Annotated in this window: 114 protein-coding genes and 1 pseudogene (3 of these 115 only partly in view); 48 read left to right on the forward strand and 67 right to left on the reverse strand. The window is 68.8% G+C overall.

What is annotated here, in order from left to right:
- From AB0F43_RS27075 to AB0F43_RS27105, 7 genes are all read right to left on the reverse strand, one after another.
- Positions 1–659, reverse strand: partial view of a 2-hydroxyacid dehydrogenase gene (locus AB0F43_RS27075; RefSeq protein ID WP_360482541.1) — the 5' portion only. The gene continues 361 nt to the left of window position 1, outside the view; 659 of the gene's 1,020 nt are visible here — the first part of the coding sequence; the start codon lies at positions 657–659; its stop codon lies off the left edge, out of view.
- The gene (locus AB0F43_RS27080) at positions 656–2,134 is read right to left on the reverse strand and encodes an FGGY family carbohydrate kinase (RefSeq protein WP_360482544.1); all 1,479 of its coding nucleotides are present in this window, start codon (positions 2,132–2,134) and stop codon (positions 656–658) included. The genes AB0F43_RS27075 and AB0F43_RS27080 overlap by 4 nt, the downstream gene beginning before the upstream one ends.
- A gap of 62 nt (positions 2,135–2,196) precedes the next feature.
- On the reverse strand, positions 2,197–2,997 hold the full coding sequence (locus tag AB0F43_RS27085; RefSeq protein ID WP_360482547.1) for a DeoR/GlpR family DNA-binding transcription regulator: 801 nt from the start codon (positions 2,995–2,997) through the stop codon (positions 2,197–2,199).
- A complete protein-coding gene (locus AB0F43_RS27090; protein WP_360482549.1) occupies positions 2,994–3,611 on the reverse strand; it encodes a histidine phosphatase family protein in 618 nt (205 codons plus the stop codon). Before AB0F43_RS27090 ends, AB0F43_RS27085 begins: the two co-directional genes overlap by 4 nt.
- Positions 3,608–4,945 carry an FGGY-family carbohydrate kinase gene (locus AB0F43_RS27095; protein WP_360482552.1) on the reverse strand — a complete coding sequence of 446 codons (1,338 nt, stop codon included), beginning with the start codon at positions 4,943–4,945 and terminating at the stop codon, positions 3,608–3,610. Before AB0F43_RS27095 ends, AB0F43_RS27090 begins: the two co-directional genes overlap by 4 nt.
- A gap of 173 nt (positions 4,946–5,118) precedes the next feature.
- Positions 5,119–5,352, reverse strand: a complete 234-nt coding sequence (locus tag AB0F43_RS27100; protein WP_360482555.1) for a hypothetical protein — start codon at positions 5,350–5,352, stop codon at positions 5,119–5,121.
- A gap of 234 nt (positions 5,353–5,586) precedes the next feature.
- Positions 5,587–5,868, reverse strand: coding sequence for an excalibur calcium-binding domain-containing protein (locus tag AB0F43_RS27105; protein WP_360482558.1), 282 nt, complete (start codon positions 5,866–5,868; stop codon positions 5,587–5,589).
- On the opposite strand from AB0F43_RS27105, the gene AB0F43_RS27110 reads away from it, so the two are divergent.
- Positions 5,867–6,208, forward strand: coding sequence for a hypothetical protein (locus AB0F43_RS27110; RefSeq protein ID WP_360482561.1), 342 nt, complete (start codon positions 5,867–5,869; stop codon positions 6,206–6,208). The two genes, AB0F43_RS27105 and AB0F43_RS27110, sit on opposite strands and share 2 nt — an antisense overlap.
- A gap of 41 nt (positions 6,209–6,249) precedes the next feature.
- On the opposite strand, the gene AB0F43_RS27115 is transcribed toward AB0F43_RS27110, so the two are convergent.
- The 6 genes from AB0F43_RS27115 to AB0F43_RS27140 form a co-directional block, all read right to left on the reverse strand.
- The gene (locus AB0F43_RS27115; protein WP_360482564.1) at positions 6,250–8,907 is read right to left on the reverse strand and encodes a hypothetical protein; all 2,658 of its coding nucleotides are present in this window, start codon (positions 8,905–8,907) and stop codon (positions 6,250–6,252) included.
- 25 nt (positions 8,908–8,932) lie between these two features.
- Positions 8,933–9,157, reverse strand: a complete 225-nt coding sequence (locus tag AB0F43_RS27120; RefSeq protein WP_360482566.1) for a hypothetical protein — start codon at positions 9,155–9,157, stop codon at positions 8,933–8,935.
- A gap of 92 nt (positions 9,158–9,249) precedes the next feature.
- Positions 9,250–12,969 (reverse strand): hypothetical protein, encoded by a 3,720-nt coding sequence (locus AB0F43_RS27125; RefSeq protein ID WP_360482569.1) that lies wholly within the window; start codon positions 12,967–12,969, stop codon positions 9,250–9,252.
- A gap of 2 nt (positions 12,970–12,971) precedes the next feature.
- A complete protein-coding gene (locus tag AB0F43_RS27130) occupies positions 12,972–13,799 on the reverse strand; it encodes a carbohydrate ABC transporter permease (protein WP_360482572.1) in 828 nt (275 codons plus the stop codon).
- Complete coding sequence (locus tag AB0F43_RS27135; protein ID WP_360482575.1) at positions 13,796–14,728, reverse strand: sugar ABC transporter permease; 933 nt, start codon at positions 14,726–14,728, stop codon at positions 13,796–13,798. Before AB0F43_RS27135 ends, AB0F43_RS27130 begins: the two co-directional genes overlap by 4 nt.
- Positions 14,725–16,008, reverse strand: coding sequence for an extracellular solute-binding protein (locus AB0F43_RS27140; protein WP_360482578.1), 1,284 nt, complete (start codon positions 16,006–16,008; stop codon positions 14,725–14,727). Before AB0F43_RS27140 ends, AB0F43_RS27135 begins: the two co-directional genes overlap by 4 nt.
- A 319-nt stretch (positions 16,009–16,327) precedes the next feature.
- Between AB0F43_RS27140 and AB0F43_RS27145 the strand changes: the two genes are divergently transcribed.
- From AB0F43_RS27145 to AB0F43_RS27155, 3 genes are all read left to right on the forward strand, one after another.
- Complete coding sequence (locus tag AB0F43_RS27145; RefSeq protein WP_360482581.1) at positions 16,328–17,029, forward strand: hypothetical protein; 702 nt, start codon at positions 16,328–16,330, stop codon at positions 17,027–17,029.
- Positions 17,030–17,144: 115 nt separating this feature from the next.
- Positions 17,145–17,900, forward strand: a complete 756-nt coding sequence (locus AB0F43_RS27150) for a hypothetical protein (RefSeq protein ID WP_360482584.1) — start codon at positions 17,145–17,147, stop codon at positions 17,898–17,900.
- 95 nt (positions 17,901–17,995) lie between these two features.
- Complete coding sequence (locus AB0F43_RS27155) at positions 17,996–18,769, forward strand: endonuclease/exonuclease/phosphatase family protein (protein ID WP_360482587.1); 774 nt, start codon at positions 17,996–17,998, stop codon at positions 18,767–18,769.
- Between the two features lie 125 nt (positions 18,770–18,894).
- Here AB0F43_RS27155 and AB0F43_RS27160 read toward each other — a convergent pair whose 3' ends face one another.
- A complete protein-coding gene (locus tag AB0F43_RS27160) occupies positions 18,895–20,481 on the reverse strand; it encodes a serine/threonine-protein kinase (RefSeq protein ID WP_360482590.1) in 1,587 nt (528 codons plus the stop codon).
- 96 nt (positions 20,482–20,577) lie between these two features.
- Here AB0F43_RS27160 and AB0F43_RS27165 point away from each other — a divergent pair, with 96 nt between their 5' ends.
- From AB0F43_RS27165 to ptsP, 5 genes and pseudogenes are all read left to right on the forward strand, one after another.
- On the forward strand, positions 20,578–21,138 hold the full coding sequence (locus AB0F43_RS27165) for an RNA polymerase sigma factor (protein WP_360482593.1): 561 nt from the start codon (positions 20,578–20,580) through the stop codon (positions 21,136–21,138).
- 158 nt (positions 21,139–21,296) lie between these two features.
- Positions 21,297–22,301: a dihydroxyacetone kinase subunit DhaK gene (gene dhaK, locus AB0F43_RS27170; RefSeq protein ID WP_360482596.1), complete on the forward strand. Its 1,005-nt coding sequence runs from the start codon at positions 21,297–21,299 to the stop codon at positions 22,299–22,301.
- 2 nt (positions 22,302–22,303) lie between these two features.
- A complete protein-coding gene (gene dhaL, locus AB0F43_RS27175) occupies positions 22,304–22,924 on the forward strand; it encodes a dihydroxyacetone kinase subunit DhaL (RefSeq protein ID WP_360483203.1) in 621 nt (206 codons plus the stop codon).
- Positions 22,921–23,301: pseudogene (gene dhaM, locus AB0F43_RS27180) on the forward strand (dihydroxyacetone kinase phosphoryl donor subunit DhaM); the annotation flags it as partial. The gene dhaL and the pseudogene dhaM, both read left to right, overlap by 4 nt.
- Positions 23,302–23,385: 84 nt before the next feature.
- The gene (ptsP, locus tag AB0F43_RS27185) at positions 23,386–25,239 is read left to right on the forward strand and encodes a phosphoenolpyruvate--protein phosphotransferase (protein ID WP_360483206.1); all 1,854 of its coding nucleotides are present in this window, start codon (positions 23,386–23,388) and stop codon (positions 25,237–25,239) included.
- On the opposite strand, the gene AB0F43_RS27190 is transcribed toward ptsP, so the two are convergent.
- Positions 25,221–25,874, reverse strand: a complete 654-nt coding sequence (locus AB0F43_RS27190; RefSeq protein ID WP_360482599.1) for a hypothetical protein — start codon at positions 25,872–25,874, stop codon at positions 25,221–25,223. The genes ptsP and AB0F43_RS27190 overlap by 19 nt on opposite strands.
- On the reverse strand, positions 25,871–26,428 hold the full coding sequence (locus AB0F43_RS27195) for a GNAT family N-acetyltransferase (protein WP_360482602.1): 558 nt from the start codon (positions 26,426–26,428) through the stop codon (positions 25,871–25,873). Before AB0F43_RS27195 ends, AB0F43_RS27190 begins: the two co-directional genes overlap by 4 nt.
- A 95-nt stretch (positions 26,429–26,523) precedes the next feature.
- Between AB0F43_RS27195 and AB0F43_RS27200 the strand changes: the two genes are divergently transcribed.
- The 3 genes from AB0F43_RS27200 (at position 26,524) to AB0F43_RS27210 (ending at position 29,207) form a co-directional block, all read left to right on the forward strand.
- The gene (locus AB0F43_RS27200; protein ID WP_360482605.1) at positions 26,524–27,681 is read left to right on the forward strand and encodes a serine hydrolase domain-containing protein; all 1,158 of its coding nucleotides are present in this window, start codon (positions 26,524–26,526) and stop codon (positions 27,679–27,681) included.
- 91 nt (positions 27,682–27,772) lie between these two features.
- A complete protein-coding gene (locus tag AB0F43_RS27205; protein ID WP_360482608.1) occupies positions 27,773–28,381 on the forward strand; it encodes a sigma-70 family RNA polymerase sigma factor in 609 nt (202 codons plus the stop codon).
- Entirely contained in the window at positions 28,368–29,207 is an 840-nt protein-coding gene (locus AB0F43_RS27210) for a hypothetical protein (RefSeq protein ID WP_360482611.1), read from the forward strand. Before AB0F43_RS27205 ends, AB0F43_RS27210 begins: the two co-directional genes overlap by 14 nt.
- A gap of 23 nt (positions 29,208–29,230) precedes the next feature.
- On the opposite strand, the gene AB0F43_RS27215 is transcribed toward AB0F43_RS27210, so the two are convergent.
- The 5 genes from AB0F43_RS27215 to purS are packed head-to-tail and all read right to left on the reverse strand — an operon-like array spanning position 29,231 to position 35,009.
- Entirely contained in the window at positions 29,231–29,716 is a 486-nt protein-coding gene (locus tag AB0F43_RS27215; RefSeq protein WP_360482613.1) for a DUF1707 domain-containing protein, read from the reverse strand.
- 55 nt (positions 29,717–29,771) lie between these two features.
- Positions 29,772–32,033, reverse strand: coding sequence for a phosphoribosylformylglycinamidine synthase subunit PurL (purL, locus tag AB0F43_RS27220; protein WP_360482616.1), 2,262 nt, complete (start codon positions 32,031–32,033; stop codon positions 29,772–29,774).
- Positions 32,033–34,075, reverse strand: a complete 2,043-nt coding sequence (locus tag AB0F43_RS27225; RefSeq protein WP_360482619.1) for a hypothetical protein — start codon at positions 34,073–34,075, stop codon at positions 32,033–32,035. Before AB0F43_RS27225 ends, purL begins: the two co-directional genes overlap by 1 nt.
- A gap of 14 nt (positions 34,076–34,089) precedes the next feature.
- Positions 34,090–34,761, reverse strand: a complete 672-nt coding sequence (gene purQ / locus AB0F43_RS27230; protein ID WP_360482622.1) for a phosphoribosylformylglycinamidine synthase subunit PurQ — start codon at positions 34,759–34,761, stop codon at positions 34,090–34,092.
- Positions 34,758–35,009 carry a phosphoribosylformylglycinamidine synthase subunit PurS gene (gene purS, locus AB0F43_RS27235; protein ID WP_132156044.1) on the reverse strand — a complete coding sequence of 84 codons (252 nt, stop codon included), beginning with the start codon at positions 35,007–35,009 and terminating at the stop codon, positions 34,758–34,760. Before purS ends, purQ begins: the two co-directional genes overlap by 4 nt.
- A 124-nt stretch (positions 35,010–35,133) precedes the next feature.
- Here purS and AB0F43_RS27240 point away from each other — a divergent pair, with 124 nt between their 5' ends.
- The 5 genes from AB0F43_RS27240 (at position 35,134) to AB0F43_RS27260 (ending at position 38,888) form a co-directional block, all read left to right on the forward strand.
- Positions 35,134–35,655, forward strand: coding sequence for a PadR family transcriptional regulator (locus AB0F43_RS27240; protein ID WP_360482626.1), 522 nt, complete (start codon positions 35,134–35,136; stop codon positions 35,653–35,655).
- Complete coding sequence (locus tag AB0F43_RS27245; protein ID WP_360482629.1) at positions 35,652–36,335, forward strand: ABC transporter ATP-binding protein; 684 nt, start codon at positions 35,652–35,654, stop codon at positions 36,333–36,335. Before AB0F43_RS27240 ends, AB0F43_RS27245 begins: the two co-directional genes overlap by 4 nt.
- A complete protein-coding gene (locus AB0F43_RS27250; protein WP_360482632.1) occupies positions 36,335–37,663 on the forward strand; it encodes a hypothetical protein in 1,329 nt (442 codons plus the stop codon). Before AB0F43_RS27245 ends, AB0F43_RS27250 begins: the two co-directional genes overlap by 1 nt.
- Complete coding sequence (locus tag AB0F43_RS27255; RefSeq protein ID WP_360482635.1) at positions 37,663–38,289, forward strand: CDP-alcohol phosphatidyltransferase family protein; 627 nt, start codon at positions 37,663–37,665, stop codon at positions 38,287–38,289. Before AB0F43_RS27250 ends, AB0F43_RS27255 begins: the two co-directional genes overlap by 1 nt.
- Before the next feature lie 110 nt (positions 38,290–38,399).
- Positions 38,400–38,888, forward strand: coding sequence for a hypothetical protein (locus tag AB0F43_RS27260; RefSeq protein ID WP_360482638.1), 489 nt, complete (start codon positions 38,400–38,402; stop codon positions 38,886–38,888).
- Between the two features lie 96 nt (positions 38,889–38,984).
- On the opposite strand, the gene AB0F43_RS27265 is transcribed toward AB0F43_RS27260, so the two are convergent.
- Both AB0F43_RS27265 and AB0F43_RS27270 read right to left on the reverse strand, forming a co-directional pair.
- Positions 38,985–39,851, reverse strand: a complete 867-nt coding sequence (locus AB0F43_RS27265; RefSeq protein WP_360482641.1) for a phosphoribosylaminoimidazolesuccinocarboxamide synthase — start codon at positions 39,849–39,851, stop codon at positions 38,985–38,987.
- Positions 39,852–39,882: 31 nt separating this feature from the next.
- Complete coding sequence (locus AB0F43_RS27270) at positions 39,883–40,962, reverse strand: FAD-dependent oxidoreductase (RefSeq protein WP_360482644.1); 1,080 nt, start codon at positions 40,960–40,962, stop codon at positions 39,883–39,885.
- A gap of 53 nt (positions 40,963–41,015) precedes the next feature.
- Here AB0F43_RS27270 and AB0F43_RS27275 point away from each other — a divergent pair, with 53 nt between their 5' ends.
- Positions 41,016–41,606, forward strand: a complete 591-nt coding sequence (locus AB0F43_RS27275) for a TetR family transcriptional regulator C-terminal domain-containing protein (RefSeq protein ID WP_360482647.1) — start codon at positions 41,016–41,018, stop codon at positions 41,604–41,606.
- On the opposite strand, the gene AB0F43_RS27280 is transcribed toward AB0F43_RS27275, so the two are convergent.
- The 4 genes from AB0F43_RS27280 to AB0F43_RS27295 all read right to left on the reverse strand — a co-directional run bounded on the left by AB0F43_RS27280 (position 41,584) and on the right by AB0F43_RS27295 (position 46,506).
- Positions 41,584–41,955: a hypothetical protein gene (locus tag AB0F43_RS27280; protein ID WP_360482649.1), complete on the reverse strand. Its 372-nt coding sequence runs from the start codon at positions 41,953–41,955 to the stop codon at positions 41,584–41,586. The two genes, AB0F43_RS27275 and AB0F43_RS27280, sit on opposite strands and share 23 nt — an antisense overlap.
- A gap of 502 nt (positions 41,956–42,457) precedes the next feature.
- Complete coding sequence (locus AB0F43_RS27285) at positions 42,458–43,027, reverse strand: hypothetical protein (RefSeq protein WP_360482652.1); 570 nt, start codon at positions 43,025–43,027, stop codon at positions 42,458–42,460.
- Between the two features lie 205 nt (positions 43,028–43,232).
- Complete coding sequence (locus tag AB0F43_RS27290) at positions 43,233–45,254, reverse strand: glycosyltransferase family 39 protein (RefSeq protein ID WP_360482655.1); 2,022 nt, start codon at positions 45,252–45,254, stop codon at positions 43,233–43,235.
- Between the two features lies 1 nt (position 45,255).
- On the reverse strand, positions 45,256–46,506 hold the full coding sequence (locus AB0F43_RS27295) for a bifunctional glycosyltransferase family 2/GtrA family protein (protein ID WP_360482658.1): 1,251 nt from the start codon (positions 46,504–46,506) through the stop codon (positions 45,256–45,258).
- A 153-nt stretch (positions 46,507–46,659) separates the two neighbouring features.
- Here AB0F43_RS27295 and AB0F43_RS27300 point away from each other — a divergent pair, with 153 nt between their 5' ends.
- A complete protein-coding gene (locus AB0F43_RS27300) occupies positions 46,660–48,075 on the forward strand; it encodes a hypothetical protein (RefSeq protein WP_360482661.1) in 1,416 nt (471 codons plus the stop codon).
- Here the strand turns inward: AB0F43_RS27300 and AB0F43_RS27305 are convergent.
- From AB0F43_RS27305 to purD, 10 genes are all read right to left on the reverse strand, one after another.
- Positions 48,058–48,450, reverse strand: a complete 393-nt coding sequence (locus AB0F43_RS27305; protein ID WP_360482664.1) for a hypothetical protein — start codon at positions 48,448–48,450, stop codon at positions 48,058–48,060. The genes AB0F43_RS27300 and AB0F43_RS27305 overlap by 18 nt on opposite strands.
- 1 nt (position 48,451) lies before the next feature.
- Positions 48,452–48,808 carry a hypothetical protein gene (locus AB0F43_RS27310; protein ID WP_360482667.1) on the reverse strand — a complete coding sequence of 119 codons (357 nt, stop codon included), beginning with the start codon at positions 48,806–48,808 and terminating at the stop codon, positions 48,452–48,454.
- Positions 48,809–48,811: 3 nt separating this feature from the next.
- Entirely contained in the window at positions 48,812–50,257 is a 1,446-nt protein-coding gene (gene purB / locus AB0F43_RS27315; protein WP_360482670.1) for an adenylosuccinate lyase, read from the reverse strand.
- A gap of 12 nt (positions 50,258–50,269) precedes the next feature.
- Positions 50,270–50,842, reverse strand: coding sequence for a hypothetical protein (locus AB0F43_RS27320; RefSeq protein ID WP_360482673.1), 573 nt, complete (start codon positions 50,840–50,842; stop codon positions 50,270–50,272).
- Positions 50,835–51,143: a sigma factor-like helix-turn-helix DNA-binding protein gene (locus tag AB0F43_RS27325; RefSeq protein ID WP_360482676.1), complete on the reverse strand. Its 309-nt coding sequence runs from the start codon at positions 51,141–51,143 to the stop codon at positions 50,835–50,837. Before AB0F43_RS27325 ends, AB0F43_RS27320 begins: the two co-directional genes overlap by 8 nt.
- Positions 51,058–51,327, reverse strand: a complete 270-nt coding sequence (locus tag AB0F43_RS27330; protein ID WP_360482679.1) for a sigma factor — start codon at positions 51,325–51,327, stop codon at positions 51,058–51,060. The genes AB0F43_RS27325 and AB0F43_RS27330 overlap by 86 nt, the downstream gene beginning before the upstream one ends.
- Before the next feature lie 88 nt (positions 51,328–51,415).
- On the reverse strand, positions 51,416–52,288 hold the full coding sequence (locus AB0F43_RS27335) for a hypothetical protein (RefSeq protein ID WP_360482682.1): 873 nt from the start codon (positions 52,286–52,288) through the stop codon (positions 51,416–51,418).
- A complete protein-coding gene (locus AB0F43_RS27340) occupies positions 52,285–52,851 on the reverse strand; it encodes a sigma-70 family RNA polymerase sigma factor (protein ID WP_360482685.1) in 567 nt (188 codons plus the stop codon). Before AB0F43_RS27340 ends, AB0F43_RS27335 begins: the two co-directional genes overlap by 4 nt.
- A 154-nt stretch (positions 52,852–53,005) precedes the next feature.
- A complete protein-coding gene (locus tag AB0F43_RS27345) occupies positions 53,006–53,767 on the reverse strand; it encodes a class I SAM-dependent methyltransferase (RefSeq protein WP_360482688.1) in 762 nt (253 codons plus the stop codon).
- A gap of 1 nt (position 53,768) precedes the next feature.
- Positions 53,769–55,046 (reverse strand): phosphoribosylamine--glycine ligase, encoded by a 1,278-nt coding sequence (purD, locus tag AB0F43_RS27350; protein WP_360482691.1) that lies wholly within the window; start codon positions 55,044–55,046, stop codon positions 53,769–53,771.
- Between the two features lie 91 nt (positions 55,047–55,137).
- Here purD and AB0F43_RS27355 point away from each other — a divergent pair, with 91 nt between their 5' ends.
- The 5 genes from AB0F43_RS27355 to AB0F43_RS27375 all read left to right on the forward strand — a co-directional run bounded on the left by AB0F43_RS27355 (position 55,138) and on the right by AB0F43_RS27375 (position 59,333).
- Positions 55,138–55,992, forward strand: coding sequence for an SMP-30/gluconolactonase/LRE family protein (locus tag AB0F43_RS27355; RefSeq protein WP_360482694.1), 855 nt, complete (start codon positions 55,138–55,140; stop codon positions 55,990–55,992).
- A gap of 121 nt (positions 55,993–56,113) precedes the next feature.
- Entirely contained in the window at positions 56,114–56,977 is an 864-nt protein-coding gene (locus tag AB0F43_RS27360) for an alpha/beta hydrolase (protein WP_360482697.1), read from the forward strand.
- A gap of 135 nt (positions 56,978–57,112) precedes the next feature.
- The gene (locus tag AB0F43_RS27365; protein WP_360482700.1) at positions 57,113–57,484 is read left to right on the forward strand and encodes an FKBP-type peptidyl-prolyl cis-trans isomerase; all 372 of its coding nucleotides are present in this window, start codon (positions 57,113–57,115) and stop codon (positions 57,482–57,484) included.
- Positions 57,485–57,846: 362 nt separating this feature from the next.
- Positions 57,847–58,488: a hypothetical protein gene (locus AB0F43_RS27370; protein ID WP_360482703.1), complete on the forward strand. Its 642-nt coding sequence runs from the start codon at positions 57,847–57,849 to the stop codon at positions 58,486–58,488.
- 113 nt (positions 58,489–58,601) lie between these two features.
- On the forward strand, positions 58,602–59,333 hold the full coding sequence (locus tag AB0F43_RS27375) for an MBL fold metallo-hydrolase (protein ID WP_360482705.1): 732 nt from the start codon (positions 58,602–58,604) through the stop codon (positions 59,331–59,333).
- On the opposite strand, the gene AB0F43_RS27380 is transcribed toward AB0F43_RS27375, so the two are convergent.
- From AB0F43_RS27380 to AB0F43_RS27390, 3 genes are read right to left on the reverse strand one after another with little or no spacing between them, the layout of a single operon-like run.
- Positions 59,330–60,346, reverse strand: coding sequence for an ABC transporter ATP-binding protein (locus AB0F43_RS27380; protein WP_360482708.1), 1,017 nt, complete (start codon positions 60,344–60,346; stop codon positions 59,330–59,332). The two genes, AB0F43_RS27375 and AB0F43_RS27380, sit on opposite strands and share 4 nt — an antisense overlap.
- Positions 60,347–60,361: 15 nt before the next feature.
- Positions 60,362–61,402 (reverse strand): iron chelate uptake ABC transporter family permease subunit, encoded by a 1,041-nt coding sequence (locus AB0F43_RS27385; protein ID WP_360482711.1) that lies wholly within the window; start codon positions 61,400–61,402, stop codon positions 60,362–60,364.
- On the reverse strand, positions 61,402–62,472 hold the full coding sequence (locus AB0F43_RS27390) for an iron ABC transporter permease (RefSeq protein ID WP_360482713.1): 1,071 nt from the start codon (positions 62,470–62,472) through the stop codon (positions 61,402–61,404). Before AB0F43_RS27390 ends, AB0F43_RS27385 begins: the two co-directional genes overlap by 1 nt.
- Before the next feature lie 146 nt (positions 62,473–62,618).
- Between AB0F43_RS27390 and AB0F43_RS27395 the strand changes: the two genes are divergently transcribed.
- A complete protein-coding gene (locus AB0F43_RS27395; protein ID WP_360482716.1) occupies positions 62,619–63,449 on the forward strand; it encodes a siderophore-interacting protein in 831 nt (276 codons plus the stop codon).
- Positions 63,450–63,647: 198 nt separating this feature from the next.
- Here the strand turns inward: AB0F43_RS27395 and AB0F43_RS27400 are convergent, their stop codons facing one another.
- Positions 63,648–64,847, reverse strand: a complete 1,200-nt coding sequence (locus AB0F43_RS27400; protein ID WP_360482719.1) for an alginate lyase family protein — start codon at positions 64,845–64,847, stop codon at positions 63,648–63,650.
- A gap of 377 nt (positions 64,848–65,224) precedes the next feature.
- The gene (locus AB0F43_RS27405; protein ID WP_360482722.1) at positions 65,225–65,812 is read right to left on the reverse strand and encodes a TetR/AcrR family transcriptional regulator; all 588 of its coding nucleotides are present in this window, start codon (positions 65,810–65,812) and stop codon (positions 65,225–65,227) included.
- A 330-nt stretch (positions 65,813–66,142) separates the two neighbouring features.
- Here AB0F43_RS27405 and AB0F43_RS27410 point away from each other — a divergent pair, with 330 nt between their 5' ends.
- A complete protein-coding gene (locus tag AB0F43_RS27410) occupies positions 66,143–66,844 on the forward strand; it encodes an SDR family oxidoreductase (protein WP_360482725.1) in 702 nt (233 codons plus the stop codon).
- 52 nt (positions 66,845–66,896) lie between these two features.
- Positions 66,897–67,796, forward strand: a complete 900-nt coding sequence (locus tag AB0F43_RS27415; RefSeq protein ID WP_360482728.1) for an SAM-dependent methyltransferase — start codon at positions 66,897–66,899, stop codon at positions 67,794–67,796.
- A 155-nt stretch (positions 67,797–67,951) separates the two neighbouring features.
- On the opposite strand, the gene AB0F43_RS27420 is transcribed toward AB0F43_RS27415, so the two are convergent.
- Complete coding sequence (locus AB0F43_RS27420; RefSeq protein WP_360482731.1) at positions 67,952–68,272, reverse strand: DUF1330 domain-containing protein; 321 nt, start codon at positions 68,270–68,272, stop codon at positions 67,952–67,954.
- A 113-nt stretch (positions 68,273–68,385) separates the two neighbouring features.
- Between AB0F43_RS27420 and AB0F43_RS27425 the strand changes: the two genes are divergently transcribed.
- Entirely contained in the window at positions 68,386–70,473 is a 2,088-nt protein-coding gene (locus tag AB0F43_RS27425) for a serine/threonine-protein kinase (RefSeq protein WP_360482734.1), read from the forward strand.
- 15 nt (positions 70,474–70,488) lie between these two features.
- On the opposite strand, the gene AB0F43_RS27430 is transcribed toward AB0F43_RS27425, so the two are convergent.
- From AB0F43_RS27430 to AB0F43_RS27445, 4 genes are all read right to left on the reverse strand, one after another.
- Positions 70,489–70,896 (reverse strand): PIN domain-containing protein, encoded by a 408-nt coding sequence (locus AB0F43_RS27430; RefSeq protein WP_360482737.1) that lies wholly within the window; start codon positions 70,894–70,896, stop codon positions 70,489–70,491.
- A complete protein-coding gene (locus tag AB0F43_RS27435) occupies positions 70,893–71,171 on the reverse strand; it encodes a hypothetical protein (protein ID WP_360482740.1) in 279 nt (92 codons plus the stop codon). The genes AB0F43_RS27430 and AB0F43_RS27435 overlap by 4 nt, the downstream gene beginning before the upstream one ends.
- Positions 71,172–71,241: 70 nt before the next feature.
- Positions 71,242–72,522, reverse strand: coding sequence for an adenylosuccinate synthase (locus AB0F43_RS27440; RefSeq protein ID WP_360482743.1), 1,281 nt, complete (start codon positions 72,520–72,522; stop codon positions 71,242–71,244).
- 334 nt (positions 72,523–72,856) lie between these two features.
- Positions 72,857–73,342 carry a VOC family protein gene (locus AB0F43_RS27445; protein WP_360482746.1) on the reverse strand — a complete coding sequence of 162 codons (486 nt, stop codon included), beginning with the start codon at positions 73,340–73,342 and terminating at the stop codon, positions 72,857–72,859.
- A gap of 57 nt (positions 73,343–73,399) precedes the next feature.
- Here AB0F43_RS27445 and AB0F43_RS27450 point away from each other — a divergent pair, with 57 nt between their 5' ends.
- Positions 73,400–74,218, forward strand: coding sequence for a helix-turn-helix transcriptional regulator (locus AB0F43_RS27450; protein WP_360482749.1), 819 nt, complete (start codon positions 73,400–73,402; stop codon positions 74,216–74,218).
- Positions 74,219–74,251: 33 nt separating this feature from the next.
- Here AB0F43_RS27450 and AB0F43_RS27455 read toward each other — a convergent pair whose 3' ends face one another.
- From AB0F43_RS27455 to AB0F43_RS27470, 4 genes are all read right to left on the reverse strand, one after another.
- A complete protein-coding gene (locus tag AB0F43_RS27455; RefSeq protein WP_360482752.1) occupies positions 74,252–78,559 on the reverse strand; it encodes a fibronectin type III domain-containing protein in 4,308 nt (1,435 codons plus the stop codon).
- A gap of 106 nt (positions 78,560–78,665) precedes the next feature.
- Positions 78,666–79,883 (reverse strand): MFS transporter, encoded by a 1,218-nt coding sequence (locus AB0F43_RS27460; protein ID WP_360482754.1) that lies wholly within the window; start codon positions 79,881–79,883, stop codon positions 78,666–78,668.
- 154 nt (positions 79,884–80,037) lie between these two features.
- The gene (locus AB0F43_RS27465; RefSeq protein ID WP_360482756.1) at positions 80,038–80,784 is read right to left on the reverse strand and encodes a 2-phosphosulfolactate phosphatase; all 747 of its coding nucleotides are present in this window, start codon (positions 80,782–80,784) and stop codon (positions 80,038–80,040) included.
- Between the two features lie 72 nt (positions 80,785–80,856).
- Positions 80,857–81,264: a DUF3151 domain-containing protein gene (locus AB0F43_RS27470; RefSeq protein ID WP_360482759.1), complete on the reverse strand. Its 408-nt coding sequence runs from the start codon at positions 81,262–81,264 to the stop codon at positions 80,857–80,859.
- Between the two features lie 144 nt (positions 81,265–81,408).
- Here AB0F43_RS27470 and AB0F43_RS27475 point away from each other — a divergent pair, with 144 nt between their 5' ends.
- Together AB0F43_RS27475 and AB0F43_RS27480 are read left to right on the forward strand one after the other, a co-directional pair.
- On the forward strand, positions 81,409–81,852 hold the full coding sequence (locus tag AB0F43_RS27475) for an HNH endonuclease (protein WP_360482762.1): 444 nt from the start codon (positions 81,409–81,411) through the stop codon (positions 81,850–81,852).
- Between the two features lie 104 nt (positions 81,853–81,956).
- Entirely contained in the window at positions 81,957–82,949 is a 993-nt protein-coding gene (locus AB0F43_RS27480; protein ID WP_360482765.1) for a type IV toxin-antitoxin system AbiEi family antitoxin domain-containing protein, read from the forward strand.
- Positions 82,950–83,015: 66 nt separating this feature from the next.
- Here the strand turns inward: AB0F43_RS27480 and fbaA are convergent, their stop codons facing one another.
- Positions 83,016–84,041 carry a class II fructose-bisphosphate aldolase gene (gene fbaA / locus AB0F43_RS27485; RefSeq protein ID WP_360482768.1) on the reverse strand — a complete coding sequence of 342 codons (1,026 nt, stop codon included), beginning with the start codon at positions 84,039–84,041 and terminating at the stop codon, positions 83,016–83,018.
- 183 nt (positions 84,042–84,224) lie between these two features.
- Positions 84,225–84,944, reverse strand: coding sequence for a GntR family transcriptional regulator (locus AB0F43_RS27490; RefSeq protein WP_360482771.1), 720 nt, complete (start codon positions 84,942–84,944; stop codon positions 84,225–84,227).
- Between the two features lie 139 nt (positions 84,945–85,083).
- On the opposite strand from AB0F43_RS27490, the gene AB0F43_RS27495 reads away from it, so the two are divergent.
- Together AB0F43_RS27495 and AB0F43_RS27500 are read left to right on the forward strand one after the other, a co-directional pair.
- Positions 85,084–86,103 carry an SIS domain-containing protein gene (locus tag AB0F43_RS27495; protein WP_360482773.1) on the forward strand — a complete coding sequence of 340 codons (1,020 nt, stop codon included), beginning with the start codon at positions 85,084–85,086 and terminating at the stop codon, positions 86,101–86,103.
- A 346-nt stretch (positions 86,104–86,449) separates the two neighbouring features.
- Positions 86,450–86,866 carry a VOC family protein gene (locus AB0F43_RS27500; RefSeq protein ID WP_360482776.1) on the forward strand — a complete coding sequence of 139 codons (417 nt, stop codon included), beginning with the start codon at positions 86,450–86,452 and terminating at the stop codon, positions 86,864–86,866.
- Positions 86,867–87,258: 392 nt separating this feature from the next.
- On the opposite strand, the gene AB0F43_RS27505 is transcribed toward AB0F43_RS27500, so the two are convergent.
- Complete coding sequence (locus AB0F43_RS27505; protein ID WP_360482779.1) at positions 87,259–88,041, reverse strand: IclR family transcriptional regulator C-terminal domain-containing protein; 783 nt, start codon at positions 88,039–88,041, stop codon at positions 87,259–87,261.
- 61 nt (positions 88,042–88,102) lie between these two features.
- On the opposite strand from AB0F43_RS27505, the gene AB0F43_RS27510 reads away from it, so the two are divergent.
- The 4 genes from AB0F43_RS27510 (at position 88,103) to AB0F43_RS27525 (ending at position 91,734) form a co-directional block, all read left to right on the forward strand.
- A complete protein-coding gene (locus AB0F43_RS27510) occupies positions 88,103–88,957 on the forward strand; it encodes a CoA-transferase (protein ID WP_360482781.1) in 855 nt (284 codons plus the stop codon).
- 19 nt (positions 88,958–88,976) lie between these two features.
- Complete coding sequence (locus tag AB0F43_RS27515; protein WP_360483208.1) at positions 88,977–89,705, forward strand: CoA-transferase; 729 nt, start codon at positions 88,977–88,979, stop codon at positions 89,703–89,705.
- Positions 89,698–90,738: a maleylacetate reductase gene (locus AB0F43_RS27520; protein ID WP_360482784.1), complete on the forward strand. Its 1,041-nt coding sequence runs from the start codon at positions 89,698–89,700 to the stop codon at positions 90,736–90,738. The genes AB0F43_RS27515 and AB0F43_RS27520 overlap by 8 nt, the downstream gene beginning before the upstream one ends.
- Before the next feature lie 111 nt (positions 90,739–90,849).
- Positions 90,850–91,734 (forward strand): intradiol ring-cleavage dioxygenase, encoded by an 885-nt coding sequence (locus tag AB0F43_RS27525; RefSeq protein ID WP_360482787.1) that lies wholly within the window; start codon positions 90,850–90,852, stop codon positions 91,732–91,734.
- Positions 91,735–91,805: 71 nt separating this feature from the next.
- On the opposite strand, the gene AB0F43_RS27530 is transcribed toward AB0F43_RS27525, so the two are convergent.
- The 3 genes from AB0F43_RS27530 to AB0F43_RS27540 form a co-directional block, all read right to left on the reverse strand.
- On the reverse strand, positions 91,806–91,994 hold the full coding sequence (locus AB0F43_RS27530) for a hypothetical protein (protein ID WP_360482790.1): 189 nt from the start codon (positions 91,992–91,994) through the stop codon (positions 91,806–91,808).
- A gap of 129 nt (positions 91,995–92,123) precedes the next feature.
- On the reverse strand, positions 92,124–93,353 hold the full coding sequence (locus AB0F43_RS27535) for an alpha-amylase family protein (RefSeq protein ID WP_360482793.1): 1,230 nt from the start codon (positions 93,351–93,353) through the stop codon (positions 92,124–92,126).
- The gene (locus AB0F43_RS27540; RefSeq protein WP_360483211.1) at positions 93,350–93,982 is read right to left on the reverse strand and encodes a TrmH family RNA methyltransferase; all 633 of its coding nucleotides are present in this window, start codon (positions 93,980–93,982) and stop codon (positions 93,350–93,352) included. The genes AB0F43_RS27535 and AB0F43_RS27540 overlap by 4 nt, the downstream gene beginning before the upstream one ends.
- A gap of 60 nt (positions 93,983–94,042) precedes the next feature.
- Between AB0F43_RS27540 and AB0F43_RS27545 the strand changes: the two genes are divergently transcribed.
- Positions 94,043–94,750, forward strand: a complete 708-nt coding sequence (locus tag AB0F43_RS27545) for a VTT domain-containing protein (protein WP_360482796.1) — start codon at positions 94,043–94,045, stop codon at positions 94,748–94,750.
- Here the strand turns inward: AB0F43_RS27545 and AB0F43_RS27550 are convergent.
- The 6 genes from AB0F43_RS27550 to pyrE form a co-directional block, all read right to left on the reverse strand.
- Positions 94,740–95,966, reverse strand: coding sequence for a hypothetical protein (locus AB0F43_RS27550; protein ID WP_360482799.1), 1,227 nt, complete (start codon positions 95,964–95,966; stop codon positions 94,740–94,742). The genes AB0F43_RS27545 and AB0F43_RS27550 overlap by 11 nt on opposite strands.
- A gap of 22 nt (positions 95,967–95,988) precedes the next feature.
- A complete protein-coding gene (locus AB0F43_RS27555; RefSeq protein WP_360482802.1) occupies positions 95,989–96,399 on the reverse strand; it encodes a hypothetical protein in 411 nt (136 codons plus the stop codon).
- A gap of 91 nt (positions 96,400–96,490) precedes the next feature.
- Positions 96,491–99,475 carry a BTAD domain-containing putative transcriptional regulator gene (locus tag AB0F43_RS27560; protein WP_360482805.1) on the reverse strand — a complete coding sequence of 995 codons (2,985 nt, stop codon included), beginning with the start codon at positions 99,473–99,475 and terminating at the stop codon, positions 96,491–96,493.
- Positions 99,476–99,692: 217 nt separating this feature from the next.
- A complete protein-coding gene (locus tag AB0F43_RS27565) occupies positions 99,693–100,550 on the reverse strand; it encodes a LemA family protein (RefSeq protein ID WP_360482808.1) in 858 nt (285 codons plus the stop codon).
- 66 nt (positions 100,551–100,616) lie between these two features.
- A complete protein-coding gene (locus AB0F43_RS27570; RefSeq protein WP_360482811.1) occupies positions 100,617–101,336 on the reverse strand; it encodes a hypothetical protein in 720 nt (239 codons plus the stop codon).
- Positions 101,336–101,878, reverse strand: a complete 543-nt coding sequence (pyrE, locus tag AB0F43_RS27575; protein ID WP_360482814.1) for an orotate phosphoribosyltransferase — start codon at positions 101,876–101,878, stop codon at positions 101,336–101,338. The genes AB0F43_RS27570 and pyrE overlap by 1 nt, the downstream gene beginning before the upstream one ends.
- Positions 101,879–102,057: 179 nt before the next feature.
- On the opposite strand from pyrE, the gene tdh reads away from it, so the two are divergent.
- The 7 genes from tdh (at position 102,058) to AB0F43_RS27610 (ending at position 107,718) form a co-directional block, all read left to right on the forward strand.
- Entirely contained in the window at positions 102,058–103,107 is a 1,050-nt protein-coding gene (gene tdh, locus AB0F43_RS27580) for an L-threonine 3-dehydrogenase (RefSeq protein ID WP_360482816.1), read from the forward strand.
- An 11-nt stretch (positions 103,108–103,118) separates the two neighbouring features.
- Positions 103,119–104,288 carry a glycine C-acetyltransferase gene (locus AB0F43_RS27585; protein WP_360483214.1) on the forward strand — a complete coding sequence of 390 codons (1,170 nt, stop codon included), beginning with the start codon at positions 103,119–103,121 and terminating at the stop codon, positions 104,286–104,288.
- Positions 104,289–104,338: 50 nt separating this feature from the next.
- Positions 104,339–104,614 carry a ribbon-helix-helix protein, CopG family gene (locus AB0F43_RS27590; protein WP_360482819.1) on the forward strand — a complete coding sequence of 92 codons (276 nt, stop codon included), beginning with the start codon at positions 104,339–104,341 and terminating at the stop codon, positions 104,612–104,614.
- A complete protein-coding gene (locus AB0F43_RS27595; protein WP_360482822.1) occupies positions 104,614–105,024 on the forward strand; it encodes a type II toxin-antitoxin system VapC family toxin in 411 nt (136 codons plus the stop codon). Before AB0F43_RS27590 ends, AB0F43_RS27595 begins: the two co-directional genes overlap by 1 nt.
- A 130-nt stretch (positions 105,025–105,154) precedes the next feature.
- Positions 105,155–105,715 carry a hypothetical protein gene (locus AB0F43_RS27600; RefSeq protein WP_360482825.1) on the forward strand — a complete coding sequence of 187 codons (561 nt, stop codon included), beginning with the start codon at positions 105,155–105,157 and terminating at the stop codon, positions 105,713–105,715.
- A gap of 30 nt (positions 105,716–105,745) precedes the next feature.
- Positions 105,746–106,831: a winged helix DNA-binding domain-containing protein gene (locus AB0F43_RS27605; RefSeq protein ID WP_360482828.1), complete on the forward strand. Its 1,086-nt coding sequence runs from the start codon at positions 105,746–105,748 to the stop codon at positions 106,829–106,831.
- A 62-nt stretch (positions 106,832–106,893) separates the two neighbouring features.
- A complete protein-coding gene (locus tag AB0F43_RS27610) occupies positions 106,894–107,718 on the forward strand; it encodes an aldo/keto reductase (protein WP_360482831.1) in 825 nt (274 codons plus the stop codon).
- Between the two features lie 165 nt (positions 107,719–107,883).
- On the opposite strand, the gene AB0F43_RS27615 is transcribed toward AB0F43_RS27610, so the two are convergent.
- Complete coding sequence (locus AB0F43_RS27615; RefSeq protein ID WP_360482834.1) at positions 107,884–108,777, reverse strand: LysR family transcriptional regulator; 894 nt, start codon at positions 108,775–108,777, stop codon at positions 107,884–107,886.
- Positions 108,778–108,878: 101 nt separating this feature from the next.
- On the opposite strand from AB0F43_RS27615, the gene AB0F43_RS27620 reads away from it, so the two are divergent.
- Both AB0F43_RS27620 and AB0F43_RS27625 read left to right on the forward strand, forming a co-directional pair.
- A complete protein-coding gene (locus AB0F43_RS27620) occupies positions 108,879–109,151 on the forward strand; it encodes a hypothetical protein (RefSeq protein WP_360482837.1) in 273 nt (90 codons plus the stop codon).
- A complete protein-coding gene (locus AB0F43_RS27625) occupies positions 109,108–110,001 on the forward strand; it encodes a LysR family transcriptional regulator (RefSeq protein WP_360482840.1) in 894 nt (297 codons plus the stop codon). The genes AB0F43_RS27620 and AB0F43_RS27625 overlap by 44 nt, the downstream gene beginning before the upstream one ends.
- 33 nt (positions 110,002–110,034) lie before the next feature.
- On the opposite strand, the gene AB0F43_RS27630 is transcribed toward AB0F43_RS27625, so the two are convergent.
- Entirely contained in the window at positions 110,035–110,802 is a 768-nt protein-coding gene (locus AB0F43_RS27630; protein ID WP_360482843.1) for a hypothetical protein, read from the reverse strand.
- A gap of 66 nt (positions 110,803–110,868) precedes the next feature.
- Positions 110,869–111,636 carry an SDR family oxidoreductase gene (locus tag AB0F43_RS27635; protein WP_360482846.1) on the reverse strand — a complete coding sequence of 256 codons (768 nt, stop codon included), beginning with the start codon at positions 111,634–111,636 and terminating at the stop codon, positions 110,869–110,871.
- Positions 111,637–111,690: 54 nt separating this feature from the next.
- Here AB0F43_RS27635 and AB0F43_RS27640 point away from each other — a divergent pair, with 54 nt between their 5' ends.
- Positions 111,691–112,344 carry the 5' portion of a pyrimidine 5'-nucleotidase gene (locus AB0F43_RS27640; protein WP_360482849.1) on the forward strand. It continues 24 nt past the right edge of the window, so the window shows 654 of its 678 coding nt (coding positions 1–654); the start codon lies at positions 111,691–111,693; its stop codon lies beyond the right edge, outside the window.
- On the reverse strand, positions 112,326–112,344 hold the 3' portion of the coding sequence (locus AB0F43_RS27645; protein ID WP_360482852.1) for a carbohydrate ABC transporter permease. It continues 818 nt past the right edge of the window; only the last 19 of its 837 coding nucleotides appear in the window; the start codon falls outside the window, past its right edge; its stop codon occupies positions 112,326–112,328. The two genes, AB0F43_RS27640 and AB0F43_RS27645, sit on opposite strands and share 43 nt — an antisense overlap.

Consider the following 112,344-nt stretch of genomic DNA (forward strand, 5'->3'; position numbering starts at 1 on the left):
GACCGTCGCAACAGGTCGTCGAGCCCGACCAGTTCGATACCTTCGGGAGCCTGGGTGATGTAGGGATCCGTGACCAGCACGTGGGCGCCGAAGGCGAGCATCACCCGCGCGACACGCTGCCCGATCGCGCCGTACCCGACCAGGCCGACCGTTGACCCGTCCAGCTCCACGCCGCATTCGTCGTACGCGTAGAGGTCACTGCGCCACTCGCCCTGCTCCAGGGTGCGTTGCAGGCGCGGAAGGTTGCGCAAGGCCCCCATCATCAGGGCGACCGCGTGCTCGGCCGCGGCGACCGCGTTGCGTCCCGGCGTGGAGGCGACGACGATCCCGCGTTTGGTCGCCGCGGGCACGTTGACGTTGACCGGTCCGCCGCGGCAGACAACCAGGAACCGCAGGTCGGTCGCGGCCGCCAGCACGCGCTCGGTGAACGGACCCATCTGGGTCACCGCGATCTCGACCCCGGCCAGCGCCTCGATCAACTGATCCTCGGCGTCACTCGCCTCGTCGACCTCCGCCACCGGCCCGAACGGCGTCAACGGCCACGGCAACGTGACTTCCCGGAAGTCGAAGCTGACATCGTCGAGGGAGGACAGTGCCTTGGCGAGCAGATCGTTACGAACGAAGTGATCACCGGCGAGCAAAGTCTTGATGGTTCTCATCGAACTCCTGAGCTGAACGTTGGGGCGGGGTCGGACCAGCGCGGGCGGGCCGCTTCGATCCGGCGCAGGTAGTGGGCGTAGCCCTCCGCGTAGAAGGCGGCGCGGGCAGCATCGGGATCGATCCGGCGGGTCTCGGCGATCCACTCCGGTCCGGCGCTGTCCGGATCGACGGCGCGCCGGGCACAGATCACGGCACCACGCGCGGCGACCTGCTCCGCCGCGGCGGTGTGCAGGGGCGCGTTCAGGACGTCGGCCAGGATCTGCGTCCATTCCTTGCTGCGGGCGCCACCACCGCAGACCGTGACACGTCCGGACCATCCGGCCGCCTCCAGGCAGTGGCGAGCGGCGTACGCGATGCCTTCACAGGTGGCGCGGACCAGGTCGGCGGTGGTGGTGGACAGCGAGATCCCGTCGATCGTGCCGCGAGCACGGGTGTCGACGAAGGGCGCACGCTCGCCGGCTTCGGACAGATACGGAAGGACAGTCACGCCCTGCGCGCCGACCGGGCTCTCGGCGAGCAACTCCGGCAACTGATCCGTGCCGACACCGACCAAGGCGAGCACGCGGTCGAGCGCCGCCGTACCGACCATCGCGGGCATGGCCCGGAGCCAGATGCCCGGTGTCCATGTGCCGAGGAACAACCCGGCCGGCTCGCCGTCAACAGGCAGCTCACGCGTCACGACTTGGCAGGCGAGCGTCGTACCGACGGTAAGTAAGGCATCGCCGGGCTCCTGCACTCCGGTCCCGGCGGCTGCGGCAGGCAGGTCGTACGGCCCGGCGGAAACCCGGGTGCCGCGGGCCAATCCGGTCGAGTCGTCGCGCAGCTCACCGACCGGGCCGGCGGGCTCCACCGGCGCCAGCAGGTGCCGCAGCTCCGAGAGCCCGGTCGCCTTCAGCGCCTCGTCGTCGTACTCGTTCGTCCGCGGGTCGAGGAAGGGGGCGGACGCGTCCGACACATCGGTCGCACGGACGCCGGTGAGCTGCTGCATCACGACGTCCTTGCAGTACGCCGCTGTGCCCGCCCGAGCGATCACGTCAGGCTCTTCCGCGAGTACGGCGGCCAGCAGCGGACCGGACGCACCCGGGAACATCCGGTTGCCGGAACGCCGGAAGACGCGTTCGGCGACACCGTCGGCGGTCCAGCGGTCCAGGATCGCGCTGCTGCGCGCGTCCAGCCAGGAGATGGCCGGGCGGACCGCCGTACCGTCCGGGTCGACCAGCCAGAGACCGTCGCCCTGTGCGGTGATCGCCAGGACGCCGGGCCGGTCCCCCACCGTGCCGGCCAGCTCGCCGACCACCTCGTTGACCGAGGCAACGATCTCGGCGGTCTCGTGCTCGAACCGCCCCAGCCTCGATGTGCCCAGCCCGGGCCGGACCAGCCTGGTCGGCCGGGACGCCTCGGCCACCGGCCGGCCGTCGTCGTCGAACGCGACGGCCTTGGTGACGGTGGTGCCGACGTCGACTCCGACGTCCATACTCCCCTCCTCTACTGCTCCAGCTCAGCTCACCTTCGGTCCGGGCGACTGAGTTGGAGCGTTCATAGTTTTGCGACCTCCACGGTCGCGCCGTGGTCGCGGAGCGGCTGGATCAGGTCTTTCGGCGTCTTCTCGTCGACCACCACGACGTCGAAGTCGGTCAGTGGGGCGAGCCGGTGGAGGGCGGTGCGCTGGAGCTTGGCGTGGTCGACCAGCAGCACCTTGGTCTTCGCGGCCCGCAGCATCGCCCGCTTCACCAGCACGATCTCCTCCTCCTGGTGGAAGGCGTGCGTCGGCGACACCGCGGAGACCGAGCAGAACAGCAGGTCGGTGTGCAGTGCCTCGACCGCCTCCGCGCACGGCATCCCGCCGAACGAGTCGTGCGTCGCGGAGTAGATCCCGCCGAGGGCGAGCAGGGTGATGTCGCGCAGGGCCGCCAGCTTGGTGATCGCGGGCAGGAAGTTCGTTGCCACGGTCAACGGGGTGATGTCCTCGAACAGGTCGATCAGGGCCAGCGCGCTGGTCGAGTCGTCGAGCATCACCGACATCCCCGGCTCGATCATCGCGCGGGCGTGCCGGGCGATCGCGGCCTTCTCGGTCTGGGCCGTGTTCAGCCGGTACGCGACGTTGCTCTCGAACACGCTGGTCGGCTGCGCGCTGACGCCGCCGCGGTACTTGCGCACCACGCCCTGGCGCTCGAGCTCGTCCAGGTCGCGGTGCACCGTCATCACGCTCACCCCGAACGCCTCGACCAGATCGTTGGCCGAGACCGAGCCGTGCTCGACGACGTAGGCCGCGATCTCGGCCTGCCGGCGGGCGGGACGACTCAGCTCGGTGGTGTCACCGTCGACATCGGATGTCATGCCAGGGTCTCCATTCGTACTGCGGGAACGTTGTACGCCTCGAGACCCACTGTGCCGTCCTGCCAGCGGAAACGCACCAACGCCGCGGGACCGAGCGCAGGAAGCAGTCTGCGGTACTCGTTCAGCCGCAGTCCGAGCACCCGGCAGACCAGCAGCCGGATGAGCGTGTTGTGAGCGACGACGAGGACCTTTTGACCCTCGTGCCGGCGGCCGATCTCGTCGAAGACCTCGCGCACCCGGTCGGCCGCCTGGACCGGATCCTCACCACCCGGGAAGTGGTCGCGGACCGGGTCCAACTGGAAGGCCTTGGCCACCGACGGCGGAAGCTCGCTGAGCATCTTGCCCTCGGCCGAGCCGAAGTCCACCTCGCGCAACCGGGTGTCCAGGGTCGGTGTCAGACCCAAGGCCTCCGCGGTGGGAGTGATGGTCTGGCGGGCCCGCAGCATCGGCGACGCCCACAGCGCATCCGGCGCGTAGTCGACCGCCCACTCCCGGAGCTGCAACGCCTGCTGTACGCCGACCTCGTCGATCGGGAGGTCGGTCGATCCGGTGTAGCGGTTGCCGTGATGCCACGCGGTCCGGCCGTGCCGGGCCAAGACGATCGTGGTCCTCATCCGCGGTACCCCCGGCGATCCAGTTCGGCGACGAACTCGCCGTACAAGTCCTCGAGCTGGTGTGGGCGTGGCTCGAGGATGCGGTCCGTCCTGACCATTCTGCGCGCCGTCTCGGTGAGCGAGCCGCCGGACGACGCGGCGAGCACGGCCATGCCGTACGCCGGATCCGGAGCGGCCGGGAGCTCGACGGGTACGGCGAGAACGTCGGCGCGGAGCTGGTTCCAGTAGCCGCTGCGGACGGCGCCCCCGGTCAAGGAGACCGACCGGACCGGGTCGGCGCCGAGGCTGACCAGATGCTCGAAGGCGAGTCGCTCGATGAAGGCCACGCCCTGCAGGACGGCGACGTACGTCTGCAGGTCGTCAGTCGGGCTGCCCAAGGTGAAGCGCTCGGCTTGTGGAGCGACGAAGGGAAAGCGTTCACCTGCCTTGGTGAGCGGGTAGATGACGGCGTCGATCGGGCCGGCCGCTTTGTCCAGCGCGTCCAGGTCCGCGGCGGGAAGCAGCTCGGTGAGTACGCCGGCGCCTGTGCTGGACGCGCCACCGGGGAGCCAGCCGCCGTCGGGGTGGCGGTGACTGTAGACCGCGCCGGTGGGGTCGTCGAGAAGGTCCTTGCTCACGCCTTTGAGGACGAGCGTCGTACCGAGGACCGAGTTCCAGGCGCCGGGACTGAGGGCACCGGCGGCGATCTGGGCCGCGCAGCCGTCGGTCATGCCGGCGAAGACGGGGACGCCGGACGGAGTGCGCCCGAGCTCGGTGCCGGGGAGGACGACGCCCGGGAAGATGCTCGACGGCAGATCGAGCTTGTCGAAGGCGGCCTGCGGCCAGGAGTCCGCGACAAGGTCGTAGCCGGTCTTGAGGGCGTGGCTGGTGTCGGTGGCGACCGGGTGACCGACCAGGTGGGCAGCGACGAAGTCAGCGCTGTGGACGATCCGGTGGTTGCCCGATGGCTTCAGCGAGAGGAGTTTCGGCAGGGCCCAGGTCGGCTGCATCGCCGTCGCCCAGCGATTGGGGTCGGCGTCCACGATGCGGTCACGCTGGTCGGCTGCACGGGCGTCGTCGTACATGAGAGCAGGGGTGACCGGGCGGCCGTGCTCGTCGGTAAGCAGGAAGGTGCCGGAGGTGGAGCAGATCGCGATGCCCGCAACGTCGGGGCCGGACACTTCGGCGAGGACGGTGTCGACGGCGTCCAGCCAGCTCTGCGGGTCCTGCTCGTGGCGTGGACCGTCGCGGTGGCTGACCAGCGGCCGGGCCGCGCGGGCCAGGACTGTGCCGTCGGCATCGGCGAGGACGGCGCGCACACTCTGCGTGCCGAGGTCTACGCCGATCCAGCCCACGTGACGCCTCCCGATCAAGTGTTATCTGCGCTGATAACATAACAGCAGAAGACGGTAAGAACACGCCAGTCTCCGTCCGAACCCGGACACGACTCGGCTCCCGCAGCTGGGAAGCCTGCGGGAGCCGGATGGTCCGGCCGGCAGCGCCGGCGGGACGGTCACGTGTTGGCTGGTCAGGAGTGCATCAGAACCAGGGCCGGGTCGACTTTGGAGAACTCGATGCGACCGGCGTCGACGGCACCGTAGGCGCCGATGGGCCCACTGGCCGGGCGGCCGTTGCGATTGACCCAGAATCCCCAGCCCGCCGGTGCGTCCGGCCAGTCGGGGTCGGGCTCCCAGCCTGGCGGCGGACGCCAGGTATCACTCGGCGGCTCGGGCCAGTCAGGTGGCGGGTTGAATCGATGCACGGACGGTCCTTCCCAGATTCCCCAGCAAATCCCGAGCGATCCGCTGACCACGAACTGTCTGACGGATCAACGACCTGGCGCACCGAAGGTCACAGCTAAGTTTTCGTAAAGTTTCTCCGGCACACGGCCACCAATCACACCACCGACCCCAGACCTCGGCAACCATCCGCTCACCAGGCGGACTGCACGTGCATCCGCACCAGCATTTGGTACCCCGCCCGCAGGTGGGCCGGCTTACTCACAGGCGACTCCGTCGTTGTCACCGTCCAGATGCGATGCATAGCCGGGCTGCCCGACGTACAAGGGCGCCTTCCCGGCCGCCCGGACCGCCGAGCAGTTCGCGTAGTACACCTCCGGCGCGGCTGTCGTCCTTCTCGGTCTGGGGCTCGTCGTCGACTGAGCCAGCGGCGCCCGCTCGGTCACCGTCGTGGTCGCTTGAGGCGCCTTGACCGTGATTGTTCGTGCCGGCAGCGGCGGCTGCTTGATGGTTTCCGTCGGTCCGGGCACGGTGACCATGGTCGTCTCCGTCGGTCCCGGCACGGTAACCGTCGCCGTCGCCGTCGCGGTTGCGCCGGGCACCGGCGACGACGACGCACTGTTGCTGCCACCGATCGCGGCGAGGATCGTGATGAAGGCGACGCCGCCTGCCACCCAACCCGCGATCAGCTTCCCGGGCGGCTCGGCGCCGTACCGTCCGCTCGGCCCGCGGGCGCGGAGTCCGCGGGAGTTCAGCCAGAAGCTCCAGCCCGATGGCGCTGGCGGCCAAGCTGGATCCGGTCGCCAGCCGGGCGGTGGTTGCCAGTTCGGTGTCGGTGGTTCGGGCCAGCCGGGTGGTGAGTTGAATGTGTACATGTAGGTCCCCCTCACGGGGTTACATCCAGTCACCGTGACGTGGTGTTACAAATCCTCCAGTCGGGCTCGGACGCGGTGGTGTTCGGTGAGGGCCTGGGCCAGGGAGTAGCCGAGGGAGCGGTAGGCCTCGAAGTCCCACTCGTCGTAGAACTGGTCGCCGGTGGTGCGCCGCGGGAAGTCGGGGTGGCCGACGGCGTACTGCTCGATGTCCCAGCCGAGGTGGCCGGCCAGGACTGCCTTGAGGAAGAAGATCTCGGTCTTGTACGGCTTGTCGTCGCCCTCCTTCAGCGGGTGGGTGGCGATGCCGTACGCCCATGGCCGGTCGGCGCGCGGTTTGGATCCGCGGATCATCGGCGACGGGTCGATGTCGATCTGGATGCCGTGGTCCATCCGGGCGGTCGCGATCGCCTCGGCCAGGGCGGTGAACCGGTCCTCGGCGTCGTTCGAGGCGTCGATGACGATCACCTGGGCCGGCTCCCGGCGCAGCGCCTCGACCAGGCCGAGGTTGTCGTAGTGACCGCCGTCGGTGACGTAGATCCGCCGGTCGTACATCGACGGCTGCCCGATCCCCTCCATCAGCAGCCGGTACGGTCCGGGCTTGTCGATCACGCTGCCGACGTACCGCCGTATCTTCGCGAACGTGCCGCGCACCTCCGGGAACGCGGGCTCGGACCGGTTGTTCCAGTACGGGTTCGGCAGCCACACCCCGAGCCGGGCGTTCAGTACGGCGAGCAGCAGCCGGACCGGCCTGGTCCGCGCGTTCACCCGGCCGGTGAGTGGGCTGAACGCGGCACCGCTGATCGCCATCGCGGCCGGCACGGTCACCTCACGCTTCAGCGCGTCGGCCTCGCGCTCGTAGTCGTCGGTCGTACGGCGGCCGCCGTCGGGCAGCGACCGGTCGCCGACGATCCCGATCTGCTGGGCGTCGAACACGAACGGCACGCAATCGCGCTGGATCGGCACGAAGTCCGCGTCGGACACGTTGGCGACCCCGGCGATGACGAGCTGCGGCCCGCCGTCGATCGGCTTCGCCCACTCGGAGTACCGCAGCCGCAGGTGGTAGTCGAGCGCGACCGCGGCGCCGTTGTCCTTCCGGGTGACCAGGAACGCGCGGGACAACCGCTCGCGGTAGAACGAGTGCAGTGACGTCCGATTCGCGTCCGTGAGCACCTTGATCGCGACCGCGATCGCAGCCAGGACCAGCGCGACGTTCCAGTCCTCCTGGTACGCACGGTCGGTCGCATAACCACCGGTCCAGCGCAGCAGCACGATGACCGCCGCGAGCACGATGATCGTGGTGCCCGCCCACGGCGCGAGCTTGGTCCGCGCGAACGCGAGCAACCTGGCCCGCATCCCGGCCGCCTCCTTGCCCTCGACCGCGAGCCCGTTCCACACCGTCTTACCGAGCCCGATCAGTACGACGACCAGCGCGGTGAACGACGCGACACCCTGTTTCGCCGGGTCGACCAACGCCTGCAAGGCCGACGGCAGGCTCGGCTGGTCGGTGGACTCACCGGGCAGTTGTCCCAGCAGATAAAGGCCGCCTGGTACGCCGAGCAACAAGACGGCGACGGGTACGCCGTACCGGAGCGAGACGTTCCCGATCGTCGTCAGCGCGATCCGGACCACGTCCGGCATCCGCGCCCACCGGTCCCACACCTTCTCCAGCACGAACATCGCCGCGCTGAGCGCGAGCGGGAGCAGCGACAGCCCGAGGAAGAACCAGGAGCCGTTCGGCAGCCAGTCGACCCGGAGCTCGGCGGACTCCTGCAGGATCACCTGCTGGTCGGCGAGGAACCAGCCGAGCACCCAGGCGATCGCGCGCAGCGTGATCCCGATCAGCAACAGGTTGACGACCAGTCCGAACAGCACCGACAACGCGGCCCGGAACATCGCCCGGCCGCCCTGCAACAGGTAGCGGGTCTGCCGTCGCAACCGCGCCAGCTCGGGTGATCCGGGCGAGAACGGATCGGCGCAGGTCCGCCGGAGCACATGGAACGCGGCGGCCATGTAGCCACCGCCGCTGACCCCGATCACCGTCGAGGCCTTGTCGTACAAGCCCTTCTCCCGCAGGAGTTGCAGCGCGCCGAGACAGAACGACGCCGACCGGATGCCACCGCCGGAACAGGTGATCACCAGCCGGCCGGCGTCCGTGCCGTCGTCCTTGATCCGCTTGAATGTGGCCGGCGGATCGAGGCGGACGCCGTACAACATCCGCTGCCCGAGGCGGCTGGAGGCGAAGTAGGCGACGGCAATGATGAGGGCGCCGGCGAATCCGGTGCCGCGCATCAGCCAGGTGAACCAGCCGGTGGACAAGTCTGCGCAGGCACCGGTCGACGCACCGAACTCGCTCCACAGCCGGACGTCCTCGACGACATCGAGCACCGCGGCGACGAAGACGATCCACGACCCGATCGCCGCGACTCGCCGCCACGACTGGCGATTCAGGAACTTGACGTACTTGTACGCCCGGTACGCCGCATAGACGTAGGCCATGATGAACGTCGCGTCGAGCAACAGCGACAGCCGGCCGGGCACCTCACAGAGGAACGCCGAGTCGGCCGCGTCCTGCACAGCGTCGCGCATCGGCCACTGGACCACGGCGAGTACGACAGCGAGTTGGAGTGTCCTGGTGAACGTCCGACGCCGGCCGATCTGCTCGATCGTGGCGTCGCCTTTGGTGCCGTCCGATTCCCCGAGCATCGCCCCATGATGCCGGTCGGGAAGCTCAGGCGGCGACCCGAGACTCGCTGATCCGTGTCAGTGGGCGGTCTGACTGTTCCAACGCGGCCAACTGGGTGCAGGCGAGGGTGATCGCCTCCGCCTGTGAACGGCAGCCGTCGGCGTACCAGTACGGGTCGTCCGGCTGGCGATCCTCGGCGTCGTCGATGTCGGCGTACCAGCAGTCCCGCCCCTGACAGCGGTAGTGCACGACCCGAACCTTCAGCTTCATGCGCGATTCGACGCCGGCTGCGGTACGGCGGTTCCGGCCATCAAGAACCCCGCCTCCGGCAGCACGATCATCAGCCTGGACCGCATCGAGGTCTACCAAGACCTGAGGAGCACCGGGCCGAAGAGGCCGGAGGTGTTCTGGCCGGGGAAGATGAAGTGGGTGGGACTGACCGCGTCGAGGTAGGGCGCCGCGGTGTTGAAGACCTCGATGTCGAGTTTGTGTTCTCCTGCGGGGATGCCGGTCAGGTCGAAGGTGTACGGCGAGCAGAAGCGGGAGCCTCTGGAGACGCCGTCGACGAAGACTTCGGCGGTGCCGCGGACCTGGCCGAGGTCCAGCTTGAGGTGGTCGGCTTCTGGGATCTGTAGCCGGCGGGTGTAGCGGACGCCGCCGGAGTACTCGGAGAGGCCGCGGCTTTCCCAGTTGCCCAGGGGAATCCGGCCGCGGCCGACGGTCGCGCGGATCGGGGCGGTGAGAGCGGCGCCGGCCTCGTGGCCGGGGGTGGTCAGCACCGTGATCCAGCCGGTCTTCGCCCCGGCGGGTACGTCGGCCACCAGTTGGCCTGAGCCGGTGGCGAGCTGCTCTCCGTCGACGGTGAGGACGGCTTCGCCGACCACGTTGACCTCCAAGCGGTTCGTCCCTGGTGGGAGGTCGAAGCGCAGGTGCTCGATGCGGTCTGCTCCCTGGCGAGGCACCGCGAAGGTGATCGGCTCCACCACACTCGTATCCGTGCCGTCGAGCCAAGCGGCGGCCGGAAGCGGATGCGGCCGGCGAGTCAAGTACAGGTCCGCCAGCGCCCGATGCCACGGACGCCGTCGCACCGTCGGTGCGGTCACCCCGTCGACGGTCGCCTGCCAGTCGTGGTCGGAGATCACCAGGCCGTCGACCAGGATCGGGGTCGGCCGGGTCACCTCCACCACGATCGTGTTCTCGGCACCCGGTCGCAGCGCAGCGGCCGCGTCGTAGCGCCGTACCCGAGGAGTCGGCCGCTCGTAGGGCATGAAGCCGCCCTGACGGCCCACCTCGACGTCGTTGACGAACAGCCGTGCCGATCCCCACGCGGTCAACGTGAGCTCGGTGCGATCCTCCGGTACGACGGTCGTGCTGTAGCGGATCACGGACCCGGACGAGGCGGCGGCGATCCACTCGGGCCGGCGGTACGACGCCAGGTCGCGGACGAACGCCACGTTCGCGCGAAGGTGCAGCTCCTCGTCGGGCGTCAGCCGCAACTCCAGCTCGTGATGTCCCGGCGCCACGGCCACCGGGACCGAGCCGAACTGACCGCCCTGATCCGAGATCGGGAGCCACTGGCCGTCGATCAGCACTTCCTTGGCCGCTGGAGCGCTGACCACCACCGTGGAGTCCAAGGCATCCGCCAGCTCGAAGGACGCTGCGAACGTCACCGTCTGCCCGGCCGCGACGGTGCCGAAGTCCAGGAAGTCTTCCGGGACGTGCCCCTTCGGGCCGAGGGCGTGGTGGTGAATGTGATCCTTGCGGATGCCTAGCGACTCGGAGTACTCCACCGGCTCGCCGTCGCTGAGACCGTGCGGGCCGAAGGTGGCCTGTGCCGGCCGCCAGTCGTCCGTCCCCTCGACGCGATGCTCCACCGCCCAGCGTTCGACCACGACCTCGTCCGACGGCGCCGAAGCAGGCCAGGCGAAATCGCCCCAGGCGTTGTCGAGGGTCGGAATCAGCTCGACGTCCCAGTCACCGCCGAGCGTCACCTCGTCGTCGGCCACCCGCTCCTCAGCCACCACAGAAGGGTTGCCCTCGGCAAACACCACCAAGGCGGCAGGACCGTGGTCGAAGGGAACGACGACCTCTCCGTCCTTGTAGACCAGGGGTTTCGAGGAGCCGTCGAACGGCGACACCAGCAGTGGCGGTCCCGGCATGTCGCGGACCCGCAACCGAACCTCACCCAGATATCGAGCCGGATCGAAGCTGTACCCAACGCTTGCCCATTCGTGACTGATCCCCCGCCCGACGGGTTGGCCGTCGATCTTGGTCGCACTCCACTCGGTCGGCGTGACGAACACGACCAGCGCGTCATCGACCTCCCGAGCCAGCACCGGGACGTCCGCCTCGACCCGCCGCGGCAAGGATGCCAGCGCGGACGGCACCTCGGAGGCGTCGGCAACCACCACGACGTTCCCCGACAGCTCATCGGGAACGGCGCCCACGGCAATCACAAGGCCACCTGCGGCGATGAACTCGTTCAGCCGCTCCACCACCGCATCCTCGAGCACAGTTGCCGCAGGCAACACCACAGCACTGTAGGACTCGGACGCAACGGTCAGCCGTGGCCCAGCGAGGATCTCCGCGCCGGCCAACGACTCGTCATCGATGACGTCCGCGTCGATCCGCGCCCGATCCAGTACACCCAGCGCCGGCGCGAACCAGGTCGCGTCCCCGATCAGCTCCCGGTACACCTCCTGAGCACGCCGCGCGGCAGGACCGGGACCGTCCATCGTCAGATCCGACTGAGCCGTCGCATTCGGGAACAGTACGGCGACCTCGCACACATGCCGGCCCAGCGACAAAGCCGCGCACAACCGCGTCACCGCGTCCGCGAAGGACTTGTGATGCCGCCAGTACGGCTGCCGCCAATCGGTCGAAGGCGGCGCCCACTCCCACCATCCGGCGCGGGTCGTGTAGTAGACCGCGTGCGGGTTGTAGAGCGTCGCCCCGGTCCGCAACCACGGCAGCAACCAGTCGAACGTCTCCTCCAGCGTCCCGCCCCAGCCAGTGGAGTGAAACGCCTCGATCCACGTCCGCGGCCGCTCGTACAGATGCGCCAGCGACGAGTGGATCCGCGCGTCCCCGTGATGATCTGACCCCGGCGCACTGAACCACCGGTGCGTCCGCGCATAGTCGGCGTACAACTGGACACCCTCGACCGGCAGACCGGCCCGCGCCGGGTCCTGCTGGTCGCAGCCCACGATCAGCCCATGCTTCTCGTGCCACTCGTGCAGCGGCTTGAAGAACGCTTCCTCGGCCAACGAGGCGCGCAGCGCGTGGTAGTCCCGTCGTACCTGAGCCCCATCCGGTACGGCGGAATCCCACAACGCACCGAGCCGGTCGCGGAGGTCGTACCCGTAGCGGGTCAGGAATCGCTCGGCGAAGTCGGCGGACCACGTGGGCACCGAGGGCAGTTCGTCCTGGAACGACCCGACCACGACTCGGCCCAGCCGGTCCCCGAGCCGTCGTTCGAATTCACCATGCACTTGGTCCAGCAACGCCGTACACGCCGATGGGCTCAGGTAGTCGAACCCGTGGTCCGTCTCGTAGAACAACGACAGCCGCGACTCGACTACCGCCTCGCACGCGACACCAGAAGCGTCGAGGGCCAGCGGCGCCGGCGGCTCGACGTCCGCCGAGATCACGCGACCACCCGCTGGACACTGCAGCTCCAACCGGCCGGTCCCACTGACCGTCAGACGCTCCAACCGCCGGCCGGCGTACGCGGGCTGCCGAGCCACCAGCCGCGCCTGGATGTCCGCCCCCGAGAAGCCGAGCTGGTCGTAGAACCACAGCGAGACGCCCAGCTCGGCCGCGTCGTCGCAGACCCCGAGGAAGATGTCCCACCACGGCTCCGAGAAGAACGGCGGATCGTCCGCGTCGCACCCGTGGTCCGACCCGGCCGGCGCGAGATTCAGTACGACGAGCTGGTACACGCCACCCTCGACGAACCGCTCGAGCTGCCAACGCAGCCGGGCGGGGTCGAGCGGTTCGCCACTCCACCACCAGATGGGCGCAGGTGAGTAGGCCCTGGGCGGATCGGTCAGGACCGACGCCAGGCGAGGGGGAAGTGCCACGGTTATCCCTTCAGGCCGCTGGAGAACCCGCGAATGACGTACCGCTGGAGGAGCAGGAAGACCACCAGGATGGGCAGTGCGGCCAGCACCAGACCGGCTGCGACCAGGCCGTAGTCCGAGGTGTACTCGTTGACGAAGGCAAACACCCGGACCGGGACGGTCTCCCGGCCGGAGCCGCCGAGGTAGAGCAGCGGGGTGAAGAAGTCGTTCCAGATGTGCACCGCGTTGAGGATCAGCACGGTGCCGGTGATCGGCCGCAGCAGCGGGAAGATCACGTACCCGAACGCCTGCAGATGCGAGGCTCCGTCGATCAGCGCGGCGTTGGTGTAGTCGGCCGGCAGCGACCGGATGAACCCGGTGTAGAGGAACACCGTGAACGGCAGCTGGATGCCGGTGTAGAACAGGATCATTCCTTGGTACGTGCCGAGCAGGCCCAGGTCGTTGACCAGCTGGTACAGCGGGATCATGCCGAGCTGGAACGGCAGGATGATGCCGACCAGGAACAGGATGTAGAGGCTGTAGCTCAACCGCGACGCGGTCCGGGCCAGGAAGTACGCCGCCAGCGACCCGAGCACGATCAGCACCACGACACTGGTGACCGTGATCAGCGTGCTGTTCAGCAAGGCGGATCCGAGCGAGGCCGACTGCCAGGCCTCGCCGAAGCTGCCGACCGAGGGCGGACTGGGCAGGGACAGCGGCTTGTTCGCGATCTGTTCCGGATCCTTGAAGGCGAGCGTCACCAAGGCGTACACCGGGAACAGGAACGCGATCGCGACCACGATCATCACGAGCTCGCGCACCAGCGTGCGCGGGCGGTACCCGGTCCTCATGCTGTCGTCTCCCTCGAACGCAGGTAGCCGATCTGGATGAAGGACACGGCCGCGACGAAGATCGCCAGCACCAGCGCGACCGCGGTGCTGTAGCCGAACTTCCCGAATACGAACGCCTGCTTGTAGAGCACCGTCGACAGGGTGTCGGTCGCGTACCCCGGGCCGCCGTTCGTCATCGCGATGATCTGGGTGAACAGCGTCAGGCCGCCCACCGTCGACAGCATCACGTTGATCGTCGTGGCCGGCGCGAGCAACGGCCAGGTGATGTGCCGGAACCGCGCGAACAGGCCGGCCCCGTCCACCATCGCGGACTCCTGCAACTCCTGCGGTACGCCTTCCAGCCCGGCCAGGAAGATCACCATCGAGTACCCGGCGCACTGCCAGATCACCGTGAACGCGACCGACCAGATCGCCAGCGACGGATCACCCAGCCAGTCCTGCCGCAGCCCGCCGAGCCCGATCGCGTTCAGCGCGGCGTTGAGCCCCGCGTCCGGCGCCGGGTTGTAGACGTACTTCCACAGGAACGACACCATCACCGGGCTGACCACGACCGGAGCGAAGAAGATCACCCGCAGCGCCATCCGGCTCTTGATCCCGGTGTGTACGCCGAGCGCCAGCAGCAGACCGAGCCCGTTCTGAACCACCACGATCGCGACGGTCAGCAGCAGCGTGTTGCGCATGGCACCGAGCGCCTGGTCGTCGTGAACGAGCTGCTTGAAATTCTCCAGCCCGACAAAGGTCCGTTGCTCGCCAACCCCCGACCAGTCGGTGAACGCCGACCCCGCCCCGGCAATACTCGGATAAAGCATCACCAGCGCATAGACCACCAACGCCGGCGCCGCAAAGAACCACGGCGGCGCGATACCGCCGCCGCGACGCCGCGATGACTTCACGGCGTCGCGTCGTACCGCTTGTAAAGAGACTGTCATGCCGACTTCCGGTAGGCCTCGTCCATCTTCTTGAGGGCGTTCGGGACGGTGGTCTTGCCGCCGAGGAGTTCCTGGACGACGGCGAAGTGGGTCGGCTGGACCTCCGCGTTCGGCCACCGCTGGTCCATGAACGGGACGGCCTTGTCGTCCTTCAGGTAGGGCAGGAACGGCTTCAGCACCGGGTCCACCTTCGCCTCACCCTCGGAGTACAGCGGGACACACGCGATCGCCTCGGCCCAGGCGTTCACGGTCTCCGGCTGGCCGCAGTACTCGATGAACTTCTTCGCCTGGTCGGCGTTCTTGCTCTTCGCGCTGATCCCGAGGCCGACCACGACACCGCCGGGAATCCAGTTGTCCGCCTCGACATCGGTGGCCGGGAACGGGAACATGCCCAGGTCGTCCGGTGACGGCGCCGCCTCCCGGAACGCCTGCAGGACGGCGGACACCTGCACGGCCATCGCGGCCTTGCCGGTGCCGACCATCGAGGTGGCCTGCTCGTACGTCGTCCCGTTCGGGTTGTCGTTGAAGAAGCCCTTCTTCTGCAGCTCCAGGTATTTGTTCATCGCGTCGGCCCAGCCGGAGTCGGCGAACGACGCGTTACCGGCGATCATCTTGTCGTCGAAGTCGGGCGTCTTGGCGTAGACCGTGCCCGGCACCAGCGCATAGTCGATCAGCTGGGTCACCCACGGGGTCTGCGCGCCGAGGGCGATCGGAACGATGCCCTTCTTCTTCAGCTTGTCGCAGACGGCGAGCAGCTCCGACCACGTCTTCGGCGGCTCGACACCGGCGGTGGCGAACGCCTTCTTGTTGTAGATCGCGCCGAGCACACTGGTCCCGGGCGAGAAGATGTGGGTCTTGCCGTCGTTCTGGAACGCGCCCTTGAACCCGGTCGGGATCTTCTGCGTCCAGGCCTGGTCGCTGAGGTCGGCGAGCAGGTTCGCCTTGCTCAGCTGGACCATCGACATCGCGCTGCCGTTCCCCGGGTAGACCGCGTGCAGGTCGGGGGCGTTACCGGCCGCAAGCTGGGCCCGGAGCGCGGTCTGCAGCTGATCGGCGGGTGAGAACGACAGGTTGAAATCGAAGTCGGAGTGCGCCTTCTTGTACTCCTCCAGCGCCTTGCGCAGACCGGCTTCCTGACTGCCGGCGCCGATCACCTTTACCTGTCCGCCGGACGACGACGTACCGCCGTTGCCGCCGCAGGCCGCAAGCGTGCCGACGGCGGCCGCGCCACCCATCAGCTGCAGGAGACGCCTCCGACTGACGGACTGATCGAGTGCCATGGGTTCCTCCTGAGCCGCGGGGCGGAGAGCCACCGCTGAGATACCGCCTGATGATGTGAAGTAATCGCGAAGTCGTGTTACTTTCTTCACGCGGGACGCTACGGACGGCCTGGAGGGGTGTCAAGACCTCGTTGAAAGGATTCAGAGAGGTCTGACGATCGGGCGGTGTTTGGGGCCGTGCCCGGGTCGCCTGAGAAGATGTCGCCGTGCCCGCGACCGCCTGCGCCCTGCCGGCCAGCACGCCGTACGACGTGCTGCGCCCCGTCATGCCGTACGACGGAACCGGCCGGGGCCACGTGATGCCCGGACCGGTGCACGGGTGAAACGTCCGATTCTGGTCAGCGGCATCCTGCTGATCACGCTCCTCGGCGCCGCCGGCGGCTATCTCACCGGCGACCGGATCGAGGTGCCCGTCCCCACCGCCTCGGGCGCGGCCGTCCCGCTGGGCACGGTGTCCCCGAGCCAGCCGGAGCTGGTGCGGAAGACGCCGGAGCCGAACAAGCTGCCGGCCCTGCAGCCGGACGAACTGGACTTCCGGACGCAGCGGTTCACCGTGCAGCAGGATTTCCAGCCCCCGGTGCGGTTGGCGGTGCGGGTGCCGGTGGGCTGGCAGAAAACGACCAACAAGGAAGCGCCCGGTGAGGTGAAGTTCCTCGATTCGCTGCGGGAGCGCGGTGCGCGGATCGAGGCGGGGTTCCGGCCCGGCCTGACCACGACGCAGATGCGGGACAAGCTGATCCAGGGCCTCGAGTCGAGCCAGCCGTACGAGAACGACCTCGAGATCATCGCCAAGACCGACGACACGATCACCGGCCCCGACGGCCGGCCGCGGGTCACGTCCACCGTCATCTACACCTGGATCCCCGGCAAGACCGTCCGGTATGTCCTGGTCCGCTGGGTGGCCACAGCCGGCGACTCGATGGCAACGGTCGAGATGTCGATCACCGGCCTGCCCGAGGACGCCGAGGCGCTGAACCTGATCGCGGACCAGGTGGCGAAGTCGGCGATGCCGGAGGACTGAGCCTTTCAGCGGCGCCCGAAAGGGTGGGTTCACGGAATTGTTACCGGTCTGCCGCAACCCGGCGGCGGGCTACGGTATCTGAGGAGTAGGCGAACTCTGGGGAGGTGGGGCAGGCGTGGCTGGTCGGGGGGCTCTAGGCGCTCTGCTGGGTTCCGGGCTGCTGGCGATCACGGCACTCGGCGGAGCGGGCGGATACGGAGTCGGCCTGCTGACCGCGGTCGACAATCCGGCCGCGGCCACGGGTGCGGCGGCACCGCTCGGGACAGTCCGGGTGTCGACGCCGTCTGCCTCCGCCACGCCGGTGCCGACAACCACGCCACGCAAGGTCGAGCCGGACAACTCGCCTCCGCTCGAGGCCTCCGACCTGCGCTACAAGTCCCGCTCGTTCACGGTGCGGGACGTCTACCGGTCGGACGTCTCGGTTCGGGTGCCGTCCCGCTGGAACATGACTCAGCCGGACCCGCCGCGGACCGCGCGGTTCAGCGACCCGACCGGCAAACGCTGGCTCCGGATCGAGGCCGGCTTCGCCATCCAGCGCCCACCGGCGGCCTCGATGCAGGCGAGGATCCAGCAACTGGCGACCCTGCCGAAGGACCAGATGGTGACCATCATCTCCAGCACGGTCGAGGGCAACTACGCCACGCTGACCTACACGTACCTACCACCCGAGCTGCTGGCGCCGAAGGCGACGGTCCGTTACGTGATCGTCCGCTGGGTCGCCGACGACAGCGGCCTCTGCGCCGTCGAGATGAGCTCCACCGGCCTCCCCCAGGACAAGGAGGCTCTGATGGCGGTGCTAGAGAAGGCCTCTTCGAGCGTCGAACGACGCGACAGCCCGCTGTCCGAGTCAGACTCCAAGCAGCCCAGCTAAGCCCTGACGGTCGCCGGCCTGCACACCTTGGCGTGGACCGGCAGCGGCATGTGGGTACTGGGACTCGCGATCACCTGGCTGACTGTGGGGTAGGTATGCGACTGGCGACACTCAACGTCTGGGGTACTCGGGGCGACTGGGATGCGCGGTTGCCCCTGTTCCAGAAGGGCTTTCGGGAGCTGGACGCCGACGTACTGACTCTGCAGGAGACGATCCTCACCGACGAGGTCGACCAGGTGACTGCGATGCTCGGAGAGGGTTATCACCTCGCCCACTCGTCCGAACGCGAGTCCGACGGTCAGGGCATCACCACGGCGAGTCGATGGCCGATCGGCGAGGTGCTGGAGCTCGATCTCAACGTGACCGAGCGGACCGGCGACTTCGCCTGTACGGCGCTGGTGACCGAAGTGCTGGCGCCGTTCGGCCGGGTGTGGGTGGCGAACCACTTCCCCGACTATCAGGTCGACCATGAGCGTGAGCGGTGTCTGCAGACCGTGCTGGTCGCACGCCACCTCGAGGAACTGCCAGGTCATGTCATCGTCGCGGGCGACCTGGACGCGGAGGACTCGGCGGACAGCCTGCGCTTCTGGACCGGCCGGCACGTGATCGACGACGTGAGCGTGTGCTACCGCAGTGCCTGGGAGGAAACGCATCCACACGAGCCTCTCGAGACCTACGTCGAGGAGAACCCGCACTTCGTCGACGAGGCCTGGCCCTTCCGCGGCATCGACCACATCCTCATCCGCTGCGGACCCCGCGGCCGGCCAACCCTCCCCATCCTGGCGTGCACCCGAACCTTCGACCAGCCGGACGCGATTCCGAGCGACCACTACGGCCTGTCGGTCGACCTCGCGGAGGACGGGCACTAGCTCATTCGACCGGCCAGATGGTGCGGAAGACGGTGGAGCGTAAGCGGTAGAAGCGGCGGCGGGCGGACTGGATGAAGGCAGGCGACGGGCGCAGCCGTTCGCTGGGAAAACGCATGGAGGCTTCCTCAACCGGAGTACTTCACCGAATCGGCCATCTCCCGTGCGCGGGAGAGACGGTCCGCATCCGGCACCATGACCTGGACGAGCATCGAGCCGGCGGCCCCCCGCTCCACGACTCGCTGGAGAAGCACCATACCCGCACCGCCACAGTCGCTCGAGTACCGGACCGTCATCTTCTGCCCGTCCACGGTCTGGTCCGGCTGGGCGGTGTCCTGTTTGCAACCGAACTGAGACATGTCTGGAAGGGACAGCTTCGAATCCGCCACCCCGACGAAGATGCCAGGCGTACCGGACGACCAGTCGGCGTCCTGGCTGACCCGCAGCGCCGGATAGGGCGCGGTACTCCCGGGTGGCTGCCAGTCCGACTGCGCCACCGACTTCGCCCAGCCGCGCGGGACGTCCACGGAGAATCCGCCCGCCGCGACCGTGACGACTTCACGGTCCGCCAGGTACCGCTGCCCCACGAACCCGGCTCCCCCGCCCACGATCAGGGCGAGTACGGCGGCGACCGCCCAGCGACCGCGCCGTCGTCTCGGTGGCTTGGCCGACTCCGCGGCGCCCGGCTCTGCGGCGGCCGACTCCCCCGCCCCCGGCTCTGCGGCGGCCGACTTCGCGGCGGCCGACTCTGCTGCGGCCGGCGGCTCGGTCGGTGCGGCGACGGTTTCTCCCGGCGCAGGCGTCTTGACGATGGTTGGCTGGTTGGCGTCGCTGAGCGCCGTGTCCTCGGCGAGGCCGGCGTCCGCAGCCGCCGTGGAGGTGGAGACGACGATCGTCTCCCGGGCGGCGGCCTTCGGCGGGACGAAGTCGTGCGTGGTCTCGTTCAGGGCGCCGACCAGCTCGCGGGTGAACGACTGGACGTCCGGCCAGCGCTTCTCCCGGTCCGGGTCGAGGGCGCGGACGATCGCGGTGTCGACCTTGTCCGGCAGGTCGAACCCGAGCGTGCTCGGCGGCGGCGCCGCCTCGACCCGGGAGGCCGCGCCCAGCCCGTCGACCTGATGCGGTGAACGTCCGGTCAGAGCGGCGTACGCGACGGCGCCCAGCGAGTACTGGTCGGCGCGCTGGTCCAGCCGCTCACCCATCGCCTGCTCGGGAGCGACGTACGACGGAGTGCCGCCGGGCATTGTGATTCGCGACACCTCGTCGAGCGACTTCCCTAGCCCGAGGTCGGACAGGACGGCACGCTCGCCCTCGTCCGTGCTGCGGAACAGGACGTTCGCCGGTTTCACGTCACGGTGCAACAGCCCACGCCGGTGCAGCGCCTGCAGACCGCGGCCGACCTGGACGACCACGTCGACCGCGGCGGCCAGTGGCAGCGGCTCCTTCTTCAGCCGATCGGCCAGCGTGCCGCGGTCGGCGTACGTGAGCACGAGGAAGGGCCGTCCGTCCTCGAGCTCGCCGACATCGTGCACCTGAACCACGTGCTCGGACTCGACCCGGCGCAGGAACCGGCCCTCCTCGAGGAACCGGCGGCGGACCGTGTCGTCGTGCGCCCAGTTATCCGCGAGGACTTTGACCGCGACCTCGGCGTCCAGTTGCTCATCGTGAGCGAGCCATACCGTAGCGAAACCGCCCGAGCCCAAGCGTCGTCGCACGACGTAACGACCTAGTCTGCTGGGGACCCCCATACAGGGCATTATGGATCACTGGGAGTCCTATGCCCGGGGCCCCTGAGGACAGCAAAGGCACAGATGAGCGACAGCAGCAACCCGACCGACGACCTGGGAGCCCTGGCGGAGCGCGCCAAGGGCGGGGACAAGCACGCGATGGACGACCTACTGCGGCTGGTCCATCCGCGGGTGCTGCGGATCTGCCGCAGCGTGCTGCCGTATTCCGCGGACGCCGAGGACGCGGCCCAGGAAGCGCTGCTGAACATCGCCACCAAGATCGGCACCTACTCCGGCCGGAGCAGCTTCTCCACCTGGGTCCATTCGGTCGCGGCCAACTCGGCGCGGTCGACGTACCGCAAGCTCAAGCGGACCGCCCAGGCAGCCCACAACCCGGAGACGATGGAGAAGCCGGACCCCCGCACCACCAGCGTCATCGCCGGCACCCGCCTGGATCTGCTCGAGGCGCTCGAAACCCTCGAGCGCGACCGTCCACAGATGGTCACCCCGCTGGTCCTGCGCGACGTCTACGGCCTGTCCTACGAGGAGATCGCCGCCGAAGTCGGCGCACCCCTCGGCACCATCAAGTCCCGCATCCACGACGCCCGCGAGGTCGTCCGCCCCCTGCTGCGCCCCAAGGACTGACCACCCGTCCACATTTCGCTGGCAGGCCAGCGAAATGGTGGGTTCTCCACCCTGAACACGGGTGCCGAACCCACCACTTCGGTGGCTGACCAGGCAAATGGGGTGGGGCGCGGCGGTGGGGCTGCCGTGGGGGTGCGGGGTGTGCTCAGATGGGGGGCATGAAAAAGCTCATCAACGAACCTGGTGATGTTGTGAGTGAGGCGCTGCGGGGGATGGCGGCGGCGCACCCGGACCGGCTGCGGGTGGACCACGAGAACCGGATCGTGTTCCGCAAGGACGCGCCGAGACCGGGAAAAGTCGGTCTGATCTCCGGCGGCGGGTCGGGCCACGAGCCGATGCACGGCGGGTTCGTCGGGCTCGGGATGCTGGACGCGGCGTGTGCGGGTGAGGTGTTCACCTCCCCGGTTCCGGACCAGATGATGGCGGCGACCAAGGAGGTCGACGCCGGCGCCGGCGTACTGCACATCGTGAAGAACTACACCGGTGACGTGATGAACTTCGAGATGGCCGCCGAGCTGGCTGCGGCCGACGCCGGTACCGAGGTGTTGTCGGTGGTGACGAACGACGACGTCGCCGTCCAGGACAGCCTCTACACGGCCGGCCGCCGCGGTGTCGGCGTCACCGTGCTGCTGGAGAAGATCGTCGGTGCCGCCGCCGAGGAAGGCCGTTCGCTGCAGGAGGTCGCCGACCTGGCCAGGAAGGTCAACGACAACGGCCGCAGCATGGGGATGGCGCTCACCTCGTGCACAGTCCCGGCGGCGGGCAAGCCGACGTTCGAGCTGGCCGAGAACGAGATGGAGGTCGGGATCGGCATCCACGGCGAGCCGGGCCGGCAACGGTTGCCGCTGGCACCGGCCAGGGAGATCGCGGCGATGCTGGTGGACCCGGTCGTCGGCGACCTGCCCTACCAGCAGGGCGACGCGGTGATCGCGTTCGTGAACGGCATGGGCGGTACGCCGCTGATCGAGCTGTACCTGATGTACAACGAGGTCGCCCAACTGCTCGACCGGGCCGGCATCACCGTCGCCCGCTCGCTGGTCGGCAACTACATCACCTCCCTGGAGATGGCCGGCTGCTCGGTCACCCTGCTCAGGGTGGACGACGAACTGGTCCGCCTCTGGGACGCACCAGTGAACACCCCCGGCCTACGCTGGGGCGCTTGAGCATGGGAGTCGAGAACTTCGAGGGCTGGTTGCGCGACGCTGCGGGTACGCTGCACGACAATGCGGCGTACCTGACTGAGCTTGACTCGGCGATCGGGGATGCGGATCACGGCGCGAACATGGACCGCGGGTTTCAGGCGGTGGTCGGGCTGCTGGACGAGTCATCGTTCGACTCGGTGGACGAGCTGATGAAGAAGGCCGGGATGACGCTGGTCAGCAAGGTCGGCGGGGCCAGCGGGCCGCTGTACGGGACGTTCTTCCTGCGCTTCGGGACCGCGTTGACCGGGTCCGAGATCACGGCGGCCTCGATCGGCGAGGCGCTCAAGGCCGGGGTCGGCGGCATCCTCGCGCGCGGGAAGGCGGAGCTCGGCGACAAGACCATGTACGACGCCTGGGCGCCGGCCCTGGATGCGTACGACGCCGCCGTCGCCAGCGGATCGGATCTCGCCGGGGCGTTGGGCGCGGCCGCGGAGGCGGCGGCCAAGGGCCGGGACGCGACGGTGCCGCTGGTCGCCCGGAAGGGCCGGGCGAGCTACCTGGGCGAGCGCAGCGCCGGGCACCAGGATCCGGGCGCGACGAGCACCACACTGCTGCTGGAGTCGGCCGCGCGCACGCTCGCATGATCGGGATCGTGGTGGTGTCGCACAGCCACGCGCTGGCGACCGCCGCGGTCGGGCTGGCCGCCGAAATGGTTGCCGAGGACAACCGTCCGGTGATCGCGGTGGCAGCAGGCCTGGACGAGAAGACCTTCGGCACCGACGCGATGGCGGTCTCCGAGGCGATCACGGCGGCTGACAGCCCGGACGGCGTACTCGTCCTGCTCGACCTGGGCAGCGCGGTGCTGAGTGCCGAGCTGGCGCTGGAGTTCGTCGATCCCGAGATCGCCGAGCGGGTGAGGTTGTCCAGTGCACCGCTGGTCGAGGGACTGGTCGCGGCCGTCGTGACCGCGTCGACCGGCGCTTCGCTCGACGCGGTCGTCGCCGAGGCGAATCGCGGCCTGGTCGCGAAGCAGGATCATCTCGGTGACACAACCCCTGTGCAGCAAGACGATCTGGTCACCGCGGACCAGACCATTGAAGTTGCGGTGAGCAACGAACACGGCCTGCATGCTCGCCCGGCCGCGCGACTCGTCGCCCTGGTCAACTCCTTCAACGCCTCCGTCACGCTCACCGATCTCGACACCGGTCGCGGCCCGGTCGACGCGGCGAGCCTCAGTATGGTCGCCACCCTCAATGCCCTGCAGGGCCATCGCCTCCAGGTCGGGGCCAGTGGACCGCAAGCCGCCGAGGTACTTGCCGCGATCAACGACCTGGCCGCGGAGAACTTCGGCGACACAGTGGTTGAGACGACCGAGCCGACCGGTGGTTCAGGTCTCGACGTGGCGATCGGCCCGGCCGTGATCGGCGGCACGGAGGTGGATCTCGGCGACTACGTTGCCGGTGACAACGAGCTGGCCCGGCTCCACGATGCGCTGACGACGGTTGCCGAGGAGCTGCGGCGGCTGCGGGACAGCAGTCCGGCGCACGGCGGGATCTTCGAGGCGCAACTGGCGTTGCTTCAGGATCGCAAGCTGCTCGACGAGATCCGAGCGGCGATCAGGGCCGGGACGCCGGCGCCCATCGGGTGGAAGCAGACCTACGACGAGCTTGCGAAGACCTTCGAGGGTCTGGACGACGCGTACCAGCGGGAGCGCGCGCAGGATGTGCGGTCGGTCCGGGACCGCGTCTTGCGGGCACTCACCGGACAGGTCGCCCGAACCGAGGTCAACGGCATTCTCGTCGTGCCCGAGCTGGATGCTGCGACAGCGGCCACCATCGATGCCTCGAGCATCGCCGGGATCGCGGTCCGCGCGGCGGGGGCGACCGGGCACGGTGTGATCGTGGCGCGGTCCCGCGGGATCCCGCTGATCACCGGCATTGGCAACCTCGAGGTGCCGGAGGGTGTGACCGTGGCGTTCGATGCGCGGCACGGGTCCTTCGAGGTCGGACCGGACGAGGCGACTGTCCGGGCCACGATCGCCGAGCGACGATCCGAGCGCGAAGAGGCTGCTGCGTACGCCGATCAGCCGGCGACCACCGTGGATGGCCGGACGATCGACGTACTGGTGAACGTCGGTTCCGTACAGGACGCGGTCGACGCGCGTGGCGCGGACGGGTCGGGTCTGGTACGGACCGAGGTGCTCTTCGGCGACCGGCGTACCGCGCCGACCGTGGCCGAGCAGGTCGAGCGGTTCCGGGCGATCGCGGCCGCGCTCGGCGGGAAGCCGATCACCATCCGCACCTGGGACATCGGCGGCGACAAGCCGTTGCCGTTCCTGCCCCAGGACCGCGAGGCGAACCCGTTCCTCGGCGAGCGCGGCCTCCGGGTCTTCCGGCGACGCCCTGAGCTCCTCCGCGACCAGCTCGAAGCGGTCCGGCAGATCGCGGCGGAGACCCCGGTGCACGTGATGTTCCCGATGGTGACGACGGCCGACGAGGTCGCGTGGGCGCTCGACGAGCTCGGGCCGCGGCCGGACGGTCTGGAGGTCGGCATCATGGTCGAGGTCCCGGCCGCCGCGCTCCGGATCGAGACGCTTGCCGCCGGCCTCGACTTCGTCAGCATCGGCACCAACGACCTCACGCAGTACACGACCGCCGCCGACCGCACCAACTCAGCCGTCGCCCCACTGGCCGACGGACTCGACCCCGCCGTACTGCAGCTGATCGACCACGTCGTACGTAAGGCCGGGGTGCGGGTCGCTGTCTGTGGTGACCTGGCCAGCGACCCGCAGAGCGCCGTACTGCTGGCAGCGCTTGGTGTGCAGGAGCTCAGTGCGGTCGGACCGCAGATCCCCCTGGTCAAGGCACTACTCCGGCAGACGGACCTCACCCAGGTGCCGACCGTCGCAGCACTCGCGGCACGTGATGCGGCCGAAGTGCGTCAGCTGGTACGGCGGTAGTAGAGCAACTCAACCAGGTTGAAGCCGGACGTCTTGCTGGGCTTGGCAGGGAGCGTGTAGGACTCGCCGGGCTCCAGGTAGGTCACGTCGGGGTGGTCCAGGTCGAGGTCGACCACCAGCGCCGGGTACGCACCGGTGTGCCAGGTGTAGGACTCCCCCGCGTCCGGAGTGACGTGCTGGACGCGTACGTCGTCCTCGTCGACGACCACCTTGGCCGGGACCTCACCGACCTGCTCGAACCCGGCGTCAGCCGGCACCCCCTCGATCACGAAGTACGGGTCGCCGGACGCTTCCTCACCCAGGTCGAGCACCTCGATCAGCCGGTTGAGGTACGGCGTCTCGCCGTCGTTGGTGAGCATGTGCACCGGAGACACCGGCCGGTAGACCGAGCCGCCCACGGTCTCGTTGAGGTACCGCGCCGGGCTGCCGTCGAGCCAGTCCATGTGGCACGGGGAGGTGGACAGGCACAACACGACGTACGGGTTGTGGTGCAGGTGCCAGCCCTGCGCCTCGCCTGGAGCGAGGGAGACCTCCCAGACGCGGACTCGCGAGTTCTTCAGCAGGACGCGCGTACCGATCTCACCGAGGACGACCTCGGTGCCGTCCGGCGCGGCGACTGTGGTGCCTGCGCTCATACAATCTTCTCCTTGTCTGGAAGGTCGATGGGACGTTCCATGGCCACCCCTGCCAGCACGACGCCGTCCGGCATGGTCAGGTCGACGGTCTCGACGGCGGTGAACCCGAAGGCCCGGTAGAGCGGCACGCCGGGCAGTGTCGCCATCAGCGCGAGCCGGGTGAAGCCTTCGGCCTTGGCCGCGTCGGCACAGGCGGTGAGGATGGCCCGGCCGAGTCCACGCCGGGTCCAGTCGCCGCGGACGAACATCGCCCGGATCCTGGCCGGCTCGGTCGCCGGGTCCAGCAGTCGCTCGTCGGCGCCCGCCGTACTCGCGTTGAAGAGCTTGTTGCGCCGGCTCCAGCCACCACACGCGACGACCTCTCCACCGGCCTCGTGCACGTAGTAGGTGCCGTCGTCGATCAACGTCTGGTCCAGGATCCCGATGTGCTCCACCGCGCTGGCCGTCTGCACGTCGTCGTAGTACGCCGGGAACAGCTCCCGCACCGACGCCCGCATCAGTTCCGCAATCTCCGCGGCGTCCCCGGCCACGGCCAACCGCTGCTTGGCCTCCATACCTTCAGGCTAGTCACCGGGCCTGCCTCCTTGATTCCCCTATAGTACTATGCTCCTAGTTAAATAGTGCTTAGTTGCCACCTGGAGAAGGACAGATGATCGACCGCCGAACCACCCTCAAGACCGGCGTCGCCGGTCTGCTCGCGCTGACCGCCGCAGGCGCCGGCTTGCTCCCGTCCGCCGGCGCCGAGCTGCCGGCGTCCACCGAGGCGCCGGACGCGGCGGGGCTGCAGAAGATCCTGGACGACATCGCCGCCTCGGCTGCGTCCGCCGTACTGGCCGAGGTACACGACTCCGGCCGGGTGTGGCGGGGTAGCAGCGGGGTCGCAGAACTCGGGTCGGCGCGGCCGGTCACCGTCAACGGGCGCTTCCGGGCCGGCAGCATCACCAAGTCGTTCGTGGCCACCGTCGTACTCCAGTTGGCCGGGGAGCGGCGGATCCGGCTGGACGACCCGGTTGAGCGCTGGCTGCCCGGCGTCATCGATGCGGGCGATCGGATCACCTTGCACCAGCTTCTGCAACACACCAGCGGCATCGTCAACTACACGAACACCCGCGCCTTCCGCACTCTCTACGGCACGGTCGACGAGGTGGTCGGGCTGCGCGATCGGACGTGGACTCCGCAGGAGTTGCTGGACTTCACCGCCGGGCAACCATTGCTGTTCGAGCCCGGCACCTCCTGGATGTACTCCAACACCAACTACATCCTGCTCGCCCTGGTGATCCAGAGGGTGACCGGCCACCACTACGCCAAGGAGGTCGACCGGCGGATACTTCGCAAGCTCAGGCTGCTCGGGACAGAACTCCCCGGCCGCCGCTCGGTCATCACCGGACCCCATGCGCACGGCTACCTGCCGCGAGAGCAGGACGGCTCGATCGAGCCGGTCGACATCACGACGTTCAACCCGTCGGTCACCGGCGCATCCGGCGAACTCGTGTCCACCGCGACTGACCTCAGCCGCTTCTACGGCGCTTTGCTCACCGGCCGCCTGCTCCGCCCGGAGCAGCAGGCCCAACTGCTGACGAGCAGGACGACAGGCCGCAGCTACGACTACGGCTTGGGTCTGCAGACCAGGCTGGTCAACGGCATCCGCGTGTGGGGCCACGAAGGCGACATCTTCGGCTACCAGGCCGCCTCCTGGACCACCGAGGACGGCCGGCGGCAACTCACTGCCGCCTGGAGTCCCTGGGGAGAGAGCGACCCCCAGCCCTACCTCGAGAACCTCCTCGCGACCGCCTTCCGTACCACCTGATCGGCTTCATAGAAAGCACATGGAACGGTGCAGGACGCTGCAACATGCCTGGGGTGAAATGGGTGCGAGGGGTGCCGGACATCTGTTGGGTATGACGCAGACACTGATCAAGGCCCGTCCCGGGCCGGTGAGTGAGGGAGTCGTGCACGACCCGCCACCAGGACGCCGCGAGCGGTTCGAGGAGGTGTTCGGCACGCATCGGGAGGCAGTGCTCGGCTACCTGCGCCGCCGGACCGACAGCGGGCACGACGCCGCTGACCTGCTCGCGGACACGTTCCTGGTGGCCTGGCGCCGGCTGGACGACATACCGCCCGGCAACCAGACCAGACCATGGCTGTACGGCGTGGCACGCCGAGTGCTGGCCAACCACCGCAGGGGTGAGGGCCGTCGGCACGCACTGGCCACGAAGCTCCGCCAGGAACTCACCGACCTGGACACCAGGGACACCGCGTTACCGGATGACACGCCGGCGGCCCGGGCGTTCCGCGCCTTGCCGGAGCAGGACCGGGAGCTGCTGTCACTGGTCGCCTGGGAAGAGCTCGACACCGCCCAGATCGCGACCGTGCTCGGCATCTCGCACAACGCCGTACGGATCAGGCTGCATCGCGCCCGGAAGCGGTTCGCCAAACTCCTCACCGCCCCGCTGGCGAACCGGAAACTGGTCGCCCTCCGAGAAGAGGCCTCACATGAAGACGCATGACATCGACGCCGCCGTGCGCGGCCTCGCCCCCACCCGTACCGAGGACCGGATCACTGACGCGGCCTGGTCCGAGGTGGCCGAGAACGTCACCAGCGAGCACGCCCCGGCCGCCGTCCTCGAGAGCCCGCGGCGCCCGGTCCGCCGCCCCCGCCTCGTGCTGGTCGCCGCGGCCAGTCTGCTGATCGCCGGCGTCGTCGCCGCCACGCTGGTCAACCGACCCGGACAGGATCAGCCGCAGGCGCTGTCCTTCACCGAGCAGGGCGACAAGCTCATCGTCCGGGTGGTCGATCCGAACGCCGACCCGAAGAGGTACAACGCCGACTTCAAGAGGATGGGCCTGGACATCACGGTCAGGATGATCCCGGTCAGCCCGCCGTCGGTGGGCACCATGGTCAGTTACACCGGCCGGAACGCGAACGACATGAAGCAGTTGCGGTGGATCGAGCCGGGTGAGAAATGCCCTGGCACCCTGAACGCTTCGGATCCCGGCTGCCAGGCCGGCCTGGAGTTGCCGAAGGACTACGACGGCGAGACGGTGGTCGACTTCGGCCGGGCCGCGAAACCGGGCGAGATGTATCAGCACACCTCCTCGTCGGCGACCGAGAAGGGCGAGTCGCTGGCCGGGCTGGCGATCAAGAACAAGACGGTCGCGGAGGTTCTGCCCCTGATCACGGCCCGTGGCGTCAAGGTGCACCACTACCTGAGCGGATCACCCCCGCAGCTGGACACCAGCGACTCGGCTCCCGCCGGCTGGTACGTCCACGACGCGACGCCGTACGCACCGGGCGAGGTCACCCTGTTCGTGGCAGCCGCCCCGGAGAAGTAGGTCGGCCTGCGCTCCCGTCGGCCTCAGGGCCGGCGGGAGCGTTTGGTCTTGCCGGCCGCCCAGCGGTACGCGACCAAGGTCCAGATCAGCGCGGGCAGGCCGAAGATCGCGGCGGCGACCTCACGGCCGAAGACGAGGAACACCAGACCGGTCAGGAAGAACGGCACCGCGAGCCAGACGGCGCCGGCGAACGCCGCCCACCGCCACCGGCCGGGTTTCCGCGGCTCCACCTGGTACAGCGACGGCGTCGGCAGCCCGGCGAAGATCGGCTGCAGATCGCCATGCGTGACAGCGTCGTTGAGCCGATCGACCCGCCGGTGCAGCTCGTCCTCGTCCAGCCGTCCCACCGCGAACTGCTCGGACAGCTCGTCCGTGCAGATCCGCCGCTCCTCGTCGGTCAGCCGGATGTTCGCCAGCCGCCGCCGAGCCGCCGCGACCCGAGCCTCCTGACCGGCCGCCGCGGCCAGTCCCATCAGCTCGGCCGCCTTGACCGGTCGCCGCTCCACCATCCGCCTCACCTCACTCGTTCCTTCGAGTGTGCCAGACGGCCGGAGCGGCGGCCGATCAGTTGAGGGCGGCTGGAAGCGTTGAGGTCCAGGCGGTGCGAAGCTCGGCCAGCGGGATCTCGAACTGGTCCTGGACGTCGAGGGAGTCACCGGTGATGACGCCGATCTTCGCGTGCGGAAAGCGGCGCGCGGTGCACATGTCGGTGAACCGGACCTCCTCGGTCCGCGGTACGGCGACCACGGCACGACCGGCCGACTCGGCGAACAGGAACAGGAACGGGTCCAGCCCGTCCGGCGCCCAGACGCGAGCGCCGACACCACCCCGAAGCGCCGACTCGACCAGGGTCTGAGCGACACCACCGTCGCTGACGTCGTGCGCGGCGTCGATCAGGCCGTCCCGCGATGCGTTGATCAGGATGTCGGCCAGCTGCTGCTCGGCGGCCAGGTCCACCGCCGGCGGGCGCCCACCCAGGTGCCCGTGGACGACGTGTGCCCACTCCGAGCCGGACAGCTCCTCCTCGGTCTCACCGAGCAGGTACAGCTGGTGACCCTCCATCTCGGCCGTGAAGCCGATCGGCGTACGGCGGGTCACGTCGTCGATGACACCGAGGACGCCGACGACCGGGGTCGGCAGGATCGGGGCGTCACCGGTCTGGTTGTAGAACGAGACGTTTCCACCCGTCACCGGGATGCCCAGCTCGATGCAGCCGTCGACCAGGCCGCGGATCGCCTCCGCGAACTGCCACATCACCGCCGGGTCCTCGGGCGAGCCGAAGTTCAGGCAGTCCGTCACCGCGGCCGGCCGGGCGCCCGTGGTGGCCACGTTCCGGTACGACTCGGCCAGCGCCAGCTTGGCGCCGGTGTACGGGTCCAGCTTGGCGAACCGGCCGTTGCAGTCGGTCGACACCGCGACGCCGAGGCCACTGGTCTCGTCGACCCGGATCATCCCGCTGTCCTCGGGCTGCGCGAGCACCGAGTTGCCCAGCACGTACCGGTCGTACTGGTCCGTCACCCAGGACTTGTCGCACAGGTTCGGCGACCCGACCAGCTTGAGCAGGGTGTCCCGCAGCTCCGCGCCCGTGGTTGCTCGCGGCAACTTCTCGGCGCCGTCGGCCTGCAGGTCGTCCTGCCAGGACGGCCGCTCGTACGGACGCTCGTACACGGGTCCCTCGTGCGCGACGGTGCGCGGCGGTACGTCGACCACCCGCTCACCGTGCCAGTCGATCTGCAGCCGGCCGGTGTCGGTCACCTCCCCGATCACGTCGGCCTGCACGTCCCACTTGGCACAGATCTTCAGGAACGCCTCGACGTTGTCCGGCGTGACGACCGCCATCATGCGTTCCTGCGACTCGCTCATCAGGATCTCCTCCGGAGCGAGCGAGGCGTCCCGCAGCGGCACCTTGTCGAGCGACACGAACATCCCGCCGTCGCCCGCGCTGGCCAGCTCCGAGGTCGCACAGGACAGCCCGGCACCGCCCAGATCCTGGATGCCCTCGACCACGTTCGCGGCGAAGAGCTCGAGGGTGCACTCGATCAGCAGCTTCTCCATGAACGGGTCGCCGACCTGGACCGCCGGCCGCTTGGTCGGGCCGCCTTCCGCGAACGTCTCACTGGCCAGCACCGACACCCCGCCGATCCCGTCGCCGCCGGTCTTGGCGCCGTACAGGATGATCTGGTTGCCGACACCGGTCGCGTTCGCCAGGTGCAGATCCTCGTGCCGCATCACGCCGACGCAGAGCGCGTTGACCAGCGGGTTGCCCAGGTACGTCGAGTCGAAGACGACCTCGCCGCCGACGTTCGGCAGGCCGAGGCTGTTGCCGTAGCCGCCGATACCGGACACGATCCCGGGCAGCACGCGCTTGGTGTCCGGCGCGTCCAGCGGGCCGAACCGCAGCGGGTCCATCACCGCGACCGGGCGCGCGCCCATCGCCAGGATGTCGCGGACGATACCGCCGACGCCGGTGGCCGCACCCTGGTAGGGCTCGACGTACGACGGGTGGTTGTGTGACTCCACCTTGAACGTGACCGCGTAGCCCTCGCCGATGTCGATCACGCCGGCGTTCTCACCGATACCGGCCAGCATCTTCCCGGCCGGCGTCTCCTGCGGGATCTCGCCGAACTTGCGCAGGTGCACCTTGGACGACTTGTACGAGCAGTGCTCGCTCCACATCACGGAGTACATCGCCAGCTCGCAGCTGGTCGGCCGGCGGCCGAGGATGTCGCGGATCCGCTGGTACTCGTCCGGCTTCAGCCCGAGCTCGGCCCACGGCTGCTCGGCGTCCGGGGTGCTGCCGGCGACTGTGACGGTATCGGTAGACATCAGGACTCCTGCACTAGGTGGGACTCAGGTGAAACGGTAGCGGGCTGCTCGGCGGCCACGAGGTGGGCCACCAGCAGTGGAAGGGCGAAGCCGGTCATGATGGCGGGCAGTGCGACCCCAGAGTCGTTCAGCAGCATGCCGACCAGCCCGCAGGTCGACAGCGCGAGCAGAGTCGGCCGGACCATCGGCAGACTCGTGTAGAAGGCGCGGTACTGCTCTGAGGGCACTCGGTCAGGCAGGACGGTCGCCAGCATCGCCAGCACCACACCGAGCAGCATCGCCCAGCCGGACGGGCCGGCGAAGAACTGCACAGCCATGTCCAGCTTGCGGATGAGGATGTCGCTGACATCACCGTCGAGCAGCCGGGCCACGAATGTGCCGAAGTGACTCCGCTGGTCCGCCGGCCGCAGGTAGTCGAGGAACGCGACCGCGGACACCGCCAGCACCCCGACCGCGCCGACCCCGAGCAGTGCGCGCCAGGAGATGCTGCCACGCCAGGTCAGCCAGGCCATCAAGAGTACGGCGGGCGTCAGCGCGATGATGCCACCGAAGTCAGTCCCCCAGCCCGGTCGGCCGTCCACGATGATCGCAGCGCCGCCGATACCGATCACTGCGAGCGCAGCCTGCTTCCGGCTCTGGTCGATAAGTTTCTGCGCCGCCCAGCCCGCCGTGACGAGCGCAGCGACCGCCAGCGTGGCGAAGGTGGAGTTGCCGAAACCGTAGAACCGCCCGCCGATCACCGGCCCGTCGGTGAACATGCTCCCGAACTGCAGCGGCGTCCCCAGTACGCCGTCCACCAGCAGGATCCCGTACGCCGCCGCCGCGATCCCCAGGAACGCGTAGCGCTTCAAGACGAGCTGAGCCACCCCGGCAAGCACTGCGCTGATCCCGAGGACCACGCAGTACAAGGAGAAACCGGGAGCCGGCCACCGCCACCACATGGTCGCCGTGGACAGGAAGACGGCGATGAAGAACCCACCCTGCGTGAGCAACGTGAAGACGAACGTACGGCGGGATCGCGGGCTGCGCGTGATCACGAACCAGGCGAGCGCGATCAGCTCAGCGGCCAGGATGGTCATCGACACCGCGACCAGCATCGGCCGCGGCTGCTCGAACCGCTCGTTGGTGTCCAGCCGGTCCTCGATCACCGCGGCCGCGTCGGTGTGACGGTCGCCGGTGAAGTGAATCTCGTTGCCGTCGAGCGGACCGGGCCTCTCGGCGCCGGCCGGGTCGACCTCCGCGACGTCCCGTTCCTTCAGGATGGTCGCGGTGACGTCGGTCAGCTGGATCAGGCCGGGGCGGCGGGTGCTGTCACTGGTGAGCCACCGCGGTCCGTCGTCCGGCGGGAGTTGCAGGGCGACCAGTGGTTGCTGGTGTTCGTTGGCCATGGTCTGGCTGATCCCGACCAGCAGGACCCAACCGTCCGCGGCGCGCGCCTGAGCGACCAGGTCGGCGACCTTCTTCCGGGCTTCGTCACGCCCTTCGCGCGGTGGCAGTGCACCCGCGTCGATGATCGCGTCACCGCACTCGTTGCTCGCCAGCCTGGCCGGGTCGAGCTCGGGCTGCCAATTGGTCACCGAGCCGTCTGTCCGGGCCAGTGCGACCGCTGCCCCTGGGCCGAAGCCGCAGATCGGGTAGCCGGTCTGGCCGAGGCGTCCGATGGGTGCGCCGGTGTGGTGCTCCGCCTGGCGGTCGACGTACGTCTGCCAATCGGCGACCGAGCCGTTCGTCACCGGGGGAAGCTCGCCACAGGGCTGGTCGGCGACACTGCCCCACGCCCGGGTGCCGGCGCTGATCGTCAGCCAGCCGTCGATCGGGCAGGTGTGTGGGCCGGCGGTCTTCACGGTGATCGAGCCGACGTGGGACTGGTTCACCAGTGCGGTCAGCTCGGGCGAGGCCTTGACGTCGTTCCAGGTCAGGCCGGGTACGCCGATCACCACCACCTTGGCCAGCAGGCTGCTGGGTTGCGCGGCCGCCGTACCGGTGCTGACGAGCAGGACCGCCGCGGTGAGTAAGAAGGTGCAGACCAGGAGGCGCCGCACCCCAGCGAAGCTCATCAGGAGGCGACGACGGCCTTCAGCACCGAGGTGAAGAAGCCCAGGCCGTCGGTGGTCGGGCCGGTCAGGGTCTCGACACAGTGCTCCGGGTGCGGCATCAGGCCGACCACGTTGCCGCGCTCGTTGGTGATCCCGGCGATGTCGCGGTAGGAGCCGTTCGGGTTCTCGCCCAGGTAGCGGGCGACGACCAGGCCCTCGCCCTCGAGCCGGTCCAGGGTCGCCTCGTCGGCGACGTACGAGCCGTCCTGGTTCTTGATCACGATGGTGATCTCGTGGTTGGCGTCGTAGTCGGACGTCCACGCGGTCCGGTTGTTCTCGATCCGCAGCCGCTGGTCCTTGCAGAGGAACTTGCGGTGGTGGTTCTTGATCAGCGCCCCGGGCAGCAGGTGCGACTCGCAGAGCACCTGGAAGCCGTTGCAGATACCGAGCACCGGAAGGCCTTCGCCGGCCCTCTTGATGATCGTCTCCATCACCGGCGCGAACCGGGAGATGGCGCCGGCGCGGAGGTAGTCGCCGTACGAGAAACCGCCCGGCAGGACGACCGCGTCCACCCCGTGCAGGTCCGCGTCGGCGTGCCAGAGCGCGACCGGCTCGGCGCCGGCCACCGCGGCCGCGCGCCGGGCGTCGGCGTCGTCCAGCGACCCCGGGAAGGTGACGACGCCGATCTTCACTGAGCGTCCTCTACGTGCAGGGTGTAGTCCTCGATCACCGGGTTGGCCAGCAGCGTGTCCGCGGCCTTGCGGATCTCGGCGACCCGCTCCTCGGTCGCCTCGCCGTCCAGGGTGATCTCGAACCGCTTGCCCTGGCGGACATCGGCCACGCCGTCGAAGCCGAGCCGGCCGAACGCGCCGTGCACCGCCTTGCCCTGCGGGTCGAGGATCTCGGGCTTGAGCATGACGTCGACGACAACGCGAGCCACTGACTTACTCCAGGTCTCGTTCCGGGGTGACGCCTGAATCCTACCGACCGAGCGCCCGAACCCCCGCATCGGCCGGAATCGCGCACTATTCACTGAGTACATACACGCGGTGTATAGTCGGGTCATGGCCACTGCGGAGCTGGTGCTGGGACTGCTGTCACGCGGCCCGGCCCATGGGTACGACGTGAAGCGGGGTCATGACGCCTGGTTCCCGGACAGCCGTCCCCTGGCGTTCGGGCAGGTCTACACGACACTCGGCCGGCTGGAGCGGGACGGGCTCGTGGAGGTGGTGGACAAGACCTCCGGCGGCGGTCCGGACCGGACGGTCTACGCACTGACCAGCAAGGGCCGGGAGCACCTCGCGGACTGGCTCAGCGATCCGGTCCCGCCGACCTGGGGCAGTGCGGACGAGGTACTGCGGAAGCTCGTCGCGGCAATCCGGACGGGTGGGGACGCGGCCGCCTTCCTGGCGCGACAGCGCGCGAACCACCTACGCCGGATCCGGGAGCTGCGGGAGACACCGGCCGAGGACGACCCGACGTCGCCACTGGTCCGCGAGTACATCGTGGCCCACCTCGACGCCGACCTGCGCTGGCTGGACACCGCCCTGGACCACATCTCCCACCAGAAAGAGGCTCGCCCGTGAGCGCATCCCAGGCCGCGCTGGAGTTGAGCGGCGTCGAGTACTCCTACCGGCGGAACGCGGCGCTTCGTGGTGTGACGGTCCAGGTCAAGCCTGGTGAGGTGGTCGCGGTGACTGGCGCCAGCGGGTGTGGCAAGTCCACTCTGATGCACTGCGCGGCCGGCATCCTCAGCCCGGACGCCGGGACGGTCCGAGTGGCCGGGCAGGACTTGGCCAAGCTGCCGGAGGAGCAGCGCGCCCGTCTCCGCCGCACCAAGGTCGGCATCGTGTTGCAGTTCGGTCAACTCGTCCCTGACCTCCCACTGGTCGATAACGTCGCGTTGCCACTGCTGCTGGACGGGCATGACCGAGCAGAGGCCCGCGCGATCGCGCTGGACTGGCTCAAGCAGGTAGGCATCGCCGACGAGGCCGACGCGATGCCGGCCGAGCTCTCCGGCGGTCAGACCCAGCGAGCAGCCGTCGCCCGCGCTCTCGTCACCGGACCATCCGTCGTACTGGCTGACGAGCCGACCGGCAGCCTCGACAGCAGGGCGGGTCAGGAGCTGCTCGAGGTGTTGCTGCGAGCCTCGCGGTACCGCGGCGCGGCGCTGGTGATGGTGACGCACGACAACCTCATCGCCGCCTCGGCGGACCGAGAGATCAGACTGCGCGACGGCGTGATCCAGCACGAGGTCGCGCTCTGATGACGCTCGAGACGCTGATCCAGCTGGCTCGGTCCCGTACGCCGGCCGACCGCAGCCGCATCCGGTTGGCCACAGCGGCGCTCGGCCTCAGCGGAGCGCTGCTGCTCGGCGCTCTACGGATCACCCGCCTGGGCAGCGGCGACCTGAGCAAGACCGTCTACAGCAACTATGTCGCCGAGAGCGGACTGCGCTCCGGACTGATCGCGATCCTCGTCATCCTCGCCGTACTCACCGCCGGCCTCGCCGTACAGGCGTTGAGGCTGGGTACGGCGGCCCGCGAACGACGGCTGGCTGCGCTGCGACTGGCGGGGGCCTCCGGCAAGCAGGTGCGACAGCTGTCGGCGACTGATGCGGCGCTCGCAGGCCTGGCGGGCGGAGTGCTCGCGGGACCGGTCTACCTGGTGCTCAGTCTGCTGCTGGGAGTCTTGCCACGGATGGCCCGGGTTCTCCCTGGTGCTGAGCTGCTGGATCTGCTCATCTGGGTCCCGGTGGTCGTGATGACAACGGCGGCCGGCGCTCTGGTCGGCGGACTGCTGCATCGAGACCAGCTCCTCGTGCCGCGCGCGGAGCAGCCGGCCGAGCAGCCCCGGACCGGCCTCATCGCGGGTCCGGTGATGATCGTGCTCGGCTTGGCCACCGTCCGCTGGCTCGGGTACGTCGCGTCGACCGCACTGATCGTCGGCCTCGCGTTGTTGTTCCTCAGCCTCACCCCAGTGTGGATCCGCGCCATCGGGCGCCGGCTCAGCCGGTCGGGCGACCCTGCCAATCTCCTCACCGGCGTCCGCCTCGTCACCGACTCCCGACCGGCAGGCCGGATGGCGACCCTGCTCGCATGCTGCGGTTTCCTGGTTGGCACCATGGCGAACGGCGCCCTGGGCGTCCTGAACACCGTTGATGAGTTCGGCGACCGCTTCTTCTACGTCACCGGCTTCGCACTGGCCGCCGTCGGACTGCTCCTGGTCGCACTGACCGCCATGGCCGCGCTCGTCGTCGGCGCCGCCGACCAACTGGTGGACCAGCGGCGCCAACTCGCCTGCCTCACCGCACTTGGCGTCGACGCGCGGTTCCTCCGTCGCGTCATCCGCCGTCAACTGACCGCGACCGCCGCACCGGCGCTCGCCCTGGGCTTGTTCCTCGGCTCGCTTCTCGGTCTCGCCCGGATGATCGGCTCGCCGGCCGACCCGTTCCAGCTGAGCACACTGCTCACCGCCGCCGGACTGACGATCGCCGGCTGGCTGCTCGGCCTGCTCGGCGGTGTCACCGCCGGCTTCCTGCTTCGCAACCAACTCCGGGACGCACTCGATCCCGAGAATCTGAGGGCAGCCTGATGACAGTGTTGAATGCCGCCAAGCCCCTGGCCATTCGGCCGGCGCTCCTGCTTGGCGTGCCGAACCGGATCACGCTGGTGCGTACTGTCATCGCGATGGTGATCGCCGCGATCGCGTTCCGCAGCGGCGCTCTGAGCTGGCTGGTGATCGGGTACGCCGCCTACTGGCTCGGCGACATGGCCGACGGTGCCGTCGCCCGCTACCGGAACGAGGAGTCGGTGGCCGGTGCGGTCTTCGACATCGTCTGTGACCGGGCCTGCTCGTTCCTGCTGGCGGCCGCGTTCATGGCGACGTTCCCGGCGACGATCGGGCCGCTGGCGATCTTCCTGGTCCAGTTCGGCGTACTGGACACCATGCTCTCGCTGGCCTTCCTGCTCTGGCCGGGCACACTCAGCCCCAACTACTTCTACAAGGTCGACCGGCCCATCTGGTTGTGGAACTGGTCCAAACCGGCCAAAGCCGTCAACACCGCGGCTGTGGTGATTTCGCTGGTTGTCGCGCACCACACCGGCACCCACTGGCTTCCGTACGGCGTCGCGATCGCCGCTCTGGTCGTGAAGGTCGCCTCCACCTACCGCTTGCTGACCATCCTCCGGGGACGTCGGCCCGCCGTACCTGCCGGCTGAGGATCGGCTGTCAAGGGTGCGAGGAGGTGGATGGGGTGGGGCCCTGGTTCGACCCGGGAGTGGGGGTGGGGTGCGTGGCAACCTTGTTGGCGGCGCATAGCCTCGGGGTCATGTGGGTGTGGCAACTGGCGCTGGCGGTGGGCTTCGGGATCGGGTCCGCCGTCGTACCGGTGATGAACGCCGAGGCGTACGTCCTCGGCGTCGGCGTCTCCGGGGCCCTCGACCCGGTGGTCGCCGCGATCGGGGTGTCGGTCGGGCAGACGATCGGCAAGGTCGCGATGTTCCTCGCCGTCCGCTACCGACCGGGGTACGCCGCCCGCAAGTCCAAGGAACCGAAGGCGGTCAACCTCGACACCCGCTGGGGCCGCTTCGTCCAGTGGAACCGCGAGCTCAGCAAACGGCTCCTGGACGCCATGAGCGACCGTCGCTGGGGCGTCCCGGTCACCCTCCTGAGCGCCTCGGTCGGCATCCCGCCCCTGTACGGCGTAGCCCTCATCGGCGGCGCCTCCCGGATGGGCGTTGTCACCTTCACCCTGTCGGTCCTGGCCGGACGAAGCGCCCGGTTCATCCTCCTGGCCTTGGGCGTCGGCCTGTTCTGAGGGCGGACCTGCAGGCCATCACAATTGCCGGTCCGACAGCCCTGTCCGCGCGCGCTCACCCCGAAGGCGTCATTGTGATGGCCTGGCGGTTCGACCTCAGCTCGTGAACTTGCGCCCCGTCAACTGCTCGTAGGCGTCGATGTAGGCGGTGCGGGTGCGCTCGACCACCTCGTCGGACAGCGGCGGCGGCGCTTCGCCCGACGTACGGTCCCAGCCTGACTCGAACTGCAGCCAGTCGCGGATGATCTGCTTGTCCAGCGACGGTTGCGCCCGGCCCGGCTCCCACTGGTCGGCCGGCCAGAAACGGCTCGAGTCCGGCGTCAGCACCTCGTCGGCGAGCACGATCGTCCCGTCCGCCCGCGCCCCGAACTCGAACTTCGTGTCGGCCACGATGATCCCGCGCTCCGCCGCCATCGCGTGCGCCCGCGTGTAGATGTCCAGCGTCGTGTCCCGCAGCGCGGCCGCCGTCTCCGCGCCGACCGTCGCGACCACCGCGTCGTACGAGACGTTCTCGTCGTGCTCGCCCAGCTCGGCCTTGGTCGCGGGCGTGAAGATCGGCTCGTCCAGCCGGGAGCCCTCCACCAGCCCGGGCTTCAGCGGGATCCCGCAGACGCTGCCGGTCGCGTCGTAGTCGAGCAGGCCGGAGCCGCTCAGATAACCACGAGCCACACACTCGACCGGGAACATCGCGAGCTTCTCGCAGATCACCGCGCGACCGGCGACCTCGGACGGTACGTCGGTGGACAGGACGTGGTTCGGTACGCCGAGCACCTCGAACCACCACAGGCTCATCGCGGTGAGCACCTTGCCCTTGTCCGGGATCGGTGTCTCCAGGACCCAGTCGAACGCGCTCTGCCGGTCGCTGGCGACCATCAGCAGATCGCCGGACTCCAACTCGTACAGGTCCCGGACCTTGCCGGAGTGGATGTGCTTGGCACCAGGGATCTCAGGAGCTGTGGTCACACGGCGATTGTTCCACCCGCCGACGGCCCGGCTACTTCCGCCTCCGTAGTGACACCAGTTTGCCACCGAACGCGAACAGCCCGTCCCGGATCGCAATCACCACCCGGTTCTCCACCTGCCCGGCCCGTCCGACCCCACGCGACCGCTTGACCAGCTTGGTGGTCGCCGGCCGCCGATCCCGGTCGTACGCCGCCAACGCCGTACCCAAGGAGCCAGGCTCGGCCAGATGCCGGGCGAGCGCCCCGGCGTCCTCGATCGCCGAGCAGGCGCCGCGGCCGAGGTTCGGCGTCATCGCGTGCGCCGCGTCGCCGAGCAGCACCACCCGACCCTGGACGAACGGGACCAGCGGCACGGCCAGGTCGTAGATGTCGTTCTGCAGCACGGCTTCCGGCGGCGTACCCGCGAGAATTGCCGGGATCGGGTCGTGCCAATCGCCGAACCCCTTACACACCGTCGCGTGATCGCCGCCCTGACCGGCAGGCTGGTTCGCCGTCGCGTACCAGTAGATCCGCCCGTCGATCAGCCGCGCGAACCCGAGCCGTTGCCCGCGGCCCCAAGTCTCCCCACCGCCGTCGTCGATCGGTACGTCGGCAATACCCCGGTACGCCGTGTAGCCGGAGTACTTCGGGCCCTCGTACTCCGGATAGAGCGCTCGCCGGATCACACTGCGGATGCCGTCGGCGGCGACAACCAACTCGGCGCGCAGGTCATCGTTGATCGTCACGCCGGTCTCGTCCTGAGTGAGCTTCGTGACGGTGTAGCCGGTCCGGACCGTGATCCCCGGGCCGAACTGATCAGTGATCAGATCGTGCAGTTGCGCCCGGTGGATCATCACCGGGAGCTCGACACCGAGGTCCGCCGCCTCCACCACCCAGCGGCCGGTCGGCTTGCGCATCCCGGCCGGCTTGGACAGCGCGGCCGCCTTCTCGACGCCCTTCACCCCGAGCTCTTCCAGTACGGCGACCGCCGACGGCCAGACCGAGATGCCGGCACCCACCTCACCCAGCTCCGGTGCCCGTTCCAGCACCGTGACCTGCCATCCGCGCCGCTGCAGCGCGACGGCCGCCGTGACCCCGCCGATCCCCGCCCCTACCACGATCGCCGTACTCATGTGCCAGACTCTACATCTGTAGAGGCAGGATGGACAGTGGGAGACTGGCGGCCGTGAAGAAGCAGGTTCCGCTCGGCGCGGATCGGCGGGACGCGATCGCCGACGCCGCGATCCATCTGGTCGCGACCCGGGGGCTGCGCGGGCTGACCCACCGCGCGGTCGACGCGGAAGCCGGTCTGCCGCCCGGCTCGACGTCGTACTACCTCCGCACCCGGAACGCGCTGCTGACCGCCTGCGTGAACCGCATGCTCGCCCGCGACCTGAGCGCGGCGCCGACCTTCGACACGGCGGCCTCACCGCTGGAGCTGCTGATCGAGATGGCGATCAGCCTGGCGCGGGACCGGCCCGACGATCTGATCGCGCGCTACGAACTGTCCCTCGAGGCGAGTCGCCAGCCGGAACTGCGAACCGCGATCGACGAGGGCGGCCGGCAACTGCGAGCTGTCCTGGCCCAGATACTCGAGGTCCTCGGAGTTCCGAATCCATCGGAGGCAGCCTGGCCAGTGGCGGCCATGCTGGACGGGCTGATGTACGACCGGGTCGCCGGCGTCGGCGTCGCGTTGTCGCAGCAGGCGTTCGAGAGCGGCGTACGTCGGTCGGTCACTGCACTGCTCGACGGCCTCAGAGGCGGTCGGTCAGCGTGACGAAGGTGAAGTAGCAGACCCCGAGGACCATGCCGACGTGGCCGAGCAGGGACAGGCCGGCACCGGAACCCCAGGCGTCGCCCTTCTTGTCCTCGGAATGTTTGGCGTGACTGGGCAGCCAACGGGCCAACAGCAACAATCCGACGATTGCCAGCAGCCACCATCCGGCGAGCACCACCAGCGCGATCTCGCGCCGACCGGTGACGAGGGCAACGACCCAGCAGAGCAGCGTGATCACGCCGACCGTCGTGTGAACCCGCACCAGGGCAGGGGAATACCCGAAGACCCCACTAGCCCGCCCGGTGCCGTCCACCACCGCCGCACCAAGCCGGACGCGCGTCAACAACACGACAACCGCCCCCAGGGCAGTCAAAAACCACGTCACGTTCGACCATTCCACCCCCCGATCCTTACCCCACCTCCACCGCAGCGAACCCGCTCCCGCGTGTCGCCACTCACAGTCATCGCCCCAACCACCGCGCAGCAACACCAGCCCGGCCGATGACGGCTTACGTCACCGCTATCGCGCTGCAACCCGCTAGTGACAACAAAGCCAGCCAGCGGCCTGCGCGCCCCGCGCCCTGGGCCGGCCCAACCGGAGGCGATCCGGTTGGGCCGGTGGCCACCCTGCGAACCATCCCTCGAGGTGGCGCCCCGGCGCCTGCGCGGCCCGGCGGGATGGTCTACCCGGTGCCCTGCGAGGACCGGGCGGGTGGCCGAACCGGGTGGGCTGGGTTGTCCGCCCTCACTGCCCACCAGGAGGTTCAGCTGGCGCCGAACTGGGTGACCGGCTAGCTGGTCTGGGCTTGGCCGGTGACCGGCTAGCTGGTCTGGGCTTGGCCGGTGACCGGCTAGCTGGTCTGGGTTTGACCGGCGCCGGTCACGGACTGGTTGCCTTGGCCCGGCACCGTGCCCTGGTCGGGGAAGGTGCCCTGGCCCTGCCCCGTCGTGCCCTGGCCCTGGCCGGTGGTGCCCTGGCCCTGGCCGGTGGTGCCCTGGCCCTGGCCGGTGGTGCCCTGGCCCTGGCCGTTCATGCCCTGGCCTGGGAGCTGCCCCTGCTGGCCCTGTTGACCTTGCTGGCCGGGGAACTGACGGCCGCCACCGCCGGGGCCGCCGAACTGGTTCTGCTGGGTGTTGAAACCGTCCCAGGCATGACCGACAGCAGCACCACCCAGGAACGCGAGTACTGCCAGCAGCGAACCCGCTCCTGCTAACACCAGGTTGCTCGGGCGACCGTCTCCCTTGCCGCCACCAGCTTGCTGCGCGGCAGCCGGCCCACCGTAGACACCGCCATACGCGCCACCCCCACCGGAAGCACCGCCCGGCTGCGCGGCCGCTCCGTGCGCGGCCCCGGCAGCGCCAGCACCCGATCCGGCTGCCTCGGCGGACGCGGTGGTGCCCGCGGATGCGGCGGGAGGCACCTCATCTGGTGTGGCTGCGCGAGCCGCTTGCCACTGCGCCTCATTGCCGCCCGCCTGCGCTCCGGTGGCCGAAGAGCCCGGCAGACTCGGGCCTGCCAGCTGTGGACCGGGGCTGGGAGCGCCAGGGTGGTTGGCGAAGCGGTGGGCGGGACCTTCGGAAATTGGGGGGTTGGTGTTCTGAGTCATAGTTTGTACTCCGGTTCTCTCAGCTGGTGGTGCCGGTAGTGAGGTCGTAGACGGTGGTGTTGCCGACGGTCTGGGCCTGGAAGTTCTCCGCGACCCAGGTCGCGATCTCGCTGGAGGTGCCGTTGCGGCCGCCCATCATCCCGCCACCGCTACCGATGAAGTAATGGATCTTGCCCTGGGCAACCAGTTCCTTGAACTCGGCCAGGGAGGGTGCCGGATCGGTGCCGTTGAAGCCGCCGATCGCCATGATCGGCTCGCCGGACGCGATCTGCAGCGGCGCGGCTCCGTTGGCGGTGACCGCCGCGGCCGCCCACGTGTAGCCCTTGGCTCCGTTCTGCAGCAGGGTGATCAGCTCACTCGAGACTCCGCTGATCCCGCCACCGCCGAGGAACCCACCGACTCCACCAGTCCCACGGCTGGTAGTCCCGTTCCCGGTTGTCCCCGGGCTGCCTGTCGTACCGTTGCCTCCGAAGCCATCACCGTTCTGACCAGGCGGCATACCCATCCGGCCCATCCCGCCGCCAGGACCGCCACCCATGCCGCCACTCGACGGCCCGGCTGACGGGACCGCCCCGGCGTGCGCCGAGTTGATCGTGTCGACGGAGTACGCCGCCGGTCCGGCCAGCGCACTCACGGCCAGCAGCACGCCGGCGAACACACCTGCTCGTCGAGCCGCCGTACGATGCAGCTTCAGCTCCGGCAGGAGCATCACCGCACCAGCCCCGAGTACGCCGGTCAGCAGTACGACCCAGCGCAGCCACGGCTGCCACGACGGCGTCTCGTTGAGCAACGCGAAGCCCCAGCCGCCGGTCAGCAACGCACCACCGGCCAGAGTTGCGCGTGGCAACCATTCCGCGCGCCGCCGCCACAGCACCGACATCGCGGCACCGATCAGCGCCCCGATCGCCGGTGCCAGCGCGATCATGTAGTAGCTGTGGATGATGCCCTGCATGTAACTGAACGTCAGCCCGGTCACGACCAGCCAGCCACCCCACAGCACAGCGAACGCCCGCGTCTTGTCCGTCCGCGCGGCCTTGCCCGCGGCAACGACCAAGACGATCGTCGCCAGCAACGCGGCCGGCAGCAACCACGCGATCTGCGAAGCGAACTCACCGCTGAACAGCCGCTGCAACCCCGTCGCACCACCCCAACCCGCGCCACCGGTACCGCCGCCGACCGACCCGGTCTCGTTACCGCTCAACCGGCCGAGACCGTTGTAGCCGAGCGTCAACTCGAGAATGCTGTTGTTCTGCGAACCACCGATATAAGGCCGAGCCGACGCCGGCATCAGCTCCACGATCGCGATCCACCAACCGGCGCTGACGATCAGCGAGACAAGCGCCAAAACACTGTGTAGCAGACGCTTGCCCAGCTTCGGCTTCCCTGCGATCAGGTACGCCAGTCCGAACGCCGGCAGGATCAGGAACGCCTGCAACATCTTGGTGAGGAACCCGAAGCCCACGAACGCCCCGGCCAGCATCATCCACCGAGCCGCGTGCTTGTCGGAGTCGATCGCCCGGGTCACCGCCCACGCACCGGCGCAGAGCAGCAGGATCAGCAGCGCGTCCGGATTGTTGAACCGGAACATCAGTACGGCGACCGGCGTCAGTGCGAGAATCGCGCCGGCCAACAGGGCCGCGTTCGCGGAGAACCACCGGCGTACCGACACGTACACGAACCCGACGCTCGCGACGCCCATCAGCGCCTCGGGGACGAGCATGCTCCACGTGCTGAACCCGAAGATGCGGCCGGACAGTCCCATCACCCACAGCGCGGCCGGGGTCTTGTCGACGGTGATGAAGCTCGACGCGTCGAGCGACCCGAAGAACCAGGCCTTCCAGCTCTCGGACCCGGCCTGCACCGCGGCCGCGTAGTACTCGTTGGCATAGCCGTTCTTGGACAGGCCCCACAGGTACGCGATCGCGGTCAGCACCAGCAGGCCGCCGTACAGGAGCTTGTCCCGGCCGATCGCGTACGGCGTGACGAGTGCACGTGGTCCAGAGCGGGACGACGCCTCGACGGGATCGGAAATGGTTGCCATGTCAGTTGCTCCGGGTCTGGTCGAGAACCGCCGGGGGTTCGAAGGTGGGCAAGGTGGGTGCGTCGTCGTCGAAGACCCACGTCTGGAAGAGGCTGAACCGGACCACGGTCGCGGCCAGGTTCGCGAGGGTGAGGACGGTGATCTCCACCGCCTGGTGCGGTGCCGCCACCGCGGTGTGCAGGAGCCATAGCGACGAGGCCGTCAGACTCCAGCCGATGCCGAAGGTCACCAGTCCGCGCAGCTGATGCCGCCAGCGGTTCTCCAGGCCGCGGACGCCGAACGTGACCCGCCGGTTGAGCGCTGTGTTGCCGACGGCCGTGACCAGCAGGGCGAGGACGTTCGCCACCTGGGCCGGCATGCCCTGGCGCAGAACGAGATAGAGCAGTGCGTACGCCGCTGTGCTCAGCACCCCGATCGCGCAGAACCGCAGCACCCGCGCGGCCAGCGCGGTCCGCGGATCGAGGATCCGGGGCCGGCCGAAGGCCTGTCGCACCGGTTCGAGGTCGATCCGGCCGCGGCCCAGGTTCCGCCACAACCGGGCGATCCCGCGCAGGTCCTCGCCGACCGTCTTGGCGATCGCGACCCGCGAGTCGAGGTCGTCGACCCAGTCCACCGGTACTTCGTGGATCCGCAGCCCGGCCTTCTCGGCCAGCACCAGCAGCTCGGTGTCGAAGAACCAGCTGGTGTCCTCGATCAGCGGCAACAGCTGCTGGGCGACGTCGGCGCGGATCGCCTTGAACCCGCACTGGGCGTCGGAGAAGTGCGCACTCAAGGTTGCCCGCAGCAACAGGTTGTACGAGCGGGAGATGAACTCCCGTTTCGGCCGCCGGACCACCCGCGAGCCGTTCGACAACCGGGTGCCGATGGCAACGTCGCTGTGGCCGGCGAACAGCGGTGCCACCAGCGGCAGCAGGGCGTTCAGGTTGGTGGAGAGGTCGACGTCCATGTAGGCGAGCACATCGGCGGCGCTCTCGGACCAGACCTTCTTCAGCGCGCGGCCCCGGCCGGACTGCTCGAGCCGGACGACCCGGACTCCGGGCAGCTCGACGGCCAGCAGCGCACCGATCTCATAGGTCGCGTCGGTGCTTCCGTTGTCCGCGATGCAGACCTCGGCCGGAAACGGGAAGGCGGTGTCCAGGAACTCACGCAGCCGCCTGATGTTCGGACCGAGGTCGTGTTCCTCGTTCTTGACGGGTACGACGATCTCGACCGCTGTGGTCCACGGACCACTGGGATGACCTGAAATCTGCATGCCACCGATGCTGTCCGGCGAACCTGAGCCGGTCCCTGCGCTCGGCTGGCAGTTTGCTGGGAGTCGTCCCGAACGCGACATGCGTTCGGCCCGCGAGCCACCGGCCGCCGCCCTAGAGTGGAGTCTCCGTCATCACTGCCTGGGGGGCTGGTCATGGTCGCGTCCGCTGCTCAACGGTTCGCCCGGATCGCCACCGCGGAACGGCCCACGGAGACCAGGATCCTGATGCGGCGTGCGATCGTGCTCGGGGCGAGCATGGCCGGCCTGATGGCGGCGCGGGTGCTCAGCGACCACGCCGACGAGGTGCTGGTGATCGAGCGGGACGCGTCCGGTGAGTCCACCTTGCCGCGGCCCGGCGTACCGCAGGGCAGTCAGGTGCACGCGCTGCTGCCGGCGGGCCACACGCAGCTCGACCGCTGGTTCCCGGGCTTCACGGCCGAGGCGATCGCCGCGGGGGCAACGAACCCGGACCCGGAGACGGTCCGGAACTACGTGAACGGCGTACTCCGCCCGCTGCCGCCGCGGGACTCGCTGGGCATCTCGTTGGTGAGCACCCGGCCGTTCCTGGAGTTGCTGGTACGACGCCGGACGCTGGCGATCGGCAACATCCGGCTCATCCATGGGCGGGCCGACGGAATCGAGTTCACCGGCGACCGGGTGAGCGCGGTCCGCTACCAACCGACCGGGACCGGTCAGCCCGCGGACGCCCCGCTGGTCACCGAGCCCGCCGACCTGGTGGTCGATGCGACCGGACGGTCGAGCCGGTTCAGCGACTGGCTGGGCGCGGCCGGCTGGCCGCAGCCGCCGATGCGGCGGATGCCGATCAAGCTCAACTACGCGAGTGCTTTGTTCAAGCAGGACCCGAAGATCTCCGACATCGGGATCTCGATCGCGCAGAACCACCCCGGCAGCGGGCAGCCACCGCGGCAGGGCGGCGTCCTGTCGGTCGAGGGCGACCGCTGGCTGGTGCTCGTGGCCGGGTACGCCGACGACCGGCCGACCCGCGACCTCGAAGACTTCCGCAAGCGCTGCCGGGACGACTTCCCGCCCGCGTTCAGGCAGATCGCCGATCACGGCGAACTCATCGGCGAGGTGATGACCTATCACCAGGCCGACAGCCGGCGGCGCGACTACGACAAGCTGGAGCGCATCCCGGCCGGCCTGATCGTCGCCGGGGACGCGGTGGCGTCGTTCAACCCGGTCTACGGCCAGGGGATGACTTCGGCGACACTCCATGCGTCCTGCCTGTCGGCGTATCTGCGCTCCGACCCCTCACTCGACCAACCTGCTCGCGCGTACTTCGACGAGGTCCGCGTCGTTGTCGACGCTGCCTGGCAGGTCTCCACGTTCGCCGACCTCGAGCTCCCGCACGTCGATGGGCCGTACCCGCGCGGCTACCGGCTGGTGAAGTGGATCTCGGGCCTGGTCTTCCAGGCCGCGGCCGGCGATCCCTTCGTCAACGTCCAGTTCAACCGGGTGACGACGATGCTCGACCATCCGAGCGCGCTGGCCCGCCCGCAGACGTTGCTGCGCGCGCTCCGGTGGAAGCTGCTACCGGGTACGACGTAGCCAGAGCAAGCCAAGGACGGGAAGGACCAGAGGGACGAACCCGTAACCCTGCCCGAAGTGCGACCACACGGTGGCGTCCGGGAAGTCTTCCGGTACGGCGTAACTGAATGCGCCGATGCCGATGACACCGACCAGCTCGACGACGATCGCGGCGTACGCGACCCGGCGGGACAGTTTCGTTGCCCTGGCCAACGCGAAGGTCGCGGCACAGTAGATGACCGCGGCAACGGCCGACAGGACGTACGCGATCGGGGCCTCGGAGAACTGGGTGGCGATCTGGACCCCGGCCCGGGCGGTCGCGGCCAGCGCGAAGACGCCGTACACCAGGATCAGGATCCGGCCCGGACCATGCCTGGTCGCCGCTGGGTCCGTCATCTCACGAGGTCCAGATCACGTGCAGGCGTTGCTCCACCACCGGGATGACCAGGCAGGCGAAGGCCAGCGCGCCGGCGCCCCACCGGCTGCTCTCCGCCAGTGCCCACAGCGCACCGAGCGGCAGCACGATCAGCCCGCCGATCAGGTAGCCGACGAAGAACACACCGGAGACGTCCCGGTCGGTGCCGGCCAACTGGACGATGCCCACCACGAGCTGAGCCAGCAGGCCGGCCTCGACGACACCCAGGATCGCCAGCAGGGTCCAGTTGATCCGCTTGTCGAGCGCGGCCAGCACGATGGCGAACACCATCGCGGCCAGCGAGAGGGCGACCAGCGCCCAGGTGAGCGGTTCGAACACGAGCTAGAGGATGTCACCCGGGGTGTAGGCGGCGGCTTCGGGGTGGCGCTTGGCGAGTTCGTCGATCCTGGCGACGACCGTGTTCACCTGGTCCACGGCCGCGCCGGTGAAGGACAGCGGCTCGCCGACGATGCCGACGATCTGCTCCTCGGTCAGCCCGAGCCGGCCGTCGCCGCCGAGGCGCCGGAACAGATCGTTCTCCGCCAGGCCCTTGCGCAGGTCCAGCGCGGTCGCGACCGCGTGCTCCTTGATCACTTCGTGCGCGGTCTCCCGGCCGACGCCGTTCTTCACCGCGGCCATCAGCACCTTGGTCGTGGTCAGGAACGGCAGGTACCGCTCCAGCTCCCGGCTCACCACGGCCGGGTACACCCCGAACTCGTCCAGCACGGTCAGGAACGTCTCGAACAACCCGTCCAGCGCGAAGAACGCGTCCGGCAGGGCAACCCGCCGTACGACGGAACAGAAGACGTCGCCCTCGTTCCACTGGCCGCCGGCCAGCTCGCCCGCCATCGAGGCGTACCCGCGCAGGATCACCGCCAGGCCGTTCACCCGCTCGCAGGACCGGGTGTTCATCTTGTGCGGCATCGCCGAGGACCCGACCTGGCCCTCCTTGAAGCCCTCGGTGACGAGCTCGTGCCCGGCCATCAGCCGGATCGTGGTCGCCAGGCTCGACGGCCCCGCTGCAAGCTGGACCAATGCCGAGACGACGTCGTAGTCGAGCGACCGCGGGTACACCTGGCCGACACTCGTCAGCGTCCGGCTGAACCCGAGGTGCTCGGCGATACCGGTCTCCAGCTGCGCGAGCTTGGCCGGGTCGCCGCCGAACAGGTCGAGCATGTCCTGCGACGTACCGACCGGGCCCTTGATCCCGCGGAGCGGGTACCGCTCGATCAGCTCCTCGATCCGGGCGATCGCGACCAGCAACTCGTCCGCGGCCGACGCGAACCGCTTGCCCAGCGTGGTCGCCTGCGCCGCGACGTTGTGCGAACGCCCGGTCAGCACCAGCGCCGCGTGGTCAGCCGCCTTCTGTCCGAGCCGTACGGCGGTCGCCACGGCGCGATCGCGGACGAGCTCGAGGCCGGCCCGGATCTGCAGCTGCTCGACGTTCTCGGTCAAGTCCCGGCTGGTCATGCCCTTGTGGATGTGCTCGTGCCCGGCGAGCGCGCTGAACTCCTCGATCCGCGCCTTCACGTCGTGCCGGGTGACCCGCTCACGGGCCGCGATCGACTCCAGGTCGACCTGCTCCAGCACCCGCTCGTAGTCCTCGACCACGCCGTCCGGCACCGCGACGCCCAGCTCCTTCTGCGCCTTCAGCACCGCCACCCACAGCCGCCGCTCGAGCACGATCTTGTACTCCGGCGACCACAGCTGAGCCATCGACAGACTGGCGTAGCGGGAGGCGAGAACGTTGGGAATCCGGGGCTTGCTCGAGCTGGGCACGAACCCCATTCTCCCAGAACCTCACCGCCTGACAGTCAGCAGTCCACAGACCTGCCTGGCCGCGTTGGCGGTGCACAGCAGGTAGGTGCCGTCCTCGGCGGTGTCCGGAACGACGACGTGGTCCGGGCCCGGGCCGTTGATCCCGACGTCCACCCAACCACGGCTCTCGCCGTACGCCCACCACGTCGGCTTGTGCTTCGCAGGCTGTCCCCAGTCCGACGTCATGTAGTAGAGGATCTTGGACGGCTCTGTCGCCTTCGCCAACTGAAACGCGATGCCACGGCCCATTGCATCCGGGAAGGTGAGAGCCACTGTCGCGCCGGCGCGAGCGGTGTCCGGCGTGATCGTCACAGGATTCGGCCATCGGGAGTCGATCCGAGGACTCTCGGTGGTCGTGGGCGCGGTGTCCGACTGATCCCACGGCGTGAGCGTGGTGACGGCGGCCACCGCGACGACCGCGGCTGCTGCCGACCAGCCTGCCGTACGACGACGCCGTCTCGAGGAAACTGTGGCCACGACGCCGTCGAAGTTGGCGGTCGACTCGGCGGAACGGCGGTCGGCGAGGGTCTGGAGTTCCTGCTTGAGGTCAGGCATGGTCCTCACTCCTCAAGGTCGCGGACAGGGCTTCCCGGGCGCGGGACAGGCGCGACTTCACCGTGCCTTCGGCGATCCGGAGGGTGTCTGCGACTTGGGCGACGCTCAGATCACAGACGTAGTGGAGGACGACGACCTGACGTGCCGGCATCGGCAACCCGGCCAGCCCCCGTTCCAGGTCACCGGCATAGCCGTCCGCCGGATCAGGCGCGTGCTCACGCGGCAACCGGTGGAACAGCCGCGTGAACCGGTTGCTGTCGCGATGCCGGTTGGCGGCGAGTCGTACGGCGACCAGCCTCACCCAGGCCTCCGGCTCGTCGTACCGGGAGACCCTTCGACCAGCGCGGCACGAGCCGCACGAACGCCTCCTGGACGATGTCCTCGGCCTCGGCCCGCGACCCGGTCAGCAACGAGATCACGCCGACCAGCCGCGGCTGCTGCGCGGAGTAGAACTCCCGCAGCTCCTCAACCTCCGCCGTCCCCATACCTACTGACACCCCCGAACCGCGTCCGCGGTTCCCTCAGCGTAGGACTTTCCGAGGGTTGTCGCGGTCGGGCTCGGGGGCCGGGTGATCAGCGCGAGCCGGGGCGACCGTCCCAGGCCTTGGTCCGGATGCAGTCCTTGGGGGCCGGCGTCGGCTCGGACGTCCCACTCCAGACATAGGACTTACCCAGGGGATCGGAGTAGCACTTGGCCTCCTTCTTGGTCCGTTCACCGACCGTCGCAGCGCTCGTGTACACCAGCTTCCCGTGTGCGTCGTACCCACGGGTGACATAGGGAAGCGGAGTGGCAGCCGGGCCTTCCACGTTCATCTGCAGCTTGCGGACCGGAGCGAAGTAGAACCCGTTGCGCAGCACAGCCTCGACCGCTTCCCCCCGGAGTGGGGTGACCGTGATGCGGGTGACCGACTTCAGGTAGATACCGACACCCATGCCGCCCGGTTGCACGGCGCCGTACATCGGCTGCCCCAGGTTCGCGTCGGTACCGGTGACCCACTTTCCATTCCTGTCGAAACCGCAGTTGATCCACAGGCCGGCGCCCTGAGCGAGGACCCATGTCGTCGCGGCCGCATCGGCCGGCGGATCCGTGTACCGGAATCCGTCGACGATCTCCCGGGCAATGGAGTCGTGCTCGGTGCACTTCTTGCCGAACGCGGCCAGCTCCGCCTCGCTCAACCGCTCGATCGGTGAACTCGGGGCGGTGACCGAGCCGCTCACCGGCGGCTGGGACTGCGACGGCGCTTTGTCCGATCGCAGAGCCGGTACGGCGATCGCGACGCCGGCGATCAGGACGACAGCGGCCGCCGCGGCCAACGGGACCAGCCGTCGGCTGTGGGAGCTGGTGGCCGCTTCGTGCTCGACGATGGCCGTCAGTTCGGCGCGCTGGCGCTCCCTGGTGGCCGGCCTCAGGTCGCGCTCGGGCGGCAGGGTGGGCAGATTGTTCATGACTGGGTCTCCACGGCAGAAGGAAGATTGAGTTCGCGCAGACGTTTCCGGGCTCGGGACAGGCGTGACTTCACTGTTCCGATCGGAATGTCCAGCGCCACCGCGGCAGCGGCTTGATCAAGGCCGGCCCAGACGCAGAGCTCGATGATCTCGCGCTCCTGCCTGGGCAGCCGTTTCAACGACTCACGGGCCGCACGGATCCGCTGGTCGTCGTCGATCCGGCCGGCCACCTCGTCGGAATGGTCGTCGACCTCGACGGGCAGTAGGTGCGCGGCGGCCAGGGCACGGCGGTAGCGCAGCTTGGTACGCCAATCGTTGCGGGCCGTGTAATCAGCCGTCCGGAGCAGCCAGGGCAGGGCGGAGTCACGATCGAGCACAACGTCGGACCGCCGCCGCCAGGCCTGCAGGAACACCGCCGAGGTCAGATCCTCGGCATCGCTCCAGGACGCGGTGCGCCGATGGAGGAAGTTGTAGATCGCCCGGGCATGCCGGTCGTACAGTTGCGCGAACGCGTCCGCGTCACCTGCCGAGATCCGGTCCCACAGGTTCCCGTCCGAGCTCACCGGCACCCTCACTCCGTCCCACACAGCCTGCGCGCCGCTCACCACGCGACCGGTCCGTTCCTACCCCTGCGCATCCGCGCCCCTTCCGCCGTCACGATTGCCCTTGCACTCGTGATGTGTCGGCCGGGCCGCGAAGGTTCCCGCCGGAGCCGGATCAGCCGCCAGGCTTGCGAGCCTCGAACAGCGTCCGGCTACTGTGGGCGACGAAGGGGCCCTGGGACTCGATCTGATCGTGCAGCTCACGAAGCCGCGGCAGGTAGGCGGCGGCCGTGAACCCGGGCACCATCCAGATCACCTTGCGCAGGAAGTGAACGACCGCGCCGACGTCGAAGAACTCCATCCGGAGCCGTTCCGTCCGTACGTCGACGATCTCGAGCTCGGCCGCTTCCGCCTCGGCGCGTTCGCGATCCGGGTGTCGGCCGGCGCCGCCGGGCTGTGGACCGAGGAAGTACTCCGTGATCTCGATGACGCTCCGCGGTCCGACGTGTTGAGCGAAGTACGTGCCGCCCGGCCGGAGCACGCGTGCGATCTCGTCGAAGTACGCCCGGACCGGGTGCCTGCTGACCACGAGGTCGAACGCTCCATCGGCGAACGGCAGCGGCGGTTCCTCCGGGTCGGCGACGACGACGGTGCCGAGCGGATGGAGCAGGGCGGTCGCCTTCGCGATGTTCGGTGGCCAGGCCTCGGTGGCGACACAGAGCGGTGCACGTTGCGGCACACCGGCCAGTACTTCACCGCCACCTGTCTGGATGTCCAAGGCCGCCTTGGCAGTCGCCATCCGCTCGCCCATCAGCCGCTGGTAGCCCCAGGACGGCCGCTCCTCCGTGGCGCGTCCGTCGAACCAGCTGAAGTCCCAGCCCTCGGTCGGGACCGCTTCGCCCTCGGCGACGAGCTCCTCGAACGAACGGCCGGCCATGTCAGACGGTGATCTCGCCGCGCGCGGCCTTCAATGCGATGTCGGTACGGTGCTGGGAGCCCTTGATGCGGATCTGGCCGACGGCGGCGTACGCGCGTTGCCGAGCCTCGTCGAGGTCCTTGCCGGTCGCGCTGACCGCGAGGACGCGCCCGCCCGACGTGACCAGCTCGTCCTCGTCGAGCGCCGTACCGGCGTGAAAGACGCGGACGTCGTCCACCTCGGCCTGGTCGATGCCGCTGATCGCGTCACCCTTGCGCGGGTTGGCCGGGTACTTCTTCGCCGCGACCACGACCGTCACCGAGGCGGCGTTCTTCCAGCTCAACCGCTCGTGATCGGCCAGCTTTCCGGTCGCGGCGGCGTACAGCAGGCCGCCGAGCGGGGTCTTCAGCAGCGGCAGCAGCGCCTGCGTCTCCGGGTCGCCGAAGCGGCAGTTGAACTCGATCACCCGGACTCCACGTGACGTCAGCGCGAGTCCGGCGTACAGCAGGCCGTTGAACGGCGTACCGCGGTGGCGCAGTTCGTCGACGGTCGGCTGGAGCACCTTCTCGGTGATCTCCTCGATCAGGTTTTCCGGTGCCCAGGGCAACGGTGTGTAGGCGCCCATGCCACCGGTGTTCGGGCCTTCGTCGTTGTCCGCAAGGCGTTTGAAGTCCTGGGCCGGCTGCATCGGGAGCACCGTCGTACCGTCGGTGATCGCGAACAGCGACACCTCCGGGCCGTCGAGGTACTCCTCGATCAGCACCTGCTCACAGCCGGCAGCATGCTGGAGGGCTTCATCCCGGTCCGAGGTGACGACGACACCCTTGCCGGCCGCGAGACCGTCGTCCTTGACCACGTACGGCGGCCCGAACGCGTCGATCGCCGCCGCGGCCTCCTCCGGCGTCGTACACACGTACGCCCGGCCGGTCGGCACGCTCGCCGCGGCCATCACGTCCTTGGCGAACGCCTTCGACCCCTCGATCTGGGCGGCGTCCCTGGACGGGCCGAACACCGCGATCCCGGCCTCGCGCAGCGGATCGGCCAGCCCGGCCACCAGCGGCGCCTCCGGCCCCACCACAACCAGATCGGCACCGACCTCGGTCGCCAAGGCCACGACCGCATCATGGTCGGACATGTCCACCGCACGGCAAACGACCGTTTGCCCGTCGTATGCCGGCCGCAACCCCGCGATACCGGGGTTACCCGGAGCCGCCACGACCTGCTCGACCTCTGGGTCCTGGGTCAGCGCCCAGACCAATGCATGTTCACGGCCACCGGAGCCGACCACCAAGACCTTCACGGGCCATCAGCCTAGCGTGGAGCTCGCTGTCGATCTGGGGTGGTGCCGTTCGTGTAGGAGATGAGAGCTTCAGTTGAGAGAGGAGTTGGCGATGTCCGCACCTGAGGTACTGCTGACCGGACTCATGATCGGGGAGTCGGCGCGCTGGCACGACGGGCGCTTGTGGTGCTCGAACTGGGGTGCGCAGGAGGTCCTCGCCGTCGACTCTGACGGTACGAGCGAGGTGATGGCCCGCGTACCGACGACCCTCCCCTTCTCGATCGACTGGCTTGCGGACGGCCGCCTGCTGGTGGTCTCCGGGCCTGAAGGGTTGCTGCTTCGTCAGGAGGACGAGCTGGTTGTGCACGCGGACCTTTCGGCGTACGGCGGTCTGAACGAGATCGTCGTGGACGGGCGCGGCAACATCTATGTCAACGGCGGCTGCGACTTCGAGCCGGGATCCGGCGAGCGGCCGGGGTTCATTCTGCTGATCTCTCCCGACGGCTCGGTACGACGGGTGGCCGAGGAGCTGGCGTTCCCCAACGGGATGGTGGTGACACCCGACAACTCCACACTGGTGGTAGTCGAGTCGTTCGCCGGCGCGATGACGGCGTACGACATCGCGGACGACGGCACGCTGTCCAACCGCCGTGTCTGGGCTCCACTGCCCGGCGACGGCATCTGCATGGACGCCGACGGCGCCATCTGGGCACCCGGCGCGACTCCCGACGGCGAGCCGGCCTGCCTCCGCGTCGCCGAGGGCGGCAAGGTGCTCGACACCTACACCTTCGACCACGCCGTCTTCGCCTGCACCCTAGGCGGCGACGACGGCCGGACCCTCTACGCCCTCACCGCCGACTGGCACATGCAAGAGCCCTTCGACTCCAACATCAACCGCCTCCTCTCCACCCGAACCGGCCGCCTCCTCACCGCCGCCGCCCCCACTCCGAAGGCTGGCTGGCCCTAGGAGCGCCAGTAGTAGCGTGCGTCGGCGTTCCAGGCGACCCGGACTGTGCAACCCGACCGCGGCTAGGCTCGGCGTTCACGAGTCCCACCGAGGGGGATGGGGCGCTCAACGAGGAGTTGATATGCCGGAGCCAGTCACCAGCACGATCGACGTACCCGGAGCCACGCTGACGTACGACGTCCGCGGCGAGCTCAGCAATCGGCCGGTGCTGCTGTTGATCGGGTCACCGATGGGTGCGAGTGGCTTCCCGACCTTGGCGTCGTACCTGGCCGATCGGACGATCGTCACCTACGACCCACGGGGCGTCGAGCGGAGTGCCCGCAGCGACGGCGCGGGCGAGCTGTCGCCGGACGACCATGCCGCCGACCTGATCACGCTGATCGAGTCGCTCGACGTCGGGCCTGTCGACGTCTTCGCCAGCAGTGGCGGCGCGGTGAACGCGCTCGCCGTGGCCGCCATGCGCCCGGACCTCATCAACACCCTGGTCGCGCACGAGCCGCCACTGGCCGGGATTCTTCCGGACAGTGAGGCCGCGCTGGCGGCCTGCGAGGACATCTACGAGACCTACCAGCGGGACGGTCTGGGCGCGGGGATGGCCAAGTTCATCGCGATCGTCGGTTTCGAGGGCGAGATTCCGGCCGACTACACCGAGCAGCCGGCGCCGGACCCGGCGATGTTCGGCCTGCCCACCGAGGACGACGGCTCCCGCGACGACGCCCTGCTCGGGCAGAACCTCCGCGGCTGTACGTCGTACCAACCCGACTTCGACGCCCTCGCCAAGGCCAAGGACCAGATCGTCATCGCAGTCGGCGAAGAGTCCGCCAACCAGCTGGCCGGCCGGGGCGGAAAGGCCGTCGCCGAGCGCCTCGGGCTGACCCCGGTCGTCTTCCCCAGCAACCACGGCGGCTTCCTCGGCAACGAGTACGGCATGCCAGGCAAGCCGGAGGAGTTCGCCGCCAAACTCCGCGAGGTCCTCACCCGCTGACGTCTCCCACAATCCGCCTCAGCCAACCACCCGGCCTGTGCCAGCTCACCGGTTCCTGTTCCCACCTCGGCTGATCGGGCTGGGTGGGACGGGCCCTGGGCGGGAGTCGGGTGGGACATCTGCTTAGCTGGGGGCATGACTGAAAAGCCAGAGATCGACTTCCCGGAGGGGCCGCCGCCGGCGGACCTGGAGATCACGGACATCACCGTGGGTGACGGTGATGAGGCCAAGGCCGGATCCCGGGTGAACGTGCACTACGTGGGTGTCGCCCATTCGACCGGCGAGGAGTTCGACGCGTCGTACAACCGGGGCGCGCCGCTGGCCTTCCAGCTCGGCGTCGGCCAGGTCATCCAGGGCTGGGACACCGGTGTCCAGGGGATGAAGGTCGGCGGCCGGCGCAAGCTGGTCATCCCGCCGCACCTCGGGTACGGCGACCGCGGCGCGGGCGGCGCGATCAAGCCCGGCGAGACCCTCATCTTCGTCGTGGATCTGATCAGCGTCAGCTGACCCGTCGACCGAACAACCGCCCATCCACCTTCCGCACCACTCCCCAGCGAGTGCGGTGCCAGCACTTGGCCACGGACGATGACCATCAGAACTCGCGGCTGTCACCGGTCGCTCAGCTCGCCGGCCGGTGCGTCCGGCCGGGTCGCGTTCGTCCGACGATCGCTCGGGCTGGCCGAGCAAGCGCCCGCCCTGCCGAGGCGGCCCGCTCCCGCGCTCGGGTGGAACACGACGTGGCCGAGGTATGAGGACGGGACAACAGACCCCCGGGTGCGTCAGAATGGCGCACTCCGGGGGTTTTCCGTAGCCGCCTGTCCGTAGTTGTACTCATCCGCCACGCCCAGCGGTTCGTTTGACTGGGAGGCATGACGACGATGGTTGCCACCACGGTCCCCGCCGCCCGGGTCCCCTGGGTCCGGTACGCCGGCCTGGCCGCGAAAGTACTGCTGTTCGGTTTGTTGCTGGCGGCCCTGATCTGGCCGGACCTGAGCGGGATCAAGGGCAAGGCGTCGACCGCCCGGCTGGTCGTCTACCCGGTCGGCGCGATGGCGCTGCCGTTGTGGTGGTGGGCGTACGGACGCGCGCGGAGCAAGCTGCACACGCAGTTCCCCTGGCGGGCCGATCTCCTGATCACGCTGCCCTGGCTGATCGACCTGATCGGCAACCGGCTCAACCTGTTCGACACGATCGTCTGGTGGGACGACGCGATGCACCTGATCCTGTGGGGTCTGCTGACCGCCGGAGTACTGCTCGCCTTCGCCCCACCAACGCTCTCGCGTGCCCTGACGACCTTCGTCGCCCTCGGCTTCGGCACAACGGCCGCGGTGGTGTGGGAGCTAGGCGAGTACGTCGCCTTCGTCCGCAACTCCCCCGAACTCCAAACGGCTTATACCGACACCCTCGGCGACCTAGCCTTGGGCACCCTCGGCGCCGTCACAGCCGGCCTAACCATCTACCAAGCCCACAACCGCCTCTTCCGCCACCTCCCACCCCAACCCACCGACTAACCCTCCCCCGAACCGGCACACGCGCCCAGGCCCACCGCCGACACCCAGCCCGGCCCACCGAGCAGCCCCCGTCCGACCGGTACACGCGCCCGGGGCGTGGCAGGGTGGGTTGGGTGGATGCGACGGTTGTGGGGAGTGGGGATGCGTTCGGTTCGGGCGGGCGGTTCCAGACGTGTATCGCGGTTGCGGTGGATGATGCGCCGCCGCGGGTGCTCGTGGACTGTGGTGCAACGAGTCTGACCGCACTCCGCAAGCAGCAGCTCGACCCGAACGAGGTCGACACGATTGTCATCACCCACTTGCACGGCGATCACTTCGGGGGGCTGCCGTTCCTGATCCTCGACGGGCAGTTCCGGCGGCGCAGCCGCGACCTGACGGTTGTTGGGCCGCCTGGCACACGCGACCGGCTGACCACGGCGATGGAGGCGCTGTACCCCGGCTCGTCCGAGGTGCGGCGCCGGTTCGACGTGCACGTGCTGGAGCACGCTGACCGGCGCCCGCTCGAGCTCGGTGGGATTCGCGTCACGCCGTACGAGGTGCGTCATGCATCCGGTGCACCGGCGTACGCCGTACAGCTGCAAACCTCCACCGGATCGCTGGCGTACTCAGGTGATACCGAGTGGACAGACGTGCTCCTGCAAGCGGCCGACGACGTGGACTTGTTCCTCTGCGAGGGCTACAGTCCGGCGCCCATCCGTTGGCACCTCGACCTGCAAACGCTCGAACAGCACCGCGACCGCTTCACCTGCCGCGAGCTCGTCCTGACTCACCTGTCCCCGACCGCACTGGCCGCCGACCTGACCACTTGGAAGGTCGCGTACGACGGCTTGCGGCTGACTGTCTAGCGGTCGGACGGGCGGCAGATACCGTCGGCGGCAGCGGAGGCAGCCAGCGCCTGGACGGCGGGGTTGTCCGTTGGCGCGGCGCCGCCAGAACCACCGGAGCCGGCGGCGCCGAACCTAGTCGCGGCGGCGGTGGCGTTGGAGGCGGCGTCGTACGAGGTGGTGTCGGCGGAAGCGTTGTTGTTGGGGATGGTGTCCTGGGGGCGGTCGGTGCGGGTGGTGTGGCGGCCGATGGGGACGACCATCGGGGTGCCGGCGACCGGGTCGGGGATGACTTTGACGGCCAGGCCGAAGACGTCGTGGACGACCTGCTCGGTGATCACCTGCCGAGGGTTGCCTTCAGCAACGATGGCGCCGTCCTTCATCGCGATCAGGTGGTCGCCGAAACGGCAAGCCTGGTTGAGGTCGTGCAGCACCAGGACGATCGTGCGCTCGTCCTGCTTGTTCAGGTCGACCAGCAGATCCAGTACCTCGAACTGGTGCGTCAGATCGAGGAACGTCGTCGGCTCGTCGAGCAGCAGGATGTCGGTCTCCTGCGCCAGAGCCATCGCGATCCACACCCGCTGCCGTTGCCCGCCGGACAGTTCGTCGATCGGCCGGTCGGCGATGGAGAGTACGTCGGTCGACGTCATCGCGGACGCGACCGCCTCATCGTCGGTCTTGGTCCACTGCCTGATCCAGCGAGTCCGCGGATAGCGACCACGCCCGACCAGGTCGGCGACCGTGATCCCCTCCGGCGCGGTCGGCGACTGCGGCAGCAGTCCGAGCTTGGTGGCGACCTCGCGGGTCGGGATGGACTGGATGCTCTTCCCATCCAGCAGCACCGTTCCGCGTGAGGGCTTCAGCAGCCGGGCGAGCGTTTTCAGCAGGGTCGACTTGCCGCACGCGTTGGCCCCGACGATGACGGTGATCTTCCCGGTCGGGATCCGCACCGACAGGTCGTGAATGATCTCCCGCTGGTCGTAGCCGATCGCGAGACCGTCGGCGGCGAGGCTGTGCGAAATCACGGGCTCCACAGAGTTCTCCATCTCTCAGCCACCACTGCCCACCCGGTTGGCCCGGGCCAGCAGGAACATGAGGTACGGCGCTCCGACCACACCGGTCACCACCCCGACCGGCAACTGGGTGTCGCCGAACGCGTGCTGCGCGATCAGATCCGACAAGGCCACCACCAGCGCGCCGATCAACGCGGACGCGATCATCGCCGGACCCGGCGACCGGGTCAGCCGGCGCGCGATCGGCGGCGCGACGAACGCGACGAAACCGATCGGTCCGGCCGCCGCCGTCGCGACCGCGGCGAGCAGTACGCCGATGACGATCAGCCCGAGTCGTGAGCTCTCCACCCGCAGCCCCAGCCCGTACGCCGTCTCGTCGCCGAGCTGGAGGATCCGCAGCCGATGCACCAGGAACACCATCAGCGGAGTCAGCACCGCCAGTGTGATTCCCACCGACCGGACGTTCGACCAGTCCCGGCCGTTCAGGCTGCCGGTCAGCCAGATCAGCGCCTGCTGTGCGATCTCGACCCTTGCCTTGGTCAACAAGTACGACGTGACACTGGTGGCGATCGCCCCGATCCCGATCCCGATCAGGATCAGCCGGTAACTCGACACACCGTGGCGCCAGGCGAGCACGTACATGGTGAACGCGGTCAGCACCGCACCGGCGATCGCGAGCATCGACACCGCCACACCGGTCAGGCCGAGCGTCGCGATGGCGAACACCGCGAACGCGCTGGCGCCGTACGTGACGCCGATGATGTCGGGGCTGGCCAGCGGGTTGCGGGCGATGCTCTGGAAGATCGCGCCGGACATGCCGAGCGCGGCTCCGACCATCAGGCCGGTGAGTGCCCTGGGCAACCGCAGCCGGTTCACGATGAACTCGGTCGCGCGATCACCGCCGCCGAACAGCGTCTTGACCACGTCGATGACCGGGATCTTGAAGTCGCCCAGCGACAACGAGACGCAGAAGGCCGCGAAGACGAGTACGGCGAGAACCACGATCACCGCGAGCGAACGCGCCTGCCGGACCGCCCGTGCCCGGGTGATGACCTGAACTGCCTCAGCCGTGGTCATCAGAGATCAGCCAGCTTCCGCCGCCGTACCAGCGCGATGAAGAACGGCGCACCGATCACCGCGGTGACGATGCCGACCTGCAGCTCTCCCGGCTGGGCGACGACTCGGCCGAGCACGTCGGAACCGAGCAGCAGGATCGGCGCCAGCAGCATCGAGTACGGGAGGATCCAGCGATAGTCCGGACCGGTCACCAGCCGGGCCACGTGCGGAATCGTCAGCCCGATGAAACCGATCGGTCCCGCGGCCGCGGTGGCGGCTCCGCACAGGAGGACGACGACCACGGCGACGAACAGCCGGGCCAGTCCGACCCGCTGGCCGAGCGACTTCGCCACCTCGTCGCCCAGCGACAGAGCATTGAGTACGCGCCCCGAGATCAGCGCCAGCACGATCCCGACCAGGATGAACGGCGCGACCTGCGCGGCGATGTCCGAACCCCGGCCGGCCAGCGACCCGACGGCCCAGAACCGGAACTGGTCGAAGGTGTCGACGTCACCGATCAGCAGCGCCGTGGTGAGTGATCCCAGCATCGCCGTCATCGCCGCACCGGCGAGCGCCAGCTTCACCGGCGTCGCTCCCTCCCGGCCGAGCGACCCGAGCAGGTAGACCGCGACGGACGCCGCGGCCGCCCCGGCGAACGCGAGCCAGACGTACGCCGTCAGGCTCGCCAGCCCGAACCAATAGATGCCTGCGACAACGAAGAGCGCGGCACCGCCGTTGACACCGAGGATGCCCGGATCGGCCAGTGGGTTGCGGGTGACGCCCTGCATCAACGCGCCGGACAGGCCCAGCGCCGCCCCGACCAGCAGGCCGATCACCGTCCGCGGCACCCGCAGTGACCGGATGATCACGTGGTCGGTATCCGCGTCGTTGTAGTGGCGCAGGGCGTCGAAGACGGTCGACAGCGGGATCTGCTTCGAACCCACCGCGATGCTGAGCAAGGTCACCAGCACCAGCAGGGCGACACAGCCGAACAACCCGAGGAAAAGCGTGACCCGCCGGGTACGCCGCGGACGCGACGGCGCAGCGGCGTCGGGACCTGTGGACTCGGCCACAGCAGTGGGCGGGGGCATTGGACTTTGGGATCCTCTTAGGTAAGGCTTACCTTTAGACGCCTCAGAATAACCCGGTCGTCCACGGGTCCGCATCTGAGTCTCCCCCTGCACTGATTCCTGACCGGGGCGGCGGGGTGGGGCCGTATCTATCTGGAGAAACCAGCATGACGACTGTGCTCGAGCGGCCGATCTTCTTCGACTCGGTCCTCGCCACCGTGGCGGCGGTCGACGACCTCAGCCCGCACCTGCGCCGCGTGACGTTCGTCGCACCGCGGATCGCGGAGGCGGTCACCGCGGGACCGGACCAGCGAATCAAGGTGCTGCTCTCGCCGCCCGACGGCAGTGAGCTCAAGCTGCCGTCCGGCCCCGACTGGTACACCGAGTGGTGCGCACAGCCCGTCGAAGAGCGTTTCATCATGCGGACGTACACGGTGCGCGCACTCCGGCCCGAGGTCGCTGAAATCGACATCGAGTTCGTCCTGCACGGCGTCAACGGACCCGCGTCCGCCTGGGTGAGCGAAGCCAGGCCCGGTGACCAGCTCGGCCTGATCCTGCCGTTCGCGGTCGACACCACCAGCACCAAGGGCCTGCTGCACTCCGGCGTCGACTACGTCCCGCCGGCCACCAGCATCCGCCGGGTGCTCATCGCCGACGAGACCGCACTGCCGGCCCTCGCCGGAATCCTCGAGCAACTGCCGGCCACGGTCCACGCCACCGTGTTCGTCGAGGTCCCGGACCTCCGCGACATCCGCCCGTTGCCGACCCCCGGCACGGCCGACATCACCTGGATCGCGCCGACCCCCGACGGCGGCCCGAAGTCGTTGCTCGAGGCACTCAAAACCACCGACCTCCCGTACGACGCCGACTACGCCTGGGTCGCCGGCGAGTCATCGATGATCAAGTCAGTACGCCGCCACCTGGTCAACACGGTCGGGATACCCAAAACCGCCATCTCCTTCCAGGGCTACTGGAAACGCGGCGAACCCCAGATCTGACGCTCGCTAGCCGGTTATGTGACCACTGCCGCGTTACAACACGCCACCTGTCAAACAACCCGCCATCGACCGCGCGGCCGCAGCCGACAGACGGCAGGTCGGCTGCGGGCTGACCCGGCGTACGGCGGGGCGGACAGGGAGCGGTTGGGGCGGACTGATGGCGTGATGGGCCGGGGAGTCGGTCTTCCCGGCCGGGGGTTAGGACGGGTTTTCGGCGTGGGTGAGGGTTTCCCAGGCTACGAAGAGGCTGTTGGTGCCGGCCGGGCGGCCGGACTCGGTCAGCGCCTCGGTGTTTGTCATCGTGATTCCGAGGCGGGTGTGCAGGGCGTTGAAGCCGACCTCGGTGATCGGGCCGAGGCCGCGGTGCACGGACCCGCCGCAGAGCCAGGACGGCACCGGCTCGAGGTTGCGTTCCCAGCGGGACTGGAAGCCGAGCGCGTGCTGCAGCCGCGCACCGAACTCCGGGTACAGGTCGATGCCCTGGATCCGTGAGGTCTCCAGTACGTGCGAGATCGACGAGATGCCGTAGCCGGTATGGGTGAAGTCGCGGCAGGTCTCCTGCGTCAGGCCGTTGACGAAGGTCTCCTGCCCGTGCCAGTAGTTGACGATCTTCTCGCGGGTGTCGAGGTTCTGGCTCGGCTTCGTCTTCGGCAGCGGGCCGTCCGACTCCAGGTAGACGAAGGCCGGCACCCGGACCCGGTACAACGCGATCGCCTTGTCGTACACGGCCCTGTCCTCGAGGAACACGCCGATGCCCTGGATCGCCTCGGTCATGCTCAACTCCCAGTTCCCGTTGGAGTTCGAGCCGTTGATGATCTCGGGCAGGTAGACGTTGCGCAGCATGGTCGCGAACCGGCCGGCGTTCGGCCAGTTGCCGTAGGCCTGCTTGATGATCTCGGCGGCCTTCGGCCACGACGACGCCGACCACGCGGTCTGCAGCGGCGCGTTGCTGTTGGTGTGGTCGCGGATCGTCGCCGACCAGGCGTCCATGAGCTCGATCGCCTTCTGGGCATAGCGATCGTCGCGGGTGATGTACCACAGCACCGCGTCGGTGTACGCCGCGATCGCATCCTGGCGCTCGTCGGTACAGCCGTAATTGGGGTTCGAGTACGGCCCGCACTCGACCACCGCTCGCGGCTTCGGCGTACGGCTCAATGACGCGTAGCTACTGTTCTTCGCCTGGTTGAACGCGTTGGTCCAAGGCTGCGCACCGGCCTGCACCTTGGCGCGGACGAAGTCCAGCTGCGCCCCGCTCACCCCGACACCGGGGTGGGTGAACACGGCGGGCGCCTGAACGGCCATGGGCTCGGCTTTCGGAGCGGCAACTGCTGGGCTGCTGAGGGTCCCGGCAACCAGCGCGGCACACGCAGCAGCCAAGACCAGGGGTTTCTTTCGCATGGGCGGTGTCCTGTTCTTCGGGGCGGTAGGACACCTGCGCTCCCCCACTAGCGCAGGGTCTTTGCGAAAGTTTGACGACGGACGGTGATCACGTCAAGATCCCAGTAAGCATCAAATTCACAATGGAACAATCTGTGAATTTGTCCCGTTCCCGCGGAACAGAGTGAGGTCTTCTCCCAAGACACGACGCCGGTTCCGGACCGGCGGAACCGCCGTCCTGGCCACCTTCGCACTACCGTCCGTGATCGGTGCCCAGGCCGCCCCGCACCGATTTCGGCGTCGGCGCCTTCCTGCTGGCCGGCACCGAACTGGCCGCACTGCCCACCCGACGGACACCACGGCCGGCACGGGGACGGCGGGCGGGCGATCCGGTTGGGTTAGACCGCCTGGGTCGCCAGCTCGCTGGAGCGGATGCCGGCGGCGTCCAGTAGGGCGGCGGCGGTCTGGACGCCGATCCCGCCGAGTGTTTGCGCGCGGACGACCGCGCGGGCGCTGGCGCCGTCGAAGATCATCGTCAGCTGGATCGCCAGCGTGCCCGGATCGTCAACGCCCGCCTTCACCAGCTCGCGGTGGAAGAAGTCGGTCAGCTGCTGCTTGAAGTGACGGGCGACCACCGAGCCCGGGTGTTCCGGGTTCTTCAGCTCGACCGCCGTACTCACGAAGGGGCAGCCGAGGTAATTGCCCTCCGCAACCATCTGGTCCTGCCGCTCGAACACCGACAGGATCCGCTCTCTGGCCGGCCGGTCGGCCTCCGACGCCGGGTGCAGCAGCGTCTGGTACGACGGGCCGCGGCTGGCCAGGCTCTCCGCGATCAGCTCGTCCTTGGAGCGGAACAGCTGATACATCGACTTCTTCGACACCCCGGCCGCCTTGCAGAGCGCGTCCACACCGATGTTGACGCCGTCGCGGTAGAAGAGTTCGCCCGCGGCGTCCAGGAGCCGCTCGCGGGGTGTCGCCGAGGTCATGGGGCCTCCCGGCCTGGACTGAGGAGCGGAGGGAGCCCGGTCATGGGGCCTCCCGGCCTGGACTGAGGAGCGTAGGGAGCGCAGCGACTGGAGCGACGAGGGAAGGCCGGGAGTTCCAGCTCCATGACCCGCCGCGCCGGAGGCGTGGCATTCAACACAGCGACCGGAGTGACGAGGGAAGGACGGGAGCCACAGCCCCATGACCCCGCCGGCGCCGGAGGCCCGGCCATCAACACAGTCATGCAACGAGGGTACCGGCTGGATTTGCATCACGAAACCGATCGGTTTACTCTCATGGAAACAGATCGGTTTCCATGAAGGAGTTTCCCCATGACCACACTTGAAGGCGCCGTCGTCCTGGTCACCGGCGGGCAGCGCGGGATCGGCAAGGCGATCGTCGCGGACCTGCTCGACCGGGGTGTCGCGAAGGTCTACGCCACCGCCCGCGATCCCAAGCCGAGCAGCGATCCCCGCGTCGTGCCGCTGCCGCTCGAGATCACCGACCAAGCCTCGATCGACGCCCTGGTCGCGGCCGTTCCGGATGTCACCGTCCTGATCAACAACGCCGGCGCGACCTCGCCGGAGACCTACCTCGACGCGCCGATCGAGGACATCCGCGCGGTCTTCGAAGCGAACTTCTTCGGACCGCTCAATCTCACCCGCGCGCTGGTTCCGGTGATCGAGCGCAACGGCGGCGGCCACATCCTGAATGCGCACTCGGCCCTGTCCTGGTTCGCCCTGCACGGCGCCTACGCGGCGACGAAGGCCGCATTCTGGATGCAGAGCAACGCGATCCGGCTCGAACTGCTGAACCGCGGCATCGGCGTCACCGGCCTGCACATGGGGTACGTCGACACCGAAATGGTCACCGCGGTCACCGCCCCCAAGTCCCGCCCCGAGGACATCGCCAAGCAGGCTCTCGACGGCATCGAGGCAGGAGCGCACGAAGTCCTCGCCGATGACACCGCCCGCTACGCCAAGGCCCGCCTGTCCGAGGACATCACCGCCAGCTATCCACAACTCGTCAACTGATCGACACACGGTCGACAAACTTCGGTAAGGACGTTGCGTAAACTGGATCAGGATGATTGACGTCCTCGCAGTTGTCCGTCCCGAAGATGCCGTCACCGACTTCCTGTCCGTCCTGGACCCGGCCCATGGCCGTGAGGTCCACCTGCTCGCGGCCGAGCGTGGTGTCTATCTCAAGCTGGCCGCCGACATCCCGCTCGAGGGCCGTCTCGCGGCGATCGCGGCGCTGAAAGCCAGCTCCGGTGAGAGCGACAAGCCGTTCTCACCGGCGACCGCGGCCGCCGCGATCGCCCGCGAGGCCGGGGCCATCCCGTTCACGGTCTGGACCCACCACCCGTCGGACACCCGGACCACCCACGGCCGCTGGGCCCTCGACCTCAAGACCGCGATCGGGGGTCCGGTCCGGCACACCATGACGGCGGGTACGCCGGTCGTACTCGACCCGGTCGAGGTCGCGGCATCGCCGTACGAACAGGAGCGGCTGGACGCGACGGTCGCGTGGCTGCGGCGTCACCTGGATCCGATCGCGGGGCGCGTGATCGAGGTGGGCGCGCATGAGGGTGCGTTGACGCAACGACTGCTGGCCGACGGGTACTCCGTCGACGCGACCGAGCCGAATGAACGGTTCCTCGAGCGACTGCGAGCCAACGTCAGAGGTGATGTCCGCATCCATCCACACAGCTTCGAGGATCTCGCCACCACCGCGCGACTCACGGGTTCGGCGTACCTGCTGATCGAAGTCCTGTACTACGGCCAGGACCTGAGCCTGCTCGATCGGTTCCCGACCGATCACCTGTTCGTCGCGATGGAGGCCGGCGAGCTCGCCCGGCAGGTCTGGCCCACCACGTGGTCGGTCGAGGATGAGATCGAGCTGGTCCCGCCCCGACTGGAAGACCTTTCCGGCGCCCTGCTCCGAAAGCGTGGCAGCCGCGGAGTCCTGCTCCGGCGTCGCTGACTAGTCGCCTGCGGCAACCACGTGGAGGTCCCGTCCGCGGGTGTACTCGATCGTGGCTCACGTCCAACTCGTCCAGCCCGTCGAACACCAGCACTCGACACTCGCCACGACCAGTGACCGAACGGCTGCCATTCGCAAGAATCCGGCCACCCGGATCAGCCCAGTACGTCGCTGGCCTTGTGGGTGCGGTCGACACCTTCGACGATCATCGCGACCCCGTCGGAGTTGTCGGTGCGCAGGTGAAGGATCTCGCGGTACGCCGGTGAGTCGTACCAGCCGCGGGCGTGGTCGTAGTCGGGGAACTCGATCACGATCAGCGCGCCGTCCCAGGTGCCCTCGATGTACTCCGGTTGCCCGCCGTGCACGATGAAGTGACCGTCGTACGGCGCCAGCGTGGCGTCGATGCGCTCGAGGTACTCCGTGATGCCCGGACCGAGGCGGACGTTGCGCAGATTGGCGATCGCGTAGTGCTTCATGGGGGCCTCCTCGCTGGTCGGATGCGACAAGACTCCGGCACGGTGTGAGTCCAGACGATTACCCCAGAGGTCATCACGCCGGATTGGTCTGCTGCCGACGTACCGTAGATGGCATGTCAGTGACAGGGGGACCTCCTTCCACCCCGGTGGAGGAGGTGGAGGAGCGGGTCGGGCCGTACCGGTTGATCCGGCGGCTCGGGCAGGGCGGCATGGGTGTCGTCTACCTGGCCGAAGGACCCGAGCACCAAGAGGTCGCCCTCAAGGTGCTGCGACCCCACGTCGCCCACGACCCGACCGCGCGCGCCCGGTTGCAGCGCGAAGCGACCACATTGCAGAAAGTGAACCACCCCGGTGTGGCCGGCATCCTCGACCACGACCTGGAGGGCGACCAGCCGTACCTGGTCACGCGGTTCGTACCAGGCCGCCCGCTGGACGAGCAGGTGGATGAGCGCGGACCGCTGACGCCGCGCAAGTGGCTGCCGGTGGCCGGGTGCCTGGCGGAGTCACTGCAGGCTATTCACGCGGCTGGAGTGATCCACCGCGATCTCAAGCCGGGCAACGTGATGATGTTCAACGGCAGGCCGGTGATGATCGACTTCGGCATCGCCCAGGCCGCTGACGACCTGCGGCTCACCCAGACCGGTCTCGTGATCGGTACGCCAGGCTACCTCGCACCCGAGCTGATCGAGGGCGAGACGGTGTCCGAGTCTGCGGACTGGTGGGGCTGGGCCGCCACTGTGGCCTTTGCGGCGACCGGACGGCGTCCGTTCGGCAAAGGGCCGTTCGAGGCCGTGCTGCACCGGGTGCACACCGGCCAGGCCGACCTGGACGGGCTGGACCCGCGGTTGAAGCCACTGCTCGCCGCTGCGCTGTCCCCGGACCGACGTGACCGCCCGACGGAGGACGAGATCATGACCGGCCTCAGCCGGTACGCCGAGGGGCGCGACGCGTTGCCGTCACGTGAGAAGCCGACGGTGGTGGTCGCTCCCGCGGCCGTCCAGCTCAGCCCTCCCACCGCCCAGATGACCCGGGTCATGCCGGAGTCGGATGGTTCAGGCGATCCGTCGCCGGCGGAGGTGGCGGAGCTGATTCCACCGGTGATCCCACCGCTGTCCGTGTTCACACCTCTGCGGGACAAGCTCCGCGAAGCAGCCGCGAGCCGAAAGGCAGCCGCGGCGGGTGGGGCTGCGGTGGGCGGAGCAGGAGCGGCCGCTGCTGGTGGTGCGCTGGGCGGTGTGGTCGGCGCGGGTGGTGGTCTGGGCGGTGCGTCTGGCTACCCGGCTGGTGCTCACCCCGCGACGTATAGTCCGGCGCCGACCGCGGCTGCTCCGGCTGCGATGCCACTGCCGTACCAGAGCTCTCCCGGCTACGCCGCTCCGCCGACTTCGCCGTACCAGAGTCCGGTGCCGGCGCCGTACCAGGGCTCGCCGCCGTATCCCCCGCCGTACCAGAGTCAGCCGCCTGCGCCGTACGAGCAGCGTGCACCGCAACTCCAGGACGGTGCGCCGTACACGGCCAACCCGTACGAGGGGAAGCCGCAGCGGGCTCCCGCCACGGGCAAGCGCACTGCTGTGGTCGTGGGCTTGATGGTGGCGCTGACCGGGCTCGTCGCGCTCTACCCGGGTCTCGGCTCGCTTGTGACGGTGGTGCTGTTCGTGATCGCGCGTACGGTCGACCGTGCCAGCACCGCGCTGATGCGACGTCGTCAGATGCGTGGCCGGGCCGGTCGCTCCGACGGTGTGGTTGCCGCGGCCTCCACTCCGCTGCAGCTGGTCACCGCGACTCTGATCACCCTGCCGTGCCTGATCCTGCCGCTCCTGACCGGAGTGGTCGTCGGAGGCATCGTCACCGGCGTCGTCGCCACCGCACGCGGCCTCGAATGGCAGCCGCTGTCAGCGATCGGCTTCGGCAGCGCGGCATTCACCGCGCTCTTCTTCGCCTGGTGGGGGCCCGGCGGCAGTTCGCTCCGCCGAGGAGCCCACATCGCGGCCCGCACCGCGTTCCGCCCGCGCTGGCTCTCCGCCACCGTCGCCGCCGTACTCCTCGCCCTCGGCGCCCTGACCTTCTACAACGCCACCCAGGGCGAGGGCTCCACTTGGGCCCGCACCCCCATCCAGACCCCCGACCTCAACACCCGCCCCACCCTCGACGACCTCCGCGACGCCCCCTTCATCCGCGACCTCCCCTTCATCGGCCGCTGACGTAGGTAGGTGCGGTCAGAGCGAGATGATCGGCAGCTTCCATCGGGTGTTGCCCCGCCAAGCCCCGTTGCGTGCAGCCTCCGCGAGGTGCGCGATATCGCCTCGATCCGAAGTCACACAGGTCGCCGCCGACTCGAAGCAGCAGGCCACGACCTGCGCATCGACCACATCCGCGCGGTTGGCCACAGCCAGCAACTCACCGACTCGGGTGGCCAGGTCCTGAGTGAGCGGCACGACGTCGCACCCGTCGATGAGCCGCCGAAGCCCACGCTGCTCGTGACTCCGCCAGACCTGGGCCAGCACGGCGGCTGGAACGCTGGGCTCGATGCCCCGCATCAGCGCCCGGAGGTGGATCGCCCACAGGCGAGGGTCGTCTCGCTCGGCGGCAATCAGCGCACCGGCGTCATAGACCAACTGCGTCACGCGTTCGAACTCCCGGAGTCCGCAACCCCGTCGCCGGAGGCCTCGCGCTGAGCCTCCGCGAGCGCCCGGTCCGCCCAGTCGAGCTGGTCCGCGGTCAGTGCGCCGTGCTCGGACTCCCAGTCCGACACCGACTTCAAACCTCGGTACAAGCGCTCGCTCTTGGCCACCAACGCGTTCACGTAGGCCGAGGGCGTCGTGCCCGCTGCATGAGCCCGCCGTTCGACGGCGGCCCACAGTTCCTCGTCGAAGGACAAGGTCTTCTTCTTCACCGCCACACAAGCATGGTATGACCGCGGTATGACCAAGGCAAACCGCCGAGTTCATCTCGGCGGTTCGCGCTGGCTGTCAGAGCCGGACTATTTGGGTGCGTTCGGGGCCTACGCCGATGGCGGAGATGCGGGCGCCGCTGAGGGATTCGACGGCGCGGACGTAGGTCTGGGCTTCCTTCGGGAGGTCGTCGAAGTTGCGGCAGCCGGAGATGTCCTCGGTCCAGCCGTCGTACTCCTCGTAGACCGGGACCGCGTGGTGGAAGTCGGTCTGGGTCATCGGCATCTCGTCGTGCCGGACGCCACCGACGTCGTACGCGACACAGACCGGGATCTTCTCGCGGCCGGTCAGCGTGTCCAGCTTGGTCAGGACGAAGTCGGAGACGCCGTTGACGCGGGCGGCGTACCGGGCGATGACCGAGTCGTACCAGCCACATCGACGCGGCCGGCCGGTCGTCGTACCGAACTCGGCGCCCTGCTGCCGCAGCCACTCACCGTCGGCGTCCAGCAGCTCGGTCGGGAACGGGCCCTCACCGACGCGGGTCGTGTAGGCCTTGACGACGGCCATCACCCGGTCGATGCGAGTGGGCGGGATCCCGGAGCCTGTGCACGCGCCCGCGGAGATCGCGTTCGAGGAGGTGACGAACGGGTAGGTGCCGTGGTCGACGTCCAGCAGGGTCGCCTGGCCGGCCTCCATCAGCACGGTCTTGCCCTCGTCCAGCGCCTTGTTCAGCAGCAGGCTGGTGTCGGCCACCATCGGCTTGAGGCGGTCGGCGTACCCGAGCAGCTCGTCGAGGACCTCGGCGATCTCGACCGCGCGGCGGTTGTAGACCTTCACCAGCAGCTGGTTCTTCTGCTCCAGCGCGCCGGTCACCTTCTGCTCGAGGATCTTCTCGTCGTACAGATCCTGGACCCGGATGCCGATCCGGTTCATCTTGTCCGCGTACGTCGGCCCGATGCCGCGACCCGTGGTCCCGATCCGGCGGCTGCCGAGGAACCGCTCGGTCACCTTGTCGAGGGTCCGGTTGTACGGCGGGATCAGGTGAGCGCTCGCGCTGACCACGAGCCGGGACGTGTCGACCCCACGGGCCTGCAGCGCGTCGAGCTCCTCGAACAGCACACTGAGGTCGACGACGACCCCGTTGCCGATCACCGGGGTGACGCCCGGAGTGAGGATCCCGCTCGGAAGCAGGTGCAGCGCGTACTTCTCGGACCCGATCACGACCGTGTGGCCGGCGTTGTTGCCGCCGTTGAACTTGACCACGTAGTCGATCGCGGTGCCGGTGTTGCCGAGCAGATCGGTCGCCTTGCCTTTGCCCTCATCGCCCCACTGGGCGCCGACGAGCACGATTGCGGGCATCTCAGCCCTCCTCTTCACGCGCCGGCTGACGACCTCACGAGTCCGCGACAGCCGAACGCTGGAAACGGTGAAGCCCGGAGACGTTCACCGGACATTCATCCGCTGACGCATCCAGGCTCTTGCGACCAAAGCCTACCGGAACGAGGTCCGGCCGGCCGATCACCGTCCACGGGGCTGAAACGATCACTTGAAGTAAGTGTTCATCACTGAATGGTTGCCATATACCGTGATCGCGTGCACACTCTTAGTCAGCGGCCCGCCGAAACTGCCGCAGGGGACGGTTCCGGCGGGCCGCTTTCCTCGTTCTCTGCGGAGAACAGGCTCGTGCGCGGACCTACTGAAGGTCCTCCGGGTTCGAGGCCAGCCACTCCTTCACCCGGCGGTCCGCCTCCTCGCGCGACACGTCCTCGACCTTCGTCAGGATCGCCCACCGGTGCCCGAACGGGTCGATCACCGTCCCGTACCGGTCCCCGGTCATGAACGTCTGCACCTGCTCCACCGGCGTCGCGCCCGCCTCGACCGCCTTCGCGAACGTCGCGTCCACGTCCGGGACGTAGTGCACCAGCGACGAGTGCACCCACTCGCCGTTCGGCGCCCGCAGCCCGATCTGCGGCATCTGGTCGCTCAGTTGCAGCATCGAATTCCCGAACTTCAGCTCCGCCTGACCGACCCGCCCGTCCGGCATGTCCTGCCGGCTGATCACCTCGGCCCCGAACACCGACTGGTAGAACTCGATCGCCTTCGGGCCGTCCGCCACGGCGAGGTACGGGGTCAGCGAGTGATAACCGTCGGGGATGGGGTTTACCGTGTTCGTCGTCATGGCACTTAGTCAACCCGTCCACGCCGCACCGGGTCTTGTAAGAAAGCGACAGCCAGATTGACCACGCCGTCGGACAGTGAGAAGGGCATCCTGCATCCGCGGGAGCAGGCCCGGCACCGGACCCTGAGCCGGCTTGCGGCCGGGGCGGAGACCGGCCGGTTCGTCGAGTGGTACTGGATCGTCGAGTGGGATCTGGACGAGCCGTACACGGCCGAGGTGCTGCCGTTCCCGAGTGTCAACGTGACGTTCGAGCAGCCGGGCGGCGCGTTCGTGAACGGGGTCTGCACCCGCAAGTTCGAGCGTGAGCTGGTCGGCCGCGGTCGCGTGTTCGGGGTGAAGTTCTGGGCCGGTGGGTTCGGGGCGGTGACCGGGCTCGACGTGGCGTCGTTCCGCGACCAGGTGCTGCCGCTGACCGCGGTGTTCCCGGACGGCGACCGGCTGGCGGACCTGGTGTTCGCCGAGGATTCCGACGTACGGCGTCGTGCGGTGTTCGAGGCGTTCTTGCGCGATCACCTCGCTCCGCCGGATCCGTCGTACGAAGTGGTCCGGGAGATCGTGACCACGATGGCGGCGGACCGGTCGGTGGCGCGGGTGGACCAGATCACCGAGCAGTTCGGCATCCCGATCCGGACGCTGCAACGCCTCTTCCGGCGGTACGTCGGCGTCGGCCCGAAGTGGGTGCTCCGCCGGTACCGCCTCCACGACGGTGCCGAGCTCCTGGCCCAAGGCGAAGTAGCCGAGCTGGCGGAGCTGTCCGCATCACTCGGCTACTTCGACCAGGCCCACTTCTCCAAGGAGTTCAAGCAGCAGATCGGCCTCACCCCCGCCGAGTACGCCGCCCGCGCCGCCGCCGAACGCCAGATCACCTACCGGTGACGCGCCTCCCGGGCGGGAGGCGCGTCCACGGCGTCATCGGGTGTAGACGATGTTCGGTTGTTTTGGCTGGAGCATGTTCTGGCCGATGAAGAAGCTGGTGTGGGGTGGCTGGTTGTAGGAGGTGTTCTGCCAGGCGACGCCGAGGCGGTAGACGGGGTCGTGCATCAGGGTGTGGATGCGCCGGTCGGTCTCGTACGGCGTGCTGTAGATGCGCAACTCGGAGCTGTCCGCACTGCGCCAGGCGATCTCTTCCCGCCAGTCACCGAACAGGTCGGCCTGGATCGCAGGCGTCCCCTTGGTGCTGTTGTTGGACCGTGCACCAGGATCGGTGAGCAGCACTCCGACGGTCTGCGTCTGCCAGTCCCACTTGGCGATCGTCGGCGTACCGGTCGAGGTCGCGGCGTCCCAGTCGTGGTCGACGATCTCGCGCAGCGGGTCGCCGTCCCACCAGGCCAGGAAGTTGGCCGCCGGGATGGTTGTCGACAGCAACTCACCGGTGGACGACTTCAGCTGTCCGACGCGTGAGTTCCAGGCCGCGTCACCGCCGACCGCCCAGCCTTCCGCACCCGGGTGCCGCGGGTCGATGTCACCCGCCGCGGCCCGGCCGGTGTCGCGATTGGCCGGGATGTCCCACAGGATCTCCCCGGTCCGGGCGTCCCGCATGGTCGCACCACGGTTGCCGCTGTGGGCCATGTCCTCGTGCGCGGCGAACACCTCGAGCCCTGGTCGTGCCGGGATCAGATCGGACACGTGCAACGCGTCCCCGTGTCCCAGGCCCGTGCTGTAGAGCAGCGACCCGTCGTCATCGACCGTCATCGAGCCGAAGATGATCTCGTCCTTGCCGTCGGCATCGACATCCGCCATGGACAGGTTGTGGTTGCCCATCCCGTAGCCGCCTTCGCTGCCCTGGTCGTTGGAGTCGAACACCCACCGCTGCTGGAGCCTCCCATTGACCAGGTCGTACGCCGCCAGCACCGCGCGGGTGTAGTAGCCGCGAGAGAACACCACACTCGGGTGTTCGCCGTCCAGGTAGGCCACACCGGCCAGGAACCGGTCGACCCGGTTGCCGTATGTGTCGCCCCACGATCCGACGTCTCCACGCGGTGGCGTGTAGTCGACGGTGTCGAGCGCCTTGCCGGTCAGTCCCTCGAACACAGTGAGGTACTCCGGTCCGGTCAGCACGTAGCCGGAACTGTTGCGGTAGTCGGCGTTCGGGTCACCGATCACGGTCCCGGCGCCGTCCGTCGTACCGTCGGCCGTCTTCATCGTCACCTCGGCCCGGCCGTCGCCATCGAGGTCGTACACCTGGACCTGCGTGTAGTGAGCACCTGCGCGGATGTTCTGCCCCAGGTTGATGCGCCACAGCCGAGTGCCGTCCAGCTTGTAGGCGTCGACGTACACGAGGCCGGTGTAGCCCGCCTGCGAGTTGTCCTTGGCGTTCGACGGCGTCCAGAGCTGGATGATCTCGTAGCTGCCGTCACCGTCGACGTCACCCACACTGGCGTCACCCGCACTGTAGCTGTAGGGCTGTCCGTCCTTGGTGTAGTCGTCGGCCGGCTTGTCGAGCGGCACGGAGAAGTAGCTCTTCGCCCACGTGCCGAACTCCGCCGTCACCGGCTCCTCGTCCTCGTCGTCGATCGCGGTGACCAGATAGCGCGAGGTCGCCGTACCACCGGCATCGAGGAAGTTCGTCGAGGTCTTGATCGGCTTGGCGTTGATCCGGACACCGTCACGGTAGACGTTGAACCCGAGCCCCGGCCGGTCCGTCCCCAGCAACCGCCAGCCGACGAGCACCTTGCCGTCAGCAGTCGGTACGGCGGACGGCGCCCGGTCGAGGTACTCCGCCTGACGCTTCAGCACCGTCACCGCAGGCGTGACCAGCGTCGCGGACGGCACCGATACACCGCCTGCGTTGACCGCGAAGACACGGTAGTAGTACTTGATCGTGGTCAGGACGTCCTTGTCGGTGAAGGACTTCTCGGTCGTCCGGCCGATCACCCGATAGGTGCCGTCCGGAGTCTCGGAACGGGCGACGAGGTAGGTCGACGCCGAGGCCACCGGCTGCCAGTGCTGGGCGAGCTGGTTCTTGTCGATGTTCTGCAGCTTCAGCAGCGTCGGCGCGGCCGGCACCGGCACGTTCGGGTCGATCACCGCTGCGCGAACTGTTGCCGAAGGCACCGACTCCAGGCCGGTGTTGTCGATCGCGGTGACGGAGTAGTCGTAGGTCAGGCCCGCGACGACCGTGGTGTCCACGAACCCGGGGGTGGTGGTGTCCGCGATCTTGACCGGCTTGGAGTCTTCCGGACCTTGGCGGTACACCCGGTAGCCGGCCGCATCGTCGGCCGCCGTCCAGGCAACGGTCACGGTCGAGAGCGTGGTCTCAACTGTCACCCCGCTCGGCGCGACGAGCAACGGTGTGACTTCGATGCCGTTCAGCCGGGCGCCGGTGCCGCTGATGACGACGTTCAGCTGACTGTCGCCGATGGAGACCGGTCCGTGCAGCCGCTCGGTCACACTGGCCCGGCCGGCGTTGCCATTACCCGACGCGCGACCCTCGATGGCGAAGTCGGTCCGGCTGGTGCCGATCCAGTCACCGCTGTAGGTCTTCACCATGTACGTGCCGTTCGGTACGTCGAGCTTGAACTCGAACGGACTCGCGGACAGCACGAAGTCGCGTTGCAGATCGTTGGGGACTCCCGCCGTACTGCCCCGATCGCGGTCGGCCAGTGCCGCCGGCGCTTGGGTGAAGCCGAAGCCACGCTGCGATGTGTATGTCATCGTCCGGTTGACCTCGGTGTAGCCGGCCGCAACCGGCGAGCCGACCGGACCGAAGTCGAACTTGTACTTCGCGCGCTTGGTGGTGAAGGTGATCTCCGCCGAAGGCGCTGACTCGCCACGCCCGTTGACCGCGGTGACGCGGAAGGAGTACGCCTGCCCCTCGGCCAGCCCTTGGACGACGGAGCTGGCGGTCGTCGTCGTACCGACCAAGGCGTAGTCGGTGTTCGACTTGCGGTAGATGCGGTAGATGTCGGCGCCTGCCGCGGCCGTCCACTTCAGCGTCGCGCCGGCGTTGGAGATGCTGGTGGCGATCAGTCCGGTCGGTGCGGCCGGTACGTTCGCGGGCGGCTCCACCTCGACCACCTGCCGTGCGATCGGGACGTCCAGTCCGGCCACACCGGTGGCAACCAGTCTGGCCATTTGGATGGCGCCGTACTCCTGGAAGTGAGTGTCGTCGACTGTGCCGTTCGGGCGGCCCGGGTAGACGCCCGGATCGACATGCAGGAAGACCGCCTTCGCGGCCTCGGGGCCGATCTCGTCCAAGTACGCGCGGCTGGAGGCGGACAGATCGACCAGGGCGACGTTCTCCTCGGCCGCGAGTTCCTTCATCTTGCCGACGTACTCGGGGAAGCTCACGTTGAACTTGAGGGTCACCGGGTCGAAGCTGCGCCTGGACACGGGCGTGACCAGGACGGGGATCGCTCCACGCTGCCTGGCGCCGTGCACGTAGGTCCGCAGGTACTCCTTGTAGTCCGCGGGTGAGGCGTACCGGTCGTCGACGCCTTGTGTCGCGTCGTTGTGGCCGAACTGGACGAACAGGTAGTCGTTCGGCCGGATCGCGCCGAGGATCTCGTCGAGGCGGCCCTGGCTGATGAAGTTCTTCGAGCTGCGGCCGCCGATCGCCTTGTTGACGAACAGCACGTCACCGCTGAAGAACCGGTTGATCATCTGACCCCAACCGGCCTGCGGCGCGAACCCGGGGTCGTACGTCTGCACCGTCGAGTCACCGGCGATGAACACGGTCGGCTTCGCGCCGGCGGTCCGGGCCGGCAGCCGGCTGATCACGAGCGAGTTGAGCTTGGCCGCCGTACCGGCGAAGTCGAGGTTGAGCTGCCCGTCGACCAGCGAGATCGGGAAGGTCATGCTGAGGTACTCACCGGCCGGTTTGGCGGTCAGCTGGACCTTGGCCATCTTCTCGGCGGTGATGGCGATCTCGCTGGCCTCGGTGGTGTCGCCTGCGACCAGCGAGACGGTGTAGTCGCCGTTCGGCAGGTCCACCAGGAACGACGTACTGCCGACCGTGACGAAGTCCTGGCGGACCGGATCGCTGCCGCCGCGGTCGGTCGACGACACCTTGCTGGGGTCGGTGAAGCCGTAGCCGCGGGTGGCGTCGTACTGCAGCGCTCCGACGCCGGTGTACCCCTCGGCCACCGGGCTGTCCGGCGTACCGAAGTCGAAGCGGTGGACTGTCTCGGCAGCGTGAGCTGGCAGTGGTATCTGAGCGGCTAGTGCCAGCGCTGCCAGTACGGCGGCCAACCGGCGTCGACGGGGTGGTGCACTCATGGGGAACTCCTGCGGGGACGTAGGCGGACGGAGCCTGCGGAAAGCGTTCTCCAACAGCTGGACACCGAGTATGCGGATCGGGTGTTCGGTGGAACAGACCTCGCGGTCAGTTCCGGTGGCCAGAACCGGACACCCTCACGACGAGGGCCATCAGCGTCGCGACCAACGCGGCCAGCAGCGCGACCGCGAAGCCGAAGTGGGCGTCGTAGGCGTCGACCACCCGGCCCCCGAACGCGGCCCCGAGGGCGATGCCGGCGGCGGCGCCTGAGTTCAGCCAGGTGAAGGCCTGATTGAGTACGGCGGACTCCACCTCAGACTCGGCCAGTACGGCGGACAGTGTCTGGAACGGAGCGATGGTCAAGCCAGGTAGAGCCAGCGCAATCCCAACAGCCAAAGGGGTTTCGACAGCCAGCAGAGGGATGGTGCTGACGGTGAGTGCCGCCAAGACGAGCACTAGTTGGTTGCGTGCGGACAGACGCCAACGCCTTGCGCCGTAGGCGAATCCGGCGATCAGCCCGACCAGACTGGTGATGCTGTACAGCGGTCCGGCGAGTGACGGTGTGCCACGACCGACGGCGTATGCGGTCACCGAGACCTGCATGCTGCCGAAGAAAATGCCGATACCGACGTTGGTGGCAACCAGCGCCAGAAAGCCCTTGTGCAGCAGGCGATCTGGGTCGCTCGTGGGATGACGCCTGACGGGCGATGGCGCCGTACTGCGCTGCACAGCCAAGGCGAGGCCACCGGCTAGCACGAGGCCCGTGGCGAGGGTTGAACCGGCAACCGGACTTCCGAATGAGCTGACGATGCCGATCAGCGCTGGGCCGACCATGAAGGCGATTCCGACGCTCAGGGACTCGAGGGCGAAGGCAGACGAGAGCAGGGGTGTGCCACGGAGTGCATGCGACCAGCGGGCGCCGGTCTGGGCCCCTAGCTGTGGTAGCGATCCGCCTGCCAGGACCCCTGCTGTGATGAGGGCCCAGAGCGGTGCGTGGGTGACCGTCAGGCCTATCAGCATGGCGACGGTTAGGGCATGCGCCAGGAGCGTGATCGGCAGCATGCGCGTCTGGCCGAAGCGGTCGATGAGACGGGCGACCTGCGGGCCTGCCAGTGCCTCGGCGACGGCGAAGCCGCCGGTCACGCTTCCGGCGGCGGCGTACGAGCCCGTGGATCCGTGGACCAGCCAGACGATGCCCAGACTGGTCATGGCGATACCGATCTTCGCCGGTATGGCCGCTGTGTAGAACTTCCACGCCCCGGGAGTACGCAGTACCGCTGCGTAGTTGGACGTGGGCGTGCTGATCCGTCCGGTGAGAGCCGGCACGGCGAGACCTTCCGCTGCCCGAAGGGGCGGGGGACCGACCGTGGGCGTCCAACTGCACCGGTCTGTCCTAGTCCGCCTACAACCGTCCATGTTCGGCAGGAAGCGGGGACGCACGCCGCCTGCCGGCTATGTCAACGGGCAGAAACCTCGTGGTTCAGGTTGACGCGAACATTCTACCGTTTCGCAGCACAGGCACCGAGCCGCTGCTGTCCACCTCCGCGGCGATCGCGACGTCTTCCGGGAAGCCGTACTGCGCGAGTTCGCGACCGCCGGCGGAGTCGTGCAGCAGGCTTGAGAGCTCGTTCTCTGCGTCTTTGAAGGCCGCCGCGGCAGCCCGTGCCTCCGGGGAGAAGCCGCCCACGTCGAGAGCGGCCAGAAAGCCGCCGGCACCCCAGAGGTCCTCGACGGCCGGCCGGAGGGAGCCGTCCTTCCAGCGCTCGCCTGCCGCGATCGCAACCACCTTGAGCTTCGGTTCCTCGGCGAGGCGCGCCTTGACCCAGGCCGCAGCGGCGAGCCGGTTGCGCAGCGAGACCGCGATGACAGTGCAGCCGGTGTCACTGAGTTGCTGCGCGATCGTCGACCCGTTGGGCGATGGCAAAACGAGCCGTTTGATGCCCTGCGCCTGACGGATGGTGACTGGCGACAGACTCACGTCGGTCGGGCCCGCTTCGGACCGGCCGACCGCGAGCACGGCGTCGTACTGCTGGGCGTAGGCAACGGCAGTCTCGTCGCGCCAGCGGTACGGGTACACGTCGATGCCCAGATCGGTGGCGACCGTCACGGCTGTCGTGAAGGACAGCACGTCCACTACGGCCACGATGGTGCCGGCGACCGCTGCGGCGCCGACCGGCCCCCAGTCGAAGCCGACTCTGAAACCGTCTTGCGCGTAGGGGCTGGCCACCCGACGGATCATGCCGTCGAGCGACCAACCCCACAACTCGGTTTCAGCTCAGCGCGCCGCAACCAACCAGGTTCAGCTCAGGGCGTCCGCTGCAGTGGGCGACGAGTCACGCAGGAAGGTTGCGCAGCGCTCGGCCTCGTCCTTCTCCTCGATGATCGCGGCAGCCTTGCCCAGCGTGGCCAGGCAGCGCAGGAAGCCACGGTTCGGCTCGTGCTCCCACGGGATCGGGCCGTGCCCCTTCCAGCCGTTGCGGCGGAGCAGGTCCAGACCGCGGTGGTAGCCGGTCCGGGCGAACGCGTACGCCTCGATCGTGCGCCCGTCCGCCAGCGCCGCCTCGGCCAGCTCACTCCAGGCCAGCGACGACGTGGGGAACTTGGCCGCGACGTCCACCGCGGCGGCCCCGGCGGCGAGTTCCGCCGCGGCCGGGTCTACGGGGAGTAGTGTCTCGGGTGGACCTGAGAGCAGATTGTTCAATTCCATAAGCACATCTTCGCCGATCACGCAGCCGTACCGGCACGTGACCGTCTGACGAAATCCGTTGACCGTTCACCGATCGGCCACGGATGCTTGAGACCCTGCGTCAAACCGCCGTGGTTCCCAGCTACGGCCGGAAGGAGGCACCGGATGAGCGTCATCGTCCTGAACGCGTCGTACGAGCCGCTGCACACCGTGTCGATCCAGCACGCCATCCGGATGCTGGTCCGCGAGGTCGCAGTGGTGGAAGAGGCGCACGGAGAGCGGACCATCGGCCCTTTTCCGGTCCCCCGCGTACTGCGCCTGGTGCGGTACGTGGTGACGCACTGGCGCTACGCGGCCGGGCGGATGAAGTACAGCAAGCACGGAGTGTTACGACGGGACAAGTTCCGGTGCGCGTACTGCGGTCTGGACAACGCCGACACCATGGATCACGTCCAACCGAGATCCAGGGGCGGCCGCACCGAGTGGCTGAACGCCGTGGCCGCCCATGCCTCCTGCAACGAGCGGAAAGGCAACCGCACCCCCAGCGAGGCCGGCATGCCGCTCCTCTGGCAACCCTGGGTTCCAACCCGCGCGGAGCTCGTCATCTGAACATGACGGGCTTTTTTCATGCCCGCTGTCCACACTCCATGCCGGCTGTCCACAGTTTCGAAGAGGTCGTGAGATCGGGGGTGTGATCACGGCACCTTCTAGGCATGAACCCTCAACTCGCTGTGATGGCCATGATCCGCGGCGGGGTGTTCACCCGTGCCGACGCGCGCGCCTGTGGCTACCCCGACCCGGACATCGACTCCCTGCTGGACACCGGCGGCTGGCGCCGGATCCGGCCGGGCACCTATGCCGCGCGCCGGACGCTCACGCTCGTCACCGATGAGGTCCTGCACCTGCGCAAGGTCTACCGCGTGCTCCGCTCGAGCGGTCCGGCGGTCTTCGCCAGCCACCAGTCGGCGGCGGCCCTGCATGCCCTGCCGCTCTGGGGCCTCGACCTGTCCCGCGTGCACGTCACCGCGCCGTACGGTCGCTCGGGCTGCGTGGGCGGCGTGCACCGCCACATCCGTGACCCCGTCGGCCCCGGCATCCAGATCTGGAACAGACTGCGGATGGTCTCCCCGGCCCGGGCCGTCGTCGAGGTGGCCGCGACCTCACCCCCGGCGCCCGCCGTCGTCCTGACCGAAGCCGCTCTGTACGCCGGTTTGGTCACCAGCCGCTCACTCAAACGTGCAGTGACCGACCACGGCAACGAACGTGCCGTCAAGACGATCTCGCGCGCCGGCCTGGAGTCCGCCTCGGTGGCGGAGTCCCGGCTCCGACTCATCCTGGCCGACGCCGGCCTGCCTGCACCCTCATCTGCTCCCCCACCAGACCCGGATGCGCCGGACAGCACCGGCAGCGGTACGGCGAGCTCCCCCGGGCTCACGGATGCCTTGTGGTTCCCCGACGAGCGCACCGTGATCGAGTTCGAGCCGCGATTCCCCTTCTGGTGCGAGGAGTCCGAGCCGGACGAGGAGTCAGCCGCAACTGTTGCGGCGCCCGATCCGACGGCACCAGAACCGCTCGAACACTGCTGGATCACGTGGGCCGACCTCGACGATCCACGGCTCGTCGTCGACCGTGTCCGCGCCAGTTTCACCCGAGCTTCCCGCCGTACCGGCGTCAGGCATTTCGATCTTGCCCGAGCCCGGATGTGAGTGGGGGGCCCACCGCATCGAGCGGTGAGCCCCTCGAAACCCCAGATCTGTCAGGAGAAACAGATGTCAGGCGTTCAGCGACGTACCCGTGGAGCGGAGGCTCTCGCACGCTTCGGCGACGCGCTTGGCCATGCCCTCCTCGGCCAGCTTGCCCCAGGCGCGCGGGTCGTAGGCCTTCTTGTTGCCGACCTCGCCGTCCACCTTCAGCACACCGTCGTAGTTGGTGAACATGTGGGCAGCGGCCGGCCGGGTGAACGCGTACTGCGTGTCGGTGTCGACGTTCATCTTGATCACGCCGTTGTCGACGGCGGCGCGGATCTCCTCCAGGGTCGAGCCGGAGCCGCCGTGGAAGACCAGGTCGAACGGGCGCTCCTTGCCGACCTTGGCGCCGACCTGGTCCTGGATCTCCTTCAGGATCTCCGGCCGCAGCTTGACCGCACCCGGCTTGTAGACGCCGTGCACGTTGCCGAAGGTCAGCGCGGTGATGTAGCGGCCGTTCTCACCGGTGCCGAGCGCCTCGACCGTGGCCAGGCCGTCCTCGACGGTGGTGTAGAGCTTCTCGTTGATCTCGTGGGCGACACCGTCCTCCTCACCGCCGACGACACCGACCTCGATCTCGAGCACGATCTTGGCCGCGGCCGTCTTGGCCAGCAGGTCCTTGGCGATCTCGAGGTTCTCCTGCAGCGGCACGGCCGAGCCGTCCCACATGTGCGACTGGAACAGCGGGTTCTCGCCGCGGGCGACCCGCTCGGCGGAGATCTCCAGCAGCGGCCGGACGAAGCCGTCCAGCTTGTTCTTCGGGCAGTGGTCGGTGTGCAGCGCGATGTTCACCGGGAAGTTCTTGGCGACCTCGTGCGCGTACGCCGCCAGCGCGACCGAACCGGTCACCATGTTCTTCACGGTCGACCCGGACAGGTACTCGGCGCCGCCGGTGGAGACCTGGACGATGCCGTCCGAGCCCGCCTCGGCGAAACCGCGAATCGCGGCGATCAGCGTCTGCGAGGAGCTGACGTTGATGGCCGGGTAGGCGAAGCGGTTCTGCTTGGCCTTGTCCAGCATCTCGGCGTAGACCTCAGGGGTGGCAATAGGCATGTCTCGCGGTACTCCTCACAACACAGTTCATGGGGGTTGAGCTCCAGTATCACCGCCGGGCACCTCGTCGTACCCGGCGGCCCGCCTGCCGGACCGGCCAGGCGGCCGGGGAGCGATCGGCAGGGATGCAGACCAGTTGATGAACAGGACCGGTCCAGTTGGTGGCGATCCGATGACGTCGGCTCAGGCCGAGCCAGACCTCGGACCGCGCGGGGTCAGGGCCATGTGCAGCCGGTAGCGGTCGGCCCGGTAGGCCGACCAGGACAGTTCGACGACCTTGCGGCCGGCGAAGGTGGTGCGCTCGAGGACCAGCAGGGGTGCCCGCCTGGCCACGCCGAGAACCCGGGCGACATGACCGTCGGCGTTGTCCGCCCGGACGGTCTGCTCGCCGGAGGTGACGACGACGTCGTACTCGCTGGCGAAGACGTCGTACAGGGTGCCGAGCTCACGGCCGAGCAGGCCGGGGAAGAGCGCGGACGGGTAGTAGCCGACCTCGTACGCCATCGGCGAGGCGTCGGCGGTGCGGAGCCGTTCGACCCGGATCACCTTGGTGCCCTTGCCGACCCGCAAGCCCTTCGCGGTCTCGTCGGAGGCCTCGATCTCGGTGGCCGACAGCACCACCGTGCCGGGCTCCAGGCCACGGGCCCGCATCTCCCGGGAGAACGAGGTGAGGTGCAGCTGGGAGTCGACCTGGGGACCGGTGACGAACGTCCCCTTGCCGTGCACGCGTTCCAGCGCCCCGGACTCGACCAGGTCGCTGATCGCCTGCCGGACGGTCACCCGGGAGACGTTCAGCTTGTCCACCAGGGCGCGTTCGGAGGGGATCGGGTCCCCGGGGTGCAGCTCGACATCGATCAGCCGTTCCAGTACCGATCGGACCTGGGCCCGCTTGGTCGCCACCATCGAATCTCGATCCTCCAGACCTGGGCGGGTCTCGGGGGTGCCCCGGGACGCCGCTCACTGCTATCGTGCGCAGCATACCTGTTAAGACCAGATAGGACCAGTGATCGTAGTGGTGTCTGTCCCCGCTCAGGAAACCCAGATGGCGCGCGAGATCGCCGAGCAGCCGGCCGCGCTGGCGGCCACGTTCGAGCACGTCCTACCTCTGCGGCACGACATCACCCGGCTGGCCGCGGGGCGCCGGCACGTGATCTTCGTGGCCCGCGGGTCGTCCGACAACGCGTGTGTGTACGGCCGCTACCTGACCGAGATCCACGCCGGCCGGCAGGCGTCCCTGGCAGCCCCCTCGGTGGCCACCCTGTACGGCGCCAACCTCGACCTGTCCAACTCGCTGGTGGTCGCGGTCAGCCAGTCCGGCGCGACCCAGGAGATCGTCGACACGGCCGAGTGGGCCAAGCGCAACGGCGCGGCCGTCGTCGGCATCACCAACGACGGCAACAGCCCGCTGGCGTCGACCGCCGACGTCGCGCTGATCACCCAGGCCGGGCAGGAGCTCGCCGTACCGGCGACCAAGACCTACACGACCCAGCTCGCCGCGATCACCGTCGCCGTCGACGCACTGGCGCAGAAGCCCGGCACGCTGGACGCCGACATAGCCCGCGTTCCGGACGCCGCCGCCAAGATGCTCGAGGGCTCGGTCGAGGAGGCCGCGGAGCTCCTCGCGGGTGCGCACGACGTACTGGCCAGCGGTCGCGGACTGACCTTCGGCACCACGCTCGAGGTCGCGCTCAAGCTGGAGGAGACCTGCCTGCAGCCGGTCCGCGGCCTGTCGTACGCCGACCTGAAGCACGGGCCGATCGCGGTCGTCGACGCGGACCTGGTCACCATCCTGGTCGCGGCCGGCGAAGGCCCCGCGCTGCCCGGCATGACCGAGCTGGCCGGCGTCGTCCGCGAGAAGGGCGGCAAGATCCTCGGCATCGGCGGCGACTCCACCTTCGCCTCCCGCTGCGACGTCAACCTGGCCGGCCCCGACCTCCCCGAGACCCTCGCCCCACTCGCCCTCGTCATCCCCGCCCAGCGAGCCATCGAGTCCCTGGCCCGCAAACTAGGCCTCGACCCCGACGCCCCCCGAGGCCTCCGCAAGGTAACCCAAACCGACTAACCCAGCACCCGGCTCCCGCACCCGCGAGCTCGCCCGCTGGATCCCGCGAGCTCGCCCGCTGGACCCGGCGGGGCGCCCGCATGCACCTGTCGCACCCGCTCAAGCACAACCGCTGACGTTCGGTGCTCGTCACCCGTCCGGCGACGGAAAGCTGCGCACCCACCCTCACGAGGGTAAGGAGTGCCGAACGGCAGCTACCTGCAGCGGAACCATCCCGCACAGTTGCAACCACGCCAGCCACAGCAACTCCTCGAAAAGTCGTCAGTCAAAGTGCTCATTCGGTGAGCACTTTGGCTGGAATCGTGGTGGTCATCAACCGGGAAATCACCGAGGAAGGACCACTGAAATGTTGCGAGGATTCGCCACCGTCAGCTTCTACGCCGCCGACATGCACGCCGCCCGGGAGTGGTACACGGAACTGCTCGGCCTCGAGCCGTACTTCGCCGTACCGAACGCGGACAACCCGGCTTACCTCGAATGGCGGTTCGGCGACTTCCAGTGCGAGCTCGGGATCATCAACGCGAAGTACGCGACCCATCCGGTCGGCAACGGCCCGGCCGGCGCGGTGATGCAGTGGCACGTCGACGACCTGGAAGGCGAACTCGAGCGCCTGCTGTCCCTCGGCGCAACCCTGCTCGAGGCGATCACCGAACGCGGCGACACCGGCTTCCGGACCGCGCTGGTAGTCGACCCCTTCGGCAACATCATCGGCATCATGAACAACCCCCACTACCTACAAATCCTCGCCGACCTGAAGTCCTGACCCCCGCCGGCAGCTACCTACAACTCCTACAGGTAGCTGCCGCGCGCAAGCTCCCGTTAACTGCCGCGCGCAGGCTTCTGCTAACTGCCGCGCACAATCTCCTGCTGGCCGGCATCGCCGCGGCCAGTTCACGCATCAGGTCGGCGCCGGTTGGCGAACCAGGCCGCCCGGCGCCGGACCCCACCACAGCGCCTCCACCACAGCGCGTCCGCCTCCGCCTCCGCCACAGCGCGTCCGCCTCCGCCTTCGCCCACAGCGCCTCCGCCACCGCGCTTTGCATTGGCCTTCGCCTTGGCCTTGGCCATCGCCTTCAAGGCAATCGCGAGCCGGCGCCGTGGCGCGCGGTGGAGGTGGATGCTTCGGCTGGCGTCGGTTTGTGGGTGGGTTTGGGGTTAGAGGTGGCCGCGGTGGGTGAGGGCGATGGTTATTTGGGTGGCGGTGGAGTGGAGGTGGGGGAGGACGGTGGTGCGGAGGGAGGTGGGGGTGGAGCGGGAGGCGTGGGCGGAGACGTTGAGGGCGGCGATGGTTCGGCCTCGGGCGTTGTGGATGGGGGCTGCTATGGAGCGGAGGCCCAGTTCCAGTTCCTGGTCGACGAGGGCGTAGCCGTCGGTGCGGGCGCGGATGATGACCTCGCGGAGCTGGTCGGCTGACGTGATGGTGCGGTCGGTGAGGGGTTCGGGTTCGACGGACGAGAGGTAGGCGGTCAGTTCGTCGTCGGGGAGGCCGGCCAGCAGGACGCGACCCATGGAGGTCGCGTACGCCGGGAGGCGGGCGCCGACGCCGAGGGCGACGGTCATGATCCGACTGGTCGGGACGCGGGCGACGTACACGATGTCGGGGAGGTCGAGGGTCGCGATGGAGCAGGACTCGCGGGTCTGGGCGCTGAGCTCCTCCATGAACGGTCCGGCGAGTTCGCCGAAGTCCAGCGACGACAGGTAGGCCCAGCCGAGGGCGAGTACGCGCGGGGTCAGCGAGAACCGGCGGCCGTCGCTGCGGACGTACCCGAGCTCCTCCAGGGTGAGCAGGATCCGGCGCGCCGTCGCGGGCGTGATGCCGACGTCGCGGGCGACTTCGCTGAGCGTCAGCGAGGGCGCGTCCGCCGAGAACGCGCGGATCACCGCGAGCCCACGCTCCAGTCCTTGCAGGAACGTACCCGTGGACGCCTCACCGGCCATCGGCTAGCCTTTTCGTTGAAAGAAGAACTTTTCGCTAAGCGAAATCGTAGTGGAGCAGCGCATGCCAAGTCCAGTTCCACTCGGCGAAGCGATCGCGGCCCAGGTGCACGACGGCGACACCGTGGCGCTCGAAGGTTTCACCCACCTGATCCCGTTCGCGGCGGCCCACGAGATCGCCCGGCAAGGTCGGCGGCACCTGACGCTCGTCCGGATGACGCCTGATCTCGTCTACGACCAGCTGATCGGGCTGGGGGTCGCGGACGAGTTGGTGTTCTCGTACGGCGGGAATCCGGGCGTCGGCTCACTTCACCGGCTTCGGGACGCGGTGGAGAGGCACTGGCCGCACCGGCTCATCGTTCATGAGCACAGTCATGCCGGGCTCGCCAATGCGTACGTCGCCGGTGCGGCTCGACTGCCGTTCGCCGTACTGCGGGGATACCGCGGGACGGATCTGGAGGAGCAGACGGACATCATCAGCCGGGTCACCTGCCCCTTCACGGGTGAGGAGTTGGCCGCGGTGAAGGCGGTGAACCCGGATGTGACCGTGATCCACGCACAGTTGGCGGACCGCGACGGGAACGTGATGCTCTGGGGGATCACCGGCGTACAGCGTGAGGCGGTGCTGGCGGCGAAGCGGGCGATCGTCACCGTGGAAGAGGTGGTGGACGAGTTCCCGGAGCGCACGGGCGCGGTGGTGCTGCCGAACTGGGTGCTGTCGGCGGTGTGCGTCGTGCCGGGCGGCGCATGGCCGTCGTACGCCGCTGGGTACTCGGTCCGAGACAACGACTTCTACAAGCAATGGGACACGGTGTCGCGCGACCGGACCGCGTTCCTGCAATGGGCCCAGCAGAACGGCTTGCCGGCTGGGCGACCAGGGCCGATGGGTGGGGAGTGGGAGGTGGGGGCACGTGAGTGAGACGTGGGGTAGCGCGGACATGATGAATGTGGCGGCTGCGCGGGAGTTGAGTGACGGGGATGTGTGCCTCGTGGGCGTGGGGCCGCCTAACCTTGCGGCGAACTTGGCGCGGCGAACGCATGCGCCGAACTGCCGGCTGGTCTATGAGTCCGGGGCGATCGACGCCAAACCGCGCAGGTTGCCGCTGTCGATCGGGGACGACGATCTGGCGGCGACGGCGACCGCGGTGGTGTCGGTGCCGGAGATGTTCAACTACTGGGTCGGGGCCGGGCGGATCGACGTCGGGTTCCTCGGAGCCGCGCAGATCGATCGGTACGGGAACATCAACACGACCGTGATCGGAGAGCACGGCGATCCGAAGACCCGGCTGCCCGGTGCGGGTGGTGCCCCGGAGATCGCGGCCGCGGCCGGGCGGGTGATCGTGATCGTGAAGCAGTCGCCGCGCACGTTCGTCGAGCGGGTCGACTTCGTCACGTCGGTCGGTTACGGCCCGACCGGACGCGAACGCCGAGCTCCCGGCGCCGGTCCCACCCTCGTCATCACCGATCACGGCGTACTCGAGCCGGATCCGGAGACCAACGAGCTCACCCTGACCAGACTCCACCCGGGCGTGACCGTCGCGCAGGCCCGCGAGGCGACGGGATGGGACCTGAAGGTGGCCGACAGCATCAAACAGGTCGACCCGCCGACCGACGTTGAGCTGACAACCCTCCACCGGCTTCGCGATCGGGAGGACCTCGATGCCTGAACCAGCCGAAGGATTCGTGCACACGTTCCTGCCCGGTCGGGTGGTGCTCGGTGCCGGGACGCTGGACCGGGTGCCGGTCGAGGTCGGTCTGCTGGGGGTATGGCGAGTGCTGCTGATAGCGACCAGCTCGGCCCGGGACGCGGCGGATGTGGTCGTGACCGGACTGCAGGGTCGGTTCGCGGGCCGGATCGACGGTGTGACTCAGCATGTCCCGACTGAGGTCGCGGAGGCGGCCCGTACCAAGGCCCGCGTCGACGACGCCGACGGGTTGGTGGCGATCGGAGGTGGGTCGGCGATCGGCCTGGCCAAAGCCGTCGCGCTGACGAGCGGGCTGCCGATCGTGGCGGTGCCGACGACGTACGCGGGCTCGGAGATGACACCGGTCTGGGGCGAGACGGCCGGAGGCAGCAAAACCACGGGGATGGACCCGAAGGTGCTGCCGAGGACAGTGGTGTACGACGCCGTGCTCAGCCAGCACCTGCCGAAGACAATCACGGCGGCCAGCGTCGCGAACGCGCTCGCGCATTGTGTGGAAGCCGTCTGGACACCGAAGGCCGATCCGATCGCCGAGACCATGGCGGTCGAAGGCGCACGAGCACTCGCCACCGGACTGCGCCGAGTCCTCGAAGCACCCACCGACTTAGATGCCCGAAGCAACCTTCTGTACGGCGCCTGCCTGGCGGGCTCGGCCTTCGCGAGTGCTGGGTCAGACCTGCACCACAAGCTCTGTCACTACCTCGGCGGCACCTACAACCTCCCCCACGCGGAGACCCACGCGGTAGTCCTCCCTCAGATCGCCAGGGTCAAGATCGCCGCCGTACCGCGAGCGAAGGCCCGGCTGGAGGAGGCACTCCAGACAGAGGACCTGGCGGCCGGCCTGTTCGACCTGTTCGCCGAGGCCGGTATCCCGACCAGCTTGAAGGAGCTGGGCCTCACCCGGGAGCAGGCGCAGGAAGCCGCGCGAGTCTTCGACGCCGACGACATCCTCACCCGCGCCTGGCACGGAACCAGGCCGGAAGGAGAGACCGGATGAGATCCGCCAACATCCCGGACGCGGTCCGCACCCCGGTCGGCAAGCTGGGCGGCACGGCCTGGCCACACTCTGCATCGGCGTGGGCCAGGGCCTGGCGATGGTGATCGAAGCATGAGGAGCACCCAGATGGACCTGCAAGGCGACGAACTGACCGAGGCGGTGGTGGCCAGCTTCGACCACAGCACCGACGCGCGCACGAAGACCGTCATGAGTGCGTTGGTACGCCATCTGCACGCGTTCGCACGGGAGGTGGAGCTGACCGAGGACGAGTACTTCACCGCGATCGACTTCCTCACCCGGACCGGCCAGATCTCGACCGGCACCAGACAGGAGTTCGTCCTGCTGGCCGACGTACTCGGGCTGTCGATGGTGACCGTTGGCCTGAGCAACCGCAAGCCGGCGGAGGCCACGCAGTCGACGGTGTTCGGCCCCTTTTTCGTCGAAGGATCACCGGAAGTCGAACTGGGCGGCGATATCGCGAACGGCGCTCCCGGACGGCCCTGCCTGGTGACAGGGCGCGTCCTGAACACGAAGGGCGAACCAATCGCCGGAGCACTGGTCGAGACCTGGCAGGCCGATGAGGAAGGGTTCTACGACGTCCAGAAGGATCTCGACCGCCCGCAGAACCGAGGCCATCTGACAACCGATGACGAAGGCAACTACGCGTTCTGGGCGGTGAAGCCGGTCGCCTACCCGATCCCGGACGACGGCCCGGTCGGCGAGCTGCTCCGGGCCGGGGGCCGCGGCCCGATGCGCCCGGCCCACATCCACTTCATGGTCACCGCTCCCGGGTACGCCCGGCTCATCACTCACGTGTTCGCGGCCGGTGACGAGTACCTCGCCAACGATGCGGTCTTCGGCGTCAAGGACTCCCTCATCGCCGACTTCACCGAACGCCCGGCCGGCACACCTGCCCCGGATGGCAAGACCCCTGACCAGCCCTACTACACCGTCGGCTACGACTTGGTGCTCGCCACCACCGAGGAGACGCAGTGATCAGCACAGCTGTCCTCGTCAACCGGGCGCGGGAGATCCCCGACGTACTCCAGCAGGACCTTGTCAGGCTGCTAGGCCGCTGAGGTTGTCTGGGCCTCCCGGAGGATCTGGTCGAGGATCGCCGCGATCTCGGCGGTTTCCGCGTCGAGCAGGGTGATCAGGGCCACCCGCGACGTTTCCGTGCGCGCCTCGAGTGCCGCCGCGCTCAGGGCGCGCACGGTCCCGAGCTCGTGGATCAGTTCGTCCCACAGAGAACTCATCAACTACCCCCTATTCCCGTCACAAACCCAGTACGACATGCACGATGCACGCCGCCCCGCCCGAGTTGGGGCTGACTTTGGTCGAGAAGTCTCACTTCCGTCTCAACAACGCTGGGACGGCCGCCGAGGTTACGGAGTTGTCAGCAATCTCCAGCTGTGCGCCGGCACGAGCAGCGGATCAGCCGTGTGCTCCAGCGCCGTCAGCCCCGCCGCGTCGACGTCGAACCGATGGGCGTCGTCCGAGATGTTGAGCAGCAGGAGCACCTCACCGCCGCCGGTGGTCCGGAGGGCGATCAACTCGTTGGCGAGGTGCTCGACCTTCGTGCGTCCACGGGTGAGGGCAGCGCGCCGCCGTACGCCGATCAAGTGCTGGTGCAGCCGGTACGTCGGCCAACCCTGCGGAGCGAGCCGGTCGGGCGTCTCCGGGAACGCCGGACGGATCGCGTCGTCCCCGCCGGCCCGGTCCTCCTTCACACCACGGAACGCCTGCTCGTCCCCGGCGTAGATGCTCGGTACGCCGCCGACCGCGAACAGGATCGCGAGCGCGTGCCCGAGATGCCGCTCGTCGTCGAGGCGGGTGGCGATGCGAGTCACATCGTGATTGCCGACGAAGGTCTGCGGCACGAACGTGTCGAGCAGATCCTCGTGCCGGCCGAGGGCGTAGGCGAGTTCGAAGAAGTTGCGATCGTTCAGCGAGCTCCAGATCGCCTTCCACAGTTCGTACTGGGTGACCGAGTCGAGCCCGCTCTCGGCGACATACCCCGCGTAGTCGCCGTGAATGACCTCGCCGAAGAACCAGGCGTCCGGGTACTGCTCCCGCGGCAACACCTCCCGCCAGAACTCCGGCGGTACGGCGTACGCCACGTCGAGCCGCCATCCGTCGACACCGCGGCCGAGCCAATGAGACAAGACGTCCCTGACGTACTGCGCGACAGCCGGCTGACCGTGGTCCAGCGCGACCAGGGGCTCGTGTCCTTCGAAGGTGTCGAGCGAGCCGTCGTCGCGACGGCGGAACCATTCCGGCGGCGCCTCGAACGATCGCGCGACATGATTGAAGACGCCGTCGAGCGCGATGCGCAACCCGCGGCGCTTCGCCTCGGCGACGAGCCGGTCGAAGTCGGCGTCGTCCCCGAGCCGCGGATCGATGCGGAAGTGGTCCACAGTGTCGTAACCGTGGGTCTCGGAGGCGAAAACCGGTCCGAGCAGCAGGCCTGAGCAACCAAGTTCGATCGCGTAGTCCAGCCAGTTCTCCAACTGGGCCAGCCGATGGACGACACCGAGCCGAGAGGTTGCCTCGGCACCGGTGAAGCCCAGTGGGTACACCTGCCACCAGATCGCGTGCTCAGCCCACCTGGTCATGGCTTCTGCCCGAAGGTGTGGCGGCGGATCCACGCGTGCAGAGCGATGGCGGCGGCCGCGCTGGCGTTGATCGAGCGGGTCGAGCCGAACTGGGCGATGGAGAGGACGCCGGTGCAGATCGCGTGGGCCTCGGCGGTCAGGCCGGGGCCCTCCTGACCGAACAGGAGGACGCAGGCGGCGGGGAGCTCGTAGGTCTCCAGCGGGACCGAGCCGGGCAGGTTGTCGATCCCGATCACGGGCAGGTCGTGCTCCGCGGCGTACGACGCCAGGTCCTCGAGGCTGGGGTGGTGGCGGACATGCTGGTAACGGTCGGTGACCATCGCGCCCCGGCGGTTCCACTTGCGGTTGCCGACGATGTGGACCTCGGCGGCGAGGAAGGCGTTCGCAGTCCGGACAACCGAGCCGATGTTCAGATCGTGCTGCCAGTTCTCGATCGCGACGTGGAACGGGTTCCGCTGCCGGTCCAGATCAGCGACGATCGCCTCGAGCTTCCAGTAGCGGTACTTGTCGACCACGTTGCGTCGATCACCGGCCGCGAGCAGCTCCGGATCCAGCCGCGGATCATCGGGCCACTCACCCTCCCACGGCCCCACTCCGACCTCGTTCGGCCCGACCAGGTCGGCACCGATGAGGTCCCGCTTCGAGTCTCCACCAAGCTCACGCACAGGTTGGGACGCTACCCTGTCCGCGTGCTTCCTCTTGTCGCGATGCTGATGCCGAACTGGATGGACCCGGAGTACCTGCTGACCTGGCTGGGCGACTGGTCACTCTGGGGTACGGCCGCGGTCGTGTTCATCGAGTGTGGGCTGCTGTTCCCGATCCTGCCCGGTGACTCGCTGTTGTTCGCCGTCGGCCTGTTCATCGCGCACGGCACGATCGACGTACCGCTGTGGCTGGCCTGCGTGATCCTGACCGTCGCGGCCTTCCTCGGCAACGTGTCCGGCTACTACATCGGCCGGGTGCTCGGGACCACGCTGTTCACCAACCCGAACGCGCGGTTCCTGAAGCCGAAGTACATCGTGCAAACGCATGAATTCTTCGAGAAGTACGGCCCGCGGGCGCTGGTGCTGGCCCGGTTCGTCCCGATCGTCCGGACCTTCATCACGGTCGTGGCCGGCGCCGGCAGGATGGACCCGAGGAAGTTCTTCCTCTGGACCGGTGTCGGCGCGGTCCTGTGGGCCACCGGCCTCACCCTCCTCGGCCACGCCCTCGGCCAGGTGAAGTTCATCCACGAGCACCTCGAGTCGGCGATCCTCCTCATCGTGCTCATCTCGGTGGTCCCGATGTTCGTCGAGTGGTTCCTGGCCAAGCGCCGCGCCCGCGCCGCCGCCGCGGCCCTGGCGGCCCCGGCCGACGCCGCGCCGAAGCACGCGGCGACGAATCACGTCAACGACTGACCTCGCGCAGCCGGGCCAGGCAGAGCTCCAGCGGAACCGACGGCACCCCCTGCCCGAGCGTCTCGAACCGCTCCCCGGCCAGTAACCGCTGTACGTCGTCCGGCCTGATCCGGGCGTGCCTGCTGACGAACTGCCGCTCGGAAACATCGATCCGTACGTCGAGCTCTCGCATCGGCGCGTCGATCCGGGAGAGGCCGTAGAACTCGGGCTTGGCGCCCTTCTCCAGCCAGCGGCCGTACCCGAGCACGGTGGTCTCGATCCGGACCTCCCGCATGGCCGCGCTGATCAGGCCGAGCTCCTCCCGCAGCTCGCGCTCCATCCCGGCCGCCACGACATCGGTCAGCCGGTCGCGCCCCGCGAGATCCAGCGGCTCGAGGCTGCCGGAACCACTCGGCGCCACCAGCCCCGCGGACGACCGCGACGCCGCGCCCTGATGAACCAGGACCATCCAGCCGTCGGAGGTCAATGCGACCGTCGAGACGCCGACTTGATTGCCTAGCTCGGTGGCGTTCAACGGGATCAACCGCCCGTCATCGGCGATCAGGTGCCGGGTGATGTCCGCCACGGCTCGGCCGAGCCGTCGGCTCATCCACTGGTGACCGGCCAGGTAGTTCGACGCCATCACGTCGAAGTACCGGACCGGCTGCAGGTGGACCGGGCCACCGGCCGGGTCCGGATCCTCACAGAGCCCGATGTTCAGCCCGTCGAACGGCGGCGACGACGTCCGCGACCGCTGCGACCGGGCCAGCGCGATCACGGCCGGTTTGATCGCCGCCAGGTCGGGTGGGAGCGAGTACGGACGCTGGTCGAGGACGAACGGCCGGTCCAGGCTGCGGTCGACCGACCGGCTGGTCACGACACGGCCCTGCGAACAGCGGACGACCTCCCAGTCACCGTCCAGCACGACCTCGGGAATCGGGTGGTCGATCGTGTAGAGGTCCCGGAGCTCCCGCCGTACGTCGACCCAGTCGCTGACCAGCGGGATCAGGCCCAAAACCGCGAGCACGATCGCGATGACTCCGGTGCCGAGGCTGTCCACTCCGAGCGCGAGCACACCGATGAGCGACAACGTCGTACCGGCGACCACCGCCCAGTTCTTCGCCAGCAGCAGTCGAGCCCAGCCCCAGGAAGCCGAGAACCGGTGCTGGAGCCACAGGCGAGCGCCGTGGCGGATCGGCTGGGCTGGGGCCGGAGTGGCGGTGTCGAGATCTCCCACGAGGGGTAATTATCAGGGCCGGTCAGTGACCGAAGGGGAAGTGGGGGTTGGACCAGACCCAGTCGGTGGTGAGGTCGGTGAGCGGGGCTACTTCGACCGGGCCTTGTAGCAGCGGGCCGACCACCCGACCGGAACCGAGTGAACAGGCCACCCGGATCCGGTCTGCCGCCTGGTACCAGACCAGCGCCCCCCGTGGCGCCGCCCCCTCCTGCAGCAGGGCGTGGTGGTCGAGCCACCGCACCGCATCGGCCGGATCGTGCCAGCCGCTGTCCTGGGCGTAGCCGAACGCCATCCGCTGGAACTTCAGCGGCCAGTCCTGCCAGGCCGTCGATCCCACCCGTTCCAGCTGCCAGTTCAGCGCCGCCTCGGTCTCCCGCGGGTTCGCCACCCGCGCCGGCGTCCGGCGCTCCACGACAACCTCCCCCCAGGCCATAGCTGACCCCTCCCCGAGTCCCCCGAACCCGCCGGCCTGTGTTGCCGTGGTGAGTCACATACTGTCCGACGGGAATACACCCGCCGTACATTCAGCCCGCGGCCGTCGTGGTGTCGAAGGTGGCGAGCTCACGGCGGCACTCGGCGGCGCGGACGTCGTTGCCGGCCTGCTGCCAGACCCGGGCCGCGCGATCGAGAGTACGGCGGGCCGAGTCGAGATTCCCGGTGGACAGGTAGAGCTGGCCGAGGTGCTGAGCGGCCTGCCCTTCGACGCTGCGGTCGCCGAGCCGGTGACCGATGTCGATCGAGTCCAGCAGCATCTTCCGCGCCGCCGCCACCTCGCCGCGCTCCATCAGCGTCTGCCCGAGGTCGGCCCTCGTGTACGCCGCGCAGTGGTCGTCGCCCATGCCGTTGAAGATCGCCAGGGCCGTCCGCAACTGCCGAACGGCCTGGTCGTACTTCCCCTGCCGGGACCGGAGCGCTGCGATCCGCCGTCGTACCTTCGCCTCCCGGTGGCTGTCGACCCGCCGTACGGCGATCAGGAACGCCTCGGCCAGATAGCGCCCTGCCATCATCGTGTCGCCGCGCGCCAGCCAGACGTTCGCGATCGCGGTCCGGGCCAGCGCTTCGGCGTTCGCGTTGCCGACCTCGACGAACGCCTCGACCGCCTTCTCGTACTGCCTCAGCCCCTCGTCCGGCCGGCCGCGCTCACGCAGCCAGGTCCCGAGACCGACCGCCGCGATGCCCTCGCCGAGCCGCTCGCCGACCTCCGCCGACAGCCGCGCGGCCGCGTCCAGATGCCGCCAGGCCGTGTCCCAGTCGTCCTGGTACAGCGCGAGCTGGCCGAGGTTTCGGTGCATGATCGCCTCGCCGCGCCGGTCCCCGCAGGCCATCGCACTGAGCAGCCCCTGCTGGTGCGACTCGTTCCAGTCGTCGAAACCGGCCCGCATGTCCAGGTACGGCGCCCACGCGGACGCGATCCGCCAGGCATGGTCGTGCAACCCGTTCTGCGCCGCGGCCCGGATCGCGGGGACGAACGTACTGCGCTCACTGTCGAACCACGCGATCGCGTCGGTCTCGGTGAACGGCGACGGATCCGGACCGGTCACCGGTCCGGTGTGCTCGATCACGCCGAAGTACTCGAAGGCCAGCGCTTCGTTGGCCCGGCGCATCTTGGTCAGGATCGCGTCCAGCACGGTGGTCACGTCCCGGACCGCCTGCGCGTTCTGCTCCTGGTCGCCGACCCCGATCGCGTGCAGCCGGAGCAGGTCGTGGACCCGGTAGCGCGCCGTACCGCGGTGGTCGACCGAGCTGATCCGGACCAGGTTGACCTCGATCAGCCGGTCCAGACTGCGTCGTACGGCGGCCGGCGACGCGACCGCCTCGAGCGCGCGGGCGGAGAACACCCCGACGGCGAAGTGACCGATCAGCCGGTAGAGCCTGGCCTCCTCCGGGCTGAGCGCGTCGTAGCTGAGATCGGCACTCGTGCGGACGGCGAGCTCACCGATACTCAACTCGTCCAGCCGGGAGGTCTCGTCGCGCAACCGCCGGGCCAGCTCCCGCGGACTCAGGTCCGGCCGCTGTGCCAGCCGGCTGCCGACGATCCGGATCGCCAGCGGCAGGTTCGCACAGGCGGCCAGGATCTCCTCGGCCGCGGGCGACGTACGGTCGACGCGCCCGGCGCCGGCGACCAACTCGAGCAGCGTGGCCGCCTCGACGTCGTCGAACGTGTCCAGCGGCAGGCTGTCCGCACCGGCCAGATCCATCAACCGGTTGCGGCTGGTGATGACGACCGCGGACGCACCCGTACCCGGCATCAGCGGCGTGACCTGACTCGCCGTCGCCACGTCGTCGAGGATGATCAGCACCCGGCGGCTGGCCAGCTCGGAGCGCAGCATCGCCGACCGCCGCTCGGGGTCGGTGGGGATCGCGTAGTCGGGCAGGTTGAGGCTGAGCAGCAGATCGGTCAGCGCTGCCGCCGGATCCCGCGGCTGGGTCGCTCCGTGCATGTCCAGGTAGATCTGACCGTCCGGGAACGACTCACGGACCAGATGCCCGAGCCGGACCGCGAGCGATGTCTTCCCGGTGCCGGGTGCGCCCGAGATGACCGCGACCGGTGGACGCACCGGGTCGCGGCCGCAGACCAGGTCGCGCAACTGCTCGAGCTGCTGCTGCCGGCCGCTGAAGTCGGGCAGGTCGAGCGGCAGCTGGCTCGGCGGACGCAGCGGATCCGTCAGCTCCGGCGCCGCCATCGGTCCCGGCCGTACGATGTCGGGCCCAGGGCGTTCCGGCGTACGCGCGGCCGGGATCCCGGGGTTCGGCCAGTTGGCCGAGCGGCCGTTCTGTGCGCGGACACCGGCGGCCTCGAGCTCGGGTCCAGGCTCGATGTCGAGCTCGTCGGCCAGGGTCTGCACCGCCTTGGCGTACGCCGCTCGGGCTTCACCGACCCGCCCGGCGGCCAGGAGCGCGTCGACGAGTCGCCGCCAGAGCTGCTCGTCGTACGGGTCCTCCGTGAGGCGCGCACTGAGCAGAACCGCGGCGCCACTCGCATCACCGTGCTCCAGCCGGAGGTCCAGGAGTGTGTCGACCAGGCCGCGGTGCTGCGCCTCCAGGCGGGCGAGTGAGCCCTCCCACGCGGCCGGGATCGACAGATCCTCGAGCGGGCGGCCACGCCAGAGCGCGTACGCCCGCGACAGGACCTGCATGGCCTGGCGACCCTCGCCGGCGTCGCGGAGGTGGCCGCCTTCCGCGAGCAGCGACTCGAACAGGCTGGCGTCCAGCTCGTCGACGCCGACCTCGATGCTGTAGCCGGCGGCGGACGTGTCGATCGGCGCGGGTAGCCCGGCCTCCTGCAGGACCCCGCGCAGGGCTCGGACGTAGGTGCGGATGTTCGCCGTAGCGGAGCGTGGCGGACTGCTCTCCCAGAGCGCGTCGGCGATCAGATCGGTCGAGACGAACCGGTTGGGGTGCAGCAGCAACGTCGCCAGCAGCTGACGCGGCTTGGCGGCCCGGAGCGGCTGACCCTGGACATGGGCGAGGCGCAGAGGTCCGAGGATTCCGTACCTCAGACTGTCCACTTGCCTGCCCTCTCCCACTGTTGAACCGACCTATCGTGGCATCCCTGCGTACCCCTCCGGAAGGGCGATGTACGCCGGATGTATCTCACTGCGGCAGTGTTGACCCCGGTACCGGGGGGAGGGCAGGCCTGGGAGCGGCGACTGACCGCCGTCGCACCCGGGTCTGGCACTGGTAGTGAGTTCGGGGTCGGGGGTCCCGAACCACGGGGAACCGGTGCTAATGGCCACCGGTGAACGGCGGCTGTCCGTCCTGCGGGCTGGGGGAACCCGCAGGCGGGCCGCCCACCGGTGGCTGGCCTTGGTGCTGACCCGGCTGGCCCTGGTACTGACCCGGCTGGCCCTGGTACGGCGCCTGGACCGGCTGACCCGGCTGCTGGTAGCCGGGGAACTGGGGCTGGGCCTGGTAGCCGCCCTGGTCACCCGGAATCTGCGGCTGGATCTGCCCCGACGAGTGCGGCCCGGGCCGCATCTGCGGCGGCGTCTGCTCACCGGCGACCGAGCCGATGGTGCCGAACGAGACCTGCGGGACCGAGCGCACCTGCTCGTCGTTGATCTCGAAGTAGCCGGCCTTCTCGAACTTGAAGCCGTTCGCGATGAGGTTCGACGGGAACGCCTCGACCCGGGTGTTGTAGTCACCCACGTTGGCGTTGAAGAACCGCCGGCCGGCCGCGATCCGGTCCTCGGTGTCGGTCAGCTCGCGCTGCAGGTTGAGGAAGTTCTGGTTCGACTGCAGCTGCGGGTACGCCTCGACCGAGACCATCAGCTGACGCAGCGCACCGGACAGCTCGCTCTCCGCCGCGGCCCGCTGCTCCGGCGCGGCACCCTGCACGTTCACCGCCTGGGTCCGCAGCCGGGCCACCTCCTCGAACACGTGCCGCTCGTGTGCGGCGTACGCCCGGACGGACTCGACCAGGTTCGGGATCAGGTCGTACCGGCGGTGCAGCTCGACGTCGATCTGCCGCCACGACTCCTGGATCAGGTTCCGCTGCTTGACGAACCGGTTGTACGACACGATCAGCGCGATTCCCACAATCACGACGACCGCGACGATCGCGATGATGACGAAGCTCAGCATTCCCCTGCTCCCGAGTGTTGGCGATGCTCAGCAGCGACTCTACGGGTGATCGGGTCCGATGGAGGTCTAGATGTTCTGCGGCGGCTGCTGCACGCGCGGGTCGACGCCGGCGTAGTCGCGCCACACGTACGGCGGGACCTGCTCGACGACCTGTTGCAGCAGGGCGAGGCGGTTCATCACCTCGGCCGGGTTGTGCGCGCCCTTGTCCCAGCCGACCAGCGAGTTCCCCTCGACCCGCCAGCCGATCTCCCCACGGGCCAGCAGCAGCTCCATCATCCGCGGCGTCACGACCGCGTGCCCGAACCGCTCGTCGTCCGCCTTGACCCGGAACCTCCGGTTGAACTGGTCGCTCTCGAACTGGATGTCGCGGAACCCGAACGCGTTCGCCACCGCCCCGCCGAAGATCCCCTCGTGCGTGACCTCCAGGTGCGGCAGCGCGCCCGGAAGTTGCAGTACGACGACGCCGAACTTGTGCGTGGTCGTCGTACGACGGCCCTTCGAGTCGGTCGAGTGCGTCTGGTAGCTGTAGTCGAAGGCAACCATCGGGTGACCGTTGAACGCACCGGAGAGCACGTTCAACGCCCGGCGGTTGTCACCGGCCCCGAACGGCGTACCCGCCCACTGATGAGTCAGCGCGTTGTTGGCCGGCACGTACGACCAGCCCTGCTGCGCGGCGAAACCGGCGAACATCTCCCGGCGCTTCTTCGCCGCCATGTAGTTGAAGTAGAAGATCCCGACTCCGACCACCAGGGCGATCAGGATCATCACGACCGGGTTGAGGTCCATCAGAGACCTAGGTCTTCGAGGCCGAACACCGCTCGGTACTCCAGGCCTTCCGACTCGACCTTCTGCTGCGCTCCGGTCGCCCGGTCCACGATCACCGCGACCGCGACCACCTCGGCGCCGGCCTCGCGCAGCGCCTCGACCGCGGTCAGCACCGAGCCGCCGGTGGTGGAGGTGTCCTCGACCGCGAGCACCCGGCGACCCTTCACGTCCGGCCCCTCGATCCGCCGCTGCAGACCGTGCGTCTTCTCCGCCTTGCGTACGACGAACGCGTCCAGCCGTCGGCCCTGTTGCGCGGCCGCGTGCAGCATCGACATCGCCACCGGGTCCGCGCCGAGGGTCAGGCCGCCGACCGCGTCGTACTCGAGATCCTTGGTCAGCTCGAGCATCGCGGGCCCGATCAGCGGGGCCGCGGCCGCGTCCAGCGTGATCCGGCGCAGGTCGACGTAGTAGTCGGCTTCCTTCCCCGACGCCAGCGTCACCTTGCCATGCACGATGGCTTTGGTTCTCACCTGCTCCAGCAGGCCGTCCCGATCGAAGCTCATGGCGCACCAGCCTAGATCACGGGGTAGATCAGGCTTTCTTGCTCACCCGCACTCTCCCCTCCTCTTGCTTTCTGGCCACGTATGCAGACGAACTGCAAAGGCTGTGTACCACGTGTCGATGGACGCCGGTGGTTGCCCGGGACGACGATGTGGACGATCGTCGAAGGTGGAGGTGTGCTGTGAAGGCGCTCGTCAAGGCCGAGGCGAAGCCCGGTCTGTGGTTGCAGGACGTTCCGGAGCCGAAGATCGAGGCCGACGAGGTGCTGATCAAGGTGCTCCGTACCGGGTTGTGCGGCACCGACCTGCACATCCAGAGCTGGGACCACTGGGCGCAGAAGAACGTGCGGGTACCGATGGTGATCGGCCACGAGTTCTGCGGTGAGGTGGTCGAGATCGGCGTCGGCGTCCGCGATGTCGCCGTCGGTGACCTGGTCAGCGGCGAGGGTCACCTGGTCTGCGGCCGTTGCCGCAACTGCCGGGCCGGCCGCCGCCACCTGTGCATCAAGACCCGCGGCCTCGGCGTCCACGTACCGGGCGCTTTCGCCGAGTACGTCGCCCTGCCCGCGAGCAACGCGTGGGTCCACAAGGATCGGGTCGACCTGGACGTGGCCGCGATCTTCGATCCGTTCGGCAACGCCGTACACACCGCACTGTCGTTCCCGCTGGTCGGCGAGGACGTGCTGATCACCGGCGCCGGGCCGATCGGCGTGATGGCCGCGGCGGTCGCCCTGCACGCCGGTGCGCGCAACGTGGTGATCACCGACCTGTCGGAGTACCGGCTGGACCTGGCCCGCAAGATCGGTGTCACCCGCGCGGTGAACGTCGGTTCGGAGAGCATCGCGGAGGCGCAGCAGAGCCTCGGCATGCGGGAAGGGTTCGACGTCGGGATGGAGATGTCCGGGCAGCCGGCCGCGCTGCGGGACATGCTCGCGAACATGACCCACGGCGGCCGGATCGCGATGCTCGGGCTGCCGTCGGACGAGATCGCGATCGACTGGAGCACGGTGGTGCTCAACATGCTGACGATCAAGGGAATCTACGGCCGGGAGATGTTCGAGACCTGGTACTCGATGTCGGTGATGCTGGAACGCGGCCTGGACCTGACCCCGGTGATCACCCACCGGTTCGGGTACGGCGACTTCGAGCACGCCTTCGACGTCGCCCGGCAGGGGCACTGCGGCAAGGTGATCATGGACTGGACGACGGAATCTCTGGAGGAGAAGCACTGATGTTCGGGCGGATGCGGGACGACCTGACGGCGACCATCGGCGAGATCCGGGACGCCGGGCTGTACAAGTCCGAGCGGGTGATCACCTCACCGCAGCAGGCTGCGATCTCCGTTGCTTCAGGCAAGGAGGTGCTGAACTTCTGCGCCAACAACTACCTCGGGCTGGCCGACCATCCCGAGGTGATCGCGGCCGCCCGCGCCGCCCTGGACCAGTGGGGCTTCGGGATGGCCTCGGTTCGGTTCATCTGCGGCACCCAGCAGATCCACAAGGACCTGGAAGGTGCCCTGAGCAACTTCCTCGGCGCCGAGGACACCATCCTCTACAGCTCCTGCTTCGACGCCAACGGGGGCCTGTTCGAGACCCTGCTCGGCGCCGAGGACGCGGTCATCTCCGACGAGCTCAACCACGCCAGCATCATCGACGGCATCCGGCTGTCGAAGGCCCGCCGCTACCGCTACAAGAACCGTGACATGGCCGACCTGGAGGCGCAGCTCAAGGACGCGGCCGACGCCCGGTACCGGCTGATCGCGACCGACGGCGTCTTCTCGATGGACGGGTACGTCGCCCCGCTCGACGAGATCTGCGACCTGGCCGACCGGTACGACGCCCTGGTCATGGTCGACGACTCGCACGCGGTCGGCTTCGTCGGCCCCGACGGCGCCGGCACCCCGTCACTGTTCGGCGTGAAGGACCGCGTCGACGTACTGACCGGCACCCTCGGCAAGGCCCTCGGCGGCGCGTCCGGCGGCTATGTCTCCGGCCGCCGCGAGATCGTCGAACTGCTGCGGCAGCGCTCCCGCCCCTATCTCTTCTCCAACTCCCTGGCGCCGTCCGTCACCGCGGCCTCCCTGAAGGCGCTCGAACTCATCGGCGGCTCCAGCGACCTGCGCGACAAGCTCGCGGCCAACACCAAACTCTTCCGCACGAAGATGACCGAGGCCGGCTTCGACGTCCTCCCCGGCGACCACCCCATCTCCCCCGTCATGATCGGCGACGCCGCCGAAGCGGGCCGGCTCGCCGACAAGCTCCTCGAGCTCGGCGTCTACGTGATCGGCTTCTCCTACCCCGTCGTACCCCACGGCAAGGCCCGCATCCGCGTCCAACTCTCCGCGGCCCACTCCACCGAGGACGTCGAACACGCCATCGCCGCCTTCACAGAGGCCCGCGCCGCCCTCACCTGACCCCTCAGTATTGGTGCCGATCATGGTACCGCTCGCGGTACCATGAGCTCATGGCCATGAATCTGAGACTCAGTCCTGAGACCGCGTCGGCGCTCCAGGCCGAGGCTGACCGCACCGGCAGGTCACAGCAGGAGATCGTCCGGGAAGCTGTCGCCCGGCACCTCCACTTGGCCGAGGACGATTCCTCCGCAAGCGATCGAGAACGGGCCAGGGCGGCGCAGGTAGTACGTCCGGCGCGGGTGACGTATCGGAGGGTGACGCCACGACTCCGCCTCCCGAAGGGCACCGACAGTCTCGGCCTGCTCGATCGGGACGACCGCTTCTGATGCGCGTTTACCTGGATAGCAGCGCCCTGATCAAGCGAGTGATCGTCGAGCAGGAATCCACTGATCTGGTGGACTTCCTCGATGCGCACTACCAGCAGGCCGACCTCTTGGCGTCGTCTTCGCTCGCCTGGGTCGAGGTGTCGCGCGCCGTGCTGGCGCGCGCCAAGGCCCCAGAGACTGCCGGCGATCTGATCGATGGGGCGATGTCCGGTATCGACGAGCGGCCGATGACCGCCGAGGTCGTCAGCGTCGCTCGCCGGATCGAGCCGCTGGTGCTGCGGAGCCTCGATGCCATCCACCTTGCAACGGCAGTGTTGATCGACGCCGACCTCGTCGTCACCTACGACGACCGGCTGGCGAACGCCTGCCGCCGCAACTCCCTCGCCGTTGCATCACCCGGCCGCGAGTAACGCCGCCGCCTTCATCGAAGCCCGCGCTGGCCTGGCGGGCGACCTGGGAGACGTCTCGGCAGTTCTTCCGACATAGCTGCGTGTCCGGTGAGGGCTAGGGTGTTCCGGTCCGTCCGGGTGAGGGAGCGTCATGCGTCGGTTGGTGGTTGTTGTTGGGGTGGTTGGGCTGCTGTTCGTCGCAGCCTGTGGTGAGGACGGGGAGACGCCGGTAGCGGCCTCCCCGAGTCCACCGGCTTCGCCGAGTGCAACACCTAGTACGACGCCCGAGCGGAGTGCTCCTGTGGTGCGGGCTACGCCGGTGCAGCTGAGTGTGGCTGCGGCGGGCAAGCGCTACCTGCAGGTGACCCGGCCGTACAACGTCGCGCTGGAGCGCTTCGAGAAGGCCGCGAACGGCAACGCCTCCGTGGCAACACTGCAGGCCCGGGCCCGAGCAGTTGCGGCGGCAAACCTGGCCGAGTCGCAGGCGCTGTCGTCGATCACCTGGCCGAGCAAGGTGGCGCCCCAGATCAAGGCGTTGGTGAAGGCGGACGTGGCCGCACGCCCGCACTGGCTGCGAGTTGCGGCAGCCGACAGCCTGTCGGAGATGGCCCGGCACGTGAAGCTCGCCTCGGCGGAGAGCGGCAAGGCCCCTGCCGCCGAAATCCGCCGGCTGCTCGGTCTCCCGAAGTACGACGAGAAGGACTACAGCTGATCTGTCGGCGCTGACCGGCAGGATGTGGGTATGGCAGTCCTGAGTGCGAAGGCGATCAACCGGGCGACGCTCGCGAGGCAGTTGTTGCTGGAGCGGGCGGATGTGCCGGTGGTGGAGGCCGTCGGGCGGTTGGTGGGGATGCAGGGGCAAGAGCCGAAGCATCCGTACGTCGGGTTGTGGTCTCGGCTGGAGGGGTTCGCGGAGGGGGACCTGAATCAGGCGGTCGAGGAGCGCGACGTCGTCCGGGCGACGTTGTTCCGTGGGACGTTGCATCTGGTGACCGCTCAGGACTACTTGCGGTTCAGGACGACCTTGGCGCCCGTGCTCGAGGCCGGGCTTCGGATGCTCAAGGAGCGGGGCGAAGGGCTCGAGCCGGACAAGGTCGTCAGGGCGGCGCGGAAGATCCTGGCCAAGGAGCCGTTGACGTTCACCGAGGTGCGGGACGCGCTGCAGAAGGAGTTTCCCGCGGTGAACGAGCGGGCGCTCGGGTTCTGCACCCGGATGATGGTGCCGCTGGTGATGTACCCGACCGGCACCCGCTGGGCCTGGCCGGCGAACGCCCGCTTCACCCCGGCCGAGGACTGGCTGGGCGGGAAGCTGCACCCGAAGGCCGTACCCGAGGAGCTCGTCATCCGCTATCTGGAGGTGTTCGGCCCGGCGACACCGGCCGACTTCCAGACCTGGTCCGGGTTGCCGAAGGCGAAGCCGGTGTTCGACGGTCTCGAGCTGGAGCAGTTCACCGACGAGTCCGGCAAGACGCTGTACGACGTACCGGACGGACCGCGCCCGGATCCGGACATGCCGGCGCCGGTCAGGTTCCTGCCGGAGTTCGACAATCTGCTGCTCGCCCACGCCAAACGCGAGCGGATCATCGCCGACGAGCACAAACCGGCCGTGTTCACCAAGAACTTGCGGGTCAAGGCGACGTACACCGTGGACGGCCTGGTCGCGGGCCTGTGGACGGCGGCGAAGAAGCGTGGTGTGGCCACTCTCACGCTCACCCCGTTCGCGCCTACGACGAAGAAGATCACGACCGAGCTGGAGCGGGAGGGAGCGGGGCTGCTGCGGTTCCTGGAACCGGATGCGAAGACCTATGAGGTGGTTACGGCCGGTTAATGAGGTTGTTGTCACACGTCAGATGACTGGGCCCGAACCCTTGGGCCCGCTGGAATAGACAGATGAGCACAGTCCCCACCATCACTCTGGACAACGGCGTCGAGATCCCGCAGCTGGGTCTGGGGGTCTGGCAGATCGAGAACGACATCGTCACCGATGTCGTGACCACCGCGTTCGAGGCCGGCTACCGGCACGTGGACACGGCGGCGATCTACGGCAACGAGGCCGGCGTCGGGCGGGCGATCGCCGCGTCCGGCCTGCCTCGCGACGAACTCTTCATCACCACCAAGCTGTGGAACAGCGACCAGGGGTACGACACCACCCTGAAGGCGTTCGACGCCAGCCTGGAGCGGCTCGGGCTCGAGTACGTCGACCTGTACCTGATCCACTGGCAGTCGCTGAAGAAGGACAAGTACGTCGAGACCTGGAAGGCGTTCGAGCAGTTGTACGCCGACAAGCGGGTCCGCGCGATCGGGGTGTCGAACTTCCACGAGCCGGCGCTGCGGCGGCTGTTCGAGGAGACCACGATCCGGCCGGCGGTGAACCAGATCGAGCTGCACCCGGCGCTGCCGCAGGACGAGCTGCGCGCGTTCAACGCGGAGAACGACATCGTCACGCAGGCGTGGAGCCCGCTGGCGCAGGGCGAGCTGCTCAGCCAGCCCGCGTTGAAGACGCTGGCGGACAAGCACGGCAAGACGCCGGCCCAGGTGGTCATCCGCTGGCACCTGCAGCTCGGCAACGTGGTCATCCCGAAGTCGAAGACCCCGAGCCGGATCAAGGAGAACTTCGACGTCTTCGACTTCCAGCTGGACAACGACGACATGGCCGCGATCGCCGACCTCGAAACCGGCGTCCGCACCGGCGGCGACCCCGACACCTTCGGCTGACCCCGCCAGACCCACCAGGCGCCAGCCCCCTTCCCCCGCCGGGCATTTCAGTGGTTAGCCACTGAGCTTGTGGGTTCTCTACTCGTATTTCGAGTGGAGAACCCACCATTTGACGGGTTAACCCATCAAATGGCGACGGGCCGAAGCGGGCAGGCGGGGGCGGGGTCAGAGGAGGTCGAGGAAGCGGGCGAGGACGGGGGAACGGTTGTCGGGGGACCAGGCTACGGAGAGTTGCCAGGCAGGAAGGTCGTCGGACAACTCGCGGTAGACGACTGCTTCCGGGTTGGACGGCGGGGTCGGACCGATGAGCAGTGAGACGCCGAGCCCGGCGGCGACCAGGGACACGATCGTCTGTACGTCGGCCGCCTCTTGCTCGATCCGGGGTGTGAAACCGGCCGCGCGACAGTAGCCGACGATCGTGTCGAACACGGCGGGCCCGCTCGATCGCGTGTAGAAGACGAACGGGTCCTCCGCGAGCTCGGCCAGCCTGATCCGCTTCCGCCGTACCAACCGGTGCCGTGCTGGGAGCACGGCCACCAGCGGATCGTTCGATACGACCCGCGTCAGCAGGCCGGCGGTGCGGCCCGCCGTGGTTCGCGCGCCTTCGGGCGTTGCCGGGCGCATCAGGCCGACGTCGATCCGGCCGTCGCGCAGCGCCTCGGTCTGCCGGATCGTCGTCACGCTCTCCAGATCGAGCACGACCTCCGGATACGCCTGCCGGAAAGCGCCCAGCAACCGCGGCAACACCTCGAACGTCGCGGACTGGACGAAGCGCAGCCGCAAGGTCCCGAGCTCACCGCGCTGGGTCCGCTGCGCCGCGCGGACCGCCTCGTCGGACCGCCGGAGCAGGTCCTGCGCGTCGGTCAGGAACGCCTCACCGGCAGCGGTCAGCACGAACCGGCGTCGTACCCGGGCGAACAACTCGACCCCCAGATCGCGCTCGAGGGCGGCGATCTGACGGCTGAGCGACGGCTGAGTCAGATGCAGCCGGGTGGCGGCCCGGCCGACGTTCATCTCCTCGGCCACCACCACGAACGATCTGAGCTGGCGCAGTTCCATGCGATCGATCATGCACCAAACACATCAACTCTGCGAAGAACTTTCATTGGACGTATCAAGGTCCGAGTTCCTACCGTCGAAGAGTCGAAAGGAACAACCTGATGTACGTCTTCCCAATCAATGTCATCAACAAGGTCGCCGAGGAGTCCCGCTCGGGAATGGCCTACGCCCTGACCGTCCCGGACACCAGGCCCCTCCACCGGCTCCGCGCCGTACGCCGTCTGCTGCGGTCGGCCCGGCCGATGGCGGCCGCACCCGCTATCACCGAGCCTCGTTCCACGCTGACGCTGCTGCCCGGCGCCGGTCACGAGCTGTGCGAAGCTGAGGTTCGTGATCGAGGTACGAAGGTTGCGGGTGCTGCGCGCGCTTGCTGATCACGGCACCGTGACCGCGGCCGCCGAGGTGCTGCACCTGACCCCCTCGGCGGTCTCGCAGCAACTGGCGGCGCTGGAGTCCGAGGTCGGCCAGGAGCTGCTCGAACGCCGCGGCCGCCGGGTCGCCATCACCTCGGCCGGCCGCCTGCTGCTCGCTCACACCGACACGATCCTCACCGAGGTCGAGCGCGCCGAGGAAGCGATGCGCTTGCACGCGAACGGCACGACCGGTGAGGTCCGCGTCACCGCCTTCGCGACCGCGATCAGCCTGCTCGTCGCGCCGGCACTGGCCCGTCTGCGCGAGACCAACCCCGGCCTTGACCTCGTCATCCGCGACGCCGAAGGCCATCAAGGCATCACCCGATTGCTCGACGGCGACGCGGACATCGCGATCGCCGTCGAGCACCGCGGGTCACCCCGCCCGGACGACCAGCGCCTGGTCCGGATCCCCTTGTACGCCGAGCCGTTCGTCGCCGTACTGCCGCCGTACCACCCGGCCGCCGCGGCGGACACGATCGAGCTGCCGATGCTCGCCGGCGACGACTGGGTGATGCCGTCGCCCGGCAACCCGATCCGCGACGTCGTCCTGCTGGCCTGCGAGCAGGCCGGATTCCAGCCCCGGATCGTCCATCAGTCCGACGACTTCCGCGCCGTCGCGGCCCTGGTCGCGGCCGGCGGGGGCGTCTCACTGGTCCCACGGCTCGCCGTACCGGCGCTGGCGGTGATCCGCCCGCTGACCGAGCCGGTTCCGACACGGCGCGTGTACGCCGCCGTCCGCCAAAGCCGGGCCGATCACCCGCTCGTCACCGCGACCCTCGCCGTACTGACCGAGGTCGCCGAGAAGCTCTGACCTGGCTGTTGCTCGCGGCAACCTGTCTGGCGATCAGCTCAGGCGCTTGGCGGCCCTGCGGGTGAGGGCTTCGAAGTTGGCCGGGGCGACGCCCGTGCCCATCTCGCGGAAGGCCAGGACGGAGACCACGGTGCCCTTGCGGGTGACGGCGTACGGGAAGCCGCCCGGCTCACTGCCGGGATCGGACGGCAGCGGGTAGTCGTACCAGCGCAGGATGGTGGTCGCGTCGCCGAGCGGTAGGGTCCGGTTCTCGGTCAGCTTGCGTGCGTGAGTGGGCGCGGGGTCGAGCGCCCTGCAGGACTTGATCGTCGCGACGATCTTCGCGTACGCCGTCTCGGCCGCGGACACGTCACCGTACCGGGTCAGCCACTGACCGCCGGACGCGTCCAGCTCGGTGGTGAAGTTCCGGGAGAGAATTCCGCCGACGCCGTCACCGCGGGTCGACGACGGGCCGCAGATCGGGTCGCTGGACCCGGTGGTCATGATCCAGCCGCGCTTCGGATCCGCCGTGGCGACGTCGGCTCCGGTCAGCAGCATCGACGTCCGCAACCGCGCGGCCGCCGGCTGCGTCGGCGTGGGCTGCTGACTCGGCACCAGTGTCGGTGTCTTCGGCGGCGCCGGAATCGACCGCTCCGGCGTCGGCGTCGGCGTCACGCTCGGCGTGGCACTCGGGCTGCCCGTCGCACTCGCGTTCCTAGACGGCGTACCCCCATCGGTTTGGTTGCCACAGGCCACCAAGCCGCCTCCCAGCACGACCACCCCGGCCACCGCGGCAATTCGCCGTACTCCCCCTGCGCCCATGGCTCCAACCTTCCCCTCGATCTGCCCCGTTGGACGCACGCAAGACCGGGTTGGTTGGTCGCGGGATCAGGCGCGGCGACGGCCGTCCAGGCCGATGGTGGACACGCGGGCGATGAGAGGCCGGGGGATGGCGCGGGCGGCGGCGGTGAGGAGTTTGTAGCGGGTGGACGGGATGGAGATCGCCTTGCCGCGCATCAGGTCCTTCCAGGCGGCGTCGACCAACTCGGCCGCGTCCAGCCACATGAACGACGGGATGATCGTCTTGTCCATCCCCATCCGGTCGTGGAACTCGGTGCGCACGAACCCAGGGCACAACGCCATCACCGCGACACCCTTCGAGTGCAGCTCGATCGCCAGCCCGGCGGAGAAGTTCGTCACCCACGACTTGTGCGCGCTGTAGCTGCCGCGCTGCAGGAACCCGGCGATCGACGACACGTTGACCACCGCACCCGATCCACGTTCGATCATCGGCAGTACGGCGGCATGCGTCAGCCGCAGCACCACCCGGACCAGCAGGTCGAACTGCTTCTCCTCGACCTCGACCGGGTTCGCCCAGAACGGCTTCTTCTGCCCGAAACCGGCGTTGTTGACCAGGACCTCGATCGGCCCGGTGCGGAACCGTTCCTCGACCTTGGACAGGTCGTCCGGGTTGGTCAGGTCGGCCGCCAGCACCTCACAGGAGACCCCGTGCAGCCGCGTGAGCTCGGCGGCGGTCTCCTTCAGCCGCGCCTCGTCCCGCGACACCAGCACCAGGTCGTACCCCTCCCGCGCCAGCTTGTCCGCGAACGCCCGGCCGATCCCTGTCGCCGGCCCGGTGATGAGCGCAGTCGCCACTTTCTCCCGTCCTCCCGTAGGTGCCACCGCCCATACTGTCACTACTCTGGAGTGATGCTGGCCGATGTCGACACCTGGGTGCTGGATCTCGACAACACCCTGTACCCGCCTGGGTCGCCGCTCTCCCTGCAGGTGAACGACGGCATCCTCGCGTCCCTTGCCGAGCTGTACAGCACCGACGTCATCGGCGCCCGGCAGCTCCAGGCCGAGCTGATCGCGCAGTACGGCACCTCGCTCCGGGGTGCGATGACGACGCGGAACATCGACCCGCACGACTTCCTGAGTTTCGAGCGGCGGATCGACTACACGGTGCTCAGCCCGGACCCGGCACTCGCCGCGGCGCTCGGCGCTCTCCCGGGTCGCCGGTATGTCTACACGAACGGGTCGGCGTACCACGCCGAACAGGCGCTGCGGCAGCTCGGACTGACCGCCTGCTTCGACGGGATCTTCGACATCCTCGCCGGTGACCTGATCCCGAAGCCGTACGCGGAGAGCTTCGACGCCTTCCTGACCCGTTTCACCGTCGACCCCGGCCGCGCCGCCATGTTCGACGACCTCCCGGTCAATCTGGAGGTCCCGTACGCCCGGGGCATGGCGACGGTCTTGGTCGGCGGACCACCCGCGTCCCAGCCGCCGTACCGGGAGATCGGGGTGCGGCAGTGGCAGGTGTGGGACCTGCCGGCCTTCCTTCACTCCTTGACGGCGCCC

Source organism: Kribbella sp. NPDC023972 (genome assembly GCF_040639075.1).
Taxonomy (GTDB): domain Bacteria; phylum Actinomycetota; class Actinomycetes; order Propionibacteriales; family Kribbellaceae; genus Kribbella.

Coding starts and splice junctions, on each gene's coding strand:
- AB0F43_RS27080 (WP_360482544.1), bottom strand. CDS start 2,134: ATGGACGTCGGAGTCGACGTCGGCACCACCGTCACCAAGGCCGTCGCG.
- AB0F43_RS27085 (WP_360482547.1), bottom strand. CDS start 2,997: ATGACATCCGATGTCGACGGTGACACCACCGAGCTGAGTCGTCCCGCC.
- AB0F43_RS27090 (WP_360482549.1), bottom strand. CDS start 3,611: ATGAGGACCACGATCGTCTTGGCCCGGCACGGCCGGACCGCGTGGCAT.
- AB0F43_RS27110 (WP_360482561.1), top strand. CDS start 5,867: ATGGTCGTCTCCGTCGGTCCCGGCACGGTAACCGTCGCCGTCGCCGTC.
- AB0F43_RS27105 (WP_360482558.1), bottom strand. CDS start 5,868: ATGGTCACCGTGCCCGGACCGACGGAAACCATCAAGCAGCCGCCGCTG.
- AB0F43_RS27115 (WP_360482564.1), bottom strand. CDS start 8,907: ATGCTCGGGGAATCGGACGGCACCAAAGGCGACGCCACGATCGAGCAG.
- AB0F43_RS27120 (WP_360482566.1), bottom strand. CDS start 9,157: ATGAAGCTGAAGGTTCGGGTCGTGCACTACCGCTGTCAGGGGCGGGAC.
- AB0F43_RS27130 (WP_360482572.1), bottom strand. CDS start 13,799: ATGAGGACCGGGTACCGCCCGCGCACGCTGGTGCGCGAGCTCGTGATG.
- AB0F43_RS27135 (WP_360482575.1), bottom strand. CDS start 14,728: ATGACAGTCTCTTTACAAGCGGTACGACGCGACGCCGTGAAGTCATCG.
- AB0F43_RS27140 (WP_360482578.1), bottom strand. CDS start 16,008: ATGGCACTCGATCAGTCCGTCAGTCGGAGGCGTCTCCTGCAGCTGATG.
- AB0F43_RS27155 (WP_360482587.1), top strand. CDS start 17,996: ATGCGACTGGCGACACTCAACGTCTGGGGTACTCGGGGCGACTGGGAT.
- AB0F43_RS27165 (WP_360482593.1), top strand. CDS start 20,578: ATGAGCGACAGCAGCAACCCGACCGACGACCTGGGAGCCCTGGCGGAG.
- dhaK (WP_360482596.1), top strand. CDS start 21,297: ATGAAAAAGCTCATCAACGAACCTGGTGATGTTGTGAGTGAGGCGCTG.
- dhaL (WP_360483203.1), top strand. CDS start 22,304: ATGGGAGTCGAGAACTTCGAGGGCTGGTTGCGCGACGCTGCGGGTACG.
- AB0F43_RS27190 (WP_360482599.1), bottom strand. CDS start 25,874: ATGAGCGCAGGCACCACAGTCGCCGCGCCGGACGGCACCGAGGTCGTC.
- AB0F43_RS27195 (WP_360482602.1), bottom strand. CDS start 26,428: ATGGAGGCCAAGCAGCGGTTGGCCGTGGCCGGGGACGCCGCGGAGATT.
- AB0F43_RS27200 (WP_360482605.1), top strand. CDS start 26,524: ATGATCGACCGCCGAACCACCCTCAAGACCGGCGTCGCCGGTCTGCTC.
- AB0F43_RS27205 (WP_360482608.1), top strand. CDS start 27,773: ATGACGCAGACACTGATCAAGGCCCGTCCCGGGCCGGTGAGTGAGGGA.
- AB0F43_RS27210 (WP_360482611.1), top strand. CDS start 28,368: ATGAAGACGCATGACATCGACGCCGCCGTGCGCGGCCTCGCCCCCACC.
- AB0F43_RS27215 (WP_360482613.1), bottom strand. CDS start 29,716: ATGGTGGAGCGGCGACCGGTCAAGGCGGCCGAGCTGATGGGACTGGCC.
- purL (WP_360482616.1), bottom strand. CDS start 32,033: ATGTCTACCGATACCGTCACAGTCGCCGGCAGCACCCCGGACGCCGAG.
- AB0F43_RS27240 (WP_360482626.1), top strand. CDS start 35,134: ATGGCCACTGCGGAGCTGGTGCTGGGACTGCTGTCACGCGGCCCGGCC.
- AB0F43_RS27250 (WP_360482632.1), top strand. CDS start 36,335: ATGACGCTCGAGACGCTGATCCAGCTGGCTCGGTCCCGTACGCCGGCC.
- AB0F43_RS27255 (WP_360482635.1), top strand. CDS start 37,663: ATGACAGTGTTGAATGCCGCCAAGCCCCTGGCCATTCGGCCGGCGCTC.
- AB0F43_RS27260 (WP_360482638.1), top strand. CDS start 38,400: ATGTGGGTGTGGCAACTGGCGCTGGCGGTGGGCTTCGGGATCGGGTCC.
- AB0F43_RS27270 (WP_360482644.1), bottom strand. CDS start 40,962: ATGAGTACGGCGATCGTGGTAGGGGCGGGGATCGGCGGGGTCACGGCG.
- AB0F43_RS27290 (WP_360482655.1), bottom strand. CDS start 45,254: ATGGCAACCATTTCCGATCCCGTCGAGGCGTCGTCCCGCTCTGGACCA.
- AB0F43_RS27295 (WP_360482658.1), bottom strand. CDS start 46,506: ATGCAGATTTCAGGTCATCCCAGTGGTCCGTGGACCACAGCGGTCGAG.
- AB0F43_RS27300 (WP_360482661.1), top strand. CDS start 46,660: ATGGTCGCGTCCGCTGCTCAACGGTTCGCCCGGATCGCCACCGCGGAA.
- AB0F43_RS27305 (WP_360482664.1), bottom strand. CDS start 48,450: ATGACGGACCCAGCGGCGACCAGGCATGGTCCGGGCCGGATCCTGATC.
- purB (WP_360482670.1), bottom strand. CDS start 50,257: ATGGGGTTCGTGCCCAGCTCGAGCAAGCCCCGGATTCCCAACGTTCTC.
- AB0F43_RS27320 (WP_360482673.1), bottom strand. CDS start 50,842: ATGCCTGACCTCAAGCAGGAACTCCAGACCCTCGCCGACCGCCGTTCC.
- AB0F43_RS27330 (WP_360482679.1), bottom strand. CDS start 51,327: ATGGGGACGGCGGAGGTTGAGGAGCTGCGGGAGTTCTACTCCGCGCAG.
- AB0F43_RS27335 (WP_360482682.1), bottom strand. CDS start 52,288: ATGAACAATCTGCCCACCCTGCCGCCCGAGCGCGACCTGAGGCCGGCC.
- AB0F43_RS27345 (WP_360482688.1), bottom strand. CDS start 53,767: ATGGCCGGCCGTTCGTTCGAGGAGCTCGTCGCCGAGGGCGAAGCGGTC.
- AB0F43_RS27355 (WP_360482694.1), top strand. CDS start 55,138: ATGTCCGCACCTGAGGTACTGCTGACCGGACTCATGATCGGGGAGTCG.
- AB0F43_RS27360 (WP_360482697.1), top strand. CDS start 56,114: ATGCCGGAGCCAGTCACCAGCACGATCGACGTACCCGGAGCCACGCTG.
- AB0F43_RS27365 (WP_360482700.1), top strand. CDS start 57,113: ATGACTGAAAAGCCAGAGATCGACTTCCCGGAGGGGCCGCCGCCGGCG.
- AB0F43_RS27370 (WP_360482703.1), top strand. CDS start 57,847: ATGACGACGATGGTTGCCACCACGGTCCCCGCCGCCCGGGTCCCCTGG.
- AB0F43_RS27385 (WP_360482711.1), bottom strand. CDS start 61,402: ATGACCACGGCTGAGGCAGTTCAGGTCATCACCCGGGCACGGGCGGTC.
- AB0F43_RS27390 (WP_360482713.1), bottom strand. CDS start 62,472: ATGCCCCCGCCCACTGCTGTGGCCGAGTCCACAGGTCCCGACGCCGCT.
- AB0F43_RS27395 (WP_360482716.1), top strand. CDS start 62,619: ATGACGACTGTGCTCGAGCGGCCGATCTTCTTCGACTCGGTCCTCGCC.
- AB0F43_RS27400 (WP_360482719.1), bottom strand. CDS start 64,847: ATGCGAAAGAAACCCCTGGTCTTGGCTGCTGCGTGTGCCGCGCTGGTT.
- AB0F43_RS27405 (WP_360482722.1), bottom strand. CDS start 65,812: ATGACCTCGGCGACACCCCGCGAGCGGCTCCTGGACGCCGCGGGCGAA.
- AB0F43_RS27410 (WP_360482725.1), top strand. CDS start 66,143: ATGACCACACTTGAAGGCGCCGTCGTCCTGGTCACCGGCGGGCAGCGC.
- AB0F43_RS27415 (WP_360482728.1), top strand. CDS start 66,897: ATGATTGACGTCCTCGCAGTTGTCCGTCCCGAAGATGCCGTCACCGAC.
- AB0F43_RS27420 (WP_360482731.1), bottom strand. CDS start 68,272: ATGAAGCACTACGCGATCGCCAATCTGCGCAACGTCCGCCTCGGTCCG.
- AB0F43_RS27425 (WP_360482734.1), top strand. CDS start 68,386: ATGTCAGTGACAGGGGGACCTCCTTCCACCCCGGTGGAGGAGGTGGAG.
- AB0F43_RS27440 (WP_360482743.1), bottom strand. CDS start 72,522: ATGCCCGCAATCGTGCTCGTCGGCGCCCAGTGGGGCGATGAGGGCAAA.
- AB0F43_RS27445 (WP_360482746.1), bottom strand. CDS start 73,342: ATGACGACGAACACGGTAAACCCCATCCCCGACGGTTATCACTCGCTG.
- AB0F43_RS27455 (WP_360482752.1), bottom strand. CDS start 78,559: ATGAGTGCACCACCCCGTCGACGCCGGTTGGCCGCCGTACTGGCAGCG.
- AB0F43_RS27470 (WP_360482759.1), bottom strand. CDS start 81,264: ATGGAATTGAACAATCTGCTCTCAGGTCCACCCGAGACACTACTCCCC.
- AB0F43_RS27475 (WP_360482762.1), top strand. CDS start 81,409: ATGAGCGTCATCGTCCTGAACGCGTCGTACGAGCCGCTGCACACCGTG.
- AB0F43_RS27480 (WP_360482765.1), top strand. CDS start 81,957: ATGAACCCTCAACTCGCTGTGATGGCCATGATCCGCGGCGGGGTGTTC.
- fbaA (WP_360482768.1), bottom strand. CDS start 84,041: ATGCCTATTGCCACCCCTGAGGTCTACGCCGAGATGCTGGACAAGGCC.
- AB0F43_RS27490 (WP_360482771.1), bottom strand. CDS start 84,944: ATGGTGGCGACCAAGCGGGCCCAGGTCCGATCGGTACTGGAACGGCTG.
- AB0F43_RS27495 (WP_360482773.1), top strand. CDS start 85,084: ATGGCGCGCGAGATCGCCGAGCAGCCGGCCGCGCTGGCGGCCACGTTC.
- AB0F43_RS27500 (WP_360482776.1), top strand. CDS start 86,450: ATGTTGCGAGGATTCGCCACCGTCAGCTTCTACGCCGCCGACATGCAC.
- AB0F43_RS27505 (WP_360482779.1), bottom strand. CDS start 88,041: ATGGCCGGTGAGGCGTCCACGGGTACGTTCCTGCAAGGACTGGAGCGT.
- AB0F43_RS27510 (WP_360482781.1), top strand. CDS start 88,103: ATGCCAAGTCCAGTTCCACTCGGCGAAGCGATCGCGGCCCAGGTGCAC.
- AB0F43_RS27515 (WP_360483208.1), top strand. CDS start 88,977: ATGATGAATGTGGCGGCTGCGCGGGAGTTGAGTGACGGGGATGTGTGC.
- AB0F43_RS27520 (WP_360482784.1), top strand. CDS start 89,698: ATGCCTGAACCAGCCGAAGGATTCGTGCACACGTTCCTGCCCGGTCGG.
- AB0F43_RS27525 (WP_360482787.1), top strand. CDS start 90,850: ATGAGGAGCACCCAGATGGACCTGCAAGGCGACGAACTGACCGAGGCG.
- AB0F43_RS27530 (WP_360482790.1), bottom strand. CDS start 91,994: ATGAGTTCTCTGTGGGACGAACTGATCCACGAGCTCGGGACCGTGCGC.
- AB0F43_RS27535 (WP_360482793.1), bottom strand. CDS start 93,353: ATGACCAGGTGGGCTGAGCACGCGATCTGGTGGCAGGTGTACCCACTG.
- AB0F43_RS27555 (WP_360482802.1), bottom strand. CDS start 96,399: ATGGCCTGGGGGGAGGTTGTCGTGGAGCGCCGGACGCCGGCGCGGGTG.
- AB0F43_RS27565 (WP_360482808.1), bottom strand. CDS start 100,550: ATGCTGAGCTTCGTCATCATCGCGATCGTCGCGGTCGTCGTGATTGTG.
- AB0F43_RS27570 (WP_360482811.1), bottom strand. CDS start 101,336: ATGGACCTCAACCCGGTCGTGATGATCCTGATCGCCCTGGTGGTCGGA.
- pyrE (WP_360482814.1), bottom strand. CDS start 101,878: ATGAGCTTCGATCGGGACGGCCTGCTGGAGCAGGTGAGAACCAAAGCC.
- AB0F43_RS27585 (WP_360483214.1), top strand. CDS start 103,119: ATGCGGGACGACCTGACGGCGACCATCGGCGAGATCCGGGACGCCGGG.
- AB0F43_RS27590 (WP_360482819.1), top strand. CDS start 104,339: ATGGCCATGAATCTGAGACTCAGTCCTGAGACCGCGTCGGCGCTCCAG.
- AB0F43_RS27595 (WP_360482822.1), top strand. CDS start 104,614: ATGCGCGTTTACCTGGATAGCAGCGCCCTGATCAAGCGAGTGATCGTC.
- AB0F43_RS27600 (WP_360482825.1), top strand. CDS start 105,155: ATGCGTCGGTTGGTGGTTGTTGTTGGGGTGGTTGGGCTGCTGTTCGTC.
- AB0F43_RS27605 (WP_360482828.1), top strand. CDS start 105,746: ATGGCAGTCCTGAGTGCGAAGGCGATCAACCGGGCGACGCTCGCGAGG.
- AB0F43_RS27610 (WP_360482831.1), top strand. CDS start 106,894: ATGAGCACAGTCCCCACCATCACTCTGGACAACGGCGTCGAGATCCCG.
- AB0F43_RS27615 (WP_360482834.1), bottom strand. CDS start 108,777: ATGGAACTGCGCCAGCTCAGATCGTTCGTGGTGGTGGCCGAGGAGATG.
- AB0F43_RS27620 (WP_360482837.1), top strand. CDS start 108,879: ATGTACGTCTTCCCAATCAATGTCATCAACAAGGTCGCCGAGGAGTCC.
- AB0F43_RS27630 (WP_360482843.1), bottom strand. CDS start 110,802: ATGGGCGCAGGGGGAGTACGGCGAATTGCCGCGGTGGCCGGGGTGGTC.